This is a genomic window from Rhodococcus gannanensis (genome assembly GCF_042681175.1).
GTDB lineage: Bacteria > Actinomycetota > Actinomycetes > Mycobacteriales > Mycobacteriaceae > Rhodococcus_G > Rhodococcus_G gannanensis.
In genome coordinates this window covers 177,016-291,792 of record NZ_JBHUFB010000020.1, presented here as the reverse complement: position 1 = coordinate 291,792, position 114,777 = coordinate 177,016, and the positions used below count along the sequence as shown (strand labels likewise).

General features: G+C 69.0%; 108 protein-coding genes (1 of these 108 only partly in view). 74 read left to right on the top strand and 34 right to left on the bottom strand.

Annotated elements, in window-relative coordinates:
• From ACFSJG_RS22145 to ACFSJG_RS22120, 6 genes are all read left to right on the top strand, one after another.
• Window positions 1–742, top strand: the 3' portion of a protein-coding gene (locus tag ACFSJG_RS22145; protein ID WP_378487389.1) for an MCE family protein. It extends 506 nt beyond the left edge of the window; only the last 742 of its 1,248 coding nucleotides appear in the window; the start codon falls outside the window, past its left edge; the stop codon is at window positions 740–742.
• A 68-nt stretch (window positions 743–810) separates the two neighbouring features.
• On the top strand, window positions 811–1,419 hold the full coding sequence (locus tag ACFSJG_RS22140; protein WP_378487388.1) for a hypothetical protein: 609 nt from the start codon (window positions 811–813) through the stop codon (window positions 1,417–1,419).
• Window positions 1,420–1,467: 48 nt separating this feature from the next.
• Window positions 1,468–2,385 (top strand): hypothetical protein, encoded by a 918-nt coding sequence (locus ACFSJG_RS22135; RefSeq protein ID WP_378487387.1) that lies wholly within the window; start codon window positions 1,468–1,470, stop codon window positions 2,383–2,385.
• A gap of 457 nt (window positions 2,386–2,842) precedes the next feature.
• On the top strand, window positions 2,843–6,343 hold the full coding sequence (gene rpoB, locus ACFSJG_RS22130) for a DNA-directed RNA polymerase subunit beta (protein WP_378487918.1): 3,501 nt from the start codon (window positions 2,843–2,845) through the stop codon (window positions 6,341–6,343).
• A 100-nt stretch (window positions 6,344–6,443) separates the two neighbouring features.
• Window positions 6,444–10,406: a DNA-directed RNA polymerase subunit beta' gene (locus tag ACFSJG_RS22125; protein WP_378487386.1), complete on the top strand. Its 3,963-nt coding sequence runs from the start codon at window positions 6,444–6,446 to the stop codon at window positions 10,404–10,406.
• A gap of 165 nt (window positions 10,407–10,571) precedes the next feature.
• Window positions 10,572–10,760, top strand: a complete 189-nt coding sequence (locus ACFSJG_RS22120) for a hypothetical protein (RefSeq protein ID WP_378487385.1) — start codon at window positions 10,572–10,574, stop codon at window positions 10,758–10,760.
• Between the two features lie 46 nt (window positions 10,761–10,806).
• On the opposite strand, the gene ACFSJG_RS22115 is transcribed toward ACFSJG_RS22120, so the two are convergent.
• Complete coding sequence (locus ACFSJG_RS22115) at window positions 10,807–11,955, bottom strand: lipid II:glycine glycyltransferase FemX (protein WP_378487917.1); 1,149 nt, start codon at window positions 11,953–11,955, stop codon at window positions 10,807–10,809.
• A 321-nt stretch (window positions 11,956–12,276) separates the two neighbouring features.
• Between ACFSJG_RS22115 and ACFSJG_RS22110 the strand changes: the two genes are divergently transcribed.
• The gene (locus ACFSJG_RS22110; RefSeq protein ID WP_378487384.1) at window positions 12,277–13,947 is read left to right on the top strand and encodes an FAD-dependent oxidoreductase; all 1,671 of its coding nucleotides are present in this window, start codon (window positions 12,277–12,279) and stop codon (window positions 13,945–13,947) included.
• 3 nt (window positions 13,948–13,950) lie between these two features.
• On the opposite strand, the gene ACFSJG_RS22105 is transcribed toward ACFSJG_RS22110, so the two are convergent.
• Both ACFSJG_RS22105 and ACFSJG_RS22100 read right to left on the bottom strand, forming a co-directional pair.
• Window positions 13,951–14,703, bottom strand: a complete 753-nt coding sequence (locus tag ACFSJG_RS22105; protein WP_378487383.1) for an acyl-[acyl-carrier-protein] thioesterase — start codon at window positions 14,701–14,703, stop codon at window positions 13,951–13,953.
• 75 nt (window positions 14,704–14,778) lie between these two features.
• On the bottom strand, window positions 14,779–15,273 hold the full coding sequence (locus ACFSJG_RS22100) for a SixA phosphatase family protein (protein ID WP_378487382.1): 495 nt from the start codon (window positions 15,271–15,273) through the stop codon (window positions 14,779–14,781).
• 154 nt (window positions 15,274–15,427) lie between these two features.
• Between ACFSJG_RS22100 and ACFSJG_RS22095 the strand changes: the two genes are divergently transcribed.
• The 3 genes from ACFSJG_RS22095 (at window position 15,428) to ACFSJG_RS22085 (ending at window position 18,049) form a co-directional block, all read left to right on the top strand.
• On the top strand, window positions 15,428–15,901 hold the full coding sequence (locus ACFSJG_RS22095; RefSeq protein ID WP_378487381.1) for a MarR family winged helix-turn-helix transcriptional regulator: 474 nt from the start codon (window positions 15,428–15,430) through the stop codon (window positions 15,899–15,901).
• A complete protein-coding gene (locus ACFSJG_RS22090; RefSeq protein ID WP_378487380.1) occupies window positions 15,898–17,424 on the top strand; it encodes a DHA2 family efflux MFS transporter permease subunit in 1,527 nt (508 codons plus the stop codon). Before ACFSJG_RS22095 ends, ACFSJG_RS22090 begins: the two co-directional genes overlap by 4 nt.
• A gap of 199 nt (window positions 17,425–17,623) precedes the next feature.
• Window positions 17,624–18,049, top strand: coding sequence for a hypothetical protein (locus tag ACFSJG_RS22085; RefSeq protein ID WP_378487379.1), 426 nt, complete (start codon window positions 17,624–17,626; stop codon window positions 18,047–18,049).
• Window positions 18,050–18,097: 48 nt separating this feature from the next.
• On the opposite strand, the gene ACFSJG_RS22080 is transcribed toward ACFSJG_RS22085, so the two are convergent.
• Complete coding sequence (locus ACFSJG_RS22080; RefSeq protein WP_378487378.1) at window positions 18,098–18,307, bottom strand: PLDc N-terminal domain-containing protein; 210 nt, start codon at window positions 18,305–18,307, stop codon at window positions 18,098–18,100.
• A 122-nt stretch (window positions 18,308–18,429) separates the two neighbouring features.
• Here ACFSJG_RS22080 and ACFSJG_RS22075 point away from each other — a divergent pair, with 122 nt between their 5' ends.
• Complete coding sequence (locus tag ACFSJG_RS22075; RefSeq protein WP_378487377.1) at window positions 18,430–19,668, top strand: acyl-CoA dehydrogenase family protein; 1,239 nt, start codon at window positions 18,430–18,432, stop codon at window positions 19,666–19,668.
• An 88-nt stretch (window positions 19,669–19,756) separates the two neighbouring features.
• On the opposite strand, the gene ACFSJG_RS22070 is transcribed toward ACFSJG_RS22075, so the two are convergent.
• Both ACFSJG_RS22070 and ACFSJG_RS22065 read right to left on the bottom strand, forming a co-directional pair.
• Complete coding sequence (locus ACFSJG_RS22070; RefSeq protein ID WP_378487376.1) at window positions 19,757–20,866, bottom strand: class I SAM-dependent methyltransferase; 1,110 nt, start codon at window positions 20,864–20,866, stop codon at window positions 19,757–19,759.
• Between the two features lie 78 nt (window positions 20,867–20,944).
• On the bottom strand, window positions 20,945–21,394 hold the full coding sequence (locus ACFSJG_RS22065; RefSeq protein WP_378487375.1) for an SRPBCC family protein: 450 nt from the start codon (window positions 21,392–21,394) through the stop codon (window positions 20,945–20,947).
• A gap of 107 nt (window positions 21,395–21,501) precedes the next feature.
• Between ACFSJG_RS22065 and ACFSJG_RS22060 the strand changes: the two genes are divergently transcribed.
• The gene (locus tag ACFSJG_RS22060; RefSeq protein WP_378487374.1) at window positions 21,502–22,023 is read left to right on the top strand and encodes a DUF309 domain-containing protein; all 522 of its coding nucleotides are present in this window, start codon (window positions 21,502–21,504) and stop codon (window positions 22,021–22,023) included.
• A 103-nt stretch (window positions 22,024–22,126) separates the two neighbouring features.
• On the opposite strand, the gene ACFSJG_RS22055 is transcribed toward ACFSJG_RS22060, so the two are convergent.
• The 4 genes from ACFSJG_RS22055 to ACFSJG_RS22040 all read right to left on the bottom strand — a co-directional run bounded on the left by ACFSJG_RS22055 (window position 22,127) and on the right by ACFSJG_RS22040 (window position 23,309).
• Window positions 22,127–22,282, bottom strand: coding sequence for a hypothetical protein (locus ACFSJG_RS22055; RefSeq protein ID WP_378487373.1), 156 nt, complete (start codon window positions 22,280–22,282; stop codon window positions 22,127–22,129).
• Between the two features lie 104 nt (window positions 22,283–22,386).
• Window positions 22,387–22,527 (bottom strand): hypothetical protein, encoded by a 141-nt coding sequence (locus tag ACFSJG_RS22050; protein ID WP_378487372.1) that lies wholly within the window; start codon window positions 22,525–22,527, stop codon window positions 22,387–22,389.
• Window positions 22,528–23,020: 493 nt separating this feature from the next.
• A complete protein-coding gene (locus tag ACFSJG_RS22045; protein WP_378487371.1) occupies window positions 23,021–23,155 on the bottom strand; it encodes a hypothetical protein in 135 nt (44 codons plus the stop codon).
• Window positions 23,156–23,186: 31 nt separating this feature from the next.
• Window positions 23,187–23,309, bottom strand: a complete 123-nt coding sequence (locus tag ACFSJG_RS22040; protein ID WP_378487370.1) for a hypothetical protein — start codon at window positions 23,307–23,309, stop codon at window positions 23,187–23,189.
• A gap of 260 nt (window positions 23,310–23,569) precedes the next feature.
• Between ACFSJG_RS22040 and ACFSJG_RS22035 the strand changes: the two genes are divergently transcribed.
• The 13 genes from ACFSJG_RS22035 to tuf all read left to right on the top strand — a co-directional run bounded on the left by ACFSJG_RS22035 (window position 23,570) and on the right by tuf (window position 39,788).
• Window positions 23,570–24,361 (top strand): TIGR03084 family metal-binding protein, encoded by a 792-nt coding sequence (locus ACFSJG_RS22035; RefSeq protein ID WP_378487369.1) that lies wholly within the window; start codon window positions 23,570–23,572, stop codon window positions 24,359–24,361.
• On the top strand, window positions 24,358–26,088 hold the full coding sequence (locus ACFSJG_RS22030; RefSeq protein WP_378487368.1) for an acyclic terpene utilization AtuA family protein: 1,731 nt from the start codon (window positions 24,358–24,360) through the stop codon (window positions 26,086–26,088). Before ACFSJG_RS22035 ends, ACFSJG_RS22030 begins: the two co-directional genes overlap by 4 nt.
• Window positions 26,085–27,236 carry an acyl-CoA dehydrogenase family protein gene (locus tag ACFSJG_RS22025; protein ID WP_378487367.1) on the top strand — a complete coding sequence of 384 codons (1,152 nt, stop codon included), beginning with the start codon at window positions 26,085–26,087 and terminating at the stop codon, window positions 27,234–27,236. Before ACFSJG_RS22030 ends, ACFSJG_RS22025 begins: the two co-directional genes overlap by 4 nt.
• A gap of 61 nt (window positions 27,237–27,297) precedes the next feature.
• Window positions 27,298–28,896, top strand: a complete 1,599-nt coding sequence (locus ACFSJG_RS22020) for an acyl-CoA carboxylase subunit beta (RefSeq protein WP_378487366.1) — start codon at window positions 27,298–27,300, stop codon at window positions 28,894–28,896.
• A 7-nt stretch (window positions 28,897–28,903) separates the two neighbouring features.
• Window positions 28,904–30,916 carry an ATP-binding protein gene (locus ACFSJG_RS22015; protein ID WP_378487365.1) on the top strand — a complete coding sequence of 671 codons (2,013 nt, stop codon included), beginning with the start codon at window positions 28,904–28,906 and terminating at the stop codon, window positions 30,914–30,916.
• 5 nt (window positions 30,917–30,921) lie between these two features.
• Window positions 30,922–32,082: an acyl-CoA dehydrogenase family protein gene (locus ACFSJG_RS22010; protein ID WP_378487364.1), complete on the top strand. Its 1,161-nt coding sequence runs from the start codon at window positions 30,922–30,924 to the stop codon at window positions 32,080–32,082.
• A complete protein-coding gene (locus tag ACFSJG_RS22005) occupies window positions 32,082–32,864 on the top strand; it encodes an enoyl-CoA hydratase family protein (protein WP_378487363.1) in 783 nt (260 codons plus the stop codon). Before ACFSJG_RS22010 ends, ACFSJG_RS22005 begins: the two co-directional genes overlap by 1 nt.
• A 39-nt stretch (window positions 32,865–32,903) precedes the next feature.
• A complete protein-coding gene (locus ACFSJG_RS22000) occupies window positions 32,904–33,503 on the top strand; it encodes a TetR/AcrR family transcriptional regulator (RefSeq protein WP_378487362.1) in 600 nt (199 codons plus the stop codon).
• A gap of 120 nt (window positions 33,504–33,623) precedes the next feature.
• Window positions 33,624–35,102, top strand: a complete 1,479-nt coding sequence (locus tag ACFSJG_RS21995) for a wax ester/triacylglycerol synthase domain-containing protein (RefSeq protein ID WP_378487361.1) — start codon at window positions 33,624–33,626, stop codon at window positions 35,100–35,102.
• A gap of 300 nt (window positions 35,103–35,402) precedes the next feature.
• On the top strand, window positions 35,403–35,777 hold the full coding sequence (gene rpsL / locus ACFSJG_RS21990; protein WP_007531705.1) for a 30S ribosomal protein S12: 375 nt from the start codon (window positions 35,403–35,405) through the stop codon (window positions 35,775–35,777).
• Window positions 35,777–36,247, top strand: coding sequence for a 30S ribosomal protein S7 (gene rpsG / locus ACFSJG_RS21985; RefSeq protein ID WP_007531707.1), 471 nt, complete (start codon window positions 35,777–35,779; stop codon window positions 36,245–36,247). Before rpsL ends, rpsG begins: the two co-directional genes overlap by 1 nt.
• Window positions 36,248–36,387: 140 nt before the next feature.
• The gene (gene fusA, locus ACFSJG_RS21980; protein ID WP_378487360.1) at window positions 36,388–38,490 is read left to right on the top strand and encodes an elongation factor G; all 2,103 of its coding nucleotides are present in this window, start codon (window positions 36,388–36,390) and stop codon (window positions 38,488–38,490) included.
• 107 nt (window positions 38,491–38,597) lie between these two features.
• Entirely contained in the window at window positions 38,598–39,788 is a 1,191-nt protein-coding gene (tuf, locus tag ACFSJG_RS21975) for an elongation factor Tu (protein ID WP_378487359.1), read from the top strand.
• A 147-nt stretch (window positions 39,789–39,935) separates the two neighbouring features.
• Here the strand turns inward: tuf and ACFSJG_RS21970 are convergent, their stop codons facing one another.
• Genes ACFSJG_RS21970 through ACFSJG_RS21950 form a run of 5 tightly spaced genes read right to left on the bottom strand, consistent with a single transcriptional unit; the run spans window position 39,936 to window position 42,531 of the window.
• Window positions 39,936–40,559, bottom strand: a complete 624-nt coding sequence (locus ACFSJG_RS21970) for a hypothetical protein (RefSeq protein ID WP_378487358.1) — start codon at window positions 40,557–40,559, stop codon at window positions 39,936–39,938.
• A complete protein-coding gene (locus ACFSJG_RS21965) occupies window positions 40,556–41,557 on the bottom strand; it encodes a DUF6286 domain-containing protein (RefSeq protein ID WP_378487357.1) in 1,002 nt (333 codons plus the stop codon). Before ACFSJG_RS21965 ends, ACFSJG_RS21970 begins: the two co-directional genes overlap by 4 nt.
• Window positions 41,550–41,729, bottom strand: coding sequence for a hypothetical protein (locus tag ACFSJG_RS21960; RefSeq protein ID WP_007531717.1), 180 nt, complete (start codon window positions 41,727–41,729; stop codon window positions 41,550–41,552). The genes ACFSJG_RS21965 and ACFSJG_RS21960 overlap by 8 nt, the downstream gene beginning before the upstream one ends.
• On the bottom strand, window positions 41,726–42,058 hold the full coding sequence (locus ACFSJG_RS21955) for an Asp23/Gls24 family envelope stress response protein (protein ID WP_378487356.1): 333 nt from the start codon (window positions 42,056–42,058) through the stop codon (window positions 41,726–41,728). The genes ACFSJG_RS21960 and ACFSJG_RS21955 overlap by 4 nt, the downstream gene beginning before the upstream one ends.
• The gene (locus tag ACFSJG_RS21950) at window positions 42,055–42,531 is read right to left on the bottom strand and encodes an Asp23/Gls24 family envelope stress response protein (protein ID WP_378487355.1); all 477 of its coding nucleotides are present in this window, start codon (window positions 42,529–42,531) and stop codon (window positions 42,055–42,057) included. Before ACFSJG_RS21950 ends, ACFSJG_RS21955 begins: the two co-directional genes overlap by 4 nt.
• Window positions 42,532–42,624: 93 nt before the next feature.
• On the opposite strand from ACFSJG_RS21950, the gene ACFSJG_RS21945 reads away from it, so the two are divergent.
• The 6 genes from ACFSJG_RS21945 (at window position 42,625) to ACFSJG_RS21920 (ending at window position 47,454) form a co-directional block, all read left to right on the top strand.
• Window positions 42,625–43,164, top strand: coding sequence for a hypothetical protein (locus tag ACFSJG_RS21945; RefSeq protein WP_378487354.1), 540 nt, complete (start codon window positions 42,625–42,627; stop codon window positions 43,162–43,164).
• Window positions 43,161–43,703, top strand: a complete 543-nt coding sequence (locus tag ACFSJG_RS21940) for a twin-arginine translocation pathway signal (protein ID WP_378487353.1) — start codon at window positions 43,161–43,163, stop codon at window positions 43,701–43,703. The genes ACFSJG_RS21945 and ACFSJG_RS21940 overlap by 4 nt, the downstream gene beginning before the upstream one ends.
• An 87-nt stretch (window positions 43,704–43,790) precedes the next feature.
• Complete coding sequence (locus ACFSJG_RS21935) at window positions 43,791–44,993, top strand: NAD(P)/FAD-dependent oxidoreductase (protein ID WP_378487352.1); 1,203 nt, start codon at window positions 43,791–43,793, stop codon at window positions 44,991–44,993.
• Between the two features lie 54 nt (window positions 44,994–45,047).
• Window positions 45,048–45,476: a Zn-ribbon domain-containing OB-fold protein gene (locus ACFSJG_RS21930; protein ID WP_378487351.1), complete on the top strand. Its 429-nt coding sequence runs from the start codon at window positions 45,048–45,050 to the stop codon at window positions 45,474–45,476.
• 13 nt (window positions 45,477–45,489) lie between these two features.
• Window positions 45,490–46,557: a thiolase C-terminal domain-containing protein gene (locus tag ACFSJG_RS21925; RefSeq protein WP_378487350.1), complete on the top strand. Its 1,068-nt coding sequence runs from the start codon at window positions 45,490–45,492 to the stop codon at window positions 46,555–46,557.
• A 69-nt stretch (window positions 46,558–46,626) separates the two neighbouring features.
• A complete protein-coding gene (locus ACFSJG_RS21920) occupies window positions 46,627–47,454 on the top strand; it encodes a glutamate racemase (protein WP_378487349.1) in 828 nt (275 codons plus the stop codon).
• Here the strand turns inward: ACFSJG_RS21920 and ACFSJG_RS21915 are convergent.
• Both ACFSJG_RS21915 and ACFSJG_RS21910 read right to left on the bottom strand, forming a co-directional pair.
• Window positions 47,440–48,042: a TetR/AcrR family transcriptional regulator gene (locus ACFSJG_RS21915; protein ID WP_378487348.1), complete on the bottom strand. Its 603-nt coding sequence runs from the start codon at window positions 48,040–48,042 to the stop codon at window positions 47,440–47,442. The genes ACFSJG_RS21920 and ACFSJG_RS21915 overlap by 15 nt on opposite strands.
• An 80-nt stretch (window positions 48,043–48,122) precedes the next feature.
• Complete coding sequence (locus ACFSJG_RS21910; protein ID WP_378487347.1) at window positions 48,123–48,500, bottom strand: SPW repeat protein; 378 nt, start codon at window positions 48,498–48,500, stop codon at window positions 48,123–48,125.
• Window positions 48,501–48,628: 128 nt separating this feature from the next.
• Here ACFSJG_RS21910 and ACFSJG_RS21905 point away from each other — a divergent pair, with 128 nt between their 5' ends.
• Window positions 48,629–49,372 (top strand): DNA alkylation repair protein, encoded by a 744-nt coding sequence (locus ACFSJG_RS21905; protein ID WP_378487346.1) that lies wholly within the window; start codon window positions 48,629–48,631, stop codon window positions 49,370–49,372.
• A 25-nt stretch (window positions 49,373–49,397) separates the two neighbouring features.
• Here ACFSJG_RS21905 and ACFSJG_RS21900 read toward each other — a convergent pair whose 3' ends face one another.
• The 3 genes from ACFSJG_RS21900 to mftR all read right to left on the bottom strand — a co-directional run bounded on the left by ACFSJG_RS21900 (window position 49,398) and on the right by mftR (window position 52,022).
• Window positions 49,398–50,453, bottom strand: coding sequence for a 2Fe-2S iron-sulfur cluster-binding protein (locus ACFSJG_RS21900; protein ID WP_378487345.1), 1,056 nt, complete (start codon window positions 50,451–50,453; stop codon window positions 49,398–49,400).
• A gap of 137 nt (window positions 50,454–50,590) precedes the next feature.
• On the bottom strand, window positions 50,591–51,316 hold the full coding sequence (gene mftR2 / locus ACFSJG_RS21895) for a mycofactocin system transcriptional regulator MftR2 (RefSeq protein WP_378487916.1): 726 nt from the start codon (window positions 51,314–51,316) through the stop codon (window positions 50,591–50,593).
• An 82-nt stretch (window positions 51,317–51,398) separates the two neighbouring features.
• Entirely contained in the window at window positions 51,399–52,022 is a 624-nt protein-coding gene (mftR, locus tag ACFSJG_RS21890) for a mycofactocin system transcriptional regulator (RefSeq protein ID WP_378487344.1), read from the bottom strand.
• Between the two features lie 106 nt (window positions 52,023–52,128).
• On the opposite strand from mftR, the gene mftA reads away from it, so the two are divergent.
• The 14 genes from mftA to ACFSJG_RS21820 all read left to right on the top strand — a co-directional run bounded on the left by mftA (window position 52,129) and on the right by ACFSJG_RS21820 (window position 69,001).
• Window positions 52,129–52,227, top strand: coding sequence for a mycofactocin precursor MftA (gene mftA, locus ACFSJG_RS21885; RefSeq protein ID WP_378487343.1), 99 nt, complete (start codon window positions 52,129–52,131; stop codon window positions 52,225–52,227).
• Window positions 52,212–52,508 (top strand): mycofactocin biosynthesis chaperone MftB, encoded by a 297-nt coding sequence (gene mftB, locus ACFSJG_RS21880; protein WP_007531746.1) that lies wholly within the window; start codon window positions 52,212–52,214, stop codon window positions 52,506–52,508. Before mftA ends, mftB begins: the two co-directional genes overlap by 16 nt.
• Window positions 52,509–52,548: 40 nt before the next feature.
• The gene (mftC, locus tag ACFSJG_RS21875) at window positions 52,549–53,784 is read left to right on the top strand and encodes a mycofactocin radical SAM maturase (protein ID WP_378487342.1); all 1,236 of its coding nucleotides are present in this window, start codon (window positions 52,549–52,551) and stop codon (window positions 53,782–53,784) included.
• Between the two features lie 10 nt (window positions 53,785–53,794).
• Window positions 53,795–54,973, top strand: a complete 1,179-nt coding sequence (mftD, locus tag ACFSJG_RS21870; protein WP_378487341.1) for a pre-mycofactocin synthase MftD — start codon at window positions 53,795–53,797, stop codon at window positions 54,971–54,973.
• A gap of 13 nt (window positions 54,974–54,986) precedes the next feature.
• A complete protein-coding gene (locus tag ACFSJG_RS21865) occupies window positions 54,987–57,044 on the top strand; it encodes an oxidoreductase (protein WP_417716670.1) in 2,058 nt (685 codons plus the stop codon).
• Window positions 57,041–58,987 (top strand): mycofactocin system FadH/OYE family oxidoreductase 2, encoded by a 1,947-nt coding sequence (locus tag ACFSJG_RS21860; protein WP_378487340.1) that lies wholly within the window; start codon window positions 57,041–57,043, stop codon window positions 58,985–58,987. Before ACFSJG_RS21865 ends, ACFSJG_RS21860 begins: the two co-directional genes overlap by 4 nt.
• A gap of 45 nt (window positions 58,988–59,032) precedes the next feature.
• Window positions 59,033–59,746, top strand: coding sequence for a mycofactocin biosynthesis peptidyl-dipeptidase MftE (gene mftE / locus ACFSJG_RS21855; protein ID WP_378487339.1), 714 nt, complete (start codon window positions 59,033–59,035; stop codon window positions 59,744–59,746).
• 25 nt (window positions 59,747–59,771) lie between these two features.
• Window positions 59,772–61,169: a mycofactocin biosynthesis glycosyltransferase MftF gene (gene mftF / locus ACFSJG_RS21850; protein ID WP_378487338.1), complete on the top strand. Its 1,398-nt coding sequence runs from the start codon at window positions 59,772–59,774 to the stop codon at window positions 61,167–61,169.
• Window positions 61,166–62,623, top strand: coding sequence for a mycofactocin dehydrogenase MftG (gene mftG, locus ACFSJG_RS21845; RefSeq protein WP_378487337.1), 1,458 nt, complete (start codon window positions 61,166–61,168; stop codon window positions 62,621–62,623). The genes mftF and mftG overlap by 4 nt, the downstream gene beginning before the upstream one ends.
• A 63-nt stretch (window positions 62,624–62,686) precedes the next feature.
• Window positions 62,687–64,027 carry a GAF domain-containing protein gene (locus tag ACFSJG_RS21840; RefSeq protein ID WP_378487336.1) on the top strand — a complete coding sequence of 447 codons (1,341 nt, stop codon included), beginning with the start codon at window positions 62,687–62,689 and terminating at the stop codon, window positions 64,025–64,027.
• Window positions 64,028–64,110: 83 nt separating this feature from the next.
• Window positions 64,111–65,634 carry an aldehyde dehydrogenase gene (gene adh / locus ACFSJG_RS21835; RefSeq protein WP_378487914.1) on the top strand — a complete coding sequence of 508 codons (1,524 nt, stop codon included), beginning with the start codon at window positions 64,111–64,113 and terminating at the stop codon, window positions 65,632–65,634.
• Between the two features lie 182 nt (window positions 65,635–65,816).
• On the top strand, window positions 65,817–66,842 hold the full coding sequence (gene adhP, locus ACFSJG_RS21830; RefSeq protein ID WP_378487335.1) for an alcohol dehydrogenase AdhP: 1,026 nt from the start codon (window positions 65,817–65,819) through the stop codon (window positions 66,840–66,842).
• The gene (locus tag ACFSJG_RS21825; RefSeq protein ID WP_378487334.1) at window positions 66,839–67,360 is read left to right on the top strand and encodes a DUF779 domain-containing protein; all 522 of its coding nucleotides are present in this window, start codon (window positions 66,839–66,841) and stop codon (window positions 67,358–67,360) included. Before adhP ends, ACFSJG_RS21825 begins: the two co-directional genes overlap by 4 nt.
• A 162-nt stretch (window positions 67,361–67,522) precedes the next feature.
• The gene (locus ACFSJG_RS21820; RefSeq protein WP_378487333.1) at window positions 67,523–69,001 is read left to right on the top strand and encodes a glycoside hydrolase family 5 protein; all 1,479 of its coding nucleotides are present in this window, start codon (window positions 67,523–67,525) and stop codon (window positions 68,999–69,001) included.
• Between the two features lie 31 nt (window positions 69,002–69,032).
• Here the strand turns inward: ACFSJG_RS21820 and ACFSJG_RS21815 are convergent, their stop codons facing one another.
• From ACFSJG_RS21815 to ACFSJG_RS21785, 7 genes are all read right to left on the bottom strand, one after another.
• Window positions 69,033–70,007, bottom strand: a complete 975-nt coding sequence (locus ACFSJG_RS21815; protein WP_378487332.1) for a glycine betaine ABC transporter substrate-binding protein — start codon at window positions 70,005–70,007, stop codon at window positions 69,033–69,035.
• On the bottom strand, window positions 70,004–70,741 hold the full coding sequence (locus tag ACFSJG_RS21810) for an ABC transporter permease (RefSeq protein WP_378487331.1): 738 nt from the start codon (window positions 70,739–70,741) through the stop codon (window positions 70,004–70,006). Before ACFSJG_RS21810 ends, ACFSJG_RS21815 begins: the two co-directional genes overlap by 4 nt.
• Window positions 70,738–71,970 carry an ATP-binding cassette domain-containing protein gene (locus ACFSJG_RS21805; RefSeq protein ID WP_378487330.1) on the bottom strand — a complete coding sequence of 411 codons (1,233 nt, stop codon included), beginning with the start codon at window positions 71,968–71,970 and terminating at the stop codon, window positions 70,738–70,740. Before ACFSJG_RS21805 ends, ACFSJG_RS21810 begins: the two co-directional genes overlap by 4 nt.
• Entirely contained in the window at window positions 71,967–72,611 is a 645-nt protein-coding gene (locus ACFSJG_RS21800; RefSeq protein WP_378487329.1) for an ABC transporter permease, read from the bottom strand. The genes ACFSJG_RS21805 and ACFSJG_RS21800 overlap by 4 nt, the downstream gene beginning before the upstream one ends.
• A gap of 151 nt (window positions 72,612–72,762) precedes the next feature.
• Window positions 72,763–74,124 (bottom strand): MFS transporter, encoded by a 1,362-nt coding sequence (locus ACFSJG_RS21795; protein WP_378487328.1) that lies wholly within the window; start codon window positions 74,122–74,124, stop codon window positions 72,763–72,765.
• Between the two features lie 81 nt (window positions 74,125–74,205).
• A complete protein-coding gene (locus ACFSJG_RS21790) occupies window positions 74,206–74,598 on the bottom strand; it encodes a carboxymuconolactone decarboxylase family protein (protein ID WP_378487327.1) in 393 nt (130 codons plus the stop codon).
• A gap of 163 nt (window positions 74,599–74,761) precedes the next feature.
• Entirely contained in the window at window positions 74,762–75,766 is a 1,005-nt protein-coding gene (locus ACFSJG_RS21785; RefSeq protein WP_378487326.1) for an AraC family transcriptional regulator, read from the bottom strand.
• A 233-nt stretch (window positions 75,767–75,999) separates the two neighbouring features.
• Here ACFSJG_RS21785 and ACFSJG_RS21780 point away from each other — a divergent pair, with 233 nt between their 5' ends.
• The 6 genes from ACFSJG_RS21780 to ACFSJG_RS21755 all read left to right on the top strand — a co-directional run bounded on the left by ACFSJG_RS21780 (window position 76,000) and on the right by ACFSJG_RS21755 (window position 81,054).
• Window positions 76,000–76,974 (top strand): quinone oxidoreductase family protein, encoded by a 975-nt coding sequence (locus ACFSJG_RS21780; RefSeq protein WP_378487325.1) that lies wholly within the window; start codon window positions 76,000–76,002, stop codon window positions 76,972–76,974.
• Window positions 76,975–76,987: 13 nt separating this feature from the next.
• On the top strand, window positions 76,988–77,881 hold the full coding sequence (locus ACFSJG_RS21775) for a TauD/TfdA dioxygenase family protein (RefSeq protein WP_378487324.1): 894 nt from the start codon (window positions 76,988–76,990) through the stop codon (window positions 77,879–77,881).
• Between the two features lie 42 nt (window positions 77,882–77,923).
• Window positions 77,924–78,952 carry a beta-keto acid cleavage family enzyme gene (locus ACFSJG_RS21770; protein WP_378487323.1) on the top strand — a complete coding sequence of 343 codons (1,029 nt, stop codon included), beginning with the start codon at window positions 77,924–77,926 and terminating at the stop codon, window positions 78,950–78,952.
• 82 nt (window positions 78,953–79,034) lie between these two features.
• Entirely contained in the window at window positions 79,035–79,619 is a 585-nt protein-coding gene (locus ACFSJG_RS21765; protein ID WP_378487322.1) for an RBBP9/YdeN family alpha/beta hydrolase, read from the top strand.
• A complete protein-coding gene (locus ACFSJG_RS21760; protein WP_378487321.1) occupies window positions 79,616–80,407 on the top strand; it encodes a CoA transferase subunit A in 792 nt (263 codons plus the stop codon). The genes ACFSJG_RS21765 and ACFSJG_RS21760 overlap by 4 nt, the downstream gene beginning before the upstream one ends.
• Window positions 80,404–81,054 (top strand): 3-oxoacid CoA-transferase subunit B, encoded by a 651-nt coding sequence (locus ACFSJG_RS21755; RefSeq protein WP_378487320.1) that lies wholly within the window; start codon window positions 80,404–80,406, stop codon window positions 81,052–81,054. The genes ACFSJG_RS21760 and ACFSJG_RS21755 overlap by 4 nt, the downstream gene beginning before the upstream one ends.
• A gap of 37 nt (window positions 81,055–81,091) precedes the next feature.
• On the opposite strand, the gene ACFSJG_RS21750 is transcribed toward ACFSJG_RS21755, so the two are convergent.
• The gene (locus tag ACFSJG_RS21750; RefSeq protein WP_378487319.1) at window positions 81,092–81,991 is read right to left on the bottom strand and encodes a LysR family transcriptional regulator; all 900 of its coding nucleotides are present in this window, start codon (window positions 81,989–81,991) and stop codon (window positions 81,092–81,094) included.
• A 102-nt stretch (window positions 81,992–82,093) separates the two neighbouring features.
• Here ACFSJG_RS21750 and ACFSJG_RS21745 point away from each other — a divergent pair, with 102 nt between their 5' ends.
• The 10 genes from ACFSJG_RS21745 (at window position 82,094) to ACFSJG_RS21700 (ending at window position 93,706) form a co-directional block, all read left to right on the top strand.
• Complete coding sequence (locus ACFSJG_RS21745; protein ID WP_378487318.1) at window positions 82,094–83,161, top strand: YeiH family protein; 1,068 nt, start codon at window positions 82,094–82,096, stop codon at window positions 83,159–83,161.
• 41 nt (window positions 83,162–83,202) lie between these two features.
• Entirely contained in the window at window positions 83,203–84,081 is an 879-nt protein-coding gene (locus tag ACFSJG_RS21740) for an alpha/beta fold hydrolase (RefSeq protein WP_378487317.1), read from the top strand.
• A gap of 98 nt (window positions 84,082–84,179) precedes the next feature.
• A complete protein-coding gene (locus ACFSJG_RS21735) occupies window positions 84,180–84,671 on the top strand; it encodes a hypothetical protein (protein WP_378487316.1) in 492 nt (163 codons plus the stop codon).
• A gap of 128 nt (window positions 84,672–84,799) precedes the next feature.
• Window positions 84,800–86,158: an MFS transporter gene (locus ACFSJG_RS21730; RefSeq protein WP_378487315.1), complete on the top strand. Its 1,359-nt coding sequence runs from the start codon at window positions 84,800–84,802 to the stop codon at window positions 86,156–86,158.
• Window positions 86,159–86,307: 149 nt separating this feature from the next.
• Window positions 86,308–87,993, top strand: a complete 1,686-nt coding sequence (locus ACFSJG_RS21725) for an AMP-binding protein (RefSeq protein WP_378487314.1) — start codon at window positions 86,308–86,310, stop codon at window positions 87,991–87,993.
• Between the two features lie 10 nt (window positions 87,994–88,003).
• Complete coding sequence (locus ACFSJG_RS21720; protein ID WP_378487313.1) at window positions 88,004–89,707, top strand: sigma-54-dependent Fis family transcriptional regulator; 1,704 nt, start codon at window positions 88,004–88,006, stop codon at window positions 89,705–89,707.
• Window positions 89,708–89,865: 158 nt separating this feature from the next.
• Window positions 89,866–91,368: an aldehyde dehydrogenase family protein gene (locus ACFSJG_RS21715; RefSeq protein WP_378487312.1), complete on the top strand. Its 1,503-nt coding sequence runs from the start codon at window positions 89,866–89,868 to the stop codon at window positions 91,366–91,368.
• A 32-nt stretch (window positions 91,369–91,400) separates the two neighbouring features.
• A complete protein-coding gene (locus ACFSJG_RS21710; protein WP_378487311.1) occupies window positions 91,401–92,513 on the top strand; it encodes an NDMA-dependent alcohol dehydrogenase in 1,113 nt (370 codons plus the stop codon).
• 130 nt (window positions 92,514–92,643) lie between these two features.
• A complete protein-coding gene (locus ACFSJG_RS21705; protein WP_378487310.1) occupies window positions 92,644–92,910 on the top strand; it encodes a GlsB/YeaQ/YmgE family stress response membrane protein in 267 nt (88 codons plus the stop codon).
• 43 nt (window positions 92,911–92,953) lie between these two features.
• Entirely contained in the window at window positions 92,954–93,706 is a 753-nt protein-coding gene (locus tag ACFSJG_RS21700) for a YoaK family protein (protein WP_378487309.1), read from the top strand.
• On the opposite strand, the gene ACFSJG_RS21695 is transcribed toward ACFSJG_RS21700, so the two are convergent.
• Both ACFSJG_RS21695 and ACFSJG_RS21690 read right to left on the bottom strand, forming a co-directional pair.
• Window positions 93,596–93,925: a YnfA family protein gene (locus ACFSJG_RS21695; RefSeq protein ID WP_378487308.1), complete on the bottom strand. Its 330-nt coding sequence runs from the start codon at window positions 93,923–93,925 to the stop codon at window positions 93,596–93,598. The genes ACFSJG_RS21700 and ACFSJG_RS21695 overlap by 111 nt on opposite strands.
• An 82-nt stretch (window positions 93,926–94,007) precedes the next feature.
• On the bottom strand, window positions 94,008–94,619 hold the full coding sequence (locus ACFSJG_RS21690; protein ID WP_378487307.1) for an SACE_7040 family transcriptional regulator: 612 nt from the start codon (window positions 94,617–94,619) through the stop codon (window positions 94,008–94,010).
• Between the two features lie 129 nt (window positions 94,620–94,748).
• Here ACFSJG_RS21690 and ACFSJG_RS21685 point away from each other — a divergent pair, with 129 nt between their 5' ends.
• From ACFSJG_RS21685 to ACFSJG_RS21660, 6 genes are read left to right on the top strand one after another with little or no spacing between them, the layout of a single operon-like run.
• Window positions 94,749–96,281, top strand: a complete 1,533-nt coding sequence (locus ACFSJG_RS21685; protein ID WP_378487306.1) for a carboxyl transferase domain-containing protein — start codon at window positions 94,749–94,751, stop codon at window positions 96,279–96,281.
• 5 nt (window positions 96,282–96,286) lie between these two features.
• Entirely contained in the window at window positions 96,287–98,371 is a 2,085-nt protein-coding gene (locus ACFSJG_RS21680) for an acetyl-CoA carboxylase biotin carboxylase subunit (RefSeq protein ID WP_378487305.1), read from the top strand.
• A complete protein-coding gene (locus ACFSJG_RS21675) occupies window positions 98,368–99,531 on the top strand; it encodes an acyl-CoA dehydrogenase family protein (protein ID WP_378487304.1) in 1,164 nt (387 codons plus the stop codon). Before ACFSJG_RS21680 ends, ACFSJG_RS21675 begins: the two co-directional genes overlap by 4 nt.
• Window positions 99,528–100,061, top strand: a complete 534-nt coding sequence (locus ACFSJG_RS21670; RefSeq protein WP_378487303.1) for a MaoC family dehydratase — start codon at window positions 99,528–99,530, stop codon at window positions 100,059–100,061. The genes ACFSJG_RS21675 and ACFSJG_RS21670 overlap by 4 nt, the downstream gene beginning before the upstream one ends.
• A 1-nt stretch (window position 100,062) precedes the next feature.
• Window positions 100,063–100,899: an HpcH/HpaI aldolase/citrate lyase family protein gene (locus ACFSJG_RS21665; RefSeq protein WP_378487302.1), complete on the top strand. Its 837-nt coding sequence runs from the start codon at window positions 100,063–100,065 to the stop codon at window positions 100,897–100,899.
• A gap of 1 nt (window position 100,900) precedes the next feature.
• The gene (locus tag ACFSJG_RS21660) at window positions 100,901–102,880 is read left to right on the top strand and encodes an acetoacetate--CoA ligase (RefSeq protein WP_378487301.1); all 1,980 of its coding nucleotides are present in this window, start codon (window positions 100,901–100,903) and stop codon (window positions 102,878–102,880) included.
• A 4-nt stretch (window positions 102,881–102,884) separates the two neighbouring features.
• Here ACFSJG_RS21660 and ACFSJG_RS21655 read toward each other — a convergent pair whose 3' ends face one another.
• Entirely contained in the window at window positions 102,885–103,313 is a 429-nt protein-coding gene (locus ACFSJG_RS21655) for a hypothetical protein (RefSeq protein WP_378487300.1), read from the bottom strand.
• Between the two features lie 100 nt (window positions 103,314–103,413).
• On the opposite strand from ACFSJG_RS21655, the gene ACFSJG_RS21650 reads away from it, so the two are divergent.
• Complete coding sequence (locus ACFSJG_RS21650; protein WP_378487913.1) at window positions 103,414–104,199, top strand: FadR/GntR family transcriptional regulator; 786 nt, start codon at window positions 103,414–103,416, stop codon at window positions 104,197–104,199.
• 71 nt (window positions 104,200–104,270) lie between these two features.
• On the opposite strand, the gene ACFSJG_RS21645 is transcribed toward ACFSJG_RS21650, so the two are convergent.
• Together ACFSJG_RS21645 and ACFSJG_RS21640 are read right to left on the bottom strand one after the other, a co-directional pair.
• On the bottom strand, window positions 104,271–105,311 hold the full coding sequence (locus ACFSJG_RS21645) for a DUF6777 domain-containing protein (protein WP_378487299.1): 1,041 nt from the start codon (window positions 105,309–105,311) through the stop codon (window positions 104,271–104,273).
• Between the two features lie 98 nt (window positions 105,312–105,409).
• The gene (locus ACFSJG_RS21640) at window positions 105,410–106,846 is read right to left on the bottom strand and encodes an MFS transporter (RefSeq protein ID WP_378487298.1); all 1,437 of its coding nucleotides are present in this window, start codon (window positions 106,844–106,846) and stop codon (window positions 105,410–105,412) included.
• 195 nt (window positions 106,847–107,041) lie between these two features.
• On the opposite strand from ACFSJG_RS21640, the gene ACFSJG_RS21635 reads away from it, so the two are divergent.
• A complete protein-coding gene (locus ACFSJG_RS21635; protein ID WP_378487297.1) occupies window positions 107,042–107,935 on the top strand; it encodes an SDR family oxidoreductase in 894 nt (297 codons plus the stop codon).
• Between the two features lie 100 nt (window positions 107,936–108,035).
• Here ACFSJG_RS21635 and ACFSJG_RS21630 read toward each other — a convergent pair whose 3' ends face one another.
• Window positions 108,036–108,947, bottom strand: a complete 912-nt coding sequence (locus ACFSJG_RS21630) for a TetR-type transcription factor C-terminal domain-containing protein (protein WP_378487296.1) — start codon at window positions 108,945–108,947, stop codon at window positions 108,036–108,038.
• 185 nt (window positions 108,948–109,132) lie between these two features.
• On the opposite strand from ACFSJG_RS21630, the gene ACFSJG_RS21625 reads away from it, so the two are divergent.
• The 4 genes from ACFSJG_RS21625 to ACFSJG_RS21610 all read left to right on the top strand — a co-directional run.
• Window positions 109,133–110,338, top strand: a complete 1,206-nt coding sequence (locus ACFSJG_RS21625) for an acyl-CoA dehydrogenase family protein (protein ID WP_378487295.1) — start codon at window positions 109,133–109,135, stop codon at window positions 110,336–110,338.
• Complete coding sequence (locus ACFSJG_RS21620) at window positions 110,338–111,360, top strand: phosphotransferase family protein (protein WP_378487294.1); 1,023 nt, start codon at window positions 110,338–110,340, stop codon at window positions 111,358–111,360. Before ACFSJG_RS21625 ends, ACFSJG_RS21620 begins: the two co-directional genes overlap by 1 nt.
• Window positions 111,357–112,097 (top strand): SDR family NAD(P)-dependent oxidoreductase, encoded by a 741-nt coding sequence (locus tag ACFSJG_RS21615; protein ID WP_378487293.1) that lies wholly within the window; start codon window positions 111,357–111,359, stop codon window positions 112,095–112,097. The genes ACFSJG_RS21620 and ACFSJG_RS21615 overlap by 4 nt, the downstream gene beginning before the upstream one ends.
• Window positions 112,098–112,784: 687 nt before the next feature.
• The coding region (locus ACFSJG_RS21610) for a condensation domain-containing protein (protein WP_378487292.1) at window positions 112,785–114,777 on the top strand (1,993 nt) is incomplete at its 3' end.

Sequence of the window (114,777 nt, the reverse complement as noted above, 5' to 3'; positions counted from 1 at the left end):
CGACGGTCGTGGTGACGATCTCCAGGTGCTCGTCGACTCGGTGAACTCGCTCAGCGAAGCAGGCATCGAGCACCTCCCGCAGACGTTGCAGCTGATCCGCGACAGTCGGGTGGTGCTGGACACCCAGTCGGAGCAGTCGTCGGCGATCCGGCAGTTCAGTGCCGACCTCAATCGGATCTCTGCGCAGTTGCGCACCAGCGACCCGGATCTCCGCCGGTTGATCGAGACGGGCACCGCGGCGAGCAAGGAGGTCGGCTCGCTGATCGACGTGGCGGGTCCCTCCCTGACCACCGATCTGAACAACCTGGCACTGGTGACCGCGGCTCTCGGACCGCGCGCGATCGCGCTGAACACCCTGTTGACGTTCCTGCCGGCACTGGCCGCGGGTGCGGGCACCGCCGCGTCGGGGGACGGGACCCTGGGTCAGGGGCTGATCCTCGAGGTGAACCAGCCGCCGCCGTGCACGCTGGGGTACGAGGGCACGTACGAGATCCTCGACCAGATGAAGCGGGAGAACCCGGACTTCGACCCGACCGAGGACGAGTTCCCGCTGAACACGAACGCGAACTGCACGACGCCGCTCGGCAGCATCACCGGTGTCCGGTCGGCGAATCGCGTCGTCTACGCGGACCCGATGACTCCGCAGCCGTGGGACGACAAGCCGAAGGTGGCCCCGGAGGCGCTGAACCTGAACCCGGTCGCGACGCAGCTGGCGGCGTTGATGGGCATCACCCCGAAGTGAGGTGCTCACGGGCCGGTTCGGACGGCCCGCCGGGGGCGGAAGTTACTTTCAAGTAGGGTGGATCTGTGATGCGTAACACGACACTGCTCAAGCCTGCGTTGGTGGCGGTGAGCCTGCTCGCCGTCGTGGCGCTCGGATTCGCGGCCTGGTTCGGGTACGGCTGGGCGCACGCCCTGATCGTCGAGAAGCCGACCGCGACCGCCCGCGACGACGCGCTGACCGGCGCCCGTCAGGTGGCGGTCAACCTCAACACGGTGAACCCGGAGGACCTGGACGGAACGTTCGCGAACATGGAGTCGTCGATCACCGGCGACGACATGGTCGCCTCGCTGAACGAGACGCGCGACGCGCTGGCCGAGCAGATCCGCCAGACAGGTGCCAAGAGCGAGGCGCAGGTCCTGGATGCGACGCTGACCGACTTCAGCCGGGACGAGGGGACGGCGACCGCGCTGGTCGTGCTCACGTCCACCACGACATGGCCCGATCGGGATCCGAACAAGATCAAGCTGACCATGCGCATCGGGCTCACCGAGGTGGACGACCAGTGGAAGGGCTCGAAGGTCGAGCCGATCGGCACGCCGCAGGCCATGGATGCGGGTACGCCCGCGGTTCCAGCACCGGCGCCGGCCACCGGCGGCGCCGAGGCGCCCGCACCGGATGCGGGTGACGGCGGCTGACACGCCGCGACCACCGTCCGTCCACCGTGTTCGTCAGGAGTTCCAGCAGTGCCCCCTCAACGTCGTAACACCAACCCCACCCCGTCGAAGGGGCGTACGCCCAAGATCGCGGGCAGGCAGACGCCCCGCGGCGACCACGTCGCGCCGGCCGACACCGACCGGCGTGAGCCCGAGCTGCGTGAGCCGACACCGGCGATCGACGCGACGCCGGCGCCTGCCGCGTCGACCACCGACGAGGGAACGGATCGACCTGCTCCCGACCGCGGGGCCGACGCAGTCGAGGACGCCCCGACTTCGTCCGACGCCGCAGTGTCGGTGTCGGAGGGACCCTCCGACGCGACCGCGGGCGAGTCGTCCGACACGACCGCGTCGGAGGAACCGCAGTCCCGTGCGCGTCCCGTGTACCGCGCGAGTTCGCTGCGGCCACGACCGCAGGAGCCGGACGAGGGGGATGCCGCCGAGGATGCGGCGACCGTCGCTGCAGGCTGGCGCAGGGTGGCGGTGGTGGGCGCCGTCGCCGTCGCGCTCGCGGTCTTCGCCGTGATCGCGTGGCTGCGTCCCGGCGGGGAGGTCGACAATCGTGCCTGGGTCGACGACGCCGAGACGATGCAGGTGACCGCGGCGGCCCGCGACGCGATCCAGACCCTCTACACGTACGGGTTCGAGACCGTCGACCAGGACTTCGACGCCGCCCGTGGCGTCCTCTCGGACGACATGCGGTCGCAGTTCGACCAGACCGCCCAGGTGACCCGTGACGCGGTGATTCAGACGAAGACGAAGACGAACGCCGAGGTCACGGACATCGGGGTGAAGCTGCTGAGCGACGACCACGCCGAGTTGGTGGCGACCATGAACGTCAGCGCCACCAACGACGGCGCCGCCCAGGGCAGTGCCTCCGGACCGCTGTCCGTGACCATGACGCGGGTGGACGGCGAGTGGTTGCTGGCGGACATCCGGGACCGCTGACCAGGGTGTCGGCAGCGAGCCGACCGGGTGTGGGCGACGAATAGTGCGGTTCGGTCTTGACGCCGGGCGCGTGACGCGTCACTCTATTGGCGAGACCTGCGAGAGATCGTGAGTCCGGATGGTCACGCGCCGGCGCAAATGGAGGCATCGGGCGCGGGTACCGCACAGGTACGGAGCATCGGGCACATGGTTTTCGAACCGTCTCTTGAACCCGTGATCTCACTTCGGTGATCGAATCTCAGGTTTCTTGACGCGCCTGTTTGTATTCTGCGCGGATTTCCGGTACTGTTGGACGTTGCGCTGGCTGCCTCCTGTCCACCTCTTTGCCCTGCCGCATCGAAGTTTTTTGCTTCCTGCGTGGTGGTGACGGGTTTCGTTCGGGTCGTGACCAGCGAATTCGCCCCACAGAAGAAGCAGATACAGCGGCGGTCGCACGCAAGTGAGCGGCCCGCGTGAGGTGCTGGAAGGACGCATCTTGGCAGTCTCTAGCCAGACCAAGGCCGGAATCCCCGGAGCCCCGAAGAGGGTGTCGTTCGCGAAGATTCGCGAACCTCTCGAAGTCCCGGGTCTACTTGATCTTCAGACCGATTCCTTCGAATGGTTGATCGGCTCGCCCGAATACCGTGAGCGAGTCAAGGCTCGCGGAGACGAGGGTGCGACCGGCGGCCTGGAGGACATCCTCGCCGAACTGTCCCCAATCGAGGACTTCTCGGGCTCGATGTCCCTGTCCTTCTCCGATCCGCGCTTCGACGAGGTCAAGGCCTCCGTCGAGGAGTGCAAGGACAAGGACATGACGTACGCGGCTCCGCTGTTCGTCACTGCCGAGTTCATCAACAACAACACCGGCGAGATCAAGAGCCAGACGGTCTTCATGGGTGACTTCCCGATGATGACCGACAAGGGCACCTTCATCATCAACGGCACCGAGCGTGTCGTGGTGTCCCAGCTCGTCCGCTCGCCCGGCGTCTACTTCGACGAGAGCATCGACAAGGCCACCGAGAAGACGCTGCACAGCGTCAAGGTGATCCCGGGTCGTGGTGCCTGGCTCGAGTTCGACGTCGACAAGCGCGACACCGTCGGCGTTCGCATCGACCGCAAGCGCCGTCAGCCGGTCACCGTGCTGCTCAAGGCGCTCGGCTGGACCACCGAGCAGATCACGGAGCGCTTCGGTTTCTCCGAGATCATGATGTCCACGCTCGAGAAGGACAACGCCGCGGGCACCGACGAGGCGCTCCTCGACATCTACCGCAAGCTGCGTCCGGGCGAGCCTCCGACCAAGGAGTCCGCGCAGACCCTGCTGGAGAACCTGTTCTTCAAGGAGAAGCGCTACGACCTCGCTCGCGTGGGTCGCTACAAGATCAACAAGAAGCTGGGCCTGAACGCGGGCCAGCCGATCACCGCGTCGACCCTCACCGAGGAAGACATCGTCGCGACGGTCGAGTACCTGGTCCGCCTGCACGCCGGCGACCAGAACATGACCGTCCCCGGCGGCGTCGAGGTTCCCGTCGAGGTCGACGACATCGACCACTTCGGCAACCGTCGTCTGCGCACCGTGGGCGAGCTGATCCAGAACCAGATCCGCGTGGGCCTGTCCCGCATGGAGCGCGTGGTCCGCGAGCGGATGACCACCCAGGACGTCGAGGCGATCACGCCGCAGACCCTGATCAACATCCGCCCGGTCGTCGCCGCGATCAAGGAGTTCTTCGGAACCTCCCAGCTGTCGCAGTTCATGGACCAGAACAACCCGCTGTCGGGTCTGACCCACAAGCGTCGTCTCTCGGCGCTCGGCCCCGGCGGTCTGTCCCGTGAGCGCGCCGGCCTCGAGGTCCGCGACGTCCACTCCTCGCACTACGGCCGTATGTGCCCGATCGAGACCCCCGAGGGTCCGAACATCGGTCTGATCGGTTCGCTCTCGGTGTACGCGCGGGTCAACCCGTTCGGCTTCATCGAGACCCCGTACCGCAAGGTCGTGGACGGTCAGGTCACGGACGAGGTGCACTACCTGACCGCCGACGAGGAGGATCGCCACGTCGTCGCCCAGGCCAACTCGGCCGTAGATTCGTCCGGCCACTTCGCGGAGGACCGGATCCTGGTTCGCCGTAAGGGCGGCGAGGTCGAGTTCGTCTCGTCCACCGACGTCGACTACATGGACGTCTCGCCGCGGCAGATGGTCTCGGTCGCGACCGCGATGATCCCGTTCCTCGAGCACGACGACGCCAACCGCGCGCTGATGGGCGCGAACATGCAGCGTCAGGCCGTGCCGCTGGTCCGTTCCGAGTCGCCGCTGGTCGGCACCGGTATGGAGCTGCGTGCCGCAGTCGACGCCGGCGACGTCATCGTCACCGAGAAGACCGGTGTCATCGAAGAGGTCTCCGCCGACTACGTCACGGTCATGGCCGACGACGGAAGCCGCAAGACCTACCGCCTGAACAAGTTCGCCCGCTCGAACCAGGGCACCTGCTCCAACCAGCGTCCGATCGTGGACGAGGGTCAGCGGGTCGAGGCCGGTCAGGTCCTGGCCGACGGTCCCTGCACCGAGAACGGCGAGATGGCGCTCGGCAAGAACCTGCTCGTGGCGATCATGCCGTGGGAGGGCCACAACTACGAGGACGCGATCATCCTGTCGCAGCGCCTCGTGGAAGAGGACGTGCTGACCTCGATCCACATCGAGGAGCACGAGATCGACGCCCGCGACACCAAGCTCGGTGCCGAGGAGATCACCCGGGACATCCCGAACGTCTCCGACGAGGTCCTCGCCGACCTCGACGAGCGCGGCATCGTGCGCATCGGTGCCGAGGTTCGCGACGGCGACATCCTCGTCGGCAAGGTCACCCCGAAGGGCGAGACCGAGCTGACCCCCGAGGAGCGGCTGCTCCGCGCCATCTTCGGTGAGAAGGCGCGCGAGGTTCGCGACACGTCCCTCAAGGTGCCCCACGGTGAGACCGGCAAGGTCATCGGCGTCCGCGTGTTCTCGCGCGAGGACGACGACGATCTGCCTCCCGGTGTCAACGAGCTGGTCCGCGTCTACGTTGCCCAGAAGCGCAAGATCCAGGACGGCGACAAGCTCGCCGGCCGCCACGGCAACAAGGGCGTCATCGGCAAGATCCTCCCGCAGGAGGACATGCCGTTCCTCTCGGACGGCACGCCGGTCGACATCATCCTGAACACCCACGGTGTTCCGCGTCGTATGAACATCGGTCAGGTTCTCGAGACGCACCTCGGCTGGATCGGCAAGACCGGCTGGAACGTGCAGATCGCGGGCGACGGCACCCGACCGGAGTGGGCCGCGAGCCTGCCCGAGGAGATGCTGTCCGCCCCGGCCGACTCGAACATCGCGACGCCGGTGTTCGACGGTGCCAAGGAGGACGAGCTCACCGGTCTGCTGGGCGCGACGCTGCCCAACCGTGACGGCGAGCAGATGGTCGGCTCGGACGGCAAGGCGACGCTGTTCGACGGTCGTTCCGGCGAGCCGTTCCCGTACCCGGTCTCGGTCGGCTACATGTACATCATCAAGCTGCACCACCTGGTCGACGACAAGATCCACGCGCGTTCGACCGGCCCGTACTCGATGATCACCCAGCAGCCGCTCGGTGGTAAGGCCCAGTTCGGTGGCCAGCGCTTCGGTGAGATGGAGTGCTGGGCGATGCAGGCGTATGGCGCCGCATACACCCTGCAGGAGCTGCTCACCATCAAGTCCGATGACGTGGTGGGTCGCGTGAAGGTGTACGAGGCGATCGTCAAGGGCGAGAACATCCCCGAGCCCGGCATCCCCGAGTCGTTCAAGGTTCTCCTCAAGGAGCTCCAGTCGCTGTGCCTCAACGTGGAGGTGCTGTCGAGTGACGGCGCTGCCATCGAGATGCGCGACGGCGACGACGAGGATCTGGAGCGGGCGGCCGCGAACCTGGGCATCAACCTGTCCCGGAACGAAGCCGCGACGGTCGACGACCTCGCGAACTAGGAGCCGACCCCGGCGGGGAGACGTGAGTCTCCCCGCCGGGGACCCGGCAGCGATAGCGAACTAGCAGCAATTCAAACCCGAACAGGGGAAAGGAAGTTACGTGCTCGACGTCAACTTCTTCGATGAACTCCGTATCGGTCTCGCCACCGCGGAGGACATCCGGCAGTGGTCCTTCGGCGAGGTCAAGAAGCCGGAGACCATCAACTACCGCACGCTCAAGCCCGAGAAGGACGGCCTCTTCTGCGAGAAGATCTTCGGCCCCACCCGGGACTGGGAGTGCTACTGCGGCAAGTACAAGCGCGTCCGCTTCAAGGGCATCATCTGTGAGCGCTGCGGCGTCGAGGTGACCCGTGCCAAGGTGCGCCGCGAGCGGATGGGCCACATCGAGCTCGCCGCCCCCGTCACCCACATCTGGTACTTCAAGGGTGTGCCGAGCCGTCTCGGCTACCTGCTCGACCTGGCGCCGAAGGATCTCGAGAAGATCATCTACTTCGCCGCGTACGTGATCGTCGGCGTCGACGACGAGCTGCGTCACAACGAGCTGTCCACGCTCGAGGCGGAGATGGAGGTCGAGAAGAAGACCGTCGCCGACCAGCGTGACGCAGACCTCGAGGCTCGCGCGCAGAAGCTCGAGGCCGACATCGCCGAGCTCGAGGCCGAGGGCGCCAAGTCCGACGTCCGCCGCAAGGTCAAGGACGGCGGCGAGCGTGAGATGCGTCAGCTCCGCGACCGCGCCCAGCGTGAGCTGGACCGGCTCGAGGAGATCTGGACCACCTTCACCAAGCTGGCCGTCAAGCAGCTGATCATCGACGAGAGCATCTACCGTGAGCTCGTCGACCGCTACGGCGAGTACTTCACCGGCGCGATGGGCGCGGAGTCCATCCAGAAGCTGATGGAGAACTTCGACATCGACGCCGAGGCCGAGAGCCTCCGCGAGACGATCCGCAGCGGCAAGGGCCAGAAGAAGCTGCGTGCGCTCAAGCGACTCAAGGTCGTCGCGGCGTTCCAGCAGTCCGGCAACTCGCCGATGGGCATGGTCCTCGACGCAGTCCCGGTCATCCCGCCGGAGCTCCGTCCGATGGTGCAGCTCGACGGTGGCCGCTTCGCGACCTCCGACCTGAACGACCTGTACCGCCGCGTCATCAACCGCAACAACCGCCTCAAGCGACTGATCGACCTCGGCGCCCCCGAGATCATCGTCAACAACGAGAAGCGGATGCTGCAGGAGTCCGTGGACGCGCTGTTCGACAACGGCCGTCGCGGCCGTCCGGTCACCGGACCGGGCAACCGCCCGCTGAAGTCCCTGAGCGACCTGCTCAAGGGCAAGCAGGGTCGTTTCCGTCAGAACCTGCTCGGCAAGCGCGTCGACTACTCGGGCCGTTCGGTCATCGTCGTCGGCCCGCAGCTCAAGCTGCACCAGTGCGGTCTGCCGAAGCTGATGGCGCTCGAGCTGTTCAAGCCGTTCGTGATGAAGCGCCTGGTCGACCTGAACCACGCGCAGAACATCAAGTCCGCGAAGCGGATGGTTGAGCGTCAGCGTGCTCAGGTGTGGGACGTCCTCGAAGAGGTCATCGCCGAGCACCCCGTGCTGCTCAACCGCGCCCCCACGCTGCACCGCCTCGGTATCCAGGCGTTCGAGCCGCAGCTCGTCGAGGGCAAGGCCATCCAGCTGCACCCGCTCGTCTGTGAGGCGTTCAACGCCGACTTCGACGGTGACCAGATGGCCGTGCACCTGCCGCTGTCCGCGGAGGCGCAGGCCGAGGCCCGCATCCTGATGCTGTCCTCGAACAACATCCTGTCGCCGGCGTCCGGTCGTCCGCTCGCCATGCCGCGTCTGGACATGGTCACCGGTCTGTTCCACCTGACCCGTCTCGAAGAGGGCGCGACCGGCGAGCTGGCTCCGGCCACCGCCGACAGCGCCGAGCAGGGCGTGTACTCCTCGCCTGCCGAGGCGCAGATGGCCGTCGACCGTGGCGTCCTGACCGTGCAGTCGAAGATCAAGGTGCGGCTGACCACGCAGCGTCCGTCCGCCGAGGTCGAGGCCGAGCTCTTCGGTGACGAGGGCTGGAACTACGGCGAAGGCTGGGTCGCCGAGACCACGCTGGGCCGGGTGCTCTTCAACGAGCTGCTCCCCGCGGACTACCCGTTCGTGAACGAGCAGATGCCGAAGAAGCGTCAGGCGACGATCATCAACGATCTCGCCGAGCGGTACCCGATGATCGTGGTCGCGCAGACCGTCGACAAGATGAAGGATGCGGGCTTCTACTGGGCCACGCGATCCGGCGTCACCGTGTCGATCTCCGACGTGCTCGTGCCGCCGGAGAAGCCGCAGATCATGGAGACCTTCGAGGCCCAGGCCGATCAGATCGAGAAGAAGTACCAGCGTGGCGCTCTGAACCACGCCGAGCGCAACAGCGCCCTGGTCAAGATCTGGTCCGAGGCAACCGACGAGGTCGGCAAGGCCATGGAGGCGCACTTCCCGGACGACAACCCGATCCCGATGATCGTGAAGTCGGGCGCGGCGGGCAACATGACCCAGGTTCGCTCGCTCGCGGGTATGAAGGGCCTGGTCACGAACCCGAAGGGTGAGTTCATCCCGCGTCCGATCAAGTCCTCCTTCAAGGAGGGCCTGACGGTTCTCGAATACTTCATCAACACGCACGGTGCCCGTAAGGGTCTGGCGGACACGGCTCTCCGTACCGCCGACTCGGGTTACCTCACGCGTCGTCTGGTGGACGTCTCGCAGGACGTCATCGTCCGCGAGGTCGACTGTGGCACCGAGCGTGGCATCATCACCACGATCTCGGAGCGTCAGCCCGACGGCTCGGTCATCCGCGACGCGCACGTCGAGACCTCGACGTACGCCCGCACCCTCGCCGCGGACGCGGTCGACGCGGACGGCAACGTCATCGTCGAGCGTGGCCACGACCTGGGCGACCCGGCTCTCGACGCGCTGCTCGCGGCAGGCATCACCGAGGTGAAGGTGCGCTCCGTGCTCACCTGCACCACCGGAACCGGCGTCTGCGCGACCTGCTACGGCCGCTCGATGGCCACCGGCAAGCTCGTCGACATCGGCGAGGCCGTCGGTATCGTCGCCGCGCAGTCGATCGGTGAGCCCGGTACCCAGCTGACCATGCGTACCTTCCACCAGGGTGGTGCGGCCGGCGCGGCCGACATCACCGGTGGTCTGCCGCGTGTCCAGGAGCTGTTCGAGGCCCGTGTCCCGAAGGGCAAGGCCCCGATCGCGGACGTCACCGGCCGGGTTCAGCTCGAGGACGGCGACCGCTTCTACAAGATCACCATCGTCCCGGACGACGGCGGCGAAGAGGTCGTGTACGACAAGCTGTCCAAGCGTCAGCGTCTGCGCGTGTTCAAGCACGACGACGGCACCGAGCGCCTGCTGGCGGACGGTGACCACGTCGAGGTCGGTCAGCAGCTCATGGAGGGTGCTGCCGATCCGCACGAGGTGCTGCGTGTCATGGGCCCCCGTCAGGTGCAGATCCACCTCGTCAACGAGGTCCAGGAGGTGTACCGGAGCCAGGGTGTGTCGATCCACGACAAGCACATCGAGGTCATCGTGCGCCAGATGCTGCGCCGCGTCACGATCATCGACTCGGGTGCGACGGAGTTCCTGCCCGGTTCGCTGGTCGAGCGTGCCGAGTTCGAGTCGTCGAACCGTCGCGTCGTCGCCGAGGGCGGCGAGCCCGCGTCGGGTCGCCCGGTGCTGATGGGTATCACGAAGGCGTCGCTCGCGACGGACTCGTGGCTGTCGGCCGCGTCCTTCCAGGAGACCACTCGCGTGCTGACCGATGCGGCGATCAACTGCCGCTCGGACAAGCTGATCGGTCTGAAGGAGAACGTGATCATCGGCAAGCTGATCCCGGCCGGCACCGGCATCAACCGGTACCGGAACATCCAGGTGCAGCCGACCGAGGAGGCGCGCGCCGCGGCGTACGCCGTGCCGTCCTACGACGACCAGTACTACAGCCCGGAAGGCTTCGGCCAGGGCACGGGTGCTGCGGTTCCGCTGGACGACTACGGCTTCAGTACCGACTACCGGTAGTCGCTCACGCTCCAACCGAACGGCCCCGCACTCGCGAGAGTGCGGGGCCGTTCGGCCGTCTCGGCACTGCCGCGCCGCCCCGGCCGCGCCGCGTCTATCGTGGACGGTGAATCGGGCATATCGGTCCGGTACGAGACAGGGGCGTGGATCATGGCTGGTGGCGGTATGGACCGGACGAAGGCGCAGGCGGCGCTGGAGACGGTGAAGGAGAGCCCGGGGATCGTCGCGATCACGGCGGCACCACTGGTCATCGGGTTCGGAGTGATGTGGTGGGCGCTCGGGTTCTGGGGTGCGCTGCTCAGCATCCTCGTGATCGCCGGCGTCATCGTGGGTGTGCGCAAGCTGCGTGGCTGACGTCTCGTTCCGGGTCGGAGGTGCCGGCCCGGAACGTTGCGTCGTGTCAGCCGAACCAGTCGAGGTCCGGGTTGTTCTGCGCGTTGTGTCCGGTGAATCGGCTGACGATCCCGAAGCGATTGAGTCTGACGGTGGCCCGCTCGGCTTCGTAGAACAGTCGTGATCGTGTTCCACCGACAGGTACATCCCAGCAGCCGATGTAGTCGGTGACCGCCTTGCTGAAGCTCAGCTTGAACTGACCCACTCCGTACAGCGGATGGCCGGGATCGTCGACACGCCCCGACGACGGCGCTCCGTACATGTCGTACCGGAGGCACCCCACCTCCCTGGCCCAGCGGATCATCTCCCACTGCACCGCGTGTCCGACGCCGTGTGCGCCGAGGCCGTTGCCCGCGGAACTTCCCGCCTCCTTCCGGACCGAGGCACCGGTCAGGTACAGCGAGTTCTCCCCGAGTGCCATCGCATATCCCGCGGCGACCAGGGTGCCCTCGAAATGAGCGAAGAACAGTTGGCCGGTGCCTGCTGATTGCGCCTGCTGGTAGGTGGCCGTGGCGGCGGGCCGGCTCGGGATGGCGAAGCGTGCCTCGGATGTCGCGCTGAGCAGGTCGTACTTCAGTCGGCAGTTCTCCTCGGTCGCGTCGACCCGGGAAACGACCACACCGTCCCTGGCCGCGCGCTTGATCCACCGCCGCGCCCGGGTACTGAATCTGCCCTGTACCTCCGCTTCCGTGCCGGTGACGTCGAGGACGATGCTGTGGTCGATCGTCCACGTCAGCGTTCGCCGATACCCGAGGTCCAGGAGTCTCGTCCGGGTGGCCTGGTCGTCCTCGACGAGCGGGTCGATGCGAATGGTGAACACGCCGTTCGCATCGGCGAGCGGGATCAGTGCGTCCACGACACGGCAGAGTTCGTCGACATCGGTGACGCCTGGGCCGGGAATCTGCCAGTAGGTACCGATCTTCGGCACCCGCACCCGTGCCGCCGTGATGGCGAGGTCGTCCACGAACAGGTAATCGGGATCGTAACCCCGCAAGCGCAACGACTCCGCAAACGCTCGGCCGCGAAAGGGGTGTCCGCCGTCCGGGTTGCGCGCGACGTGGTCGTCCCACTGTTCGATCTCGTGGGGGTGCGCGAGACGCGCGTCGGTGTGGGTGCCGGATGGCGGTGATGTTTTGCCTGGCTTACGTTTCACCATGGTCACCGCGGGTCCTTTCGCTCTGTCCGTTCCGCCGTGATTGTCGGCCTTGTTCTCCGGTTGTGCACGGGCCGAGGCGGGTGAAGTTTATTTCGCTCCAGTGGCTCATCGCGCGGGAAGCTGCAAACGTGTCGCAAAACTCTGGATCACCTGATGGCGGGTGCTGTTTCGGTCGTGTTTCGCCCGGCCGCGAACGGAAGTGACCCGGGACACAATGCGTAAGGAAGGTGTCGGTAGTCTCATGGCCTGTTCTCGGTGACGTGTTCTATGTCACGCGGGTATCCTTTGCGAGAACAAGTTCTAGTTTGGAGGAGACCGACAGTGGCGTTCGTCATCACCCAGCCTTGTTGCAACGACGCCAGTTGCACCGAGGTGTGCCCGGTGGACTGCATCCATCCGACACCGGACGAGCGGGCGTTCCAGCGCACCGAGATGCTCTACATCGATGCCGAGACGTGCATCGACTGCGGCCTCTGCGTCGACGCCTGCCCGGTGAACGCGATCTTCCGTGACGACGACCTGCCCGAAGGCATGGAACGCTACGCGTCGATCAACGCCGACTACTTCGCGATGGGCGATCACGAGCCGGTCGCGCCCGGCCCGTCGCTGAAGTTCCCGAAGACCGACCAGGAACCCTTCCGCGTCGCGATCGTCGGATCGGGTCCGTCGGGGTTCTACGCCGCCCGCGAACTGCTCGCCTTCAAGCGTTCCGGCGTCGAGGTCGACATGTTCGACCGACTCCCGACGCCGTGGGGTCTCGTGCGCGCCGGTGTGGCGCCCGACCACCCCGAGACGAAGTCGGTGACCGACCTGTTCGCCGAGGTGTCACGGCGCCCAGGGTTCCGCCTGCACCTCAACGTCGAGATCGGCAAGCACATCAGCCACGCCGAACTCCTCGAACACCACCACGCGGTGATCTACGCCGTCGGTGCGCCGAGCGACAGACGCCTCGGCATCCCCGGCGAGGATCTGGACGGCAGCCTCGCGGCGACGGAGTTCGTGGCCTGGTACAACGGCCACCCCGACTACGCCGGCCGCAACTTCGACCTCTCCGGTCGTCGTGCCGTGATCGTCGGCAACGGAAACGTCGCGCTCGACGTCGCGCGACTGCTGGTACTCGACCCCGACCGGCTCGCGAAGACGGACATGGCAGAGCACGCAGTGGAGGCGCTGCGCGGAAGTGCCGTCGAGGAGGTCGTGCTCCTCGGCAGGCGCGGACCGGCGCAGGCCGCGTTCACCAACCCCGAGCTGCTCGCACTCGGGTACCTGCCCGGGGTCGATGTCGTCGTCGACGCCGCCGAGCTCGAGCTCGACGCGGCCAGCGCGGCCGAGGTGGAGTCCGACCCGGCCAAGAAGCTCAAGTTGGACATCCTGCGTGAGTACGCGGCCCGACCCCTCGAGGGGCACCCGAAGCGCATCGTCCTGCGTTTCCTCGCCTCGCCTGTCGAGATCCGGGGCGACGGAAAGGCGACCGGTGTCCTCGTCGCCCGCAACGAGATGGTCGCGGACGAGGACGGCGTGATGCGCGCGCGCACCACAGGTGACACCGAACTCCTCGAGGCCGGCCTCGTACTGCGCTCGGTCGGCTACCGTGGCGTCCCGGTCCCGGACCTGCCGTTCGACGACTCCCGGGGCACCATCTCCAACGTCGGCGGACGTGTGACCGAGGTCGGCACCGACGTCCCGGTCCCGGGCACCTACACGGCGGGCTGGATCAAGCGCGGGCCCTCCGGCGTGATCGGCACGAACCGGCAGTGCGCGCACAACACGATCGCGCTCATCCTCGAGGACCTCGCGGCCGAGCGGCTCGGCGCTCCCAAGGGAGACCGGGACGCGCTGGTGGCGCTGCTGGCGGAGCGTCAGCCGGAGGAGGTCGACTGGGCCGGATGGAAGCTGATCGACGCGCGCGAGCGTGAACTCGGGAAGGCCGCCGGTCGTCCCCGCGTCAAGCTGCTCGACATCGGCGAGATGGTGGCGATCGCCAAGGGTTGACGTTCAGTCGGTGAGTCGGGCCAGCCGTGCGCCGGCCCGACTCGCACCGTCCACCACGAACCACAGCGACAGTCCGTCGGCGTCCTCGCGACGCCGGATCGTGAGCTGTTCCCCGATGGTGATGGGGGAGGCGTACTCGATCACCACGCGATGCGGTGCCGCCAGCAGGTCCGGGCGAGTGATCGCGTGTTCCTCCACCGCATGCAGATACGCGGCGTTGTTGACGTGGTCGAGCGGGTCGAAGTCGGTCGACCGCAACGGGAACGGGACGTCGACGCCGTCCTCCGGCAGGTCCTCGGCCAGCCACGACTTCCAGCGCAGCCTGTCGACGTCCGTGTGGCTGCCGAGCAGTTCCAGCGTGGAGTCGCTGATCCGGGACGGCATGCCGGTGTCTCGGTTGATATGGATCCAGAAGCCCTCGGTTTCGATCCGCGCACCCTTGTCGCTCGTCATCTCCACCCGCATGGTCGACCAGCGCGTCGAGTACGCGGAACACCAGCGGCGCATGCTCACATGGTCGGGCCACTCGGCCGGGGTGCGCACGTCGATGACAGTGCGCCGCAGGATCCACACCGGATCGGTCTCCGCGAAACCCGCGGCGTCGGCGTTGTCCGAGCCGATGTCCTGCAGATAGCGCGCGATACCGTCGAGTCGCAGCCGGTTGTCGGGTGCCACGTCTCCGGCACGCAACGGGCGGGACCGGGTGAACAGGGTGCCGCGCGTCGGTGGTGGGGCGAGTGGTTGGTCGAACGACACGCGCTGTCCTCTCGTCGGGCCCGGAATGCGGGACGGCCGCAACACTAGCGGCCGCGGCTGCCGCGGCGACTCGGATCAGCGAGGTACGTGGAAGGCCGTCAGCGCCCCGCCCGCGAGATGGATGTCCGCCCAGGTGCCCGTCATGACGAGGGTCGCCAGCGCCGAGGTGGGGAACTTGTCCGAGATGCGGTCTGCGTGACGTGACCGCGGGTCGAGGGCCATGGCCGCGCCCGGGATGCCGGGGTCGTGACCGATGACGAGCAGTGTGGAGACGTCGGGTTTCGTACCCGCGATCTCGTGGAGCACCTGCGCGGGCGTCGCGCCGTAGAGCAGGTCACTGAACTCCACGGGGGCGTCGACGCCGGTGGCCTCGAGCGTCAACCGCGTGCGCGTCGACGTCGAGCAGAGGACGGCGTCGACGGGTGGCTGCGTCGCGCGGATCCAGTCGCCTGCCAGGCCGGCCTCGCGGCGTCCTCGGGGCGCGAGGGGGCGCTCGTGATCCGACACGTCGTCCGGGTACGCGGACTTGCCGTGCCGCATGAGGATCAGGACCCGCGATGCCTCCGCCATGTGGCGAGGCTATCCCTCTCGGGGAACGGGCGGGTGTACGCAGATATTCGGTTGTCCGACGGGAGTGCGTCGTGATCGGATTCACCCCATGCGGTGATGACTCTCACAAACAATCTCGATTGAGCAATATTTGCACCATCGTTAGGATTGCGCGGTGCACGTGACCTCCGACGACCTGTGCCGGGTGCTGGAGGAGTTCCTGACCCGCCTCCTGGGGCTGGGCGAGGGCGAGGCGATGGACCGTCTCGTCGCCCACGATCTGTCCTTCTCCCAGGTCCGAACGCTGTTCCTGCTGGCGCAGTGTGGCCGGCCGGTCGCGATCAACGAGCTGGCGGACGGACTGCGACTGTCGGTCGCAGCGGCAGGCCGCAACGTCGACCAGCTGCTCCAGCAGGGGCTGGCCGATCGACGCGAGGACCCGACCGACCGCCGGGTTCGGCTGGTCTCCCTGTCGGAGGCGGGACGTACCCTCGTCGCCGGCCACCTCGAGGCGAAGCGGGACGGCATTCGCTCGCTCGCCGACCGGATGCCGGACACCGTCCGCACCAGGCTCTACGACACGCTCGACACCGTACTCGGGGACGAATCCCTCCGAGTGCCTCGCAACAACTGTCAGGAGAACCAATGACGACGCCGACACCGGCTCCCGTGGAGTCGGACAAGATCGACGCCGCAGTCCTCAAGATCGCGGGCGTGGTGGTGCTCGGCGCCATCATGTCCATCCTCGACGTCACCGTCGTGTCCGTCGCGCTGCCGACGTTCATGCAGGAGTTCGACGCCACGTACGCAACCGTCGCGTGGACGATGACGGCGTACACCCTCGCGCTCGCCGCGGTCATCCCGGCGACCGGATGGGCCGCGGACCGCTTCGGTACCAAACGCCTCTACATGACAGCGCTGGTGCTGTTCGTCGCCGGCTCGGTGGCGTGCTCGGTCGCGTGGAGCATCGAGTCGCTGATCGCCTTCCGCGTCCTGCAGGGCCTCGGCGGCGGCATGCTCATGCCGCTCGGCATGACGATCATGACCCGTGCGGCGGGACCGCAGCGCGTCGGCCGTGTCATGGCCGTGCTCGGCATCCCGATGCTGCTCGGCCCGATCAGCGGCCCGATCCTGGGTGGCTGGCTCATCGAGGCCGTCAGCTGGCACTGGATCTTCCTCATCAACCTGCCGATCGGCATCATCGCGCTGGCGGCGGCCTTCGTTCTGCTGCCCTCCGACAAGCCGCAGCCGTCCGAGTCGTTCGACTTCGTCGGCATGCTGCTGCTCTCGCCCGGTCTGGCGCTGTTCCTGTTCGGTGTCTCGTCGATCTCCGAGGGCGGCGGCGGACTCACCACGCGCGTCGTGGTGTCCTGCGCGATCGGTGCCGCTCTGGTGCTGGCGTTCGTCTTCCACGCGCTCAAGCGTGCGGACCACCCGCTGATCGACCTGCACCTGTTCCAGAACCGCAACCTCACCATCGCGGTCATCACGTCCAGCCTGTTCGCGATCGCGTTCATGGGTGCGGGCCTGCTGTTCCCGAGCTACTTCCTGCAGGTGCGCGGCGAGACCACGCTCGCGGCGGGTCTGCTGCTCGCGCCGCAGGGCATCGGCGCGATGGTGACGATGCCGATCGCAGGCAACCTCGTCGACCGCATCGGCCCCGGCAAGATCGTCATGTTCGGTGTCGCTCTGATGTCGCTCGGCATGGGTGTGTTCACACAGCTCGGCACGGACACTCCGTACCCCCTGCTGCTCGGTGCGCTCTTCGTCATGGGCCTCGGTATGGGCTGCACGATGATGCCGATCATGACGGCTGCGATGCAGACCCTCACGGATCAGACCGTGGCGCGGGGCTCGACGCTGATGAACATCGTCCAGCAGGTCGCGGGCTCGATCGGTACCGCGACGATGTCGGTGGTGCTGACCAACCAGATGAAGGCCAGCCCCGAGGCGCAGATGGTCTCGGCTGCCGCGCACAACCCTGAGGCAGCGGCGCAGCTGCCGCCCGGCGTCATCGAGCAGGGCATGTCGGCTGCCGCGGACGCGTTCGGGAACACCTTCCTGGTGGCGCTCGTCTTGCTGCTGCTGACGCTGATCCCGGCGTTCTTCCTGCCCCGCCGCAAGCCTGTGGCCCCGGCCGAGGGCGAGGCGGCACCGGTGATGATGCACTGACGCACCTCGTGCACCGGTGAATCGCCGACACATCCAACGACGGTGGACCCACTTCTCGGAAGTGGGTCCACCGTCGTTCGTATGTGGTCGTTTCGTTGCGTCGTGGTAGGGCGTGGCGCCGCCGACCTGTCGCACCCTGGCGTTAACGTCGAACGCAACGGAACCGATGTGGGTAGCAACACACGGAAGAAGGCGCGTCATGGCCACCGAATCCACTCCGAGATCGGAAACCTTGCTGCCCCACGGTGTCGATTCGGCTCCCGGGACCCGCGCGGATTCCGGCGACGTCGAGCCGGTGGCCCGAACCGCGTCCGACACGGACTGGGCCTTCTACGCGGTGGTCGGAACCTCCGTTCAGGGCGGGCACACCCTCGCGCGATTCGGGCCGGAGCGCACCGCACTCGCTGCGCTGCAGGTCGCGGTGCAGGCCGTGAACCACACCGCCTATTCCATGCTCGAGCAGGGTTACCACGGCGACCCGTGTGCCGATTCGCCGCTCCTGGAACGGCTGCCCATCACCGATTTCAGCATCGAGCGGCGTCGTCCTGGCAGCTCCGAATGCGACGCGACCTGGGGGCTGAGCGGCGGACGTCACCAGCGCCGCATTCGTCGCAGTGTGGCGTGAACAGCCGTCCGTCGTCGGCTGTCCACGTCTCGTGGGCGGGGAGCCCTGTCAGGGCCTACGACGTCCGAAGGTGAAGTAGGCGATCGGCCCGACGAAGTTCACGAACGACGCGACGGTCCACAGCCGTTTCGGTCCTCGGAGCTGATCCTCGGTGCGCTTGCGCAGGTCGAGGAGTGCCGCGGCGGTCAACGCGACCTGGACGACCGCGGCGAGTGCGAGTGGGAGGCGAAAGCGGGGATCGATCTCCTTGCTGCTCATGACGGTCAGTATCCGCTCCGAGGCCGGCGAGTGGCCGCACCGTCCCGGGCAAGTCGGCGGCGAGAACGAGAACGTGTTCTATATTGGCGGGAGTTGCCGCCGAAATGCTTGGAGTTCACGTTATGTACGAGTGGTCCGACACCGATCTCATGTTCCGCGACGCCCTCCGCGGATTCATCGACAAGGAGATCACGCCGCACGTCGACAAGCTCGAGAGTGGAGAACTGCCTCCCTTCGACATCATCCGGAAGATGTACACCACCTTCGGAATCGCCGAGATGGCGCGCGAGGGCCTGGAGAAGGACATCGCCCGCGAGGAGGCGCGCGAGCGCGGCGAGGACGTTCCGGCCTCGTCCGGTGGCGGCGGTGGCATGGGCGCCGGCGGTATGGGCGCGATCCTCAACTGTGAACTGGCCGGCGTGAGCCTGGGCCTGATCGCATCGCTCGGCGTCAGCATCGGGCTCGCCGCAGGCACGATCCGGAGCCGGGGCACGCTCGCGCAGAAGAAGCGCTGGCTCCCTGAACTGGTCACGATGGAGAAGGTCGGCGCGTGGGCGATCACCGAGCCCGACTCCGGATCGGACGCCTTCGGCGGCATGAAGACGTACGTCCGCCGCGACGGTGAGGACTACATCCTCAACGGGCAGAAGACGTTCATCACCAACGGTCCCTACGCCGACGTGGTCATCGTCTACGCCAAGCTCGACGAGGGCGATCCGTCCGTCGACCGTCGCGACCGCAAGGTGCTCGGGTTCGTCCTGGACAAGGGGATGGAGGGGTTCACGCAGGGCGCCCCGTTCAAGAAGATGGGCATGAACTCGTCGCCGACGGGTGAGCTGTTCTTCGACAACGTGCGGATCACGAAGGACCGGCTGCTCGGAGAGACGGAGAACCCGGCGAAGGGTGACGGCAAGGAGAGCGCGAAGGAGTCGTTCGCCGCCGAGCGCATCGGCATCGCGTACTTGTCCCTGGGCATCATCAACGAGTGCCTGCGCCTCTGCGTCGACTATGCGAAGAACCGCAAGCTGTGGGGCCGGGAGATCGCGCAGTTCCAGCTCATCCAGCTCAAGCTCGCCGAGATGGAGATCGCGCGAATCAACGTGCAGAACATGGTGTTCAACGCGCTGGAGCGGTCTGCGGCAGGCAAGCCGGTGTCGCTCGCCGAGGCGTCCGCGATGAAGCTGTACTCGTCGCGCGCGGCGACCGAGGTCGCGATGGAGGCCGTCCAGCTGTTCGGTGGTAACGGCTACATGCGCGAGTACAAGGTCGAGCAGCTGGCGCGCGACGCGAAGTCGCTGATGATCTACGCGGGCAGCAACGAGATCCAGGTGACGCACATCGCCAAGGGTCTGCTCGCCTGACCCGGGCCCTCGCTTGATTACGGGCCGGACGCCACTGCTGATCGGCTGAACGTGGCTTTCGTCTTCCTCGACGAGATGAAGGCCACGTTCAGCCAGTGGTGGGGGTGGTGGTGAGGCGGTAGAAGCGCCAGAGTCCGAAGTTCTCGATCGGGAGGATCTCGAATCCCGTGAAGCCGGCTTCCGTCGCATAGCTCTCCAGGGTGTGCGGGCGCATCACCGTGCCGGTTCCCGCACTCGGCTGGTGGCTCATGCCGTCAGGGAGGCAGACGAAGAGGCTGAATCCGTACATCAGCCGTTCCGTCTCGTCGCCGGGAGCGGTGAACGTGTCCGCAACGGCCTCGTCCATCACGACTGCCACGCCGCCCGGCCGCAACGATCGTCGTGCGGCGGCGAGCACGCCGACCGGATCGGGCATGTCGTGCACGCATTCGAACGCGAACACGACGTCGAACTCCGACGGTGGCAGGACGGTGGCGGATCCCGCGTGGAAGTCGACCCGCTCGGCGACGTCGGTGCCCGTGTTGGCGACCGCCATGGCGATGGACGGCTCGTCGATGTCGTAGCCGGTGACGCGCGATTGCGGATACGCGCGGGCCAGCGCGATGGTCGACCACCCTGCCCCGCATCCGATGTCGGCGATCCGGGCGCCGGGTGTGCGCAGGGCTGCGTGGAGATCGGGAACCGAGTCCAGCGCACCCGCCAGCTCCCGCTCGTACCACGGCCGATTCATGTCGGCCTGCGACTCCCGCGCGTCCGCGCCGAACTGGGCCCAGCCGACACCCCCTCCGGTTCGGTAGGCGTCGAGCAGGGCGGGGAGCTGGCCCGCGGATCCGGCGAACATTCGGGCCAGTGGAGCCAGGTAGGAGAGGCTCGTGGCGTCGGTCAGCACCTCTGCAGCGGCAGGCGGAAGCGAGAACCGCGGGGTGTCGGGGTCGCTGGTGTCGACCTCGAGCAGGCCGGTCACCGCCTGCTGTTCGAGCCATTCACGCGCATAACGGGCATGGGTGGAGGTGTGGTCGGCGAGCTCGGTCGCAGTCGAGGGACCGTCTGCCGCGAGGGATCGATACCACCCGAGGCGGTCGCCCACGTGGATCGACAGCAGGTCGACGGCCCCCAGGCCGGCATCGAGTATCCGCTGGGCCAGCGCGTCGACGGCGCCGGAAGCGGAGCCGGAGTTCGCGGGATTCGAGACGGACACGGCGTCCTCCTGCGTCAGCGGGTGGGTGTGTCCATGGTGACGCCGTTCGCGCTGCCGCGACAGTACCGTTCGCCGAGCTCAGGACCGTGTCAGCTCCTCGACATTGCGGCGCAGCGTGGACTCGGTCTGGGCGATCGCCGTACCGACGACCGGTTCGACCACCTTGGCGAGTGCCTTCCCGATCAGGCCGCCGGGCAATGTGTAGTCGAAGTCGACCGACAGTTCGGAACCGCCGCCGGACCTCGGGGAGAAGCGCCAGGTGGAGGAGCTCGCGATGCCGTCGATCGAGTCGAGGACGATGAGTCGGTCCTGCTCCCACGAGGTGACGCGGACCCGCGAGTGCAGCGCGCTCGGCCCGATCTTCATCGTGACGTCGAACTCCGCGCCGAGGCCCTGCGACTGCGCTCCGACCGGTTCGAACCGGGTGACGCCGAACATCCAGTCCGGGACGTTGCGGTAGTCGTCGACGTAGGCGAAACCGGCGCCGACCGTTGCCGTGGTCGTCGCTGTGCGGTGGATGTGCCCCATGGTGCTCCTCGTGGACGACCGGCCGGGCGCCGATCTTTCCCTGTTACTCACGGTAACGCATACACTGCGGTCCCGCGTGCGGGTTCCACGGCAATAGGGTGTGTGGCATGGACGCGGACGATCGGGAGCGTGACGACCGCGGCCGGCCGCGCAACGCCAGGCCGCGGGACGGGTTGGGGCGGCCCTTGCCGCGGGGTGCGGCAGGTGTGGAGCGCGCTCCGGAGGGGCTCGTGCGGACGCCCTCCGAGACGATCGCCGAGGGGCAGCGGCTCCTCGATGCGGAGATGCCGTTTCACGCTCACGAGGTGTTCGAGGACGCCTGGAAGTCGGCAGCGGAGGACGAGCGACTGCTGTGGCAGGGCCTTGCCCAGCTCGCGGTCGGCCTCACGCATCTACGGCGTGGCAACATCGCGGGGGCACGGAAACTCATGGTTCGGGGCGCGGATCGCCTTCGCCCCTACGTCGCGCGAGCCCCGTACGGGCTGGATGTGGCTGGGGTTGTCGAATGGGCGGAGGGCGCGGCGGTGACGATCGCAGCGGGAGGCACTGACGACGCGAACGGTCGTGTTCCGGCTCCACGTCTGACGTGCGCGCCTGAGGCGCGTCGAGGATCAGCGTCTGACGGGTGACACGGGTGTGGCTGCTGTTGTACCCGGTCGGTGCTCCGCGTCCGCGAGGGGGATCGGTGACGAACTCCGCGCCCCCTCGCGGAATGTCGCAGCGGTGTGGATCTCAGAGTGGCGTGATGCCGCCGGGGGTCCAGGTGCTACCGAAGCTGGGGGTGCTGCTGCCGAAATCGCCGGTGGTCCATCCGACGAATCCGCCCTCGGTTGTGGGCGGAGGCAAGATGTCGAGCGCGGCCTGGATGAGGGCGTCGAGAAATCCCATGTTGTCCTCCAATTGCGATGCCGGGTGGTCGATCCACGTCAGGGTCCATCGGTGGGGTGGTGACTGGTTCCGCTCCTCGTGCGGACGTCACGGACCGATGAAGGTTAGTACGGCTGGATGCCGCCACCCAGCGTCCAGGAGCTTCCGACATCGGGGGTGCTGCTGCCGATGAAGTTGTCCGCGATCGGCTGGGCCGCGAGCAGGTTGCCGAGTAGGTCGCCGAGGATGGTCTCGATCGAACTCATGGATCACTCCTGAGGTGTCGTGTGTGTGTCGATCCCCGGGCTCGGGGCGTGACAGTTCTACCCCAAGTCGGCGCGACTCCGGGTTGGAATCGGCGCCCGGTATCGATACGGACCGTCCCTCCCTGCGCGTGGTGTCGCAGGTGCGTATCGAGCACCGGATATGGACCGGACAACGCAGAATGCCACCGGCGCCGCCGGTGGCATTCTGCGTTGTCCGGGTTCGAACTAGCTGGCCGAGCCGCTGTCGTCGGAACCGCTGGAGATGCGATCGAGTGCGTCGAAAACGACGGAGAGTCCACCGAAGAGGTCAGAGAGATCAGCGGAAAGCATGTGCGCTCCTGGTTTGCCGAGGGGGTGTGCGACTGTACGCCATACGGCGTTCTCGGTATTTGTACACGACGTGATCTGGCCGTGACCATGTTTTCCCGGTGAACGGTTGGTTGCGTCTCCACTCCGTGTCAGCGGTGTCCGGATCGTGCGCGCGGCAACCGGGTCAGCTCTCGAGGGTGACCGAGCCGAATCCGAGGCTGCTGCCGGGGAAGGGGTCGACGATGACCTCGATCGGGGTGCCCGGCGGGATGAGTGCAGCGATGAGCGCGGCGATGTCGGGGATCTGGGGCAGAGCCATCGGTTCTCCTAGGTGTGAGGTGGGTGTTGGGTCAGCTACCGAGCCCGATGTTCAGCCCGGGCAGTCCGAGGCTGCTGCCGACGCTGATGTCGGTGCTGCCGATCGTGATCGGATTGGCGAGCAGATCGAGAAACGCGACGAGCAAGTCGAGCACGATGTACTCCTTCTTCGGTCGGTGTGTCCCTCACGCCGGGTGGCGCGCGTCCGTTGTACAGCAGTGACGGTGCGGCCGGGTGATTTTGCGCAATGTCGTGATCCGCTTGATCCCTGTTGTCGTGCAACACTATTCGGTTGACCGTGTCCCTCACGTGGGAGTCTTCGGCAATAACAAGCAGTCGTGATTGCTTTTTTCGTCGGAGTGAGTGATCCTGGACACGTCACGGTGTGAACGGGATGCACGGCGGAAGGGGACGGATGGCCGACTTGAGTGAAGTGATCGACGATCTCGTGGCCGAGGGCGATGCCGTCGACGCGCTCGTCGCGGACCTGGCCGACGACGGCTGGCGCCACGGCACCGCCGCCGCGGGCTGGACGATCGCGCACCAGATCGGGCATCTCGCCTGGACCGACCGGGCGGCGCTCCTCTCCGTCGAGGACCCGACGGGGTTCGGTGAATCCCTCGCGGAGGCATGGCGCAATCCCGCCGGGTTCGTCGACGAGGCCGCCGAGGTCGAGGCGCGGACGCCGCCGACCGAGTTGCTGGCACGATGGCGGGCCGGTCGTACCGCGCTGGCCGAGGCGCTGCTCGCCGTCCCCGCCGGTACGAAACTGCCCTGGTACGGCCCCCCGATGAGCCCGATGTCGATGGCCACGGCCCGGTTGATGGAGACCTGGGCGCACGGCCAGGACGTCGCGGCCGCGGTCGGGGTGCGACTCGCACCGACCTCACGACTGCGGTCGATCGCGCATCTGGGTGTCCGCACCCGAGACTTCGCGTACTCCGTCAACGAGCTGCCGCCGCCGGCCGAGGAGTTCCGCGTGGAACTCACCGGTCCCGAGGGCGATGGCTGGACGTGGGGGCCGGTCGACGCCGCGCAGCGGGTCACCGGTCCGGCCCTGGACTTCTGTCTCCTGGTCACCCAGCGGGCGCATCGCGACGATCTCGCCCTCACCACGGTCGGTGAGGACGCCGCGCACTGGCTGACCATCGCCCAGGCCTTCGCCGGTCCTCCCGGCGCCGGCCGCGATCGAAAGGACGAGGCGTGAGCGTACGTATCGGCAACTGCTCGGGCTTCTACGGCGACCGCATCTCCGCGATGCGCGAGATGCTCACCGGCGGCGAGTTGGACTACCTGACCGGTGACTACCTCGCCGAGCTCACGATGTTGATCCTCGGCAAGGACCGCATGAGGGACGCCGACCTCGGGTACGCGAAGACGTTCCTGCGTCAGATGGAGGACTGCCTCGGACTGGCGATGGAGCGCGGTGTCCGGATCGTCGTCAACGCGGGTGGGCTCAACCCGGCCGGGCTGTCCGCGAAGCTGGGGGAGCTCGCCGACCGCCTCGGCATCGAGGCTCGCATCGCGCATGTCACCGGCGACGATCTCACCGCCCGCGCGCCGGATCTGGGCCTCGGGACGCCACTGACCGCGAACGCCTACCTGGGCGCCTGGGGAATTGCGGAGTGCCTCGCCGCGGGAGCCGACGTCGTCGTCACCGGACGGGTGACCGACGCGTCCGTCGTGGTCGGGCCGGCAGCTCACCACTTCGGTTGGCGCCGAGACGACTACGACGCCCTGGCCGGGGCCGTCGTCGCGGGCCACGTGATCGAGTGCGGCACGCAGGCGACCGGGGGCAACTTCTCCTTCTTCACGGAGATCCCCGACCTGAACCGGCCGGGCTTCCCGCTCGCCGAGATCCGCGCGGACGGCTCCTCGGTCATCACCAAGCACGCGGGCACCGGCGGGGCGGTCACCGTCGACACGGTCACCGCCCAGCTGATGTACGAGATCCAGGGTGCCCGCTACGCCGGCCCCGACGTCACCACCCGGCTCGACAGCGCGACGCTGCGCCAGGACGGACCGGACCGCGTCGAGATCTCCGGGGTCCGCGGCGAGGCGCCGCCGCCGCAGCTGAAGGTCTCGCTCAACACCCTGGGCGGATTCCGGAACGAGATGGCCTTCGTGCTCACCGGACTCGACATCGAGGCGAAGGCCGACCTCGCGCGCACCCAGCTCGAGTCGTGGCTTCCGGTGCGTCCCGCCGAGTTGACGTGGGAACTGGCGCGGCTGGACCGACCGAACGCCGAGACCCAGGAGCAGGCCAGCGCGATCCTGCGCTGCGTGGTCCGCGACCCCGACCCGAACACGGTGGGGCGGGCGTTCTCGAACGTAGCGGTGGAACTCGCCCTGGCCAGCTACCCGGGCTGCAACTTCCTGTCCATGCCGGGCAACGGTTCCGCATACGGGGTCTACACCCCGGGATACGTGGATGCCGAGGAGGTTCCGCACACTGCGGTCCTGCCCGACGGCACGCGCGTCGCCATCGCACCCGCGGTGGAGACCAGGACCCTCGATCCGGTCGGCGATCCCGCTCTGCCGCTGCCGCTACCGGACGGCGACACGGTCGACGCGCCGCTCGGTGCGCTGGCGGCCGCACGGAGCGGGGACAAGGGCGGCAACGCGAACATCGGCGTCTGGGTCCGCACCGACGAGCAGTGGCAGTGGCTGGCGAACGCATTGACGGTGGACGAGGTGCGCCGGATGCTCCCGGAGGCGGAGCAGCTGCCGATCACCCGGACACTGCTGCCCGAGCTGCGCGCGGTCAACTTCGTGATCGAAGGAATCCTCGGCCCCGGTGTCGCGTACCAGGCGCGGTTCGACCCGCAGGCGAAGGGCCTCGGGGAATGGCTGCGCTCGCGGCATCTCGCGATTCCCTCCGCGCTGCTCGACTCGGCGACATCCGACACCACACTCCAGGAGGCGATCTCGTGACCGATGCGTGGAACACCCCCGAACGACGCGACCTGCGCGAGACCGTGCGGCGCTTCGTCGACAAGGAGATCCTGCCCCACCTCGACGAGTGGGAGCGGTCCGGCGAGATCCCACGCGAACTGCACCGGCGTGCGGGCGAACTCGGCCTGCTCGGGGTGTCGTTCCCCGAATCCGTTGGTGGTGGCGGCGGAGATCCGGTCGACTCGATCGTCGTGTGCGAGGAGATGCACCAAGCCGGGGCGTCGGGTGGCCTGTTCGCGTCGCTCTTCACCTGCGGCATCGCGTTGCCGCACCTGGTGGCGGCGGGTGACCCCGACCAGATCGAGAAGTGGGTTCGTCCCACCCTCGCCGGTGACCTGATCGGATCGCTCGCCATCACCGAGCCGGGCGGAGGCTCCGACGTCGGCCACCTCACCACCCGCGCCGTCCGCGACGGCGACGACTACGTCGTCAACGGCGCCAAGACATTCATCACCTCGGGCTGCCGCGCCGACTTCGTGGTCACCGCCGTCCGCACGGGCGGAGACGGCGCAGGCGGCGTGTCGCTGCTCGTGATCGAGAAGGGCACACCGGGATTCACGGTGTCCCGCAAGCTGGAGAAGATGGGCTGGCTGGCCTCGGACACCGCCGAGCTGTCGTTCGTGGACTGCCGGGTTCCGGCCGCGAATCTCGTCGGTGCCGAGAACAGCGGATTCGCTCAGATCGCGCAGGCATTCGTGACCGAGCGGGTGGCGCTTGCCGCGCAGGCGTACTCCAGCGCACAGCGTTGCCTCGACCTGACCCTCGACTGGTGCCGCGACCGCGAGACCTTCGGTCGCCCGCTGATCAGCAGGCAGTCGGTGCAGAACACGCTGTCGGAGATGGCGCGCAAGGTCGACGTCGCGCGGGTGTACACCCGTTCCGTCGTGGACCGCTACACCGCAGGCGACGAGAACCTTCTTGCCGAGGTGTGCTTCGCGAAGAACACCGCGGTCGAGAACGGTGAATGGGTGGCGCACCAGGCGGTGCAGCTGTTCGGCGGTCTCGGCTACATGCGCGAGAGCGAGGTCGAGCGTCAGTACCGCGACATGCGCATCCTTGGAATCGGCGGTGGCACCACCGAGATCCTGACCTCCCTGGCCGCGAAGGTCCTCGGCTACCAGGCATGACCAGGCCCCTAAGCAAGAACATGACGACCCGAAACCCGATGACCCAGTGGGGTGGACAACGATGACAGTGATCGGATCGACGATCGACACGGCAGGGGAGGCGTACGTCGCCGCCGCCGAGTCGACGACAACGAAGCTCGCCGAGATCGACGGCGAGCTGCAGAAGGCACTCGCCGGGGGCGGTGAGAGGGCCGTCGAGAGGCACCGGAAGCGCGGCAAGCTCCCCGCTCGCGAGCGGATCGAGCTGCTGATCGACGAGGACTCGCCGTTCCTCGAGTTGTGCACGCTCGCGGCGTGGGGCAGCGACTTCCCCGTCGGCGCCAACGTCGTCACCGGTATCGGTGTCGTCGAGGGCGTCGAGTGCATGATCGTCGCCAACGACCCCACGTCCCGTGGTGGCGCCAGCAACCCGTGGACGATCAAGAAGAGCTTTCGGATCAACGAGATCGCGCAGCAGAACCGGCTTCCGATCATCTCGCTGGTCGAGTCCGGCGGCGCCGACCTGCCCACGCAGAAGGAGGTCTTCATCCCGGGCGGCCGGATGTTCCGCGACCTCACGCGGGCGTCGGCGGCCGGAATCCCTACCGTGGCACTGGTGTTCGGCAACTCCACCGCGGGTGGTGCGTACATCCCCGGCATGTCCGACCACGTGGTGATGATCAAGGAACAGTCGAAGGTGTTCCTGGGTGGGCCGCCGCTGGTGAAGATGGCGACCGGTGAGGAGTCCGACGACGAATCGCTCGGCGGCGCCGAGATGCACGCCCGCAAGTCCGGGCTCGCCGACTACTTCGCGCAGGACGAGTACGACGCGATCCGGATCGGGCGCAGCATCGTCAAGCGCCTCAACTGGCGCAAGCAGGGCCCGGCGCCCCGCGCCGAGGTGATCGAACCGCTCTTCGACTCCGAGGAACTGCTCGGCATCGTTCCGGCCGACCTGAAGGTCCCGTTCGATCCGCGCGAGGTCGTCGCGCGCATCGTGGACGGCTCCGACTTCGACGAGTTCAAACCGCTCTACGGCAGTTCGCTGGTCACCGGCTGGGCCGAACTGCACGGCTATCCGGTCGGCATCCTCGCCAACGCGCGCGGAGTGCTGTTCTCGGAGGAGGCGCAGAAGGCGACCCAGTTCATCCAGCTCGCCAACCGCGCGAACACCCCACTGATCTTCCTGCACAACACGACCGGATACATGGTCGGCAAGGAGTACGAGCAGGGCGGCATCATCAAGCACGGCGCGATGATGATCAACGCGGTGTCGAACTCGACGGTCCCGCACATCTCGATCCTGATGGGCGCGTCCTACGGCGCCGGCCACTACGGGATGTGCGGACGCGCCTACGATCCGCGTTTCCTGTTCGCGTGGCCCAGCGCGAAGTCCGCCGTCATGGGACCGGCGCAGCTGGCGGGCGTCGTCTCGATCGTCGCCCGCGGGAGTGCCGAGGCGAAGGGTCTGCCGTTCGACGAGGAAGCCGACAAGGGCATGCGTGCCATGGTCGAGGCCCAGATCGAGGCCGAGTCGCTGCCGATGTTCCTCTCCGGCCGCGTCTACGACGACGGCATCATCGACCCGCGCGACACCCGCACCGTGCTGGGTATGTGTCTCTCGGCGATCGCCACCGCCCCGATCGAAGGCACCGAGAACTTCGGTGTCTTCAGAATGTGAGCCCCCCGTGACTGTCACCAACACTGCCGTCACCTCCGTCCTGGTTGCGAACCGTGGCGAGATCGCTCGGCGCGTGTTCGCCAGCGCCCGTGCCGCGGGCATCGCGACCGTCGCCGTGTACTCCGACGCGGACGCCGACTCCCCGCACGTGCGTGAGGCAGACGTCGCGGTCCGGCTGCCCGGCAACACCGCCGCCGACACCTACCTGCGGGGCGAGAAGATCATCGCGGCGGCGCTCGCCGCCGGCGCGAACGCGATCCATCCCGGCTACGGATTCCTCTCCGAGAACGCCGAATTCGCGAAGTCCGTCCAGGACGCGGGACTGACGTGGATCGGGCCGCCGGTCAAGTCGATCGAGCTGATGGGCTCGAAGGTCGAGTCGAAGAAGATGATGGCCGCGGCCGGTGTCCCCGTCCTCGCCGAACTCGATCCCGACGAGGTGACCGAGGCCGATCTCCCCGTCCTGGTCAAGGCGTCCGCGGGCGGTGGCGGACGCGGCATGCGGGTCGTACGCACGCTCGCCGAGCTGCCCGGTCAGATCGAGGGCGCGGCCGCCGAGGCGCTGTCGGCGTTCGGCGACTCGACCGTCTTCTGCGAGCGCTACCTCGAAACCGGTCGTCACATCGAGGTCCAGGTCATGGCGGACGCCCACGGCACCGTCTGGGCCGTCGGCGAACGGGAGTGCTCCATCCAGCGCAGGCACCAGAAGGTGGTCGAGGAAGCCCCCTCGCCGCTGGTCGAGAAGCTCGACGCCGACGGTGCGGGCATGCGCGACAAGCTGTTCCAGGCTGCCGTGGACGCCGCCGCGGCGATCGGCTACGAGGGAGCCGGGACCGTCGAGTTCCTGGCAGACGAGGTCGGCGGTTTCTACTTCCTGGAGATGAACACCCGGCTCCAGGTCGAGCACCCGGTCACCGAGCTGACGACGGGGCTGGACCTGGTCGAGCTGCAGATCGAGGTGGCGCAGGGTCGCGCGTTGCCCGCGCAGTCGCCGGCGTCCCACGGCCATGCGATCGAGGTTCGTCTCTACGCGGAGGACCCGGCGCAGGACTGGCAGCCGCAGTCGGGGACCGTGCACCGCATCGAGATTCCCGGTGTCGACACCGAATTCGGTGTGCCGTCGGCGCCGCGTGGCCTCCGGCTCGACTCTGGCATCGTCGACGGCTCGGTCGTCGGCGTCCACTACGACCCGATGCTCGCGAAGGTGATCGCCTGGGCGCCCACCCGCCAGGCCGCGGCGGCGCGGCTCGCGACCGCTCTGGCGCAGGCGAAGATCCACGGGCTGGTCACCAACCGCGACCTCCTCGTCAACGTGCTGCGACATCCCGCGTTCCTGTCCGGGGCCACGGACACCGCGTTCTTCGACCGGCACGGGCTCGATGCACTCGCGGCGCCCGTCGCCTCCGAATCGTCGGAGCGGGTGTCCGCTCTCGCGGCCGCTCTTGCTCAGGCCGCAGCCAACCGGGAGTCGGCGAGGGTCGTCGGTGGGCTGCCGAGCGGCTGGCGCAACGTGCCGTCGCAGCGGCAGCGCAAGGTGTTCGAGAGCGCGACCGCCACACACGAGATCGACTACCGGATCCTGCGCGGCGGTGTCCTCGACACCGACGCCGCCCAGGACGTCGAACTGGTCTCGGCGACACCGGAATCCGTGGTGCTCACCGTCGGAGGGCTGACCCGGAACTTCGCCGTCGCCCGGTACGGCGACGCCGTGTTCGTCGACTCGGCGGCCGGCCCCGGTGCCTTCCGCGCCGTGCCGCGGTTCGTGGACCCGTCCACCGTCGTGGCGGCCGGATCGCTGATCGCGCCGATGCCCGGCACGGTCGTGCGACTCGGGGCGGCCGTCGGGGACCGCGTCACCGCGGGCACCCCGATCCTGTGGCTGGAGGCCATGAAGATGGAGCACACCATCGCCGCCCCCGCGGACGGTGTGCTCACCGAACTGAACGTCGCAGTCGGCCGGCAGGTCGACGTCGGCACCGTTCTCGCGATCGTCGACGACACCACCGAAGCAGGGGAGTGAACGCAATGAGTTTCATCGAGACCGACGAGCAGAAGGAACTGCGCGCCGCAGTCGCCAAGCTCGGCGAGCGCTACAACTACATCGACTACGTGCTGCCCCGGTCGCGGCGTGGCGAGCCGCTGACCGAACTGTGGAACGAGGCGGGCAAACTCGGCTTCCTCGGTGTCAACCTGCCGGAGGAGTACGGCGGCGGCGGAGCCGGCATCTACGAACTCGCCCTCGTGCAGGAGGAACTGGCCGCTCAGGGAGCCGGCCTGCTGCTCGTGGTCGTCTCGCCCGCGATCTGCGGAACGATCATCGGCAAGTACGGAACCGACGAGCAGAAGCAGAAGTGGCTGCCCTCGCTGGCCGACGGCAGCAAGATCATGGCGTTCGGCATCACCGAGCCGGATGCCGGCTCGAACTCGCACCAGATCACCACGACTGCCCGCCGCGACGGCGAGGACTGGATCCTGCGCGGCAACAAGATCTTCATCTCGGGTGTCGATCAGGCGGACGCGGTGCTCATCGTCGCCCGCACCGAGGACCACAAGTCCGGCAAGCTCAAGCCGGCGCTGTTCATCGTTCCCACCGACGCCGAGAACTTCGTGCGGACGCCGATGGAGATGGACATCGTCGAACCCGACCACCAGTACACGCTGTTCCTCGACGACGTGCGACTGCCCGCCGATGCGCTCGTCGGCTCCGAGGACGCGGCGCTGATGCAGCTGTTCGCCGGGCTGAACCCGGAACGCATCCTCGGCGCGGCCATGGCCGTCGGCATGGGCCGCTACGCCATCGAGGCGGCCACGAAGTACGCGAGGGAGCGCACCGTCTGGAAGACGCCGATCGGCGCCCACCAGGGCATCGCGCACCCGTTGGCCCAGTGCAAGATCGAACTGGAGCTGGCGAAGCTCATGATGCAGAAGGCGGCGTCGCTGTACGACGCGGGCGACGACTTCGGCGCCGCCGAGGCCGCGAACATGGCCAAGTACGCCGCGGCCGAGGCGAGCATCAAGGCACTCGACCAGGCGATCCAGACACACGGTGGTGCGGGCCTGACCAAGGAGTACGGCTTGGCGGCCATGCTCGGTGCGGCGCGGATCGCCCGGGTCGCACCCGTCAGCCGCGAGATGATCCTCAACTTCGTCTCCCAGCACTCGCTCCGCCTGCCGAGGTCGTACTGATGACCGACCGGGTCGTGCGGTACGAGGTCGCGGGTGGGTTCGCCACCGTGACGCTGGACTCACCGCACAACCGCAACGCCATATCGACGCGGCTGGTCTCCGAACTGCGTCAGGGGCTCGCCGATGCCGCGGCGGACCCCGGCGTCCGCGCCGTCGTGCTCACACACACCGGGGGCACCTTCTGCGCCGGAGCCGACTTGTCGGAGGCGAGCGGCGCCTCGGAGGATCCGGCGACCCTGGCGGCGCAACGCACCACCGCCATGACCGAACTGCTGCGGGCGTTCCTGGAACTGCCCAAGCCGATCGTCGGGAGGATCGACGGGCACGTCCGGGCCGGCGGCATGGGGCTGGTCGGCGCGTGCGACCTGGTGGCGGCGGGCCCGTCGAGCACCTTCGCGCTGACGGAGTCGCGGCTCGGCCTGGCCGCGTCGATCATCTCCCTCACGGTGCTGCCGCGGATGACGTCACGGGCGGCGGGCCGCTACTTCCTCACCGGCGAGAAGTTCGACGCTGCGGTGGCCGAGTCGATCGGGCTGATCACCTCGGCCGCTGCGGACGTCGACGCGACCGTCGAGGCCTGGCTGGGGGAGTTGGCGTCGGCGTCGCCGCAGGGTCTCGCGGAGTCCAAGCGGCTGACGACGACGCGGATGCTCGCCGACTTCGACCGGTACGGTTCCGACGTGGCCGCACAGTCGGCCCGGTTGTTCGGCTCGGCTGAGGCGGTCGAGGGGATGACGGCATTCCTGCAGCGCCGCCCGCCGTCGTGGGCGCCGGCGCCGTAGCCGGGACGGCTCGAGGTCGAGAGAGAACAGGTGTGAGCGATGCGTGAACCGCAGCAGGACCGCAGTCGGGTGACCCGGCAACGGCTGCTCGAGGCGACCATCGACTGTCTCGCGGAGAACGGGTGGGCGGCGACCACGGTCGGGGTCGTCGCCACCCGCGCGGGGGTGTCCCGCGGAGCGGCGCAGCACCACTTCCCCACCCGGGAGGACCTCATCACCGCTGCCCTGGAGTACATGTTCGACACCCGGATGCAGATGGCGCGGGAGGAGGCCGTCGACCTGCCGGTCGGGGAGGGACGTACGGTCGCGGTCGTCGAGCGGCTCGTCGAGTACTACACGGGGACGCTGTTCAAGGCGGCCCTGCAGGTGTGGACAGCCGCGGCGTCGGATCCCGCACTGCGCGAGTGGGTGCTGCCGCTCGAGGACCGGTTCGGTCGCACCGCGCACCGGATGGCCGTCGACCAGCTCGGGGTGGACGGCAGCGACCCGGCGGTGCGTGCCGCTGTCCAGGCGACACTGGACCTGGCGCGCGGACTCGGGCTCGCGGACCTGCTCACCGACGACTCCGCCCGCCGCGCGGAAGTGGTCCGGCAGTGGGCGTCGTCGCTCGACGCGCAACTGGGAGCCAGGTCGCGCTGACGGCCCCGGAGCCGGTGCACGTGCTGGTGAGCCGGTGAAACCGGACGGTTGGCATTAGGCTGTCCTCTCGACCCGGTGGACCATCCGGCGCGGCGGAGAACAGCACCATGGGCGGAACACATGCATCGACTGACGGCGACAGACGCGACGCACGTGCTGGCGGAGTCCGGATCGCACATCTCGCGAATCATCGACGGGTACGTGTTCGACCCGGCCGGCGCGACCGTGGACCGGGACACCGTCCTGGAGTGGCTCACTCCGCGAATCGAGCACTCCCCGGTGTTCCGCAGCGTGATCCGGCGTGTACCCGGCGACCTCGAGTACCCGTACTGGGCGCCGGCCACCGACTTCGACCTCCGTGACCACGTGACGGTCGAGCCCGCCCGGGCACCCGGGTGGCTCGCCGTCCGCGACCGGATCGTGGAGACATGCACTACCCGACTACCTGCCGGGAAGCCCCCGTGGGAGCTGCTGGTCGTCACCGGGATCACCGGAGTGGACCGATTCCCCGACGGCGCGTGCGTCGTCGTGCTGAAGATGCACCACGGCGTCGGCGACGGCATGGCGACCGTCGAGTTCGCGCGTGAACTCTTTGCAGCACAACCGCTTCCGGCTCGGGACGGCTATCGACCCGTCGGTACGGCCGGAGCGCTCACCCGCGCGCTGGTGCGGATTCCGGGCAACCTCGTCCGTTTCGCGCGCGGCTCGGTTCGTGCACAGGTGCTGGGCAGGGCGGCCGCCCGGGCCGCGGCGACCGGGGAGATCCGGACGCCGCAGTTCAGGTGGCCCACGACGCGGTTCAACCGTCGGCACGGTGGCGGCATCTCGTTCGACGTGGTGACTCTCGACCTCGCCGAGATCCGGTCGCTGCGGTCGCGGCATCCCGGAGTCGCCGTCACCGATGTCGTCGTCGCGGTGATCGGCGACGCGATGGTGTCGTACCTGCGCGAGCACGGTGAGATTCCGAACGGATCGCTCGGCGGCAAGGTCTCCTACTCGATGCGCGGGTCGCTCGACTCGGCAGGCACCACCGACACCGCAGCGCACGCGGGTGACGCGACGTCCGGCAACAACTTCGTCGTGCTGACGGTCGACCTGAACACGGACACCGAGGATCCGGTGGCGCGGCTGCGCGCGATCCACGAGTCGATGGCGGCCGAGAAGCGCAGGTTCTCGAATCCCGCGGTCGCCGAGCTCGCCGAGGCACTCGACTACGCGCCCGCCGTGTACGTCGACTGGCTGGTCTGGCGCCGGTCCCGTCTGCCGATCGGCGAGGGGGAGACGGTGGCACTGGGGAACACCATGGTGTCCAACGTCCCGCGCAAGGCCGACGACATGCGGTTCCTCGGTGGCCGGGCGATCGAGTCGTTCGGGATCCTCGGGGTCGCGGACGGCACCCGGCTGAATCACTTCGTGGCGTCGGTCGGCGACCGGCTGACGATCACCTTCGCCGTCGATCCCGACGTGATGCCCGATCCCGAGCGATACGCGGAGGCACTTCGGCGGGCGTTCGAGACGGTGGTCGATGCACATCGCGCACGCGTCGAGGGCGGGGTCGGTGCCACCGAGGAGGGCCTCGGGGTGGTCGAGGAGGCCTGACGCCCGTCCGGGCTGCTCACTTTGACCTTCTTGTCTGCGGGCGGGTATTGTTGTAGGTCGTGTCCGGACTATCCGGGCCGATTTGTGTGCCTAGCGAGGTAAAGCCGTGCGCGCAGTCGCGTCGTGAATGACGCGAGGGCGAGTATCCGGCTGCCTGTGTGGGGGTATGCGACACGCCCGACCTCGTGGTCGAGGAACGGGTGAGGAGCAGCGTTTTCTTGCTCCAACTGCTAGATCCCTGAATACACACCAGTCCGCTCTCCCCGTGGGGGAACGGACGAAAAAGAAGAAAGCCGGTATATGCCAACCATCAACCAGTTGGTCCGCAAGGGGCGGCACGACAAGCCGTCCAAGCAGAAGACCGCTGCACTGAAGGGCAGCCCGCAGCGTCGTGGCGTGTGCACCCGCGTGTACACCACGACCCCGAAGAAGCCGAACTCCGCGCTGCGTAAGGTCGCCCGTGTGCGCCTGACCAGCTCCGTCGAGGTCACCGCGTACATCCCCGGTGAGGGCCACAACCTGCAGGAGCACTCGATGGTGCTCGTCCGCGGCGGTCGTGTGAAGGACCTCCCGGGTGTTCGCTACAAGATCATCCGCGGCTCGCTCGACACCCAGGGTGTCAAGAACCGCAAGCAGGCGCGTAGCCGCTACGGCGCGAAGAAGGAGAAGGGCTGATGCCTCGTAAGGGTCCCGCTCCCAAGCGGCCGCTCGTCGCGGATCCGGTCTACGGTTCCCCGCTGGTCACCCAGCTCGTCAACAAGATCCTGCTGGACGGCAAGAAGTCCACGGCCGAGCGCATCGTCTACGGCGCGCTCGAGCAGGCGCGTGAGAAGACCGGCACCGATCCGGTCGTCACCCTCAAGCGCGCGCTGGACAACGTCAAGCCTGCCCTCGAGGTCCGCAGCCGTCGTGTCGGTGGCGCCACCTACCAGGTGCCGGTCGAGGTTCGCCCCGGCCGCTCCACCACCCTCGCGCTTCGCTGGCTGGTCACGTTCTCGCGTGCCCGCCGTGAAAAGACGATGGTCGAGCGCCTCGCCAACGAGCTCCTCGACGCCAGCAATGGCCTCGGTGCAGCCGTGAAGCGTCGCGAAGACACTCACAAGATGGCTGAAGCCAACAAGGCGTTCGCGCACTACCGCTGGTGATTCGACACCGGGCGGCATCCGCACACGGATGCCGCCCGGGCGTCGTCACTGCAGTGTCGGGTCCGATCAGGGCCGGCTGCGACAAAAAAGAAGACGTGGTCCGGTAGGGCCGACACAAGCTACGAGCGGGGAAGAATCCTGTGGCACAGGAAGTGCTGACCGACCTGAACAAGGTCCGCAACATCGGCATCATGGCGCACATCGATGCCGGTAAGACCACCACCACCGAGCGCATCCTCTTCTACACCGGTGTGAACTACAAGATCGGTGAGACCCACGACGGTGCGTCGACGACGGACTGGATGGAGCAGGAGAAGGAGCGTGGTATCACCATCACCTCCGCTGCTGTGACCTGTTTCTGGAACAAGAACCAGATCAACATCATCGACACGCCCGGCCACGTCGACTTCACGGTCGAGGTCGAGCGTTCGCTCCGCGTCCTCGACGGCGCCGTTGCCGTCTTCGACGGCAAGGAAGGCGTCGAGCCCCAGTCCGAGCAGGTCTGGCGCCAGGCTGCCAAGTACGACGTTCCGCGCATCTGCTTCGTCAACAAGATGGACAAGATGGGCGCGGACTTCTACTTCACCGTGCAGACCATCATCGACCGCCTCGGCGCGAAGCCGCTGGTCCTCCAGCTGCCGATCGGTGCCGAGGACGACTTCGACGGCGTCGTCGACCTCGTCGAGATGCGCGCCATCACCTGGCGTGGCGTGGTGCCGACCGGTGCCGAGCCGACCATCGAGGAGATCCCCGCGGATCTGGCCGACAAGGCCGCCGAGTACCGCGAGAAGCTGCTCGAGACCGTTGCCGAGTCCGACGAAGCTCTCATGGAGAAGTACTTCGGCGGCGAGGAGCTCACGGTCGAGGAGATCAAGGGCGCCATCCGCAAGATGACGGTCAACTCCGAGCTGTACCCGGTGCTGTGTGGCTCCGCGTTCAAGAACAAGGGTGTTCAGCCCATGCTCGACGCGGTCATCGACTACCTGCCGAACCCGCTCGACATCGGCGAGGTGCACGGTCACGCCCTCAACAACGAGGAAGAAGACCTCACCCGCAAGCCGAGCAAGGAAGAGCCGTTCTCGGCTCTCGCGTTCAAGATCGCGGCGCACCCGTTCTTCGGCAAGCTGACCTTCGTGCGCGTCTACTCGGGTCGGATCGATCCGGGCGCCCAGGTGCTCAACGCCACCAAGGGCAAGAAGGAGCGCATCGGCAAGCTCTTCCAGATGCACGCCAACAAGGAGAACCCGGTCGACGAGGCCGTCGCGGGCCACATCTACGCGATGATCGGCCTGAAGGACACCACGACCGGTGACACCCTGTGCGCGCAGGACGCCCCGATCGTCCTCGAGTCGATGAGCTTCCCGGACCCGGTCATCCAGGTCTCGATCGAGCCCAAGACCAAGTCCGACCAGGAGAAGCTGGGCACCGCGATCCAGAAGCTGGCCGAAGAGGACCCGACCTTCTCCGTCGAGCTCGACGAGGAGACCGGCCAGACCGTCATCGGCGGCATGGGCGAGCTCCACCTCGACATCCTCGTCGACCGCATGCGTCGCGAGTTCAAGGTCGAGGCCAACGTCGGCAAGCCGCAGGTCGCGTACCGCGAGACCATCACCAAGACGGTCGACAAGCACGAGTTCACCCACAAGAAGCAGACCGGTGGTTCCGGTCAGTTCGCGAAGGTGATCATCGCGCTCGAGCCCTACCTCGGTGAAGACGGCGAGTCCTACGCGTTCGAGAACAAGGTCTCCGGTGGCCGCGTTCCGCGTGAGTACATCCCGTCCGTGGACCACGGAGCTCAGGACGCCATGCAGTACGGCGTGCTCGCCGGCTACCCGCTGGTGAACCTGAAGCTGACCCTGCTCGACGGCGCGTACCACGACGTCGACTCCTCGGAAATGGCCTTCAAGGTCGCCGGTTCGCAGGCGCTCAAGGAAGCTGCCCGCAAGGCCGGCCCGGTCATTCTCGAGCCCCTCATGGCCGTCGAGGTCACCACCCCCGAGGACTACATGGGTGAAGTGATCGGCGACCTCAACTCCCGCCGTGGCCAGATCCAGGCCATGGAGGAACGCAGTGGTGCCCGTGTCGTGAAGGCGCTGGTTCCGCTCTCGGAGATGTTCGGCTACATCGGCGACCTGCGGTCGAAGACCCAGGGTCGCGCGAACTTCTCCATGGTGTTTGATTCCTACGCAGAGGTTCCCGCGAACGTCTCGAAGGAAATCATCGCCAAGGCGACCGGCGAGTAATAACTGCTGGGAGCAAGACCGCTGGCGACTTGTCACCAGCAGAGCACGACCAAGTAAGAACCAACACTGCTGCGATTTACGCAAGCAACACAACAGGAGGCCATCAAGTGGCGAAGGCGAAGTTCGAGCGGACGAAGCCGCACGTCAACATCGGGACCATCGGTCACGTTGACCACGGCAAGACGACGCTGACCGCGGCCATCACCAAGGTCCTGCACGACAAGTACCCGGATCTGAACGAGGCTTCGGCCTTCGACCAGATCGACAAGGCGCCTGAGGAGAAGGCTCGTGGTATCACGATCAACATCTCCCACGTCGAGTACCAGACCGACAAGCGCCACTACGCGCACGTCGACGCGCCGGGCCACGCCGACTACATCAAGAACATGATCACCGGTGCCGCTCAGATGGACGGCGCGATCCTCGTTGTCGCCGCCACCGACGGCCCGATGCCCCAGACGCGTGAGCACGTGCTGCTCGCCCGCCAGGTCGGCGTGCCCTACATCCTCGTCGCCCTGAACAAGGCCGACATGGTCGACGACGAGGAAATCCTCGAGCTCGTCGAGATGGAGGTCCGCGAGCTGCTGGCTTCGCAGGAGTTCGACGAGGACGCTCCGGTTGTCCCCGTCTCCGCTCTGAAGGCGCTCGAGGGCGACGAGAAGTGGGGCCAGTCGGTCCTCGACCTCATGCAGGCCGTCGACGACTCCATTCCGGACCCGGTCCGTGAGACCGACAAGCCGTTCCTCATGCCCGTCGAGGACGTCTTCACCATCACGGGTCGTGGCACCGTCGTCACCGGTCGTATCGAGCGCGGCATCATCAACGTGAACGAAGAGGTCGAGATCGTCGGCATCCGCCCGACGTCCACCAAGACCACGGTCACGGGCATCGAGATGTTCCGCAAGCTGCTCGACTCGGGCCAGGCGGGCGACAACGTCGGCCTCCTCGTCCGTGGCATCAAGCGCGAGGACGTCGAGCGCGGCCAGGTCATCGTGAAGCCGGGCACCACCACCCCGCACACGGAGTTCGAGGGCCAGGCGTACATCCTGTCGAAGGACGAGGGCGGCCGCCACACCCCGTTCTTCAACAACTACCGCCCGCAGTTCTACTTCCGTACCACGGACGTCACGGGCGTCGTGACCCTCCCCGAGGGCACCGAGATGGTCATGCCCGGTGACAACACCGAGATGTCCGTCGTGCTGATCCAGCCGGTCGCCATGGACGAGGGCCTGCGGTTCGCGATCCGTGAGGGTGGCCGCACCGTCGGCGCCGGTCGCGTCACCAAGATCACCAAGTGATGTCACCTTCCCGGTGATTGCTTGCTGATCGAAGCAAGAACAGCCCACACGGCGTCCACCCTTCGGGGTGGGCGCCGTGTGGCGTTTGCGGGATCGGATCGAGAGGCAGGCAACGGGATCGGGGCGCTGCGGCGCCCCACCCCGACGTCAGTCGGCGGTCGAGGGTGAACTCGGTCCCTGCTCCGCGGCGGTCGTGGTCGACTGTTCCGCCGGGCTCAGGTGCAGCAGGACCTGCGCGGCGACGGGCGCACCGGGCAGCGCCGTGGCCATCGACCTCGCGAACGCCTCTGCGCTGCGCGTGAAGTCGGCGACGTCGATGCTCGGGTCGGCGACGACGGTGACCCGCAGCGTCGCGAGCCCGCGGTCGTCGACGGCGGTCCGGCGCACGCTCCGCACACCGTCGAGGCCGGCGAGCTCGGCGGCCAGGCCCTCGGCCAGCGGGCCGGGATCCACCGACAACGAGGCGTCGCCGCCCGACGGAGCCGGACCGGAGGGAATCACCGGCATGGTCTCGGGACGGCTGCGCCGCAGGTTCAGCAGCAGAAGCGTCAGGCCGGCGAGGACAGAGACCACCGCGGTCACTCCGAGCGCTGTCGGCCACCACGACTGGTCCGGGAGCGCCGCGAACTCCGTACGGTCGAACCGCCGGGCGAACGAGCGAACCGACTCGACCCCGACGATCCAGGTCAATGTCAGCCCCGCGCCCGCGACCAGTAGGGCGCCGGCGGCGAGTGCGACCAGACGGTCGACGACCGACGTGCGCCGATTCACGACTTCGCCCTTCCGACCCGGACCCGCAGTTCGGTCGGAGAGGTCACCGCGGCCAGGGACGGCTCGACTGCGTCCCGGACCTGTTGTGCGAGAGCGTCACTCGCCACTTCGCCGCTCGGCGTCACGTACACCGTCGCCCGCTTCCGGTCCACCGTCGTGTGGACACCGGTGACGCCGCCGACGGCGCCTGCCCGGGCACTGCACATCCGGGCGACGTCCGTCGGGCGCAGCCACACGACCCCGGTCCCGCCGTCACCGGCAGGAACGTGCGTGCGGGTGCGCGGCATCAACGCCAGGCAGAGCACGACGAGCCCGATCACCCCGGCCGCGACGGCGGCAGGCACCATCCACGTCTGGGAATGCAGGTCGGCCAACCAGTTCACCGAGTTGCGCACCCACGCCGCAGGCGCGATCACGTCCTGCTCGATGAGGAACTCGCGGCCCGCGACCATGCCGAGCGCGATCAACAGGACCGCCACGACCACCGCGACGATCGCGGCGTCGGGTCGCGCCAGAGGTGGCCGGGAGGGGACGGGCGTCGCGCCCTGCTCGTACGCCGCGGCAAGCTGCCGGGCGTCCACGTCGGACGTACCGGCCTCCCGTGGCACGGTGGCGGCGACCACCACGTGCAGGTGTTCGAGCGGCATACCCGTCAGCACCTCGACGCGCTCGGCGACGGTCGCGTGCACCTCACGGGACAGGACGGCGACGGGGGAGGGCCACGACACGGCGACGTAGAGCGTGATCGCGACGGAGTCCGGCCCCGCGGTCACGTCCGCGCGTGGCAGATCGCGTGCGGGCAGCGTCAGCAGTCGGCCCGTGTGCCGCACCACGCCGGGTACCGACAGTGCCGCCGCGACGGCGATCTTCGACACCGCGCGGTCCTTGATCGTGAGCTCTCCGCGGCTACCGCGCTCGAGGTCGACCTCGCTGTGCGGCGTCGCGCTGCCCGGTTCCCCGGACGGCGCCTCCCCGGTGACCGCGACCGGGTCAGCCACGGCCCCTGCTCCGCAGCAGCGCACCGAGGTCGAAGTGGCCGTCGCGATGTGCCCCGATCGCCATGCCGACGGCGCCGAGCATCACCGCGAACACGAATCCGGCGAACCCGCCGAGGATGCCGGCCAGCGCGAGCAGCAGTCCGGCGAGCAGTCCGACGACCGTGCTGTTCATCGCGAGGTTCCTTCCAGGTCTCCGGCGGCCGCCGGCGTGGGGTGGTTCGCGGGCGCGACGTCCTCGACGGTGACGACCACCGGTCCGGCAGCCAGTGGCGCGACCGCGCCGTGAACGGCATCGGCGACGTCGACGACGTTGTGCGGGTACCCGACGACGATGTGGACGGCGCAGCCCGGGTCGGTGAGCCGGACCCCGAGGACGCGGCGTCCCGGCAGGTACGTCGCGACTTCACCGAAGGCGCCGCCGTGCAACCCGGCGACACCCGGAACCTCGAGTACCCGCGCTGCGATCAGGTCGGCCTCGGTGGCGGCGGGCTGGTCGGTCATTGCACCCTCGGTCGCTGGTCCGGCTCGCCCGACTGCTGCGCCTCGTCGAACATGACGACGTCGAAGACGGTGATGTCGACCTCGGTGACCTCGAGTCCGGTCATCCGCTCCACCGCGGCGATCACGTTGCGACGGATCCCGGCGGCGAGTTCGTGGAGGGCGACCCCGTACTCGGCGACGATGCCGATGTCGATCGCGGCCTGTTTCTCTCCCACCTCGACCGCCACGCCCTGCCCGTGGTTGACGCGGGCGCCGGGGATGCGGTCCCGGAGCGCCCCGACGACACGGGCGGTGCCGCCTCCGACATCGAACACGCCGCTGATCTCACGGGTGGCGATTCCGGCGATCTTCGCGACCACCGCGTCGGCGATGATCGTGCGGCCCTGCGCGCCGACCAGTTCGGTCGACGCGGCGGAGGCGAACTGCACGGTGCCGCGGGCGGGGGTGTCGCCGGAATCGGATGCTGTGGTCACCCCTCAACCCTAGTGAGTGTGGAGGGGTCGCGGCGTCTGTGAGGCGGATCACCTACGGTGGAGCGCGCACGGCAGTCGGACGAAGGACGGGGAATGGCGCAGACGCGGGTGGACGGTTCGCCCCCGGCGGTGGAGACCCCTCGGGTCGGGGTGTCGCGGACGGGACGTGTGGTGGTGGCGCTGGCCGTCCTGTGCCTGGTTCTGGTGGGGGTGTGCGGCGTGCTGCTGTGGCAGCTTCGTCAGGCGACCGGTGAGGAGGCCGAGCAGCGCGACGCGGTCGCGGCGGCGACGAAGACCGCGATGAATCTCGCGACCGTCGACCACACGAGCGCGGAGAGCGACGTCCAGCGGGTGCTGGACGGGGCCACCGGCCAGTTCCACGACGAGTTCGCGTCGAGCGCGGAGTCGTTCGTCTCGGTCGTGAAGGACACCGAGGTCACCACCGTCGCGCAGGACGCGGATGCCGCGATCGAGACGTGGGACGGCGGCAGTGGCGTCGTCCTCGTCCAGGTTCGGTCGACGGTCACCAATCGGGTGGAGCCGCAGGAGAAGGCGCGGGTGTGGCGGCTGCGGATGACCGTGGAGGAGTCCGGCGGCGAGTACCGCACGTCCGCGGTGGAGTACGTCTCGTGACCGGGAGCGACAACGTGCAGGAGGCGGGCGCCGTCCCGAACGGGACGACGGGCCGTCGGAATCGGCTCCTCGGCTGGGCTCTCGGTGCCGCGGTCGTGGTGCTCGCGGTGGTTGCGGCGGTGCTGTTCACCCGGGTGGGTCAGGCCGAGGACCTGGTCGACTCCCGGACACGGGACGAGGTGGCGCAGGCCGCTGCGGACGCCTCCGTCGCGCTGCTGACGTACACCCCGGACACCGTCGCCTCCGATCAGTACGCGGCGGCCGAGAAGCTGACGGGCGACTTCCGTGAGCGCTACGGCCGCTACACCGACGCCGTCGTCGTTCCGTCGGCCCGGACGGATCGGATCACGTCGACCGGCACGGTCACCGCGGCGGGAGTGTCCACGGTGGACGGTGACGAGGCCGAGGCTCTCGTCTTCCTGACCCAGGTGACCAGCAGCAACGCATCGCCGGATCCGGTCACCGCGAAGGTCGGCGCACGGGTCGACCTTCGGTTGGTGGACGGGCGGTGGCTGGTCTCCGGGTTCGACGTCTCGTGACGTGGCACTACTGCATCGAGTGCCAATTTGGTATGACTTTCACCACGGTCGATCGCGACCGCGAATGCATCGAAGGGGAATTGCGTCATGGGTGTCGGACGGATCGTGATCGTCGGGGCGGGACTGGCCGGTTTGCGGACCTGCGAGGAACTGCGCAGGGCCGGACACGACGGCGAGATCGTCCTCGTCGGCGAGGAGCGGCACCTGCCCTACGACCGCCCGCCGCTGTCGAAGGACGTCGTCCGCGGTGAGACCGACGACGTGACCCTCAAGCCCGCGGAGTACTACGACGAGCTCCAGGTCGAGCTGCGACTCGGCTCGGCAGCGACCGCACTGGACCCGGCAGCACGCACCGTCACCCTCGCCGACGGCACGGTGCTGGACTACGACCACGCGGTGATCGCCACCGGGCTCACCCCGCGCCGCATTCCCGGACTGCCGGATCTGGCGGGCGTGCACGTGCTGCGCACGCTCGAGGACGCCCACGGCCTCCGCGGCGACCTGGTCGCGGGCAGGAACGCGCTCGTCGTCGGGGCCGGATTCATCGGCTGCGAGGTCGCGGCCAGCATGCGGGCCCGCGGTCTGGACGTCGTCCTCGTCGAGCCCCAGCCGACGCCGTTGGCATCCGTGCTCGGTGAGCAGGTCGGTGCACTCGTGGCGCGGCTGCACAAGGATGAAGGCGTCGACGTGCGCAGTGGAGTCGGACTGGACTCGCTCGTCGGCGACGACCGCGTCACCGGGGCCGTGCTGAGTGACGGCTCCGAGATCGCGGCGGACCTGGTCGTGGTCGGGATCGGCTCGCACCCCGTCACCGGCTGGGTCGAGGGATCGGGCATCGCGCTCGCCGAACGCACCGCGGGCGGCGGAGTGCTTGCCGACGCGACCGGCCGCACCAGCGACCCGAACGTGTGGGTCGTCGGCGACGTGGCGTCCTGGCAGGAGCCCGAGGGAGAGCACCGGCGTGTCGAGCACTGGACCAACGTCGGCGAGCAGGCCAAGGTTGCCGCACACGCCCTCGTGACGGGCGTGGCCCCTGACGCCCCCGCCCAGGTGGCGTACTTCTGGAGCGACCAGTACGACGTGAAGATCCAGGCACTCGGCGAACCGTCCGGTACCGACACCGTCCACGTCGTCCGCGACGACGGACGCAAGTTCCTCGCCTACTACGAACGCGACGGCGCCCTGGTCGCCGTCGTCGGCGGCGGTCTCGCCGGGCCGGTGATGAAGATGCGTGCAAAGGTCGCAGGCCGCGTCCCGATCGGCGAGGTGCTGACCGCTGCCGGGGTCTGATCGGCGGCTGCTCGATCGGCCTCACCGGACGGGCGCCGGGGTTACCGTGAGTGCATGGTGCACGGTCGGCGCGTGCTCCCGGAGTCGACGGAGCTGACCGCGGCGCACTGGACGAGCGGTGCGTCGGGTCGCCTGCTGGTGCAGCGGTGCCTGCAGTGCAGGCGCTGGTCGTTCCCGCCGGTCCCGAACTGCAGGCACTGCTGGTCCGGGCGGCTGGAGTTCGAACCGGTCGGCGGGAAGGGTGCGCTGACGTCGTGGGCAGGCGTTCCCGGCCCACGCACAGCGGGCAGGCTCGTGGGGATCGTCGATCTGGTCGAGGGACCGCGACTGATGCTCGGCGTGGTCGAATGCGATCCGGACGACCTCCGCGTCGGCGCCCCGGTTCGACTGGTGTTCGAGAACGTAGACGACCGGATCTGGCTGCCACTGGCCGAGCTCGAGGAATCCGACCTCTTCGAGGATCGGATCGAGGCGGTGTCGTGAGCGGGCCCGCGTCGTGAGCGCGGCGGTCGCGATCTCCGGCGCCGGGCGGGCGGCTCCAGGTGACGCGCTGACGTGCGCGGGCGCAGCGGTGCGCGCGGCTCTCACCGATGCCGGTACCACGGTTCGGGACGTCGACGGGCTGCTGTCCTGTGGAACCGACGGGCCGTCGGTCGCGGACCTGTTCGGATTCGAACTGGACTGGCGCGCAGGTGTTCACGAAGCCGACGAGGTCGGTGCCGCCGTCGTGCAGGCGGTCGACGCGGTCGCGGCGGGACGGGTCCGGACCCTGGTGTGCGTCGACGTGGTCGGGATCCCCGACCCGCCGCCGGGCGCCGACCGGTTCGGCGTCGAGACGGCCTCCGGATGGGCGAGTTGGCACGCCCCCTACGGCGCAGTCGATGCGACGGTCGACGTCGCACTGCAGGTCCGTGCGTACATCGAGCGTTTCGGGTTGACCCGTGCCGAACTCGCCCGGATCCCACTGGTCGCTGCGGCCAACGCGGGCCGGGACCTGAGCCTCCGGGACTATCTGTCGGCGCCGCCGCTCGCCGACCCGCTCTGCGTGCACGACCGCGCACGCACGGTCGGTGGCGCCGCGGCCGTCGTGCTGCGGCCCGCGGCGGCGGCGGGGAGCCGATCGGTCGAGGTCGCACGCAGGGGCGCCGCGTACGCGGTCAGCCCGCTGCCCGAGCAATCCGCGGTGCCTGCGCCGGAACGCGCCGCGGCGCAGCTCCTCGCCGATCTCGGGGGACTGCCCCCGGGCGTCCTGCTGATCGGCGACGAGTACTCGTTTCGGGTCGTGACCTGGTTGGAGGCGCTGCGACTGTGCGGCCCCGGAGAGGCGGGCACAGTCCTCGCGTCGGCCGACACCATCACCCGCGGCGGCGCACTGCCGCTGAACCCGCACGGCGGCCATCTCGGGCTGGGCCGGCGTCCCGATCTCGACCTGGCCGTCGAGGCGGTCCTGCAGATGCGTGCGGATGCGGGCACCTCGCAGCTCGATGTGCCGCCGGAGTCGTCCGTGGTCGCGCTCGGGGGGACGCTCTCGGCAGGGTGTCTGCTGCTGCGGCGCTCCGGCTGAACCCGTGTGCGGTGTGCCGGACGCTGCGGATATCCTCGATCTTCGAGTGAAGTCGGCGGGAGGAGTGCGGTGACGGTCGCGTTGATCGATTCCGGGCTCGGCCTGTTGCCGACGTCGGCGTGGTTGCGCCGACTGCGCCCGGAACTGGATCTGCTGCTGTCGACGGACCCCGACGGAGCCCCGTGGGGGCCCAAGCCTGCGTCCTGGGTCGTCGACCGCGTCGTGGCGGCCGCGGACCGTGCGGTCGGCCTCGGTGCGGAGGTCGTCGTGCTGCCGTGCAACACGGCCAGCGTCACCGCACTGGACGAGGTACGCGCGCACCTGGGGGAGTCGATCCCGGTGATCGGGACGGTCCCGGCGATCAAGCCGGCGGCAGCGGTGTCCAAGTCGGTCGCGATCTGGGCGACCGCGGCGACGACGCGCAGCGCCTACCAGGCGGACCTGATCGCGCGGTTCGGCAACGGCAGCGAGGTGGTCGGGGTGGCCTGCCACGGGCTGGCCGACGCCATCGACCTCGGCGACACAGACCGGATCTCCGCGGCGGTCGACGCGGCGGTCGCGAGCACCCCGGCTTCCTGCGATGCCGTCGTCCTCGGGTGTACGCACTACCCGCTGGTGGCCGACCTGATCGGCGAGCGGCTTCCGGCGGGCGTCACGTTGTTCGACAGCGCTCGTGCGGTCGCGGGGCAGACGCTCCGCAGGATCGACGCCCTCGGCCGGACGATCGGTGGCGGCGGGACGGTGTCGGTACTGGTCAGCGGCCGACCCGGGTCGCTGCCTGCGAGCGCGAGCGTGTACGCGGACGGCCGCGAACTCGCGGCAGGTGCTCCGCCGGCATCGACTCCCGTCGCATCGGCCCCGATCGGCCGGGGTGCGGGCGACTCACGGCTGCGATAGCGCGCCGAGGCCCGCGGTCACGACGTCCGCGACCGCCCGCAGGCTCGCCGTGCGTTCGCCGCGCTCGCGGTACCGGTCGAGGTGGGTGGCGGTGAGCATGGCCGACACCCAGGCGTTGGCACACGAGTCGAGGACCCGCGCCGGTGCGGTCAGTGGTGCACTCGCCCGCAGCACCTCGACGGTGATCGCGTGCAGATGCGCGCGCAGCGCCCGCAGTTGCTCGTGTGCGACGGGGTGGGTGCTCGACTCGCGCCAGAGGATCTCGCGAACGGGCCGGCCCTCCGGGCGATCGAGTGCCGCGTCCAGGTTGACGAGCGAGTCGACGGGCGCCCCGCTGACCGCGACGCCGGTCAGGTCGACTGCGGCGTCGGTGGGCATCCGCTCGGTGACCAGCGCGGTGAGGATCGACTCCTTGGTGGGGAAGTAGTAGAAAAGGAGTCCCTTCGGGACACCTGCCCGCGATGCGATCGCGGCGGTCGGTGTGCCGTCGAATCCCCTTGTGGCGATGAGGGTCTCGGCGGCGTCGAGAATGCGTGTGCGGGTGCCGCCGTCCGCGCCCGTCGACCGGTGCCCGCCTGTGCCGGGCATGCGCTCACCTCCCTGTCCGGACGGCGTCGTCGACCTCGGGTGCGACCGGTCGGCCGCACCCGGGGCCGGGGGGATGGTGGTCAGCCGTGGCTGGCGACGCCACCGCCGTGATGGTGTCCGATGTGCATCCGGGAGCCTTCCGGCATCGCGACGAGGGCGGTGAGCACAGTCAGCGCTCCGCCGATCCACGAGGTCCAGGCGGCACCGCCGAAGTCGGCGTAGCCGGTGACCCACGGGGCGACGAACAGGAGCACACCGAGCACTCCCATCGCCCAGACGACCATGTCCATGTCGGGTGACGTCATGTTGGCGAGGCCGGCGACGGCCACGAGGACGCCGAGGACGATCATCGACCACATCGCCGCGGTGTTGGTGTCGACCCAGAGCGGGGACAGCGCGACGACTGCACCGATCACTACGGCGGCCCAGTCCTGCCACCGGCGCATGTCTGCGTTCATTTCCAGCCTCCTATGCCGGAGTTACGAGATTTGTCGGTTTTGCCGACACCTCCGGTATAGCGCTGATCGACCGTCCGATCAACTGTGTCGGCCCAGGAAGACGGGCATGTTCATGGCATGGTCGAGGTATGTACGACGACGTGGTGGGCGCACTCGCCGAGAGTGCCGACGAGGGCCGCGCGGCGGTGTCACGCGGCTTCTTCAAGACGGGGCCGGGCGAGTACGGCGAAGGGGACGAATTCATCGGCGTCGCGGTGCCTGCGACAAGGAAGATCGCCAAGCGCTTCGCCGACCTGCCGCTCCCGGACGTCGACAGGCTCCTGGGCAGTCCCGTGCACGAGCACCGGCTGGCGGGACTGCTGATCCTGGTGCAGCGGTTCGAGAAGGCGAGTGCGGCGCGCACCCGCGACGACGGGCTGCGCGAACGGATCGCCGTGTTCTACCTCGACGCGGTGCTGCGGGGGCGGGTGAACAACTGGGACCTCGTCGACTCGTCCGCCGAGCGGATTCTCGGGGGCTGGCTGTTCGACCGGCCGCGGGAAACGGTCTTCGAACTCGGCGCGGACGAGGACCTGTGGCGCAGGCGGGTCGCCCTGCTGACCACGTTCGGGTTCATCCGCCGGGGGGACGCGACCACGACACTCGAACTCGCACCTCGGGTACTCGCCGACCGTCGTGATCTGACGCAGAAGGCGGTGGGCTGGATGCTCCGCGAGGTGGGCAAGCGGGTCGACCGCGGACTGCTGACCGGATTCCTGGACGAGTACGCCTCGGACATGGGGGCGACCGCGTTGAGCTACGCGACCGAGCACCTCGACCCGGACGCCCGCGCCCGGTACCGGCGACTGCGGCGCGGTGTCGCACCGGGATGACGGTGCAGCACCGCGCGGCGGCGCGTCAGAACTCGATCTCGAGGCGGTCGGTGAGGGGCTTGGCCTGGCAGCCGAGGATGTAGCCGGCCGCGATGTCCTCCGGGTCGAGGATCTCGCTGTTCTCCATCTCGACCTTGCCCTGGAGCACGGTGCAGGCGCAGGACCCGCACTCGCCCTCCTGGCAGGAGTAGGGCACGTCCAGGCCCTTGGCGAGCATGATGTCGACGAGGGTCTGCTTGCGGGGCCAGCTCAGCTCGTGGGTCTCGCCGTCGAGGGTGACGGAGACGGTCGCGGCGTCGGCGGCCTCCTCCTCGGTGACCTCCACCGGCGCGGCGTCCTGGAACGGGTCGCCGGCGAGCGAGTTGAAGACCTCGGCGTGCACCTGGTTGCGCGGGACGCCCGCCTCGGCGAGGGCCTTGTGGACGGTGTCCATGAACGGACCGGGCCCGCACATGAACGACTCGAACGAGGTGAAGGGCGCCGCGAGGGTGGCGAACTGGTCGGGGGTCGGCAGTCCCTGCAGCGACTCGAGCCAGTGCACCACCGTCAGGCGGGTGGGGTACTGGGCGGCGAGGTCGCGAAGCTCGTCGCGGAAGATCACCGAGCTCTCGTCGCGGTTGGCGTAGATCAGGACGACACGGCCGCTGCCCTGGCTGAGCGCGGACTTGAGGATGGAGATGACCGGCGTGATGCCGCTGCCCGCGCCCCACAGCAGGAAGTCGTGGTCGAGGGTCTTCGGGGTGAACACTCCGGACGGCGGCAGCAACTCGATGGTGTCGCCGACCTTGACGTTGTCGCACAGCCAGTTGGATCCGTAGCCGTCGACGGTCCGCTTGACGGTCACCTTGGGGTCGCCGTCGCCGAACGGGGAGCTCGCCAGGGAGTAGCAACGGGCGACCGAGCCGGTGCGATCGCTCGGGATGCGCAGGGTCAGGAACTGCCCGGGCTTGTACTCGAAGCGGCTGCGCAGCTCGTCCGGGACCGCGAACACCAGCGAACGTGCGTCTGCCGTCTCCTCCACGACCCCCGACACTGTCAGCACAACCGACCGTGAGCTGTGCGGAACGTCAACAGTGGTCATGGTCGATCCTCTCGGGGTGGTGCAATCGGCGTGGTGCACGTTCTGTAACGTGTTCTAGTTTTTCAGACTAGCAGACAGCATGGAACCAGCTGGATGGTAAGTCGTGAACGAGTGTTCCCGGCAACCGGGACGAACGGTCAATCCTGCTGGTGTTCCTGCTGGAGTTCGAGCTGCGCCTGCAGTCCGGCGATGAGCGTCGCGACCCCGAAACGGTAGACGTCGGAGCCGTGGATCCGGTCGATGTGCTCGGTCGCGCGGGCGATCGGCTCCGGGAGGCTGTTGCGGTCCGGGATCGTCGGGTCCTGGGTGGTGACGCCGCTGCGCCCGTACAGGTAGGTGTGGATGGTCGCGTAGGCGCAGTAGACGTTGCGGTCGGAGAACCCCGCGTCGAACAGGATGTCCATGACCAGCGCGACCAGGTGGCGTTGCGATTTCAGCATCCGGTCGAGCAGTACCTCCCCGAGACCGGGATAGGTCGACAGTCGCTCGTCGATCTGGTCGATCAGGAGCCGGAGTCGCTCGGTCCAGGCGGGGCCCGGATCGGGGGCGGTGATACCGCCGAGGGCCTCCGTGGCGACGAGATCGAGCAGTTCGTGCTTGTCGGTGACGTAGTAGTAGGGCGCCATCGCGGACACGCCGAGCTCGCGGGAGAGGCGCCGCATGGACAGTTTCTCCAGTCCGTCCTGGTGGATCACGCGCAGCGCCGCACTCACGATCTCCTGCTCGGACAGGTTGCCGTGTGTGGCGCCGGTCGTCCGTGAGTCGGCGCCGGTGTTTCGTCCGGCGGGCCGACCCAAGATCACGGACTTCTCCGTCATCGCGCGTCCCATGGCGAGTGTTCGGGTCGGCTCGGTGCCGACCATCACTGGCTCAAGTTTAGGTCGGATCGGCCGGTCGGGAAGGGCGGTCCCGAGAATTTGCTGCCAGGGGATCTGCCGGACCGGGCTACCTGTCGGTCGGTCGGGGCAGCGCCGCCAGGCCGTTCGCCAGGATCTCGCTGCCGGCGCGCAGCAGTTCGGTCAGCTCGAGGCTCTCGTCGGCGAGCCACTGTTCGTAGGCGGCGAGGGCGGTGCCGAGCATCATCCAGCCGACGGTTCTGGGGAAGTGGTCGGTCGTGCTGCCGCCCGTCCGTGCCGCGACGTACTCGGCGACGACCTCACGCCAGCCGGTGTACATGACCATCGAGTACGCCTGCAGTGCGGGTGCGTTGAGGATCACGCCCATGCGCTGGCGGTGAATCGGTGCGACGTCCGGGGGAAACCGGTTGAACTCGAGGAGTGCCGTGGTCAGGCCTTCGGCGAGCGGGATGTCCGCGGGCAGGTTCGCGAGCTGCTCGCGCATGTCGGCGAGGTGATTGTCGAAGTCGCCCCACGGCACGGCGTTCTTCGACGGGAAGTACCGGAAGAAGGTGCGGCGGGCGATGCCCGCCGCTTCCGCGATCTCGTCGACGCTGGTCTCGTCGAAGCCGCGTTCGGCGAACAGCGCGATGGCGATGTTGCTGATCTCGTCAGGGGTCGTCGACGGTCGACGACCCACTTTTCCGCCTTCCGACCTGCGGGTTCGCGTCAATTCTTCCTCCGGTCTTTTATTCTGCACTCGATGCCATTATGGTGGTGAGCCGAGTCACAGCGAATGTCGCTGAGACCGCAACAACCCTGACACAGGAGGCAACCCGATGTCCGACACTCGTGAGTCCGCAGTCACCGAGACCGAGCTCGTCCAGGAGTCGCTCGTGGAAGAGGTCTCGATCGACGGCATGTGCGGCGTGTACTGACCGTGAACCTCGACACCGGGTGGCAGCTGCACCCGCAGGTGGCGCTTCGCCCCGAACCTTTCGGGGCGTTGCTCTACCACTTCGGGACCCGCAAGCTGTCGTTTCTGAAGAACGTGACCATCGTCGGCATCGTGAAGTCGCTGGCCGACCACCCCGACGCCCGCAGCGCGATTCGCGCGGCAGGCATCGAGGACGCCCGTATCGACATCTACGCGCGCGCTCTGGCCACCCTGGCCGAGTCGAAGATGATCGTCCCGGCGGCCGCGGCATCCGCAGCCTGACCGCCGCCACCCACTCTTACGTCTGACGAGGACACAGCCCATGACCTCTGTTCTGGAACCGCCCGCCACCACTCCGCCGCCCGCGGTCGGCCGCCTGGTCGACCAGTTCGAGCTCGGCCTCGACGCCCCGATCTGCCTGACCTGGGAGCTGACGTACGCCTGCAACCTGTCGTGCGTGCACTGCCTGTCCTCGTCGGGTCGGCGTGATCCGCGTGAGCTGTCGACCGAGCAGTGCAAGGCGATCATCGACGAGCTGCAGCGGATGCAGGTGTTCTACGTGAACATCGGCGGCGGCGAGCCGACGGTGCGCTCCGACTTCTGGGAGCTCGTCGACTACGCCACCGAGCACCAGGTGGGCGTCAAGTTCTCCACGAACGGCGTGAAGATCGACAAGAAGGTCGCCGCCCGGCTCGCCGCGTCGGACTACGTTGACGTGCAGATCTCTCTCGACGGCGCGACCGCGGAGGTCAACGACGCGGTCCGCGGACCCGGCTCGTTCGCGATGGCGGTGCGGGCACTCGAGAACCTCGCCGAGGCGGGCTTCAAGGACGCCAAGATCTCCGTCGTCGTCACCCGCCAGAACGTCTCCCAGCTCGACGAGTTCAAGGCGCTCGCCGACAAGTACGGTGCGACACTGCGCATCACCCGACTGCGCCCGTCCGGCCGTGGTGCCGACGTGTGGGACGAACTGCACCCCACTCAGGCGCAGCAGCGCGAGCTCTACGACTGGCTGGTCGCCAACGGTGAGGGCGTGCTGACCGGCGACTCGTTCTTCCACCTGTCCGCGTACGGTGACGCGCTGCCCGGGCTGAACCTGTGCGGCGCCGGCCGCGTCGTGTGCCTGATCGACCCGATCGGCGACGTCTATGCCTGCCCCTTCGCCATCCACGACCAGTTCCTCGCCGGAAACATCGTGTCCGACGGCGGTTTCCAGCAGGTGTGGCAGCACTCGGACCTGTTCCAGGACCTGCGGTCCCCGCAGACCGGTGGCGCCTGCTCCAAGTGCAACCACTACGACGCGTGCCGCGGCGGCTGCATGGCGGCGAAGTTCTTCACCGGCCTGCCGATGGACGGTCCCGACCCCGAATGCGTTCAGGGCTACGGCGAATCGGCGCTCGCCGCGGACCGCAGCGTCCCCAAGTCCAGCCAGGACCACTCGCGCACCGGCAAGCGCGCCGAGCGTCGCGTCCCGCAGGCCCCCGTGCCGCTGACGCTGCTCACCACCCGGCCTCCGGCCAAGATCTGTGACGAAAACCCGCTCGCGGGAATGAAATAGAGGAATCTCGATGGCTAAGAATGCGTGGTTCGAGACCGTTGCCGAGGCGCAGCGGCGGGCCCAGAAGCGGCTCCCGAAGCCGGTGTACATGGCGCTCGTCGCCGGCTCCGAGAAGGGTCTGACGACCGCCGACAACCTCGATGCGTTCGCGGAGCTCGGCTTCGCCCCGCACGTCGCCGGGCTGTCCGACAAGCGGGAACTGTCCACCACCGTGATGGGGCAGCCGCTGTCCTTCCCGGTGATGATCTCCCCGACCGGCGTCCAGGCCGTGCACCCCGACGGTGAGGTCGCCGTCGCTCGCGCCGCCGCAGCGCGCGGTGTCGCGATGGGGCTGTCGTCGTTCGCGTCCAAGTCCGTCGAGGAGGTCGTGGCCGCGAACCCGCAGACCTTCTTCCAGATGTACTGGGTCGGCACCCGGGACGAGCTGCTGCACCGGATGGACCGCGCGAAGAAGGCGGGTGCCACCGGCCTGATCATGACGCTCGACTGGTCCTTCTCGATGGGCCGCGACTGGGGGTCCCCGGCGATTCCCGAGAAGATGGACTTCGCCGCGATGCGGGCGAACGCGCTGCAGGGGCTGCTGCACCCGAAGTGGCTGGCGCAGTTCGCGAAGTCGGGGTCGATCCCGGACCTGACCACCCCCAACCTCGCGCCCGCCGACGGCGGCCCGGCTCCGACGTTCTTCGGCGCGTACGGGTCGTGGATGGGCACCCCGCTGCCCACCTGGGAGGACGTCGCGTGGCTGCGTGAGCAGTGGGACGGCCCGTTCATGCTCAAGGGCGTCATGCGGGTCGACGACGCGAAGCGCGCCGTCGACGCCGGATGCACCGCCATCTCGGTGTCGAACCACGGTGGCAACAACCTCGACGGCACCCCGGCGCCGATCCGGGCGCTGCCCGCGATCGCCGAGGCCGTCGGCGAGCAGCTCGAGGTCGTCCTCGACGGTGGCATCCGCCGCGGCTCCGACGTCGTCAAGGCACTCGCGCTCGGCGCCCGCGCCGTGATGATCGGCCGCGCGTACCTGTGGGGCCTGGCCGCCAACGGGCAGGCCGGTGTCGAGAACGTCCTCGACATCCTGCGTGGCGGTGTGGACTCCGCCGTCCTCGGGCTCGGGCACTCCAACATCGCCGACCTGTCGGCGAAGGATCTGGTCATCCCGGACGGCTTCCGCCGCGATCTCGGGGTCTAGCCTGTTCGACCTGTTGACCTCGAAGACCACCCTGGCCGGGCGCATCGCCCAGTCCAGGGTGGTCTTCGGCGCTCACGAGACGAATCTCGGTGTGCGGCGGTCCCTCTCGTCTCGGCACACCCTGTACTACGAGGCCCGCGCACGCGGCGGGTGCGGCGTCGTGGTGACCGAAACGGCATCCGTGTGCGCGGACGACTGGCCGTACGAGCGCGCCCCGCTCGCCGCGGACTGCGGGCCGGGCTGGCGCGCCGTCGTCGAGGCGTGCCGACCACACGGCACCCTCGTCCTCGCCGGACTCGGCCACCACGGATCGCAGGGGTCGAGCGCATACTCACAGTCGGTGCTGTGGGCGCCGTCCCCGGTCGCCGACGTCGTCAGCCGCGAGATGCCCGCCGAGATGGGTGAAGCCGAGATCGCGGCGGTGCTCGCCGGGTTCGCCGAATCGGCGGCGGTCGCGGTCGCCGCGGGCGTCGACGGCGTCGAACTCGACGCAGGCCCGACCGCGCTGCTGCGGCAGTTCCTCTCACCGCTGACGAACCTGCGCCTCGACCGATACGGCACCGACCGGGCGCGACTGCTGCGTGAGGCAGTCGGTGTCGTCAGAGACGTCGTCGGACGCGACCGCGTCCTCGCCCTGCGCCTGTCCTGCGACGAACTCGCCCCCTGGGGTGGGATCACCGTCGACGACGCGGTGGAACACCTTCGGACGCTGGCCGATTCGCTCGACCTCGTGACCGTCGTGCGCGGCGGGCCCACCACCGTCACCCGGTACCGGCCCGACCACCACGTGCCCGCGATGTTCAACGTGGAACCCGCCCGGAAGGTGCGCGCCGCGCTCGCGGGCCGGGTGGCCGTCGTCCTGCAGGGCAGTGTCGTCGACCCGGACGCCGCGTCGCGCGCCCTCGACGACGGCGTCGCCGATCTGGTCGAGATGACGCGTGCCCAGATCGCCGACCCCGATCTCGTGCGTACCGTCCGCGCGGGCCGGCGGCCGCGGCCGTGTGTGCTGTGCAACCAGGAGTGCCTGGTCCGGGACCCCCGCAATCCGCTCGTGTCCTGCATCGGAAACCCGACCCCGGCCGAAAGCGACCCGCCCCCACTGCCCGCCCGTTCGGCTGAACGTGGCGTTCATGCGGTTGGTCGAGATGAATGTGGCTTTCAGCCATTGGCCGCAGGTTCGGCTGGAGGTGGCGTTCATGCGGTTGGTCAAGATGAATGTGCCGTTCAGCCAGTGGCAGCGGGGGCGGCGCGGGAGGTGCTGGTGGTCGGCGGGGGTCCGGCCGGGCTCGAGGCCGCGCGGGTGCTGGCCGCCACCGGACGTCGGGTCCGGATCGCGGAGCGCGAGTCCCGGCTCGGCGGGATGGTCGCGCGGACGGCGGTGGGCGATCGGGAAGGGCTGTCGGCGCTGACGGATTGGCTCGCCGACGAATGCCTGCGGCTCGGGGTCCGTGTCGAGCTGTGCCACGACGTGACGGCGGCGGAGGTGGTGGCCGCGGACGCGGTGGTGCTCGCGACCGGCAGCGTTGCCGCCACATGGCCGGTGCCGGGGGACGGGAGCGTTTCGGTCCACACCGCCGCCGAGGTGACGGCGGGCAGGCAGCCGATGCCCGGTGCCGGGAACGGGGTTCTGGTCTGGGACCCGGTCGGGGGACCGGTCGGGGTGGCGACCGCGGAACTGCTGGCGGAAGCGGGCGGGACGGTCGGGGTCGTGACCCCCGATCCGGTGCTGGGCACCCAGCTGGGCCGCACCGGTGACCTCGCCGATGCGAACGGACGACTCCAGCGGGCAGGCGTTGCCCGGCACCTGCGGTCCCGGATCGTCGGGATCGCCGATGGCCGCGTCGAACTCGAACACGTCCACACGGGGGAGCGGACGACGATCGCCGCCACCGCCGTGATCGACTGCGGTCACCGGCTCCCGGACGACGATCTGGTGCGGATCGCCGGAGCCGGCGTGTCGGGCGTCGGGTGGGTGGCCGCCGGGGATTGCGTCGCCCCCCGCACCGTCGCCGAGGCCGTCCGCGAGGGGCGGGCCGCGGCCGCGGAACTCGTCGCCGGGTGGACGCCGTGACGGCCCCGACGTTGCTGTCGCCGTTGACCGTCGGTCCCCGCACGCTGCGCAACCGCGTCGTGTTCACCGCGCACCTCACCAACGCGGCCGTCGACGGGCTTCCCGGAGAGCAGCACGCCGCCTACTACGAGGCGCGGGCGCGGGGCGGCGCCGGACTGATCATCACCGAGGAGCACTGCGTCCACCCGTCGGACCGGCCGTACGAGAAGGTCATCCAGGGCCACCGCCCCGAGGTGCTCGACGGCTACCGGCGGATCACCGAGGCCGTGCACGCTCACGGCGCCGTGGTCCTCGCCCAGCTGAACCACAACGGCGGACAGGGCTCGGGCATGTACACCCGCCTCCCGCTGTGGGCGCCGAGCCCCGTCGCTGACCCGCTGTTCCGCGAGGTTCCCCGGCAGATCGGCGAGGCCGAGATCGCGGAGCTCGTGCAGAGCTACGCCGCTGTCGCCGCGCGGTGTCGCGCAGGCGGATTCGACGGCGTCGAGATCCAGGCATCGCAGTCGTCGATCCTGCGGGCCTTCCTGTCGCCACAGGCCAACAGGCGCACCGACGACCACGGCGGGCCGCTCGCCAACCGCGCGCGCCTGCTGCTGGAGGTGGTCGCGGCGGTCCGCGCAGCCGTCGGACCGGACCTCGTCGTCGGGGTGCGGCTGACGGGAGAGGAGTCGATCGCCGACGGCATCCACATCGACGAGGCCGTGTCCGTGGCATGCATGCTCGAGGCGTCCGGTCACGTCGACTACCTCAACACCTCGATCGGAATGGCGACCCAGACGCTGCACCTGATCGAGGCATCGATGGCCGTTCCGCGCGGCTATGCGTTGTTCGTGCCCAACGCGATTCGCCGTGCGGTGTCGCTGCCCGTGATCGGTGTCGGCCGCTTCACCGCGCCCGCGCAGGCCGAGCAGGCCCTCGTCGAGGGACACTGCGATCTCGTCGGCGTGGCGCGCGGGCAGATCGCCGATCCGGACTTCGCCGCCAAGGCCGCCCGCGGATCCGACGACGTCCGCACCTGCCTCGGCTGCAACCAGGAGTGCATCGGCCGGGTCGGGATGAACCGGTGGCTCGGATGCGTGGTCAACCCGCATGCGGGACGCGAGGCGGTGCCGCTGCCGACGCCGCGGCGCCGTGGGCGGAAGGTCGTCGTCGTCGGTGGCGGGCCGGCGGGGATGCAGGCCGCGGCCAGCGCCGCCGCGCTCGGGCACGACGTCACGCTGTTCGAGAGCGACGAGCGGCTGGGCGGGCAGGTGCGAACCGCCGCGACAGCTCCGGCTCGCGGCGAATTCGGCACCATGGCAGATGATCTCGAGAGAGAGTGCCGCCGGGCCGGAGTCGTCGTCCGGACCGCGGTCACCGTCGACGCGGACCTCCTGCACCGCCTCGGCCCGGAGGTCGTGATCGTCGCGACCGGCGCGCGGCCCCGCCGACCGGAGTGGGCGGGCGACCGGGCGGAGGTCGTCGACGTACGTGACGTCCTGGAGGGCCGCGCCGCGCCGACGGGCCGGGTACTGGTGTTCGACGAACTGGGATTCCACCAGGGCACGTCCGTCGCGGAGGCACTCGCGGCGCGTGGCTGTGCGGTCACCGTCGCCACCCCCGCACTGGTCGTCGGACAGGACCTGGGACTGACCCTGGACATGGAGGGGTGGGAACGCCGCGCGCACGCCGCGGGTGTCGCGCTGTGGACCGACGTGGTGCCGATGGCCGTCGACGCAGCGGAGTCCGGACTGCGGGTACGACTGCTCCATCATCCGACGGGCGACGTCACCGAGCCCGAGTTCGACTCCGTCGTCTGCTCCGTCCATCAACAGCCGGTGGACGATCTGTGGAAAGAGTTGTCCGGCAGCCTGTTCGAGGTGCATCGGATCGGTGACGCCCTAGCGCCCCGCCGGGCGCACGCCGCCGTCGTCGAGGGCCGTCGGGCCGCCGCGGCGCTGTGACACCCGGGCAGCGGCGGGGGAGCGCCTGTGCATAGCATCGGAGCCATGTCCGACACGCCCGTCCCGCCCGACCTGCCGACACCTCTCGTGGACGCTACGTGGGCGGAGGTGGACGCCGGTCGGCCCGGACTGGCGGTGCCCGTCGGGTCGGTCGAGCAGCACGGGCCGCACCTTCCGCTGGACACCGACAGCCGGATCGCCACGGCGGTTGCCGGGCGGTTGCCGGGGCTGGTGGCGGCGCCCGCGATCGCCTATGGGGCGAGTGGGGAGCACGAGGGGTTCGCGGGCACCGTGTCGATCGGCAGCGAGGTGCTCCGATCGGTGATCGTGGAGTACGGGCGTTCGGCGTGTCGCTGGTCGCCGCGCGTGTTGTTCGTGAACGGACACGGCGGCAACGGGCCCGCACTGGCGGAGGCGGTGGCGCTGCTCCGCTACGAGGGCCGGGACGCGGCCTGGCTCCCGTGCGCCGTCCCGGGCGGCGACGCCCACGCGGGCCGGACGGAAACGTCGTTGTTGCTGCACCTTTCGCCCGGTGACGTGCGCTCCGACCGGCTGGAGAGCGGGAACATCCGGCCGATCTCCGAGCTGATGCCCGAGCTCCGGAGCGGCGGCGTGGCGTCGGTCAGCGCGAACGGCGTCCTCGGCGACCCGAGGGGCGCGAGCGCCGAGGAGGGGGCACGGGTGTTCGAGCAGATGTGCACGCGAGCTGCGGATGCGGTGCGCCGATGGGATCCGGATGGCCGCGGGATGTTGCGGTGAGCCCAGATACGAATACGATCGCCTGATGCGTCACGCTCGACTGCCCGACGGATTCGGGGTTCGCCTCGACCCGACGGTGCGCACGTTCTCCGACGGTCGGGTCCTGATCGGCGGCTCGCCGACCAGGATGCTGAAGCTGGCTCCGACCGCGGCCGCGATGATCGGCGACGGGTACCTGCGTGTGGTCGACCACCAGTCCGCGGAGGTTGCCCGTCGGCTGCTCGACTCCGGCGTGGCGAACCCCCGGCCGATGAGCTCCCCGCCGAACCAGGACGTCACGGTCGTCGTCCCCGTCAAGGACAACGTTGCCGGCCTCAACCGGCTGCTGCCCGCCTTGCACGGGCTCCGGGTGATCGTCGTCGACGACGGTTCCGAGGTTCCGGTGACGACACCGCCGGTGCAGGGGGAGCGCGGTGGCGTGCAGGTGATCCGCCACGACGTCGCACGCGGTCCGGCCGCGGCACGGAACACCGGAATGGCAGAGGCGACAACCGGATTCGTCGCCTTCCTGGATTCCGACGTGGTGCCGCGCACCGGTTGGCTGGAGGCGATGCTGGGGCACTTCAGCGATCCGGCGGTGGCGATGGTGGCCCCGCGGATCGTGGCGCTCGCGCCGGAGGGTGGCTCGCTCGCACGCTACGAACACGCGCGGTCCTCACTCGACCTGGGGCGCAAGGAGGGGCCGGTCCGCGCGGGTGGGGCGGTGTCGTACGTCCCGAGCGCAGCGATGCTGGTCCGCAAGCGCGCCCTCGAGGACACGGGCGGGTTCGACGAGTCCATGCGCGTCGCGGAGGACGTCGACCTGTGCTGGCGGCTCCACGAGGCGGGGTGGCGGCTGCGCTACGAACCCGTCGCGCACGTCGCCCACGACCACCGCGTGGCGTTCCGTAAGTGGTTCGGCCGCAAGATGTTCTACGGCACCGGTGCCGCCCCGCTGGCGTCCCGGCATCGTGGCCTGGTCCCGCCGCTGGCGATGTCTGTGTGGACGATGCTCGCGTGGCTGCTCGCGGCGACCGGGACCAGGATCGGGTTCGTCGGCGCCCTCGCTACCCAGGCGGTGACGGTGTACCGGCTGCGCCGGACGTTCGGCGACCTGGACCGGCCCACCCGGATCGCGACCGTGCTCGCCATCCAGGGCATGGCGGGCGGTGCCTGGCAGCTCGCCTCGGCGATGTGCAGGCACTACTGGCCGGTGACGGTGCTCGCGGCCCTGTGCTCCACCCGCGTCAGGCGCATCGCCCTCACCGTCGCCGTCGCCGAGGGCGCCGTGGACTGGTGGACCCATCGCGAACCGGGCGGGCTGGGACCGGTCCGGCACCTGGCCTACAAGCGACTCGACGACCTCGCCTACGGAACCGGCCTGTGGCGCGGTGCGATCGTCCACCGCAGTCGGGCCGCGCTGACTCCGCGCCTGACCCGGTGAGCGAGGACCTGTCGTACGCCGACGTCCTGGTCGTCGGCGGTGGTTCGGCAGGGTGTGTGGTGGCGGGCCGGGTGAGCGCGGACCCCGACTGCGTGGTGACGCTCGTCGAGGCCGGGCCGCGGACGGGGGCGCCCGGACAGCTCGGTGTCCTGCCGGTCGGCCCGGCGAGCGAGGTGGTGTGGCGGTACCCCGCACAGCTTCGCGAGGACGGCCCCGAGACGGTGCTGGCCCGCGGCCGCGTCGTCGGCGGTTCCGGTGCGGTCAACGGTGGCTACTTCGTGCGTGCGACGGCGGAGGACTTCACCCGGTGGCCGCGATCCTGGTCCTACGAGGAGGTGCTGCCGCACTTCCGCCGGCTCGAGTCCGACCCCTTCGGCGACCGCGCCTGGCACGGCGACAGCGGACCGATGCCCGTCACCCGCACCGCGTCCGCCGATCTGCATCGAGTCGGCGCGGCGTTCGTCGACGCCGCGACCGCTGCCGGATTCGACTACCGGGCCGACCTCAACGAGCCCGACGCCGCCGGTGTGGGGCCGGTGCCGCTGAACGCGCGGGACGGCGTCCGGGTGAGCACCGCCGACGCCTACCTCGCCCCGCATCTCGATCGCCCGAACCTGCGGGTACACGCCGGCGCGCGGGCGGTGCGGCTGGTGCGCGACGGGGACCGCGTGGTCGGAGCCGAGGTCGAGCAGGACGGCAGGACGCGCCTCGTGTGCGCCGGGACCGTGGTCCTCTGCGCGGGTGCAGTCGGCACACCACACCTGCTGATGCACTCGGGAATCGGTCCGGCGAAACAACTCTCACGACTCGGGCTGCCGATCGCCGTGGACCTGCCGGGCGTGGGGCAGGGACTCGAGGACCATCCCGAGGTGACGCTCGCGTACCGGCCGGCAGACCCGGGTCCACCCCGGCCGGACCAGGCCGTCCTCCAGGTGGTCCTGGAGACCGACGATCTGGAGTTGCGTCCGTACACCGCGCCGTTCGGTCTGACCGTCCCCGGGGTCGACGATCCGTTCGGCCGGATCGGGGTCGCACTGATGCGCCCGCGCAGTCGCGGCGAGATCGTCCTGCGATCGGCGGACCCGGCGGTTCCGCCGCTGGTGCGGTACCGGTACCTGCGCGAGGGAGCGGACCGGTCGGCACTCGCCGCGGGACTGGACCTCGCCGGTGAACTGCTCGCGGCATCCGGGCTCGGCGAGCCGGCGGACAGCGGAGCCGCGACGGATCCGCTTGCCGGACTGGGCACCTCGATGCACCTGTCGGGCAGTTGCAGGATGGGGTCGGCGGACGATCCGCACGCCGTCGTGGACGAGCGGTGCCGCGTCGTCGGTGTGGACGGACTGTGGATCGGGGACGGTGCGGTGCTTCCGTCGCTGCCCAGCAGGGGGCCGCACGCGACGGTCGTCATGGTCGCGGAGCGGGTCGCGCGGTTCGTCGCCGGACTGGACGCCTGACCAGCAGGTCGGCGGGTGGGGAAGGGCGGACCATCCCGCTGTGACTGGCGTTACAGTGGGGGCATGGCCCTGCAGTCGTCCACCCCGCACGGCAATCCGTGGGTGGCGGTCCGGCCGGGGGACGACGTCGCCGAACTCGCCCGCACCGTGTCGTCCGCGCACCGTGCCTTCGTGTCCGGGGACCACGCGATTCGACAGGACCGTCCGGGTGGGCCGGTGCGGTCGGTGGTCCTCGACTCCTGGCTGCGCAGCCGCGACCGTGGTGTGAACCCGGACCTGGTCGGCGACCACCTCGACCTGGACGGCGTCGAGCTCGAGCGGTACCGGTCCACGCATCCGATGGCACCGATCCGCCCGGTGGTGCGCAAACTTCTGGTGGAGGACATCGCCGACACCGGGTTGCTCGTCGCGATCAGTGATGCGGCCGGCCGGCTGCTGTGGGTCGAGGGCGACTCGACGGCGCGGGATCGCGCCGTCTCGATGCATTTCGTGGAGGGCGCCGACTGGAGCGAGGACCGGGTCGGGACCAACGCGCCCGGCACGGCGCTCGCCGTCGACCAGTGCGTGCAGATCTTCGGTGCGGAGCACTTCAGCTCCGCCGTCCACGACTGGAGTTGTTCGGCGGCACCGGTCCACGATCCCGTGACCGGGCGGATTCTCGGGGCCATCGACATCACCGGAGGCCCGCGGGTCGCGGAGCCGCACGTGCTGGCGCTGGTGCGGGCGACCGTCGCCGCCGCCGAGGCCGAGTTGCGGCTGAATCTGCTGAGCTCGCCCGGGTTGTACCTGCCGGACGCACACGGGATGCACACGCCGGAGGCGCACCCGCGGCTGGCGGTGCTCGGGTCCGAGCGCCCGACGCTCGTCGTCGGCGGCGACCGCATCGCTCTGTCCCGCAGGCACGCCGAGATCCTGCTGATCCTCGCCCACCGGCCCGAGGGGGTCAGTGGCGACCAGCTGGCGGTGCTGCTGGACGAGGCCGAACTCGACTCGGTGACCGTCCGGGCCGAGATGTCCCGCCTGCGCAAGGTGTTCGGTGCCGAGCGACTCGAGTCCCGCCCGTACCGGATTCGCGGTGAACTCGGCAGCGACGTCGCGGACGTGGGACGGGCGCTCGATCGCGGCGACGCGGCCGCGGCGCTGGCTGCGTATCGCGGTCCGGTGCTGCCGGGTTCCGTGGCGCCGGGTGTGGAGGAGATCCGCGACCAGCTGCGGGCGAGGATGCGGGCGGCCCTGCTGCGATCGGCCGACGAGTCCCTGCTGGCACGGTGGACCGCGACTCCGGACGGCCGCGAGGATTCGGCGGCCTGGTCCGCGTATCTGTCGTCGATCGATCGTCGATCGCCGATGTACGACCAGGTCAGAGCTCGAATCGCCATCTTCGACGAACAGTTCGGGCACTGACCGCGTGTACGCAACGTGGTTGCAACCCTCGCGGTCGTAGTGTTCTGGATCACACCATCAGATGCATGACGACAGGAGTTCCGATGACCGTCTACGCCCGTCCGGGTACAGCCGAAGCGCTCATGTCCTTCCAGCCTCGGTACGGCAACTACATCGGCGGCGAGTGGATCGCCCCGGTCAAGGGGCAGTACTTCGAGAACTCGACCCCGGTCACCGGCAAGGTCTTCTGTGAGATCCCGCGCAGCACCGCAGAGGACATCGAACTCGCTCTCGACGCTGCGCACGCCGCCGCCCCGGCCTGGGGCAAGACGTCGCCGGCCGAGCGGGCCGTCATCCTCAACAAGATCGCCGACCGGATCGAGGAGAACCTCGAGTCGATCGCGCTCGCCGAGTCCTGGGACAACGGCAAGCCGATCCGGGAGACCCTCAACGCCGACATCCCGCTTGCGATCGACCACTTCCGCTACTTCGCGGGTGCCATTCGCGCACAGGAGGGTTCGCTCTCGGAGATCAACTCGGAGACCGTCGCCTACCACTTCCACGAGCCGCTCGGCGTCGTCGGCCAGATCATCCCGTGGAACTTCCCCATCCTGATGGCCGTGTGGAAGCTCGCACCGGCGCTCGCGGCGGGCAACGCCGTCGTGCTCAAGCCGGCCGAGCAGACCCCGGCGTCGATCCTGTACCTGTTCGGCCTCATCGGCGATCTGCTGCCCGTGGGCGTCGTCAACATCGTCAACGGGTTCGGCACCGAGGCGGGCAAGCCGCTCGCGTCGAGCAACCGGATCAAGAAGATCGCGTTCACCGGCGAGACCACCACCGGCCGCCTGATCATGCAGTACGCCTCGCAGAACCTGATCCCGGTCACCCTCGAGCTCGGTGGCAAGAGCCCCAACATCTTCTTCTCGGACGTCCTCGCCGCGAACGACGACTTCCAGGACAAGGCGCTCGAGGGCTTCACCATGTTCGCCCTCAACCAGGGCGAGGTGTGCACCTGCCCGTCGCGGTCGCTGATCCAGGAGGACATCTTCGACGAGTTCCTTGCGATGGCCGCCATCCGCACGAAGGCGGTCCGGCAGGGCGACCCGCTCGACACCGAGACGATGATCGGTGCGCAGGCGTCGAATGACCAGTTCGAGAAGATCCTCTCGTACATCGAGATCGGAAAGTCCGAGGGCGCCAAGCTGATCACCGGCGGTGAGCGCGCCGACCTGGGCGGCGACCTCTCGGGTGGCTTCTACATCCAGCCGACCGTGTTCACCGGCAACAACAAGATGCGGATCTTCCAGGAGGAGATCTTCGGCCCGGTCGTCTCCGTGACCTCGTTCAAGGACTACGCGGACGCCATCTCGATCGCGAACGACACCCTCTACGGACTCGGCGCGGGCGTGTGGTCGCGGGACGGCGGCGTCGCGTACCGCGCAGGCCGCGACATCGAGGCGGGCCGGGTGTGGACCAACACCTACCACCAGTACCCGGCCCACGCCGCGTTCGGCGGATACAAGCAGTCCGGCATCGGCCGCGAGAACCACCACATGATGCTCGACCACTACCAGCAGACGAAGAACCTGCTCGTGAGCTACGCACCCAAGGCGCAGGGCTTCTTCTGATCCGTGCTTCTCCCGGCCCACCCCCGGCTGGGAGAACGACGCGGCGCCCGCCGTACACCCCCCTCCACGGCGGGCGCCGCGTCTACCACCACCCGACCCGACAACAGCCGTCCCTGCGATCACCCGCACGACACCCCCACCGGTCAAATCACAACGACCCCACGACCCCCACGGAGGACACGATGGTCGACACGATGAAGGCAGCGGTAGTTCACGAGTTCGGTGCACCCCTGAGGATCGAGGAGTTGCCGATCCCCGTCCCGGGACCGAACCAAGCACTGGTGAAACTCGAGACCAGCGGTGTCTGCCACACCGATCTCCATGCGGCGGACGGTGACTGGCCGGTCAAGCCGAGCCCGCCCTTCGTTCCCGGACACGAGGGCGTCGGCACCGTCGTCCAGGTCGGGGAGGGCGTCACCGAGCTGACCGTCGGCCAGCGGGTCGGCAACGCCTGGCTGTGGTCGGCGTGCATGGAGTGTCGCTTCTGCCGCACCGGCTGGGAGACGCTGTGCGAGAAGCAGCAGAACGGCGGCTACTCCGTCAATGGATCGTTCGCCGAGTACATGCTCGTCGACGCCCGCTTCGCCCCGCGCATCCCGGACGGCGCCGACCTGATCGAAGTGGCCCCCGTCCTGTGCGCGGGCGTGACCGTCTACAAGGGCATCAAGGTGGCCGACGTCGAGCCGGGTGAGTGGATCACCATCTCCGGAATCGGCGGACTGGGACACGTCGCGGTCCAGTACGCGACGGCGATGGGCCTGCGGGTCGCCGCCGTCGACGTCGCAGACGACAAGCTCGAGCTCGCCGCGAAGTACGGTGCCGAGGTACTCGTCAACGCGGCGAACGAGGATCCGGTCGCGAAGATCCAGGAGGCCACCGGCGGCACCGACGGCGTTCTCGTGACGGCTGTCCACCCGAAGGCGTTCGGGCAGGCGATCGGCATGGCGCGGCGCGGCGGCACCATCGCCTTCAACGGGCTCCCACCGGGCGACTTTCCGGCGCCGATCTTCGACACCGTCCTCAAGGGTCTGACCATTCGCGGGTCCATCGTCGGAACCCGGCAGGACATGGTGGAGGCGCTGGACTTCTACTCCCGCGGGAAGATTCGTCCGACGGTGCACAGCCGGAGCCTGGACGAGATCAACGACGTGTTCGACGAATTGCGCGCCGGCAAGGTCGACGGCCGTGTCGTGCTGGACTTCCGGTGAGCGCACCACCCCGCATCGTCGCGACCGTGGCGGCGGCCGACCTGCTTCGCAGGCTGGTCGCCGCCCACGGCCCGGTGATGATGCACCAGTCCGGCGGATGCTGCGACGGCTCCGCACCGATGTGTTACCCCGCGGGGGAGTTCATCGTCGGTGACCGTGACGTCCTGGTCGGCTTGCTGGATCTGCGCCTCGGAGCCTCGGAGGCGCCGACCACGCTCCCCGAGAACGGCGACGCGGTCGCGGTGTGGATCTCGGGGCCGCAGTTCGACCTGTGGAAGCACACGCAACTCGTGATCGACGTCGTCCCGGGCCGAGGGTCCGGGTTCAGTCTGGAGACACCGGAAGGACTGCGGTTCCTCAGCCGCGGGCGGGCGTTCACCGGAGACGAGATGGCCGACCTCGCCGGCGAGGAGCCGCTGACGGGAGAGCAGTGGGAGGCGGGGCGACGCCCTGCAGTGTCGCCGATGCCGCAGATCGTCGCCGAGGCCGCCGACGCCTGTCCGGTTCCGGGGCGCTGACGGACGGCGGCGCGCCGACAGACATGACCCGAGGGGACATTGCTCTGCGAGTCCGGGACATCTGCCGAGTACCGGAATCATGAATCGCATCTTGCCCTCGGCGATGCCCGTCGCTGGTTACCCTGACCTGAACAGTTGGACGATCGTTCAGGAGGGGCGCCCGTGCGTTCATCGATTCTCTCGCCGCTGCTGACGGTGCTGACCGCCGCCGCGCTGACCCTGGGACTGGCACCGGCGGCTCAGGCCGCCGACACAGGATCGTGGACGTTGCCACGGCTGACGGTCTCGGACGGCACCATCCGTGACGTCGACGGCCGGACCGTGCTGCTACGCGGCGTGAACGTCAACCAACTCAACGACTACGCCGACAACGGCGTCGGCCTGCCCACGGTTGCCCCGTTGGAGCGCAACGACTTCGCGCGCATGGCCGCGCTCGGCTTCAACGTGGTCCGGTTGAACGTCGCATGGTCCGCGCTCGAACCCACTCCGGGCGCGTTCGACCTGGCGTACGTGGACCGGATTCGGACCGCGGTGCAGGACGCGAAGGACCACGGCCTCTACACGCTGCTCGACATGCACCAGGACGCGTGGGGCAAGTCGGTCGGCACACCGCCCGGCGAGCAGTGCCCGCCCCTGACGGAGCCCGGGATCGGGTGGGACGGCGCGCCCGAGTGGGCGACGCTGAGCGACGGCTGGACGACCTGCACCGTCGGTGGGGTCCGTGAGGTGTCGCCTGCGGTGGCGAGGGCGTTCCAGGCGTTCTACGACGACGAACGTGGCGTGCAGAGCCACCTCGTCGCCACCTGGGCGAAGCTCGCCGCGGAGTTTCGCGACGAGCCCGCCGTGATGGGCTACGACCTGCTCAACGAGCCCAACCCGGGGCTGCGTGAGCCTATCGCCGCAGCCGACCAGATCGGACGCTTCTACCAGCGTGCGATCGAGGCGATCCGGGCGGCGGAGTCAGGCGGCTTCCCGCACCTGGTGGTGTTCGAACCCAGCGCGGTGTGGTCGGGCTTCGGGCTCGACGCGCTGCCGCCGCGGCGGTACCTCGCCGATCCGCTGATCGTGTTCTCGCCGCACCTCTACAGCCAGTCGATCACCGTCAGCAGCGACTTCCCCACGATGGAGGAGGGATTCCGCATCGCGGCGCAGGCTGCGGCGACCTACGACGCCCCGCTGTGGACCGGCGAGTGGGGCTGGTGGGGTGAGCCCGCCGACCGGGCGGAGGACGCGGCCCGGTTCGTCGACGAGATGAACCGGTACCGCATCGGTGGTGCCTGGTGGTCGTGGGCGCAGGCGTGTGGCGATCCGCACGTGGTCCGCGACGGGAACACCGAGAAGGAACAGAACAACCTCAACCGGATCGACTGCCCGTCCGGCGAACCGCTCGGCCTCGTCGAGCCGGTGGCCGAGGTCCTCTCGCACGCCTACCCCCGCGCCGTCCCGGGTGAGCTCACCGAGCTGACGGGCACCGGCTTCACCGGGGTCGGGACCGGTCTGGTGGAGGCCTGGTATCCGGGTACCGACCGTCCGGCGGTGCACACCGTGAACCTGTCCGACGTCGAGTTCGACAAGGTCGACGGCGGCTGGCGGATGACGGCCCAGGCCGCGGGGGAGTACTCGGTCGCGCCGTCCAGGTGAGCCGAGCCCGAGAGACCTCGACGTCGACCGGTCAGTCGACAAGTCCTTCGCTCGTGAGCCAGTCGTACGCGACGTCCGCCGGGTCCTCTCCGTCGATGTCGACGCGGCCGTTCAACTCCTGCATCACGTCGTCGGTGAGTCGCTGCGAGATCACCGCCATCAGGTCGGCGATCTGGGGGTGCTGCTCGAGGATCTCGCGGCGCACGACCGCGGTGCCGCTGTACGGCAGGAAGAAGTCCCGGTCGTCCTCGAGGACGGTGAGATCCAGGTTCTTCACCCGGCCGTCGGTGGTGTACACCATGCCGAAGTTGCAGGGGTCGCTGCGCGCGGTCGAGGTGTACACCACGCCGGCATCCATCCTCGTCACGTTCTGCGGCAGAACGCCGTCCGGAGCTCCGAGGGGCATGTCGTACGCCTCGAGCATCGGCACGAATCCGTCGGCGCGGCTGTAGAACTCGTCGTCGACGCAGAAGGTGCGTTCGGACTGTGGGAGCTGTGCGACGTCGGACAGTGTGGTGACGCCGAGTCGCTGCGCGGTGTCGGCGGAGGCCGCGAAGGCGTACGTGTTGTTGAAGTTCGCGGGCGGCAACCACACGAGGTCGTTCTCCTGCAGCTCGATGTCGTGCACCCGCTGCCACAGCTCGGCGGGATCGGACACGGTTTCCGTCTGGCCGTGATAGTTCACCCAGCCGGTTCCCGTGTACTCCCAGAGGATGTCGGCATCGCCGTTCAGCTGAGCCTGGCGGGACGACGCGGACCCGGGCGCTCCGGTGAGATCGGTGACGTCCGCTCCCGCGGCGGCCAGATAGGTGGCGGTGATCTTCCCGAGCAGCACGCCCTCGGTGAAACTCTTCGAGGTCACGACGAGATCCGCTCCGTCGAGGGGCTGCTCGCCTCCGGGCAGCGACGCGTCCCGGAAAGTACCCGACGAGCTGACCAGCCCACAGCCGGACAGTGCGACGAGTGCGAGGACGGCGACGGCCGCCGAGCGGAGGCGGCGGATCACGCCAGCCCTCGCGGGGTCGCGGCCAGCTCGACGAGCCGACCGAGCCAGTCGATCGTCAGTGCCAGCAGACCCACGAGCACGGCCCCGGACACGAGCAGTTTCGGCAGGAACAGTGTCACCCCGGTGGTGATGAGGGTGCCGAGACTGGTGGCGCCGATGAACGTGCTCAGGGTCGCGGTTCCGACGAGGATCACCAGGGCGGTGCGGACACCGTTGAGGATGACGGGGACGGCGAGCGGCAACTCCACCTGTACGAGGGTGCGCGGCGCGGAGTAGCCGATTCCCCGCGCGGCCTCGACGGTGCGCTTGTCGACCTGGTCGAGGCCGACGATCGTGTTCTGCAGGATCGGGAGCACGGCATACGCGACGAGCCCGATCACCGCGGTGCGGAACCCGGTCCCCAGCCACATGGTGAGCAGCACGATCAGGCCGATGGCCGGCGCCGCCTGACCGATGTTCGCGATGTTGACCGCGATCGGTTTGAGGCGTCTCGCCGAGCCTCGGGTGAGCAGGATGCCCAATGGGATCGCGATCGCCACCACGATCACGGTGGCCGTCAACGTGAGGCGGATGTGGTCGAGGATCGTCAGACGCAGCGCATCCCAACCGAGGGACGCCTCCTCGGTTGCTGTCAACGTCGTCGACCGGTACCACAGGAAGTAGCCGGTGCCGAGCACGACGATGATCAGCGGCTCGAACCACACGTCGATCGGGGCACGGCGGAGTCGGGTCATGGTGCGCGCACCTCGCCTTCGGGCGGCCCGTCGTCGCCCCGCCCGTGTTCGTCGTATCCGGTGTAGGTGACGTGTCCGTCGTCCGCGCGGGCGTCGGACAGTTGGCCACGGATGACGGACATGATCGTGGCGATGGTGAGCGAGCCGGTCACCGCGCCGCGCCCGTCGGTGACGAGCACACCGCCCTGGCTCGCCGCGAGCATCGTGTCGAGCGCATCGTTGAGTGTCGACGACGGCGCGACCACCGGGAGTCTCGGATCGAGGTAGTCGGAGATCCGTTCCTTGGTCGCCACTTCGTCGAGTGAGGGCCACGCGCGGGGGCGTCCGTGGGTGTCGACGACCACGATCCAGGTGGCTCCGCGCGCCCGCGCCCGGCCGATTACCTCGTGCGACGACTCGCCGACGCGCGCGGTCACCACCGCGTCGTGGTCGACGTCCTTGACCCTCGACAGCGTCAGGTGGGCAAGGGTGGCGCCGGACCCGACGAACTCTTCGACGAACGGCGTCGCGGGTGTCGCGAGGATCTCCTCCGGCGTCGCGTACTGCTCGATGTGCCCGCCTTCGGACAGGATCAGGACCTTGTCGCCGAGCTTCGTCGCCTCCTCGAAGTCGTGGGTGACGATGACGACGGTCTTCGCCAGCTCGTGCTGGATGGCGATCAGGCTGTCCTGCAGGCGAACCCGGGTGATGGGGTCGACTGCGCCGAACGGCTCGTCCATCAGCAGTACAGGAGGGTCCGCGGCCAGGGCCCGCGCGACGCCGACCCGTTGCTGCTGCCCACCCGACATGTCCTTCGGGAGCCGGTCACGGAAGGTGTCGGCGTCCAGTCCGACCAGGTCGAGAAGGTACTCGGTGCGTTCCTCGATGCGCTTGCCGTCCCATCCGAGAACCCGGGGGACGGCGCCGATGTTCCTCGCCACCGACCAGTGCGGGAACAGCCCGCCCGACTGGATGACGTAGCCGATCGACTGGCGGAGCTTGTCGGGATTCTCGTGGGTGACGTCGCGGTCGCCGATGAGGATGCGGCCGGCGGTCGGCTCGATCAGGCGGTTGATCATCTTGAGCGTCGTCGTCTTGCCGCAACCGGAAGGGCCGACGAAGGCCACGACCTGACCGGCTTCGATGTCGAGGTCGATCGACTCCACCGCCGGCTTCGACTGGCCGCGATACCGCTTGACGACGCCGTCGAGGCGGATGGAGGCGCCGGTGACGGCACGGTTCTCGGTCACTGCAGTCCCTTCGAGATGGTCAGGCGCCCCAGGAGGACGAGGAGGGCGTCGAAGACCAGTGCGACGATCACGATGAGAACGGTTCCGGTGAAGGCCATTTCGACCGAGTTGGTTCCGCCGAGCCGTGACAGTCCGTTGAAGATGAGTGACCCGAGTCCAGGTCCGAGAACGTAGGCGACGATGGCGGCGACACCGACGATCATCTGGGTGGACACGCGGATCCCGGTGAGAATGACCGGCCACGCGATCGGCAACGACACCGTGACGAGGATGCGACTGCGCGACAGCCCGATTCCACGGGCGGATTCGATGAGCGAGTCGGGCACCGATCTCAGGCCGACGATCGCATTGCCGATCACCGGCATCGCCGCGAAGAACGTCAGCATCACGAACGACGGAACGACGCCGAGCCCGAACGGGATGATCAGCAGGGCGAGGAGAGCGAGAGACGGGATGGTCAGTGCGACGCGGCTGCTGGTGAGGGTCAGTGCCGAGGCCAGTGGAAGGCGGTGCACCGCAACGGCGATGACGATTGCGATCAGGGTTCCCACCAGCACGGTCTGGAAGGCCAGCGACGCATGCTGATAGGTCAGGAACGCGAGAAACCCACCTCGACCCTGCAGGTAGTTCCAGAGGTTCACGAAGCTCCTTCTCGCGACGGCGCCTTCCGGAGTGCTCGAAACCCGACGCTAGCAGGGGTGACGCGCAGACCTCCGGATTTGTGCGGCCGGGGTTTCGCGTCCCCCCCGAAGGACCAGGGCGTGTCCCCCGATCCCGCTCGGATGACACGCCCTAGGCGCGCGCCGAAGCAGCCGCGCTCTGCTCGGTGAGCTTGCGTAGCCCGGCGGGGTACACGCGCCTGCCGACCAGCAGCGCCGCGATCGCGAGCAGGTACACGAGCGGGGTGATCTGCAGGGCACCGACAAGGCCGAGCCGGTCGGCGAGGATTCCCACGACGAACGGCCCGGTCGCGAGGCCGAGGATGTTGTTCGCCACGGTGAGGGTGCCGAGCGCCGACGCCCGCACCGAGGGGTGCGTCAGGCCCGCCACCATCGCCGCGGTCGGGCCCGAGGACCCGGCGGAGAAGAAGGCACCGACTCCGAGCAGGATCAGCTGGAGCGCACCGGTTTCCAGGGTGAAGGCGGTGCCGAGGGCGGCGAGGGAGATCGTGCAGTAGGCGACCGCACTGGCCCACTTCCGCGACGGGTCGTTGCGGCTGACGCGGTCCGTGATCATGCCGCACACGACCATGCCGGTTCCGATGAGCAGGACGAACACCGAGGCGATGACGCCTGCCTTGTCGGGGGCGAGACCGTAGTACCGGTTGAAGAAGCTGGGGGTCCAGGCGAGCAGCACCGCCGCGGTGAACATCTGGAGCCCACCACCGAGATACGCGCACCAGATCGCGGGGTTGGTGAACAGGGTCGACACCGGAACCCGGATCCGGGTGGCCGTAGGCAGGTCGGTGTGCGAGTCGGCTTCGGCGTTGTGCTCCGCCAGTCGGCGTTCGGTGACGACGGCCCGGAACACCGCGACGAGCAGCAGTCCGAGGACGGCCATCGCGGCGAACGACCACCGCCAGCTCAGGTGTACCGCGATCACGCCACCGAGCGAGACGCCGATGACCGAACCGAACGAGCCGCCCGCCATGAAGGCGCCGCTGAGCGTCGAGTGCACGCGCGGTGCGAAGACGCTGAGCACCAGAGCAATTCCCACGCTGCCGTATGCGGCCTCGCCGACGCCGACCAGGAAGCGGGCGGCGAGCATCTGCTCGTAGTTCGCGGCCACCGCGCAGGCCAGCGTCGCGAGGCTCCAGATCACGGCCATCAGGACGAGACTGCGGACCCGGCCCCAGCGGTCGGCGAGCAGCGAGAGCGGGAAGGTCAGCAGGCCGACCATCAGCGCGACGATGCTGGTGAGCGACGCCAGCTGCGAATCGGTCAGTGCCCAATCGGCTTTCAGGAAGGGGAACACGGCGCTGAGCACCTGCCGGGACATGTAGTCCGAGAGCAGCAGTGCGAAGGTGAGCGCGAACACGAGCCAGGGGTAGAGCGATCGGCGGCGACCCGCAGGCGCGAGACCCGGCGTGGTGGCGGCGCCGGCGGGGTCGGGGGCGCCGGTCGGTTCGGCGGTCGTGGTGGTGGGCAGTCCCATGGATGCTCCTCGGGCGGGAGATGGTGGTGGGGTGGGTGCGGCGCAGTTCAGGACACTGCGCGGTGCAGGAGGCTGCGCAGCTCAGGACGCGGCGCGGCGGGCCTCGAACGCGTCGAGTTCCTCCTCGAGGATGGGCACGCCGAGATTGCAGGCGTGGATGCCGAGAACGCTCACCATCTGCAGGACCGTCAGGATCTCCTCGCGGGAGACCCCGAGTTCGAGGGCGGCTCGGATGTGCCGCCGCACGCCGGGTGCGTACAGGTGGGTGGCCGCGGCGTCGATGGCGATGCTGAGGAGTTCGACGAACTCGGGGGTGAAGATCCCGCGACGGATCGGCGTCGCGTTCATCGCCATGAACTGCTCGGTCCATTCGGGATCCCAGTCGGACAGGGTGTCCCACAAGGGATTCCAGTTTCCGTTGCGACGCATCGTGTCGAGGGTCGGCGTCCGGATCGGATCGGGATTCGTGGTCATCGGTGGCACTCGTTTCACGCGTGGGGTGAACGGGGGTGACGTGGACGGCAACCCCTGTCGAAAGTGGCGTGGATCACGCTATCCGTACCAGCGCGCAGATTATTACCTTCGCGGGACGCATTTCTGTCCTTTTCGGGACAGCTTCCTGGCGAGGGTTCGGTGGCTAACCGGAGGCCTGCTTGCGCCACTCTCGTGGGCTCATGCCGAACTGCTGGTGGAACCACCGCGAGAAGCTGCTGGGAGTGGAGAACGCCAGCATCTCGGAGATCTCGGTGAACGAGTAGCGCCGGCCGGTCACCATGCGATTCGCCAGCTCGGCCCGTGTCTCGTCGAGGACGGCGGTGAAGGTCAGGCCGGACTTGGCCAGGTGTCGGTGCACGGTGCGGCGATCCACGCCGATGCTGCGCGCGACCTGGTCGATCGTGCACCGTCCCGTGGGGAGCAGTAGTTCGACGAGTTCGCGTACCCGTGTCGTCGTCGTGGGTTCCTCGGGGGTGCTGACGGTGTCGAGGAACTGACGGGCGTACGACCGCAGCACCGGGTCGGACAGGCGGTTGGGCTCGTCGAGATCGCTCGTGTAGGCCACGATCCCCGAGAACTCGGCGTCGAAACTCAGAGGTACGCCGAAGGTGTGCCGGTGGGTGGCGTCGTCTGCCGGCCGGGAGTGCTCGAAGCACACCGACACCGGATGCCAGCGGTCGCCCAGGACGTGGACGAGCAGCTGGTACGTCGCGGTGACGGCCAGCTCCGTGGACTGGCGGACGGGCATCGGCTCGCCGGTGTCGACGTGGATGCGAATCGTGGACAGCCCGCCGCGCTCCGACAGGTGGATGTGCAGGGACTCGTTGAACATGTGCTGGAACCTGATGAGGAGACGGACCGCGCTGCGGGCGTCGGGCTCCTCGCGGAGGCTGATGCTCAGTGGGCCGAGGGTCGAGAGGCGGCGGCGATCTGCCAACTTGAGTGCGAAGTCCGGTCGCCCGGATGCGGCGGCCGACAGTTCGAGCAGGCGTGCGACCGATGCCGCCGGTACCCAGCGGTCCTGTAGTTCCAGGCCGGCGGGGTCGAGGGCGACACTGCGCATCAGCTGGACAGGATCGAGTGACAGGGATCGGCTCAGCTCGATGTACCCGGTCAGCGCGGCGTAGCGCGCGAGTGGCTTGGCCACGAGGGTCTCCTCCCCGGCGGATGTTCGGGAGCCCGGTGGTGCGGGGGGTGTCCCGAGACGGCAACAAATATGTCCCCTCAGGATAAGTGTGACCCCGGACTCCTCGCTACTGTGGTGTCAGCGACGTCACAGCGAAGGCGTGCAGAACATGAAACCCGTTGTGACGCAGAGGAACACCGCACTCGCCGCGCGTGGAATCGCCACCGGCGAGCACAGAACCGAGGAGAACTCACATGGCGAACGCGATCCGATTCCACGAGACGGGTGGTCCCGAGGTCCTGAAGTGGGAGTCCGTAGAGGTGGGCGACCCGGGGGCCGGTGAGGTGCGGATCCGGCACGAGGCCGTCGGCCTGAACTTCGCCGACACCTACTTCCGGACCGGCCTGTACCCGGCACCGCTGCCCGCAGGCATGGGCGTGGAGGCCGCGGGCGTCGTCGAGTCGGTCGGTGCCGGCGTCACCGGGTTCCGAGCGGGTGATCGCGTCACCTACACCGGCAGCCCGCTCGGCGCGTACAGCACCGAGCGCGTGATGCCCGCCGACCACCTCATCGCGCTGCCCGACCGGATCACCTTCGGGACCGCGGCAGCGATGACCATGCGCGGACTGACCACCGCGTACCTGCTGCGACGGATCCACCCCCTGCAGGCCGGCGACACGGTCCTGCTGCACGCCGCCGCCGGCGGCGTGGGACTGATCTTCACGCAGTGGGCGAAGCTCCTGGGTGTCAACGTGATCGGAACGGTCTCCACCGACGAGAAGGCCGCCGTCGCGCGGGCACACGGGTGCAGCGAGGTCATCGTCTACACCCGGGAGAACGTCGCCGAGCGCGTCCGCGAACTCACGGACGGCAAGGGCGTGCCGGTGGTCTACGACAGCATCGGCGCCACCACCTTCCAGACGTCGATCGACTCGCTCGCCCGGCGTGGCCTCCTCGTCGCCTTCGGGACCGCGTCCGGTCCCGTCCCGCCGATCGACGCGATGCAGCTCGCGGTCAAGGGATCGCTGTTCGTGACCCGTCCCGCCCTCGCCGACTACATCGCCGACCCCGAGGAACGGGCCGAGCTGGCAGGCGAGCTGTTCGACCACGTCGCGGCCGGTCGCATCGCCATCGAGATCAACCAGCAGTACGCACTCGACGACGCCGTCCGTGCCCACCGTGACCTGGAATCCGGCCGCAGCGTCGGGTCCTCGGTCTTCACCTGCTGACAAGGAGACGATCATGACCGCAACCGTCGACGTCCGATCGGCCCCGGCCCGGACCGCACTGGACGCACGCCCCCTCACCTGCAGCATCGGCGCCGAGGTGCACGGAGTCGACCTCGCCGAGGTCGCGCGTGACGACAGCCGCTTCGCCGAGCTGCGGGCGCTGCTGCTCGAGCACAAGGTCCTGTTCTTCCGTGAGCAGGACATGACGCGAGGCGAGCACGTCGCGCTCGCGGAGCGTTTCGGGTCGCTGGAGGACCATCCCGTCGTCGGCAGCGACCCGGATCACCCCGGGCTCGTCCGCATCTACAAGGACCTGGACAGCCCGCCCGAGCGGTTCGAGAACGCGTACCACTGCGACGCGACGTGGCGCGAGAACCCGCCGATGGGCGCCGTCCTCCGCTGCATCGAGGGACCGGCCGTCGGTGGCGACACCATGTGGGTGAACATGGCGCTCGCATACGAGCGCCTACCGGAGCACGTCAAGGAACGGATCGCCGGCCTGCGGGCACGGCACAGCATCGAGTCGACGTTCGGAGCCCGCATGCCGATCGAGGAGCGCCTCGCACTCAAGGAGCGGTTCCCGGACGCCGAACACCCGGTGGTGCGCACCCACCCGGAGACGGGCGAGAAGATCCTGTTCGTCAACTCCTTCACCACCCACATCACGAACTTCCACACCGCGGAGAACGTCCGCTGCGGCATCGACTACGCGCCCGGCGCAGGCGAGTTGCTGCGCTACCTGCAGAGCCAGGCCACCATTCCCGAGTACCAGGTCCGCTGGCGCTGGACCCCGAACAGCGTCGCCATCTGGGACAACCGGTCCACCCAGCACTACGCCGTCCAGGACTACTGGCCCGCCGTCCGCAAGATGGAGCGCGCCGGGATCGTGGGCGACCGTCCCTTCTGATCCGCCCCACTTCTCACCCTCATCCAGAAACGGAGTCACACAATGTATTTCGCCGACGACGCGTTCTTCCCCGAGAACCAGGAGAAGCTGGTCATCACCGTCGCCCCGTACGGCCCGGAATGGGCGGTGGAGGACTTCCCCGAGGACCTTCCCCTGACGATGGACGAGCACGTCCAGAAGGCCGTCGACTGCTACGAGGCGGGCGCGACCGTGCTCCACATCCACGTTCGCGAGGAGGACGGCAAGGGCTCCAAGCGGCTGTCGAAGTTCAACGAGCTCCTCGGCCGCCTCCGGGAGGCGGTGCCGGACATGATCCTGCAGGTCGGTGGTTCGATCTCCTTCGCCCCGGAGGGTGACGGCGCCGACGCGAAGTGGCTGCCCGACAACGTCCGTCACATGCTGGCCGAACTGGACCCGAAGCCGGACCAGGTCACGATCGCGATCAACACCAGCCAGATGAACATCATGGAGCTGATGACGTCGGACGACATCCGGGGCACCTCCCTGGAGAACGCCGAGCTCGCCGACACCTACCGGGAGATGACCGTCCCCGCCGGACCCGAGTGGGTCGAGGAGCACCTGCGCCGTCTCCAGGCCGCAGGCATCCAGCCTCACTTCCAGCTGTCGTCGATCCCGCAGTTGGAGACGGTGGAGCGGCTGATCCGTCGCGGCGTCTACACCGGACCGCTGAACCTCACCTGGGTCGGCATCGGCGGCGGATTCGACGGCCCGAACCCGTACAACATCATGAACTTCGTCCAGCGCGTCCCGGACGGCGCCTGCCTGACCCTCGAAACCCTCATGCGCAGTGTGCTTCCCGTCAACACGATGGCGATCGCGATGGGCCTGCACACCCGCTGTGGCAACGAGGACAACCTGTGGGCCCCGAGTGGCGAGGAGAAGATCACCTCCGCCGAGCAGGTCCGCCAGTTGGTCCGCGTCGCCAAGGAACTCGGCCGCGAGGTGGCCACCGGCAAGGAGGCCCGCGACATCTACAAGATCGGCACCACCTACGCGAACGCCGACGAGACCCTCGCCCAGCTCGGCTACGCCCCGAACCGCCACCCCTGAGCGCTCCGCGCCCGTGCGTGATCTTCACCCCGACCTGGGTGCGAATCGCGCACGGGCGGCGCAGCCGCACCGAGGAGAACCCATGAACAGCACCACCGACCCGACCGTGGTGATCGTGCCCGGCCTGCGCGACCACGTCGCCGAGCACTGGCAGACGCTGCTCGCCGAGAAGCTCGACCGAGTCCGCACCGTGCCGCCGCTCGAACAGGACAAGCTGAGTCGGAAGGCGCGGGTCGAGGCGCTCGACGTCGTGCTCTCCGGCATCGACGGCCCCGTGGTCCTCGTGGCGCACAGCGCGGGTGTGATGATCACGGCACACTGGGCGCAGCAGGCGACCCGCCCGATCCAGGGTGCACTGCTCGCCACCCCGGCCGATCTGGAACACCCGCTGCCCGACGGGTACCCGACGACGAAGCAGCTCGACCGCGGCGGCTGGCTTCCCGTGCCCCGACGGCGGCTGCCGTTTCCGAGCATCGTCGCGGCGAGTACCAACGACCCGCTCGCGCGACACCGGCGGGTTGCCGGGATGGCCGAGGTGTGGGGAAGCCGTCTGGTGGACCTGGGCGCGGTCGGCCACCTCAATCCCGCGGCCGGATACGGACACTGGCCGCGCGCCGAGGAGTTCGTCCGCGAACTGTCCGGGACCGCGGCGCGGGTGTCGTCGTGACGCGGGTGTACGTGTCGGCGGCCGACGCGGTGGCGGATATTCCCGACCGTGCGTCCCTGGCGGTCGGCGGCTTCGGGCTGTGCGGCATTCCCGACGCGCTGATAGCCGCCCTCGCGGACGGTGACGCCACCGGACTCGACGTGGTGTCCAACAACTGCGGCACCGACGGGCACGGCCTCGGGCTCCTGCTGGAGAAGCGCCGGATTCGTCGCGTGACCGCGTCGTACGTCGGCGAGAACCGCGAGTTCGCACGTCAGTACCTGGACGGTGAGCTGGAGGTGGAGTTGACGCCGCAGGGCACCCTTGCCGAGCGACTGCGCGCGGGCGGGGCGGGCATTCCCGCGTTCTTCACCCCGGCCGGAGTCGGAACCCCGGTCGCCGAGGGCGGTCTGCCGTGGCGGTACGGGTCCGACGGCTCGGTCGCGGTGGCGTCGCCGGCGAAGGAGACCCGTGACTATGCGGGCAGGCGATACCTGCTGGAGGAGTCGATCACCACCGACTACGCCCTGGTGCACGCCGCCGTCGGGGACACGGCGGGAAACCTGGTCTTCAATCTCGCGGCACGCAACTTCAACCCCCTCGCCGCGATGGCGGGGCGGGTGTGCATCGCCCAGGTCGAGACGCTCGTCGAACCCGGCGTCCTCGATCCCGCGATGGTCCACCTTCCCGGCATCTTCGTCGACCGCGTGGTCTGTACGGGACGGCAGGACAAGAAGATCGAGAAGCGGACGGTGGCGTCGCGCCGCAACCACAGTGGCCGCCGCGCGACGAACGGGGTTCACGCATGACCGGCACACTCACCGCGGTCACAGGCTGGACCCGCGACCAGATGGCGGCGCGGGCCGCCGCCGAACTCACCGACGGCGACTACGTCAACCTCGGAATCGGTCTCCCCACACTGATTCCGGGCCACCTCCCGCCCGGGCTCGACGTGACACTGCACAGCGAGAACGGCATCCTCGGGACCGGTTCCTACCCCGACGACGACGCCGTGGACGCGGACCTGATCAACGCGGGCAAGGAAACCGTCACGGTGAACGCCGGCGCCGCCTTCTTCGACTCCGCACTGTCGTTCGGGATGATCCGCGGCGGTCACATCGACGTCGCGGTGCTCGGCGGCATGCAGGTGTCCGAATCGGGCGACCTCGCCAACTGGATGGTTCCCGGCAAGATGGTCAAGGGCATGGGCGGCGCGATGGACCTGGTGCACGGCGCCGGGAAGATCATCGTGCTGATGGACCACACGGACAAGTCGGGGGAGCCGAAGATCGTGCGCGCCTGCACCCTTCCCCTGACCGGGCAGTGTGTGGTGCACCGGATCGTCACCAACCTCGCCGTCATCGACGTCACGGAGTCGGGACTGGTGTTGTGCGAGTGCGCACCCGGGGTCTCCGCGGACGACGTGCGCGCCGCGACGGACGCGCCCCTTCACTGAAGCCGGACGCACCTCACAGCAGCGTTCCGGGTCCCTCTCAGGTGCGGTTGCGCCGCACGAGCCTGACCAGGTCGCCGCCCGGGCCTTCGAGCTGTCGGGGCGGGCGCCACACGGCCCGCAGGGTGCGGTCGAGGTGGAGTCCGTCCACCTCGACCACCCGCAGCTCGCCGGAGTCCACCTGCGCCGACACCGCGAGCGTGCTCAGCACGGCCGGACCCACCCCACTCAGAACGCTCGTCCGCACGGCGGCACCGCTTCCCAGTTCGAGAAGCGGTGCCGCCCTGTCGTATTCATGGAGAGCGACGTCGAGTGTCGTCCGGGTTCCGGAACCCGGTTCGCGGACGACGAGGGGGGTGGCCGCCAGTTCGGCGATCGACAGCGGGCGGCGCCGGCGGGCCCATGGATGGCCGGGATCGACCACCACGACCAGGCGGTCGTGGGCGACGGCCACGCTGTGCAGCCCGCGGGGGACCGTGGGCGACTCGACGAACCCGACGTCGCACGCGCCCGCCGTGACGTCCTCGCACACCTGCATCGAGTTGCGTACCTGCAGGTGGATCGTCACGGCGGGGACCGTTCGGCGGAACCGGCCCAGCCAGGCGGGCATGAGATGCTCGGCAACGGTCATGCTGGCGCCGACGGTGAGTTCGGCGGCCCGCTTCTCGCGCATGCCCGCCGCCACGTCGAGCAGCTGCCCGGCCTCGCCCAGCACCCGGCGTGACCAGTGAGCGAGCACCGTCCCCTCGGGTGTCAACGTCGAACCAGTCGGTTTGCGCTGAAGCAGCGGTGTGCCTACCTGCGCCTCCAGTCGCTTGATCGCGCGGCTCGCGTTCGGTTGCGCCATTCCGGCGATCCGGGCTGCGGCACTGAGACTTCCGTGATCGTCGACGCCGACGAGGAGTTCCAGGACGTCGAGATCGGGCCACGTGCGATGCATTCTCGAATCATATGTCAGTGCGACAATGCATATCTGATCGATATGGGGCAATGGCGAGATGACGGCTACCGAGCCGGCGCTGTGTGGACCACTGTGAACGGTATGTCCAGTGAAGTGCGAAACCTCCCGGAGCCGACAGCCGACCGCCTGCCAGCGACGACGGCCGCTGCGTCCGCGGGCGCGGCCCGCGCGAGGTGGACGGGTGTCACGGCCGGTGCGGCCCTGTGCGTCGTCGGTGCGGCGATCGCGATGGGGATCGGCCGACTGGTGCCGGCGGTCAACCCGATGCTGATCGCGATCGTCGCGGGCGCCCTGGTGTCGAACCTGGTCACGGTGCCCGCCTGGATCAAGCCCGGACTCGACTTCTCCGCCAAGCGGCTCCTCCGTGTCGGTGTCGCGCTGCTCGGACTGCAGCTGATGTTCAGCGACATCGTCGGGCTCGGGTGGGGTGTGATCGCCGTCGTCGTCGCGATCGTCGCTCTCGGGATCGCAGGCACCCTGTACCTGGGCAAACTGCTGGGCCTGTCCTGGACCCAGCGCATCCTCATCGCATGTGGCTTCTCGATCTGCGGCGCTGCCGCCGTCGCGGCCACCGACGGTGTGGTGGGTGCGAAGGAAGAGGAGATGCTCACCGCCGTTGCCCTGGTGGTCGTCTTCGGCACGCTGATGATCCCGGCGATCCCGCTGCTGTCCGGCGCGCTCGGGCTGACCGACACCCAGGCAGGAATGTGGGCCGGCGGCTCGATTCACGAGGTCGCGCAGGTCGTCGCTGCGGGCGGCATGATCGGCGGCGGCGCGCTCGCCGTCGCAACGGTCGTCAAGCTCGCCCGCGTACTGATGCTCGCCCCCGTCATGGCCTACCTCGGTGCCCGGCAGCGTCGAGCCGCCCAGTGCGCCGCCGAGGGAACCCAGCCGCCGCTGATTCCTGTGTTCGTCATCGGATTCCTCGGGTGCGTGGCGCTGCGCTCGTCCGGGCTGCTGCCGCAGGGAGCGCTCGACCTGGCCCGGCTCGCGCAGACCGCGCTCCTCACCACGGCGATGTTCGCGCTCGGTCTCGGCGTGCGCGTCGGCCTGCTGCGCTCGGTCGGACCGCGGCCCTTCGTGCTGGCCGCGGCGTCCACCGTGTGGGTGGCCGGCATCGCGCTCGCCGGCACGCTGCTGGTGGCGTGAAGTCCGTCCGGCGCCGCAGCCCTCGCGCCTATGGTGTCGACGTGAACGCACACCGTGACACCGTCGAACTGCGAGGCGCCGCAGGAGTCATCGCCGCCGACCGCTGGACCTCCGCCGACACGTCCCGGGACCGGGGCCCGGTGCTCATGCTGCACGGCGGTGGCCAGACCCGGCACTCGTGGAACCGGGCGGCGGCCGGGATAGCCGCAGACGGCTGGACGGTCCACACTCTCGACGCCCGCGGTCACGGCGACAGCGACTGGGCGCCGGACGGCGACTACCGAATCGATCGACTGGTCGAGGACCTGCTCACGGTCGTCGATCAGCTGGGTGAGCGACCGGTCCTGTTCGGTGCGTCGCTCGGCGGGATGACCGGACTGATCACCGAGGGAGAGCATCGGGGAAGCGTGCAGGCGCTCGTCCTGGTCGACATCACGCCGAAGGTCGAACCGGAAGGCGTCGCGCGGATCACCGAGTTCATGACGGGCCGGCCGGACGGATTCGCGAACCTCGACGAGGTCGCGGACGCGGTCGCCGCCTACCAGCCGCACCGTACTCGACCGTCGAATGTGGACGGGCTGCGCCGGAACCTGCGCGAACGCGAGAACGGTCGCCTGTACTGGCACTGGGATCCGGCGTTCACCCGCCCGCGCCCCGACGGCGAGACGCCGGTCGCGGCGCACGAGCGGATGGTCGCGGCGGCGCGGCGGATCGAGGTCCCGACCCTGCTGGTCCGCGGCGCGCGATCCGACATCGTCAGCGACGACGGAGTCTCCGAACTGCTCGACCTGATCCCGCACGCGTCCGCCGTCGACGTCGCCGACGCCGGACACATGGTGGCCGGCGACGACAACGCGGTGTTCGTCGCGGCCGCGGCGGGTTTCCTCGACTCACTCGGCGTCGGCGGAAGCAGAGGGTAGGTGCACTGCGTGCCACCCGCTCACGCCATGATGATGCGCAGGACGACGCGGACGCACTCGCGCCGACCGCGCCGCGAACACGAACAGGAGAAACACACATGGCCTTCGCAGGCAACGTGGACGAGCTGGCACTACTCCAGACCGTTCGGCTCAAGGAATCGGTGACGGCCCCGGCACTCGCAGCCCAGCTGGGGGTCTCCGAGTCCTCCGCGCAGGCCGCGCTGACCGCCCTCGTCGAGATGGGTCGCGCCACCGAGAACGCCGGCGCCGTCGCGCTGAACGATGCGGGTCTCTCGGAGCTGGAGAACCAGCTCGACGCCGAGCGGGTCTCCATCGACGAGTTCCTCTTCGCCGAGGTCGTCGAGCGGTTCGAGCCCCTCGACGCCGAGTTCCCCGAGGCAGAGGGCGACGCGGAGAAGCTGGCCGATCTCGACCGCCGCGCCGCCGACGTCTTCGACGACGTCTCCGCGTACGTGCCGCGTCTGGCCCGCTACCAGGAACTGCTCGCCGGCTCCGTCGACGATCCGGACGCCTACGCCGTGGTGTGGTCCGAGCTCCGTCAGGAGATCCTCAGCGCCGCCGCGAACTGAGGTGGCCATGTGACGTGGTTCACCCCCACCCCCTTTCGGGGGTATTGATGGGGTGAGCCGCATCACTACCTTCTCTCGCAACCCCGGTGATCACACCGGGATCCCCACACCCTGCGAGAGAGGGACCCATGACCACAGTGTCATCGGAATCGGTGTCGCCGAAGTCCGCGCCCCGGTCAGGGGCCGAGGCCCCCGCCCAATCGGGCACGAGCGTGCGCCGCGTTGCCGTCGCGAGCTGCATCGGCACCACCATCGAGTTCTACGACTTCTTCATCTACGGGACGGCCGCGGCGCTGGTCTTCCCGACCGTGTTCTTCCCCGCCCTCGGGTCCACCGCGGGCACCGTCGCGTCGTTCGCGACGTTCGCCGTCGCGTTCTTCGCGCGACCGGTCGGAGCGATGCTGTTCGGCCACTACGGCGACAGGATCGGGCGGAAGAAGACGCTCGTCTCCACCCTGCTGCTGATGGGCATCTCGACGCTGCTGATCGGTCTGCTCCCCGGTGCCGACACCATCGGTGTCGCGGCGCCGCTCATCCTGGTGCTGCTGAGGTTCGCGCAGGGCTTCGCGGTCGGCGGCGAATGGGCAGGCGCCACACTGCTCACGGCGGAGTACGCCCCACCGGGCAAACGCGGCCTCTACGCGATGTTCCCGCAGCTCGGCCCGGCCCTCGCGTTCATCCTGTCGTCCGGCACCTTCCTGGTGACCGGCATCTTCCTCGGCGACACCAACGAGGCCTTCCTCTCGTGGGGCTGGCGGATTCCGTTCCTGTTCTCCATCGTGCTCGTCGCCATCGGCCTCTACATGCGGCTGGCGATCGAGGAGACGCCCGTCTTCAGGGCGAACCAGGCCGCCGACCGTGCGCAGGACCAGGACGAGCCGCGTCGGCTCCCGTTCGCTGACGCCTGGCGCTACCAGAGCAAGGAGATCCTGCTCTCCGCAGGTGCGCTCGCAACGCTGTTCGCGTTCTTCTACCTGGGCACCGCGTTCCTCACCAGCTACGGCACCAAGAACCTCGGCTTCTCGCGGCCCTTCGTGCTGTCGGTGGGCATCGCCTCCGCCTTCGTCTTCGGTGCGGCGATCATCGTGTCCGCGCTGTACTCCGATCGCATCGGCCGCCGGAAGGTGATCATGGCGTCCTGCGTGGCCGCGTTCGGCTGGGCGCTGGTGCTGTTCCCGCTGCTCGACACCGGTTCCCCGGTCGCGTTCGCGATCGGCATGTTCGGCACCCTCGCGATCTTCGGCGTCGCCTACGGGCCGTGCGGTGCGCTGCTCCCCGAGATGTTCGCCACCCGCTACCGCTACACCGGTGCGGGCCTGGGCTACAACCTCGCAGGCGTCCTGGGTGGAGCGATCCCGCCGCTCGTCGCGGCACCGCTCGCGGCCTCCTTCGGTGGCATCGCGATCGGCGTGATGCTCGCGGCGCTCGCGGTCCTGAGCTTCTTCTGCACCCGCGCCCTGGTCGAGACCAAGGACCTCGCGCTCTAGATATGTCTCAGCCCTCCGCCCGTGGGGTGTCCGGTTCCCGCACAGTTGCCGGCACCCCATTGGGCGGAGTATGTCGTGGATCACATCGCTGCGAGTACGTTCGAGATACACAGCCCGTCGCCGGCCGGCCGGGCTCGAGGAGGACTGACATGACCCGGACCCCGTCCGCTGCTGCGAATGACCGGACTCCGTCCGCAGAGCCGATCGCCCTGCCCAGCTACGCCTCGGGCCCGTGGGACGCCCCGATGCTGGGGGACACGATCGGCGACAACTTCGACCGGACCGTCGCCGCCCACGGCGACCGCGACGCGCTGGTCGAGTACGCCACCGGTCGGCGGTGGACCTACGCCGAACTGGCCGTCGAGGTCGACGGGCTCGCCGCGGCACTCCTCGCGCGTGGACTCGGCAAGGGTGACCGGGTGGGGATCTGGGCGCCGAACTGCGCCGAATGGACCATGGTGCAGTACGCGACGGCGAAGGTCGGCGCCATCCTGGTCAACATCAATCCCGCCTACCGCTCGCACGAACTGCAGTACGTGCTCGAGCAGGCAGGCATCCGAACGCTGGTCTCCGCGGCCGCCTTCAAGACCTCCGACTACGCCGCGATGATCGAGGAGGTCCGGCCGAACTGTCCCGCACTCGAGTCCGTCATCCTGCTCGGCAGCGACGACTGGCAGGCGCTGCTCACCGAAGGCGCCGACGCCCTCGCCGCCGATCGCGGTGCCCTGGCCGCCGCGCAGGCGTCGCTGTCCGCGGACGATCCGATCAACATCCAGTACACCTCGGGGACAACGGGATTCCCGAAGGGCGCTACGCTCAGTCACCACAACATCCTCAACAACGGGTACTTCGTCGGGGAGTTGTGCCACTACACCGAGGCCGACCGGGTCTGCATTCCGGTGCCGTTCTACCACTGCTTCGGCATGGTCATGGGCAACCTCGCGTGCACCAGTCACGGTGCGGCGATGGTGATTCCGGCACCCGCCTTCGACCCGAAGGCCACCCTGGAGGCGGTGCAGGCCGAGCGGTGCACCTCCCTGTACGGCGTCCCGACGATGTTCATCGCCGAACTCGCCGAACCCGGCTTCGAGTCCTACGACCTGTCGAGTCTGCGCACCGGCATCATGGCGGGCTCGCCCTGCCCCGTCGAGGTGATGAAGCAGGTCATCGAACGGATGGGCATGAGCGAGGTCTCCATCTGCTACGGCATGACCGAGACGTCACCGGTGTCCCTGCAGACCCGGTCCGACGACACCATCGACCAGCGGGTGTCCACGGTCGGCCGTGTCGGCCCGCATCTCGAGGTCAAGATCGTCGATCCCGCCACCGGTCTCACCGTGCCCCGTGGCGTGGCAGGCGAGCTGTGCACCCGCGGCTACTCGGTGATGCTGGGGTACTGGAACAACCCGGAGAAGACCGCCGAAGCGATCGACGCGGCGCGGTGGATGCACACCGGGGACATCGGCGTCATGGACCAGGGCGGGTACGTCGCGATCACCGGTCGTATCAAGGACATGGTCATCCGCGGCGGCGAGAACATCTACCCCCGGGAGATCGAGGAGTTCCTCTACACACACCCCGACGTCCTCGACGCGCAGGTCATCGGGGTGCCCGACGAGAAGTACGGCGAGGAACTGATGGCCTGGGTGCGGATGCGGGAGGGTGCCACCCCGTTGGACGCCGCCGCGGTCCGCGAGTTCTGCACGGGAAAGCTCGCCCACTACAAGATTCCCCGCTACGTCCACGTCGTCGACGAGTTCCCGATGACGGTCACCGGCAAGGTTCGCAAGGTCGAGATGCGGGAACTGGCGGTCGAACTGATCGGGAGCAACTGAGGTAGCCGACATGCGGGAACCGACGCGGGGGGACGGCCGGATCGAGGTCCGTCCGGAGATCGAACTGTCGTGGAAGCGGTCCGCCCTGTGCGGGGTGGACCCCGGTGGCGCGTTCGACGCCGAGCCGGCCGCGGACCTCGACCTCTCGTCCCGACTGTTGCGGGCCGCCCGCCCGGTACTCGACGAGATCGGCGTGCAGATCGAGGGAACCGAACTCTGCGTCCTGCTCGCCGACCCCGACTGCCGGATCGTCGCCCGCGTCTTCGACACCCCTGCCGTCGAGCGCCGGATGGAACGGCTCGGTGCGATCATCGGATCGAGGTTCGGGGAGGACCGTGCCGGGACCAACGCACTCGGCACGCCACTGGAACTGCGCCGGGGGATCATCGTCAACGGTGACGAGCACTACCTCGAACAGTTCCGCGAGCTGAGTTGCTACGGGCACCCGATCATCCACCCCGTCACCCGCCGCGTGGAGGGCATTCTCGACATGACCTGCATTGCCCCGCAGGTCAACTCGCTGTTCGCGCCGTTCCTGCAGCGGGCCGCCGCCGACATCCAGAAGCGGCTGCTCGACGGGTCCCGGGCGTCCGAGCAGCGCCTCGTCGACGCGTTCCACCGGGTGTCGCCGCAGGGACGGTTGGCGGTCGCCGCGATCGGTGAGGACGTCCTGCTCGCCAATCGCGCGGCGCAGGAGATGCTCGACGTCGCCGACCACGCCGTCCTGCGCGGACTCGTCGGTGACCTGCGCCCCGACCAGTCCCGGGTCGTCGACCTCGAACTCGCCTCGGGCGAACCGGTGACCGTGCACGTCGATCGCATCGCAGGCGCGGACGGTGGCGCACTGTTCCGGGTGAGCCCGGCCGAGCGGCGGTCCACGCCGATTCCCCGCGGCTCGAGCCGGATCGAGCCCGGCGCGCGTGTCCGCGCCGAAGTGCGGCGACTGCGGGACACCCGTGAATCCGTGGCGATTCTGGGCGAACCGGGAACGGGCCGCACCAGCGCCGCCAGGGACGTCGCCGGCGACACCGGAACCCGGTGGCTCGACGCGACGCAGGTCGTGGTCCAGGGCGTCGGCAGCTGGGTGACGGAACTCGGCGCCCACCTTCGCGACGGTGCCGTCGTCGTGGTGGAACAGGTGCACCTGCTACCGGAATCGGTGCTGTCGCTGTTGGCGTCCGCGCTCACCGGCGACGGCCCCCGCGTCGTGCTCACCGCCGCGCCCGGGCCGGACCTGCCGGGCCCGGTGGCGTCGCTGGTGGCACGTTGCCCCGGCCAGGTGAGCCTGCCTCCTCTGCGGCAGCGGCTGACCGAACTCCCAGACCTCGCGCAGGGCGTACTCGACGAGATCGCACCCGGAACCCGTTTGACGGCACCGGCACTCGCGGCCCTGGCCGCAGCCCCATGGCCGGGAAACCTTGCGGAGCTGCGCGTCGTCCTCGGCGACGCTGCGCGTCGCGTCGCCCCAGGCGACGGTGGCCGCTCCGCGTCCCGGATAGCCGTGAGCGATCTGCCCGAGCACTACCGCACCTCCGAACGCCTCGCGCGGCTCGGTGGCCGGGAACGCGCCGAGCGGCAGGCGATCGTGGAGGCTCTCGATGCGTGCGGCGGGAACAAGGTTCACGCCGCGGCACAGTTGGGGATCAGTCGCAGCACCCTGTACGCGCGGATGCGCGCACTGGACATCACCGTGGAGTCCGCGAACCGGGCATAGTCCACGACGAGCGCTGTGCCGCAACGGTACCGGAGCGCAGTGACGGGGACGACGGGTGAACCCGGCGGCAGGTGCAGGTGTCCGAAGCTCGGACAGTTGGCACCCGTCGGATCGGCGAAACATGACGTGTGTCACATCGTCAGTTCGAAGGAGATCCGATGACCGCGATTGCCGAATACCCGCTCGCCGCCCCGGTTCAGCGCTTCCTGGCCGGACCGCCGAAGAAGCTGCTGATCGGCGGCGAGTGGGTGGAGGCCGCGTCCGGCCGCACGTTCGCCACCCACGACCCCGCCACCGGCAACGCGCTGACCGAGGTCGCGTACGGGCAGGGGGAGGACGTCGACCGGGCCGTCCGCGCGGCGCGGCGCGCATTCGACGACGGCCCGTGGCCGTCGATGAAGCCGAACGAACGGGAACGGCTGATCTGGCGGGTCGGCGACATCCTGTCCGCACGCGCCGAGGAGTTCGGCCAGCTCGAGGCCCTCGACAACGGCAAGGCCGCCACCATCGCGAGCGCCGTCGACGTCGCCTGGGCCGCGGACGTGTTCCGCTACTACGCGGGCTGGGCCACCAAGATCGAGGGCAGCACCGTCAACGTGTCGATGCCCTTCGCCGGCGATGCCCGGTTCCACGCCTACACCCTGCGCGAGCCGGTCGGGGTCTGCGGCCTGATCGTCCCGTGGAACTTCCCGATCCTGATGGCTGCCTGGAAGCTCGCGCCCGCGCTGGCCGCCGGGAACACCGTCATCCTCAAGCCCGCCGAGCAGACGCCGCTGACGGCGCTGCTGCTCGGAGAGGTGTTCCAGGAGGCGGGATTCCCGCCCGGCGTGGTGAACATCGTCACCGGCTTCGGCGACGCAGGCGCGGCACTGTCCGCGCACGAGGACGTCGACAAGATCGCGTTCACCGGGTCCACCGAGGTCGGCAAGAAGATCGTCGACGCCGCGAAGGGAAACCTCAAGAAGGTCACCCTCGAACTCGGCGGCAAGAGCCCCAACATCGTGTTCGCGGACGCCGACTTCGACGCCGCGGTCGAGGGATGTGTGAACGCCTGGCTGTTCAACCACGGACAGTGCTGCGTCGCGGGAACCCGACTGTTCGTGGAGGACAAGATCTTCGACGAGTTCACGCAGGCCGTCGCGAACGTGGCGAGCCAGGTGAAGATCGGCCCCGGGCTCGACCCCGCCACCCAGCTCGGACCGCTCGTCTCACAGGAGCAGTTCGACAAGGTCACCGGATACATGGCCGCCGGCCTCGCCGACGGAGCGCGCGCCCTGACCGGTGGAAAGCGACACGGCGACACCGGATTCTTCGTCGAGCCCACCGTGTTCGTCGACGTGAAGCCCGAGTTCTCCATCGTGCAGGAGGAGATCTTCGGCCCCGTCGTCGCGGCCATGCCCTTCGACGCGGAAGCCGGTGTCGCGGCCGCCGCCAACGACTCGATCTACGGCCTGGCCGCCGGGATCTGGACGCGGGACATCTCCAAGGCGCACCGCACGGCCCGGCAGATCAAGGCCGGATCGGTGTGGGTCAATCAGTACAACGGCTTCGACACCGCGATGCCGTTCGGCGGCTACAAGCAGTCCGGCTGGGGCCGCGAACTCGGCGCGGCCGGACTCGACGCCTACACGATCATCAAGTCCGTCAACATCGCGCTCTGACCTGCCTCGTCGACACCTAGAAGGAGAAACACATGAAGACCACCGCAGCCGTTCTGCTCGAGGCCGGAAAGCCCTTCGAGATCATGGAACTCGACCTCGACGGCCCCGGGCCCGGTGAGGTCCTGATCCGGTACACCGCGGCCGGGCTCTGTCACTCCGACCTGCACCTGACCGACGGTGACCTGCCGCCTCGCTACCCGATCGTCGGAGGCCACGAGGGTTCCGGCGTCATCGAGGAGGTCGGGCCCGGAGTCACCAAGGTCAAGCCCGGCGACCACGTCGTGTGCAGCTTCATCCCGAACTGCGGCACCTGCCGCTACTGCTCGACCGGACGTCAGAACCTGTGCGACATGGGCGCCACGATCCTCGAGGGCTCGATGCCCGACGGAACCTTCCGGTTCCACGCCGGAGGAAAGGATTTCGGCGCCATGTGCATGCTCGGGACGTTCGCCGAACGGGCGACCATCTCGCAGCACTCGGTGGTGAAGGTCGACGACTGGCTGCCGCTCGAGACGGCCGTTCTGGTCGGATGCGGCGTCCCGTCGGGCTGGGGCACCGCCGTGAACGCGGGCAACCTGAGGGCGGGGGACACCGCTGTCGTCTACGGCATCGGCGGACTCGGCATCAACGCCATCCAGGGCGCGGTCAGCGCCGGCTGCAAGTACGTGGTGGCGGTGGATCCGGTACCCCTCAAGCGGGAGACGGCCCTCAAGTTCGGGGCGACGCACGCCTTCCCCGACGCCGAGAGCGCCGCCGCGAAGGTGGCCGAACTGACCTGGGGTCAGGGCGCAGACGCCGCGTTGATCCTCGTGGGCACCGTCGACGAGGCCGTGGTGTCCGCGGCCACCGCGGTCGTCGGCAAGGGCGGAACCGTCGTGATCACCGGCCTCGCCAATCCCGAGAAACTGACGGTGCACGTGTCCGGCTGCGATCTGACGCTGAACCAGAAGACGATCAAGGGGTCGCTGTTCGGGTCGATGAATCCGCAGTACGACATCGTCAAGCTGCTCCGTCTCTACGACGCGGGCCAGCTGAAGCTCGACGAGCTCGTCACCACGCAGTACCGCCTCGAGGACGTCAACCAGGGCTACGAGGACCTGCGCAACGGGAAGAACATTCGCGGTGTGATCGTCCACGGGCAGTAGACGCCGACACGGTGGTGGTGCCGACACCTCGGGACACGCATGTGTTCCGTTCGGACGACATTCGTGCCACGATCAATGCGACGAAGTCGTACGCAGTCCGATTGTGCTTGTGGTACGAGAGGAGTCCATCATGTTCTGGGATATCGTCGGCACCATCATCTTCGGTGCGGTCATCGGCGTCCTGGCCCGCCTGGTCATCCCGGGCAAGCAGGCAATGGGATGGGTGATCACCGTCGTCCTCGGTATCGCGGGCGCCCTGATCGGCTACTGGATCTGGGACATGATCAGCGACACCGGCGACACCTCCGGAATCGACTGGTGGCGCTGGATCATCAGTATCGCCGCAGCGGCGGTCCTGACCCTCGGTTACACCTCGCTCACCCGCAACAAGACATAGGTCTCGATCGGGTCTCGCTGTCGGCACGAGGGCGGGTCACGGAGTGGGAACCGGCGTAGACGGCAGGACTCTTGCCGTCGCGTCGGTTCTTGCCGTTCTGGCCGGTTTCGTGGACGCGATGGGCTACATCGTCCTCGGAGGCTTCTTCGTCTCGTTCATGAGCGGCAACACGACCCGGACGGGAACCGCGGCCGTCGACGGGCACTGGCACACCGCCGCGGTCGGCGCCGGGATCATCGCCCTGTTCGTCGTCGGCGTGGTCGCGGGATCGCTCGTCGGGAACCGGTGGGAGACGTGGCGTCAGGCATCCGTGACCTTTGCCGTCGCGGTGTTGATCGCGGTTGCCGCGGCGTCCGTCACCGTCGCCGACGGGCTCGTCGTCGCGGCCCTCGCACTGGCGATGGGAGTCGAGAACGCGGCGCTCGATCGCGGCAGCGGCAGTGCGCTCGGCCTGACCTACGTGACGGGCACCCTGGTCAAGTTCGGGCGGGCCATCGCCGATGCACTGGGTGGCGGGCCTCGGTGGGGGTGGGTGGCGTACGGCGGACTGTGGCTGTCGTTGTCGTCGGGCGTCGTGGCCGGCGCACTGGTGCATCGCGCGCTCGGGCTGGAGGGATTGTGGTTCGCGGTCGCCGTCGCGGTGGCGCTCGCCGTCGACGGCGCCGTCCGGGCTCGGAGGGCCGGGTCAGCGCGGGGCGTACATGATGACGGCCACGCCCGCGAGGCACACGACGGCGCCGAGGACGTCCCAGCGGTCGGGCCGGAAGCCGTCGACGACCATCCCCCAGGCCAGTGAACCCGCCACGAACACCCCGCCGTACGCCGCGAGGATGCGGCCGAAGTTCGCGTCCGGTTGCAGGGTCGCGACGAATCCGTAGACACCGAGCGCGATCACACCGAGCCCGGCCCACAACCATCCGCGGTTCTCGCGCACCCCCTGCCACACCAGCCAGGCGCCCCCGATCTCGAACAGGGCGGCAACGGCGAACAGCAGCACGGACTTCGCAACGGTCATGCGCGTGACCCTATGCGGCTGCGCCGCCTGTGCGCCTTTCCAGTAGTCGGCGCTACCAGAAGTGCGCACAGGTGCGGAGCGTCTACACCCCTGGAGCGAGTGCCGCGAACGTCATCCGCCGCAGGACGTCGCGGGTACGCGCGGGGCTGGTGCGGGCCGCGCTGTGCGGGGTCGAGTTGATCAGGCCGAAGGTCGCGTGGGCCTTGATGCGGGCGTCGGTCTCGCCCAGCTCGGGGTCGATCTCGCGCAGGACCTGCACCCACAGCTCGACGTAGCGGCGCTGGAACTGGCGGACCTGGCGCCGGGCACTCTCGGGGAGCGACGCGAGGTCGCGGTCCTGCACGCGGATCAGGTCGGACTCGTCGAGCGCGAAGTCGAGGTGGAACTCGACCAGGCCCGCGAGGGCCGTCTCCGCGTCGGGGGTGGACTCGACGACGTCGGTGCCCCCGTCGAGCAGGCGCGCACTGATGTCCACCAGCAGCTCGACCAGCAGGGCCTCCTTGTTGGAGAAGTGCCGGTAGACGGCGGGACCGCTGATTCCCACGGCCGAGCCCAGGTCCTCCAGGCGGACGCCCGCGTAGCCGCGCTCGGCGATGAGCCGGGCCGCGGACTGGAGCAGCTGCCTGCGGCGGTCGGCCTTGGCCTGGCCGCGGCGTGTGAGAGCCGGCTGCTGTAGATCATCGTCGGCGGTCACGGCGGGTCACCTCTTCGGCCACGGGGTATGGACAACTCAGTTAATCACAGTTATCTTGAATTCGGTTATTGGCAGTTAACCGAATTGCTTCGGTGGTCACGCGGTGGCCTCGACACGACGGGCGGCGAGATGGGTTTCGACCGGGACGAGAACAGAGCCGAACACGAGAGGCTGGTGGCCGAGCTGCGCGAACGCCTCGCCGTCGCCGCGCTCGGTGGCAGTGAGAAGTCGCGGCAGCGACACGTCGATCGCGGCAAGCTGCTGCCCCGGGACCGGGTGCACACGCTGCTCGATCCGGGTAGCCCGTTCCTCGAGTTCTCGCCGCTCGCGGCGAACGGTCTCTACGACGACGAGAGCCCCGGCGCGGGCATGATCGTCGGCATCGGCCGGGTGTCCGGACGTGAGTGCGTGATCGTCGCCAACGACGCGACGGTCAAGGGCGGCACCTACTACCCGATGACGGTCAAGAAGCACCTGCGGGCGCAGGAGATCGCGCTGCAGAACAACCTGCCGTGCATCTACCTCGTCGACTCGGGCGGCGCGTTCCTGCCGAGGCAGGACGAGGTGTTCCCCGACCGCGAGCACTTCGGCCGGATCTTCTACAACCAGGCCACCATGAGCGCCAAGGGGATCGCGCAGATCGCGTCCGTGATGGGCTCCTGCACCGCAGGCGGTGCGTACGTGCCCGCGATGAGCGACGAGGCCGTCATCGTCCGGAACCAGGGCACCATCTTCCTCGGCGGTCCGCCGCTGGTGAAGGCCGCGACCGGTGAGGTCGTCACGGCCGAGGAACTCGGCGGCGGTGACCTGCACTCGAAAGTCTCCGGCGTCACCGACCACCTGGCCGCCGACGACCAGGACGCGCTGCGGATCGTCCGGAACATCGTCTCCACCCTCGGGCCCCGTGAGCCGCGGCCGTGGGACGTGGCCGAGACCGTCGACGCGGTCGCCGACCAGACCGAGCTCTACGACGTTGTCCCGACGGATCCGCGCACCCCGTACGACGTGCACGAGGTCATCACCCGTGTCGTCGACGGCGGAGAGTTCCAGGAGTTCAAGGCCGAGTACGGCAAGTCCCTCGTGACCGGCTTCGCCCGGATCCATGGGCACCCGGTCGGCATCGTCGCCAACAACGGCGTGCTGTTCGCCGAATCCGCTATGAAGGGCGCGCATTTCATCGAACTGTGCGACAAGCGGTCGGTTCCGCTGCTGTTCCTGCAGAACATCGCCGGGTTCATGGTCGGCCGCGACTACGAGGCAGGCGGCATCGCCAAGCACGGCGCCAAGATGGTCACCGCCGTCGCCTGCGCGCGGGTGCCGAAGCTGACGGTCGTGATCGGCGGCTCGTACGGTGCAGGCAACTACTCGATGTGCGGGCGCGCGTACTCACCGCGGTTCCTGTGGATGTGGCCCAACGCACGTATCTCCGTGATGGGCGGCGAACAGGCCGCGTCGGTGCTCGGCTCGGTCGGTTCCGGCAGCGACCCGGACGCGATCCGCGCCCAGTACGAGGCGCAGGGCAACCCGTACTACTCGACCGCGCGGTTGTGGGACGACGGCGTCATCGACCCTGCGGACACCAGAACTGTTCTCGGACTGGCACTGTCGGCGTGCGCGAACGCGCCGATCGAACCGGTCTCCTACGGCGTCTTCCGGATGTGAGTGACATGACTGTGAACGACACGACCGAACCGAAGTCGGGAACGACTCACGCCTCCGGCGGTGGCGGCCTGTTCCACACCGTCCTGGTCGCCAACCGCGGCGAGATCGCCGTCCGCGTGATCCGGACCCTGCGCGAAATGGGGATCCGCTCCGTCGCCGTGTACAGCGACGCCGACGCCGACGCCCGCCACGTGCTGGAGGCGGACACCGCCGTTCGGCTCGGCCCGGCACCGGCGCGGGAGAGCTACCTCGACATCGACAAGGTGGTCGCGGCGGCCGAGCGGACCGGCGCGCAGGCCGTGCACCCCGGCTACGGATTCCTTTCCGAGAACGCGGCATTCGCGGCGGCACTCGACAAGGCGGGCATCGCGTTCCTCGGGCCGTCGGCGCGGGCGATCGAGGTGATGGGCGACAAGATCACCGCCAAGAACGCGGTCGCTGCGTTCGACGTGCCGGTCGTCCCCGGCATCGCGAAGCCGGGCCTCACCGACGCCGAGCTGATCGCCGCGGCCGCCGAGGTCGGCTACCCGGTGCTGGTCAAGCCGTCGGCCGGTGGCGGAGGCAAGGGCATGCGCATGGTCGAGGACCCCGCGGACCTGCCCGCCGCACTCGTCAGCGCGCGCCGGGAGGCGGCGTCCGCGTTCGGTGACGACACTCTGTTCCTGGAGCGATTCGTGTTGCGCCCGCGGCACATCGAGGTGCAGATCCTCGCCGACGGGCACGGCAACGTGATCCACCTCGGTGAGCGCGAGTGCAGTCTGCAGCGTCGGCACCAGAAGGTGATCGAGGAGGCTCCGTCGCCGCTGCTCGACGAGGCCACGCGCGCCCGGATCGGTGAGGCCGCCTGCAACACCGCCCGCAGCGTCGACTATTCGGGCGCGGGCACGGTGGAGTTCATCGTGTCCGCGGACCGCCCCGACGAGTTCTTCTTCATGGAGATGAACACCCGCCTGCAGGTGGAGCACCCGGTCACCGAGATGGTCACCGGCATCGACCTCGTCGAGTGGCAGGTCCGGGTCGCGGCCGGCGAACCCCTGACCATTGCGCAGGACGACGTCACGCTGACCGGGCACGCGATCGAGGCGCGCGTCTACGCCGAGGATCCGGGCCGTGGCTTCCTGCCCACGGGCGGCACGGTCGTCGACCTCTCCGAGCCGAACCGTGATGGTGTTCGGGTCGATTCCGGTCTGCGCGTCGGCACCGTCGTCGGCTCCGACTACGACCCGATGCTGTCGAAGGTCATCGCCTACGGCGCCGACCGGGCCGCTGCGCTGCGCGGGCTCGACCGGGCGCTCGCGGAGACCGCGGTGCTCGGCGTCGTCACCAACATCGACTTCGCCCGATTCCTGCTCGCCGACCCCGACGTGGTCGCAGGCAATCTCGACACCGGCCTGCTCGATCGCCGGGTCGGCGACTACGTCGCGCCCGAAGCGACCGACGACCAGATCGTCGCGGCCGGTGTATACCGGTGGCTGGGCCTGTGGGCGGGTGCCTCGGCCGACCCGTGGGCGGTCCCGTCCGGCTGGCGCGTCGGAGCTCCCGCACCCACCAGCTTCCGGCTGGCGACCGCGACCCGCGCCGAGCACGTGCGCATCACGGGTCACCCGGCCGCGGCGACCGTCACCCTCGAGGACGGCGAAACACTTTCCCTGACGGCCTCACTGGACGGAGACGTGCTCCGCGTGGTGATCGACGGCCGCAGCGACACCTACCACGTCGCCGCCCACGACGGGCACCTCTGGCTGGCCTCGCCCTCCGGGACGGCAATGGTCCGAGAGGTCGCAGAGGTCAACGTCCGCACCGGCGACGCCCATGCCGGGGAGGCCGAGCTCACCAGCCCGATGCCGGGCGCCGTCATCGCGGTCGGAGCCGAGTCCGGCGCCGCCGTGACGGCGGGCACCACGATCGTGGTGGTGGAGGCGATGAAGATGGAGCACGCCCTCACCGCGCCGATCGACGGCACCGTCGAGATCCTCGTCGCCGCGGGCGATCAGGTGAAGGTCGACCAGCTGCTGGCCCGCGTGATTCCGGCCGAGGCGGCCACCGACGACATCGAGAACAACAGCACCGAGAAGGGCGACCAGCCATGACCGACTACCTCTCCACCGGGGCGCTGCCCGACGAGTACGCGCAGCTCGCCAAGACCGTCCGCGACTTCGCGCAGTCGGTGGTGGCGCCCGTCGCCGCCGAGCACGACGCCAACCACACCTTCCCGTACGAGGTGGTCGACGGGATGGCCGACCTCGGGCTGTTCGGCCTGCCGTTCCCCGAGGAGTACGGGGGACAGGGCGGCGACTACTTCGCGCTGTGCCTGGCGCTCGAGGAACTCGGCAAGGTCGACCAGTCGGTCGCCATCACCCTGGAGGCGGGAGTCTCCCTCGGTGCGATGCCGGTGTACCGCTTCGGCAACGAGGCGCAGAAGCAGGAGTGGCTGCCGCAGCTGACCAGCGGCAAGAACCTCGCCGCCTTCGGCCTCACCGAGCCCGGCGCCGGCAGCGACGCGGGCGGCACCCGCACCACCGCCCGCGAGGACGGCGACAGCTGGGTGATCAACGGCAACAAGCAGTTCATCACCAACTCCGGCACCGACATCACGAGGCTGGTCACCGTCACCGCCGTCACCGGGACCGCGGCGAACGGCAAGAAGGAGATCTCCACGATCCTGGTGCCCACCAGCACGCCGGGATTCACGGCCGAGCCGGCCTACAACAAGGTCGGCTGGAACGCCTCCGACACGCACCCGCTGTCCTTCGACGACGTGCGTGTTCCGCGGGAGAACCTGCTCGGCGAGCGGGGTCGCGGCTACGCGAACTTCCTGCGCATCCTCGACGAGGGCCGCATCGCCATCGCGGCGCTGTCCGTCGGCGCGGCGCAGGGCTGCGTGGACGAATCCGTGAAGTACGCCAAGGAGCGGGAGGCGTTCGGCCGCCCGATCGGATCGAACCAGGCGATCGCGTTCAAGATCGCGCGGATGGAGGCCCGGGCCCACACCGCGCGCACCGCCTACTACGACGCGGCGGCGCTCATGTTGTCGGGCAAGCCGTTCAAGAAGCAGGCGTCGATCGCGAAGCTCGTCGCCAGCGAGGCCGCGATGGACAACGCCCGCGACGCCACCCAGATCTTCGGCGGCTACGGGTTCATGAACGAGTACGCCGTGGCGCGGCACTACCGCGACAGCAAGATCCTCGAGATCGGTGAGGGCACCACCGAGGTGCAGCTGATGCTGATCGCGCGGGAGGCCGGGCTGTGAGCGACGTCAGGCGAATCGTCCAGCGGGGCCTGTGGTTCGAGGAGTTCGAGACCGGCGTCGTGTACGAGCACCGGCCCGGCCGCACCGTCACCGAGGCCGACAACGTCCTGTTCACGACGCTGACGATGAACACCCAGGCGCTGCACCTCGACGCCGCGTTCTCCGACGAGTTGCCGCCGTTCAACGCCCGCCTGGTGAACTCGATGTTCACGCTGTCCACCATCGTCGGTCTGTCCATCACCCAGCTCACGCAGGGCACGATCGTCGGCAACCTCGGCTTCTCCGAGATCACCTTCCCGAAGCCGCTGTTCCACGGCGACACCCTGTACGCGGAGACCGAGATCCTCGAGAAGCGGGAGTCGAAGAGCCGGCCGGGGGAGGGCATCGTGACCCTTGCGCACACCGGGCGGAACCAGCATGGTGACGTGGTCGCGACGGCGATACGGAAGACCATGGTGCGCAAGCGCCCACTGGATGACAGTGCGCAGGGCGCAGTGGACGACGGCGCGCAGCGCCCGAAGGGGGAGTGAGATGACGGAGACACGCGCGGCGTGGGAACCGGCCGGACCGGCCTGGCTGTTCTGCCCCGCGGATCGGCCCGAGAGGTTCGCGAAGGCGGCAGCAGCCGCCGACGTCGTGATCCTCGATCTGGAGGACGGGGTCGCGGCGGCGGACCGGGCCGCCGCCCGGAAAGCCCTGATCGACACCCCGCTCGATCCGGAGCGCACGGTCGTTCGGATCAACCCGCACGGCACCGACGACCAGCGGCTCGACCTCGAGGCGCTGGGGCAGACCCGGTACCCGCGGGTGATGCTGCCCAAGTGCGAGTCCGCCGACCAGGTGCGCTCGCTCGCGCCCCGTGACGTGATCGCGCTGATCGAGTCGCCGCTCGGTGCGCTGACCGTCGCCGAGTCGGCGCAGGTGTCCAACGCGATCGCGGTGATGTGGGGCGCCGAGGACCTGGTCGCCGGGCTCGGCGGCACCGGCAGTCGCCGCGCCGACGGCACCTACCGGGACGTCGCCCGGCACGTGCGGTCGACGTCGCTGCTGGCGGCGAAGTCGTACGGGCGGCTCGCGCTCGACTCCGTCTACCTGAACATCAAGGATCTCGACGGGCTGCGGGCCGAAGCGGACGACGCCGTCGCGGTCGGATTCGACGTGAAGGTGTCCATCCATCCCAGCCAGGTCGCCGTGGTGCGTGCGGCGTACGCGCCGGACCCCGCCGACCTCGACTGGGCCCGCCGGTTGCTGTCCGCGGCGGGTGCCGAGCGCGGTGTCTTCACCTTCGAAGGCAAAATGGTGGATGCCCCTGTGTTCCGGCACGCGGAGCAGATCGTGCGCAGGGCGGGTGATCAGGAGGTCAGCTGAGATGGTGGAGCCGCAGTGGGTTCCGTCGGGAGAGGACGTCGAGGAAGCGCGTCTCACCGACTTCACGTCCTGGGTCCAGGGCCGCTGCGGCGTCACCCTGGCGGACTACCAGGCGCTGTGGCGGTGGTCCGTCGACGACCTCGACGACTTCTGGCAGGCCGTGTGGGAGTACTTCGAGGTGCAGTCCCCGACGCCGCCCGGTGCGGCGCTGGCCGACGACTCGATGCCCGGAGCCCGCTGGTTCCCGGACGCCCGCGTGAACTACGTCCGGCAGGCGTTGCGCCACGAGACCCGGCTGCACCCCGCGATCCGCTCGTCCGGCGAGGACACGGCCGACGTCGAGATGTCCTGGGCGGAGCTGCGACGACAGGTCGGTGCCCTCGCCGCGACTCTGAAGGCGCACGGCATCGGTGTCGGCGATCGGGTCGTCGGCTACCTCCCCAACGTCCCGGAGGCGGTCGTCGCATTCCTGGCGACGGCGAGTCTCGGTGCCGTGTGGGCAGCCTGCGGACAGGACTATTCCGCGACCGCCGCGCTCGGCCGGCTCGGCCAGCTCGATCCGGCCGCGCTGATCGTCGCCGACGGCTACCGCTTCGGCGGTAGGGCACACCGGCGGGACGCCGAGGTGGCCCGGGTGCGGGCCGGCCTGCCGAATCTGCGTCTGACGGTGCGGATCGAGCGACTCGGTGATGCAGCACCCGGAGGTGAGGGCGAGGCGGTGCCGGAGGGCCTCGCGCAGCCCGGCGCGGTGATGTGCTGGGCGGAGGCCGTCGCCGGCGACGCCGCCATCGACCCGGTGGACGTCCCGTTCGATCATCCGCTGTGGGTCGTGTTCTCCAGCGGCACCACCGGACTGCCGAAGGGCATCGTGCACGGCCACGGCGGCGTGATGCTCGAACACCTGAAGTCCCTGGCACTGCAGAACGACATCGGCCCCACCGACACCTTCTTCTGGTACACCAGCCCCAGCTGGATGATGTGGAACTACCAGGTCGCCGCGCTGCTCGTCGGTGCCACGATCGTCTGCTACGACGGCAGCCCCGCGTACCCGGCACCGGACACGTTGTGGGAGTTGGCGTCCCGGCATCGGGCGACGATGCTCGGCACCAGCCCGGGATACGTCCTCGCCTGCGCCAAGGCCGGGGTGGTCCCGGGTGCCGACCACGACCTTGGTGCGCTCCGCGCCGTCGGGATCACCGGATCGTCGCTGCCCGCGTCGTCGTCGCTGTGGTTGGCGGAGAACGTGGGCGCGTCGGTGCCGGTGTTCTCGATCAGCGGCGGAACCGATGTGGTCACCGCGTTCGCCGGGGGAGTGCGGACTGTTCCGGTATGGCCCGGTGAACTGTCCGTGCCGTACCTCGGTGTCGCACTCGACGCCTACGACGAGCAGGGGCGGCCCGTGCGCGACGACGTCGGCGAACTCGTCGTGACCCGCCCGATGCCCTCGATGCCCGTGCGCTTCTGGAACGACGACGACGGCGAGAAGTACCGCGCCGCGTACTTCGACGTGTATCCCGGCGTGTGGCGACACGGTGACTGGATCACGATCACCGACCACGGCAGCGTGGTCGTGCACGGCCGGTCCGATTCCACGCTGAACCGCAACGGTGTTCGCATGGGCAGCGCCGACATCTATCAGGCCGTCGAGGCGCTGCCCGAGGTGGCGGAGGCGCTCGTTCTCGGCGTCGAGCAGCCCGGAGGCGGCTACTGGATGCCGTTGTTCGTGCTCCTCGCGGACGGCGCGGTCCTCGACGACGCGCTGCGCGAACGGATCTCCGCGGCGATCCGGAACGACGTCTCGCCCCGCCACGTGCCGGACGCGATCATCGAGGCCCCCGGGATTCCGCACACCCGCACGGGCAAGAAGTTGGAGGTCCCCGTCAAACGGCTCATGCAGGGCGCCGACGCGGACCGGGTCGTCGACCGCAGCGCCGTCGACTCTCCCGAGCTGATCGCCTGGTACGCGGCCCGCCGACCCTGAGTCGTCAGCCGAGCGGTTGCCTCGCCGCGGGCGTTTCCGCACCACGAACCTCGTGGACGGAACGTGCGTCGCCGTGACGGCGGTGATCGGCAGGGGACGAAGCCGAATTCCCGAAACAGCCTGCGGGCGGGTTCGGAGAAAGGCATCGAACCGGTCTCCAGCGAGATTCGTGTCGTCCCGCGTGCCCTGGCGTCGTCGCACAAGTGCCGGACTCCAGTTGCGTGAGCGCGCCCATCGCCGCGATGGAGTCGCCGTATAGGACGGCCCACAGGCGGATATCGGGACCCGCCAGCGCGGAGTGGCCCAGGGCATGGCGGCTCTCGTCGGGTGCGGTGGAGGCGTCGTCGAGGTACGCACGCACGAAGTCGGTCAGCCGAGGATCGGCGAAGTCGGCGCGTTCGATCCGGAGGTCCATCGAGCGATTGTGATTCATGGCGCGCAGTCGAGTGCGAAACCCGACGTCGCGGCGGGACGCCGATCGGTCAATCAGTTGAACTCTTGTACGGTTGCTGCAACGAACCCGGTGGGTGTGGATGCTCGGCGGGACAGCAGCGAGAGGTGCGGTCGGAGTGGTTGCGAAGTCGTCCGTCGTCCGGGTTCCGAAGGCGGGCGAGCTGGTGGCCGCGAGTCTGCGTCGCCGCATCATCACGGGTGAGCTGAAGGCTGGCGATCCGCTGCCCAACGAGGCCGCGCTCATGGAGCAGTTCGGCGTGTCGCGGCCGACCCTGCGTGAGGCGTTCCGAATCCTCGAATCCGAGTCCATCATCACCGTGTTGCGGGGCGCGCACGGCGGCGCCCGGGTGCTCGCGCCCGACTCGTCCGGTGCCGCGCGCTACACGGGACTGCTGCTGCAGTACCAGGGCGTCCCGCTGGTCGACGTGTACCGTGCGCGGGCATCGTTGGAGGTCACCGCCGTCGGGACACTCGCCGACGGCGCTCACGACGCGGAACTCGACACCTTTGCCGCACTCCTCGAGACCGGCGCGGACCTGCTCGAGGACGCGGAGGCGTTCGCGCGGCACGACGTCGACGTCCACCAGGCGCTCATCGACCTCGCGGGAAATCAGACGCTCTCGGTCCTGGCGGGCATGCTCGTGCACATCATCGATGCGCACAACGACCTGTTCATCGCCTCGAAGGCCGACGATCTCGAGCAGCCCGCCTCGCGCCGGGCGCATCGCTCCTACCTGCGGCTGCTCGGCCTGATGCGGGAGGGTGATCCGGTGGCGGCGCAGCAGTTCTGGCGCAGGCATCTCGACGCGATCGAGAGCGTCATGCTCACCGATCCCGAGACGACCCTGGTCGAGGTGCTGTCCTGACACCTCGCGCGGCCTGTCCCGCCGCCACCCGACGGGCGAGGACGCTCGATTCGGGTGCGCGGACGCGGCGCTCAGTTCGGTAGCGGGATCACCAGCGGGGGCAGTCCGGGAACCTCCACCCGGATCTCCGGCGGCGGCGCGACCGGCTGCGGCTGGGGCACCTGGACCGGGGCGGGCGCGGGCTCCGGGGGCGGTGGCTCGGGAGCCGGCGGCGGTGGTTCGGGGGCGGGTGGGGGCGGTGCCGGTGCGGCAGGTGTGTCCGCGAGCGCGCGGCGCGGTGCCGCCTCCACGGGAGCGTTCGTCGTGTCCTGTGTGGTGGACGGCGACGTCGTCGCCGGGCCCGGCAGCGCGCCGGAACCCACCGGCACCGTCGTCAGCGTACCGGTCGTCAGGTCCACGACGGTGACCGCGCCCATCGGACCGAGGGCGGGCCGCACCTGCATCACCCGGTCGACGTCGAAGCCGGGCCACGGCACTGCGTCGGGGTCGGCCGACTCGCCGTTCGACGGTCCATCCAGCGGATCACCGTGCGCGCAGCGGACCTTGGGTTCGCCGTACTCGTCGATGAGGACGATCGTGCCCGATTCGAGCACCGCTTCGTGCGGCAGGGCACGGCCGTCCTCGTACCCGTAACTCGTGACCCGGATGTCGGCGCGGAGCAGCACCGGGGTCAGGGAGGCGATGAACCCCCGCGCGTCACTGACGCCCTGCGCCCCCGACCAGGCGTTCAGCTTCGCCGGGTCGCCCTCGAGTGTGTCGGCCAGGCGGGTGGTGTCGCACAGGGGACGTTCGAGGCTGCCGCCGTAGAGGCCGCCGCGGTCGCCGGTCACGACGGGGGTCGCGCTGTCGGGCAGGGCGGTGTCGGGTGGACCGTCGGGGACGGTCACCGGTGTCTGCGGTGGCAGGAGGCGGTCGGTCCACGGCTGGTCGCCGATCGAGGTGGTCGCGATGAGCTCCACACCCTCGTCGGGTGTCGACTGCGAGCACGCGACCACGGTCAGTGCCGCGCATCCGGCCATCGCCCACCCAACCGGCCGCACGGTGTGCGTGCCGGTCGCTCCGGTGCGACGTCGGGCTCGGTTCGCAGCCCGCCCGCCGTTGTCGGGGGCCACCCGGTCATCGTAGGCCCGGTGCCGCGCTCACGCGCTGTTCGAGCGCGGACCCGGGGTCCGGAACGGGTCGGTCGTCGTGGTCGGCCGGCCCGCGTTGGTCACGGGACGGCGCTGGGCTCGAGTGCGGCGTCGTCGGCGTCGTCCTGTGACGCGGCACGTCGGGGAATGAAGATCGTGACCACGAGCGCGAGGAGTGCCGCGGCACCACCGATCAGGAAGGTGGCGACGAACGCACCCTCCGTCGGGACCTCGGTCGTGCCGAGCTGCATGGTGGAACCCGTGAGGACGACGGTCATCACGGCTGCGGCGAGCGACGTGCCGACGAGGCGCATCAGCGAGTTCAGCCCGTTCGCCGCGCCGGTCTCGTGCAGCGGCACCGCCGACATGATGAGTGCGGGCATCGCCGCGTAGGCGATGCCGATGCCCGCACCGATCACGGTGCTCACGACGACGAGTTGCCAGATGTGGTGCATCGCGACGGCGCCGACGAGGTAGCCGGACGCGATCACGACGATGCCGACGACGAGTGTGGTGCGTGGGCCCCGGCGTCCGGTGATCCGGGCCGAGACAGGGGAGAGCAGCATCATCACGATTCCGCTGGGTGCCATCACCAGCCCGGCGGTCACCATCGACTGCCCGAGTCCGTAGCCGGTTTCCGGCGGGGACTGCAGCAGCTGCGGGATCGTCAGCGCCGTCGCGTACATCGCGAAGCCGACGAGCACCGACGCCGCGTTGGTCAGCAGCACGGTGCGTGACGCCGACACCCGCAGGTCGACGAGCGGTTGCGGGGTGCGCAGCTCCACGAGTCCCCAGAGCAGGAAGACGACGAGCGACGCTGCGGCCAGTCCGAGGGTGAGTGCGCTCGTCCACCCCCATCCCGCGCCCTGGGTCAGCGCGAGCAACAGGAGCACCAGAGCCACGGCGAGGCCGATTGCGCCCGGCAGGTCGAATCGTCCCGGTCGGCGCACCGACGACTCGGGGACCGCGAGGACGACGGCCACGACGACCAGGCTGCCGAGTGCGGCGGCGGCCCAGAACAGCGCGTGCCAGCTGTAGTTCTGTGCGGTCCAGGCGGCGAGCGGCAGTCCGATGGCACCGCCGACGCCCATCGTCGAACTCATCACCGAGATCGCCGACGCGACCTTCTCCCTCGGGAGCTCGTCGCGCAGGATGCTGATCCCGAGCGCGATCGCACCGGTCGACGCGCCCTGCAGTGCGCGTCCGATGACGACGGGGACGACGGTGCTGCTCAGCGCGCACACCACGGACCCGGCGACGAGGAAGCCCATGGAGACGAGGATCATTCGGCGTTTGCCGATCATGTCGCCGAGCCTGCCGGCGATCGGGGTGACGACCGCCGCGGTGAGCAGGGTGGACGTCACCACCCAGGATGCGGCCGCCGGGGACGTGTCGAGGAGGGTCGGCAGGGTGTGGACGAGGGGGACCACGAGCGTCTGCATCAGGGACACGACGATGCCCGCGAACGCGAGGGCGGGGAGCATTAGGCGGGTCGCGCGAGCCTCGTCGGCGCTCACGGCAACCTCCTCGGGGATGGTGGATGTACCTTGCAATCGTGTGCACGATACACACGATGTGTATCATGCACAACCGATTTCGTCGATCTCGGTCGAACGCCCCGTGCACGCGACCCCGATTCCCGCCGCCGCTCTTGTACGGTGACGTCGGCCGACAGTCGGCCCGAGACGTCACCGAACTGGGAGTGTGCAGGGATGGGCATCAACGACGGACGCGTGGTCATCGTGACCGGAGCCGCGGGCGGCATCGGTCGGCAGCACGCGCTGGAATTCGCCAGGCAGGGCGCGAAGGTCGTCGTGAACGACCTCGGTCCCGCCGAGGACGTGGTCGCCGAGATCAAGGCGCTCGGCGGCGAAGCCGTCGCGAACAAGGACGACATCTCCGACTTCGAGGGCGCCGGCCGGCTGGTCCGCACCGCCATCGAGGAGTTCGGCACGCTGCACGTCCTGGTCAACAACGCCGGCATCCTGCGCGACAAGATGTTCGTGAACATGACGGTCGACCAGTGGGACGACGTCATGCGCGTGCACCTGCGCGGAACGTTCGCGCCCTCGCAGCACGCCGCCTCGTACTGGCGCGAGCAGCACAAGGCCGGAACCCCGGTCGCGAACCCGCGCATCATCAACACCTCGTCGCCGTCCGGTCTGTACGGAAACCTCGGCCAGACGAACTACGGTGCGGCGAAGGCGGGCATCGCCGCGTTCACGGTGATCCTCGCCGACGAACTCGCTCGCCTCGGTGTGACGGTCAACGCGATCGCCCCGACCGCACTGACCCAGATGACCGCCGGCCTCGACGGGTTCGTCGCCGCGGCCGAGGCGGAGAAGGCGCGCACCGGATTCGACGCCTCCGCTCCGGAGAACATCTCGCCCACCGTCGTGTGGCTCGGCTCGCCCGAGTCCCAGGGCGTCACCGGCCGGGTGTTCAACGTCCACGGCGGCTCGATCAGCGTCGCCGAGACCTGGGTCGCCGGCCCGGGCGTGTCCAAGGACGCCCGCTGGGATCCGGCGGAGCTCGGCGAGGTCATCCCCGCCCTGGTCGCGCAGGCTCGCCCCAATTCGACGATGGCGGGTACCCCGCGCTCCTGAGCACCCTGCGATCACGGGCGGGGTCTCGCGGCCGACGGCACGACCGTCTGCGGCGAGACCCCGCCTTTCTCGTCTTGCTTCGGGCGCCGCGGCGCCGGATTCACCGCGTCGACGTCCGACCGAGGAGGTCGAGGGCGAACTCGGCGTACTCGGTGGCGATCTGTTCGGGCGTCGAGGGGCCGTCGGCGCGGAACCACTGGGGGAGGGACGTGCACATCGTCGCGATGGCGCGGCCCGCGTCACGCGGATGAGGAGTGCTCAGATCGCCGGATCGCACCGCGGCGTCGATCCCGTCGTCCAGGAGGTACTGGATCTCGTTGCGGGAAGCGGTGATTCGCGTTCGGTCCGGCTCCTCGATGCTCCGCATCTCGCTGGCTCCGATGAACGCGAGTTCGCGACGGTGCGTGTGGTACAGCGCCAGGGCCTCCACCATCAGGGCGACGCGCTCGACGGTGCCCGCGCCCTCGTCCCGGGCGGCCCGGATCCGCCAGTGCAGCTCGTCCATCGTGATGTCGAGTGCCCGCACCAGCAGTGCCTGCTTGTCCCGGTAGTGGTGGTACACGCCGGGAACGCTCATCCCGGCTCGTTGCGCCACGGCGCGAACGGTGGCGCCGTGGTACCCCGTCTCGACGAACGCGTCGATCGCCGCCGCGAGGACGGCGTCGATCTCGAGCGGCGGGAAGTCCCGCCAGTGCGCTCCCGCCGGACGGTCGACGGCGGTGTCGGTCACCGCACGAGGAGGGTCGTGTCGGGGAGCGGGCTCGACCTGTTCGCCGAGCAGTCGCGCGGCGGTCGTGCCGAGAGCGTCGGCGATGTCGCGGATCCGGTCGACGCTCACCCCCGTGCGGCCGTTCTCGACGGCGCTGACGGTTGCAGGGCTCACGCCGAGGCGCCGAGCCAGGTCGCGCACGGTCAGTCCCGCCTCGGCGCGTGCGGCTCGGATCGCCGCAGGGATGTCCTGCTTGTCGATTTCCGGTCCCCTCTCGTCGGCAGGCGGCCTACTGGACCGCACCGCTCCGAACGTGTTCAGTATAGCTGAACACAATGATGACATCAGGTGGCCTGAACATGCACGAAGGGTGCTGACGTTGTGTATATCGTCTAGTAAATAGTGATGTTGACCGGGCGGCGACGGCTGTGGCAACCTGGCGGACAGTCCGAGCGATCGCTCGGAAGTCACGACGGAGGAGAGTATCCGTGGCTATCGACCTGTCCTATTCGCCCGAGGTGGAGTCGCTGATCGAGCGGACCCGCGCGTTCACCCGGGACCACGTGCTGCCGATCGAGGACGCGCACGGCGGCGACATCGCCGTCGCCGGTGGCGACGAGATCCGGGTGAAGCTGCAGCAGGCGGCACGGGATGCCGGTGTGTTCGCGCCCCACGCGCCGATCGAGTACGGCGGCCACGGCCTGAACATGTCGGACCGTGCACCCGTCTTCGAGGAGGCCGGATACTCCCTGTTCGGTCCGACCGCACTGAACATCGCGGCACCCGACGAGGGCAACGTCCACATGCTCGCGCACATCGCCGATCCCGAGCAGAAGGAGCAGTACCTCGCGCCGCTCGCCGCCGGTGACGTGCGCTCCGCCTTCGCGATGACCGAGCCGGCCCCCGGTGCGGGTGCGGATCCCTCTGCACTCTCAACCCGGGCATCGAAGGTCGATGGTGGCTGGCGCATCAACGGCAAGAAGTGGTTCATCACCGGCGCAGACGGTGCAGGCTTCTTCATCATCTTCGCCCGCACCGCAGGCGAGCCCGGCGACCGCGGTGGCGCGACCATGTTCCTCACGCCCGCCGATGCCGCCGGGATCCGCGTCGGCCGGCACATCGACACCCTGGACAAGTCCATGCTGGGCGGTCACTGCGAGGTCGACTTCGAGGATCTGTTCGTCCCCGACAGTGCCGTTCTCGGCGAGGTCGACCGCGGCTTCGAGTACGCCCAGGTCCGCCTCGGCCCCGCCCGCATGACTCACGTGATGCGCTGGCTGGGTGCCGCTCGCCGCGGTCACGACGTCGCCGTGGACTACGTGGCCAGGCGCGAGGCGTTCGGCGGGAAGCTCGGCGACCTCGGCATGGTCCAGCAGATGGTCGCGGACAACGAGATCGACATCGCCGCCACCCGAGCCCTGCTGACCCGCGCGTGCTGGGAACTCGACCAGGGCGACAAGGCGGCCAACTCGACGGCGATCGCCAAGACCTTCGCCGCCGAGGCGATCTTCCGGATCGTCGACCGCAGCGTCCAGATGTGCGGCGGCATGGGTGTCTCCGGCGATCTCCCGCTGGCCCGCCTGTCGCGTGAGGTCCGGCCGTTCCGCGTGTACGACGGTCCGTCCGAGGTGCACCGCTGGGCACTCGCCAAGCGCGTGGTCGGTGCCGCCAAGCGCGCGCAGCGGGAGTCGTGATGAGCCTTCCCGGAATGGACGTCGCGGCACTGCGCACGTTCCTCGTCGACAGCGGTGTCGACGTCGACGGCGACCTGACCGTCGACTTGGTGAGCGGTGGCCGCTCGAACCTGACGTTCAAGGCCTCGGACGCGAAGCAGACGTGGATCGTGCGTCGCCCGCCGACCAGCGGACTGACGCCGTCGGCACACGACATGGCGCGTGAGTTCCGCGTGACCAGCGCGCTGCAGGACTCCGCCGTCCCGGTGGCGCGGACCGTCGCCTTCGACGAGGAGGGCACCGCGCTGGGCGCGCAGATGACCGTCGTCGAGTTCGTGGAGGGCCGGGTCGTGCGCGACCAGGACGATCTCGCGGCGCTGTCCGACGCCGAGGTTCGCGACTCGACCCACGCTCTGGTCCGGGTGCTCGCGGACCTGCACTCCGTCGACCACAACGCGGTCGGTCTCGGCGAGTTCGGCAGGCCCGACGGATTCGTCGCGCGCCAGGTGAAGCTGTGGGCCGGTCAGTGGGATCGGGTGAAGACCCGCGAGCTGCCCGACGTCGCCCGTCTGCACGCCCGGCTCGCCGAGTCGATTCCCGAGTCGTCCGCGGCCTCGATCGTGCACGGCGACTTCCGGATCGACAACACGATCCTCGACTCCGGCGACGCCTCGACGGTGAAGGCGGTCGTGGACTGGGAGATGTCGACACTCGGTGATCCGCTGACCGACGCGGCGCTGATGTGCGTGTACCGCACCCCGGTGTTCGACCTCGTGCTCGGTTCGCAGGCGGCGTGGACCAGCCCGCGTCTGCCGTCGCCCGACGAACTCGCGCAGACGTACGCGACGGCGTCCGGCCGCGATCTCGGGGACTGGAACTTCTACCTGGCACTGGCGAACTTCAAGCTCGGCGTGATCGGCGAGGGCATCACGCATCGCGCGCGCCAGGGGTCCGACGCGGGTAGCGGCGCCGAGCGGGCCGCGGAGGCCACCGGCGAATTCATGGCAGCGGGCCTTCGGGTCCTGGCAGGAGCATCGGCATGACCGACAAGAGCGCACTGGTCACCGGGGCGTCCCGTGGCATCGGCTTCGGGATCGCCAGCAGCCTTGCTGCACAGGGGTATTCGCTGACCCTGTCGGCCCGCGACGAGCAGCGGCTCGCCGAGGTCGCCGACACCCTCAAGGCGGCGGGCGCGCCCCGGGTGGTGGCGGTGGCGGGCGACCTGGCGGATCCGGATGCCGTCGGGCAGCTCGCGCAGCGGCACACGGCGGAGTTCGGTGCGATGGACGCGCTGATCGTCAACGCGGGCGTCGGCACGGCGGGGGAGATCGGGGAGTTCCCGATGCGGCGGTTCGACAAGACGGTCGCCGTGAACCTGCGCGCACCGGTTCAGCTCCTGCAGGAATGCCTCCCGCTGCTACGCGCCGGTGCGGCGGCGAATCCCGGTCGTGGCGCCAAGGTGGTTGCGCTGTCGTCGATCACCGGTGTGTACTCGGAGGCCCAACTCGGCGTGTACGGCGCGACGAAGGCGGCGCTGGTGTCGCTCGTGTCCACGTTCAACGCCGAGGAGTCGGGGCGGGGAGTCACCGCGACGGCGATCTCGCCTGCGTACGTCGACACCGACATGAGCGCGTGGATCAAGGATCGGATCGCGGCCGAGTCGATGATCGAGGTCGGCGACATCGTCGAACTGGTGGACTCGCTCCTGCGCCTGTCGTCGAAGGCCGTCGTCCCGAACATCGTTGTCACGCGTGCCGGAACGGACGGGTACCGGGCCTGACCGACGAGGTCGGCTCGTCACCGCAAACCTCCAGACAACTTCATACCGATTAGGCCAGGTCACGAATTGTGACCTGGCCATAATCGTTTTGTGATCGGTGTCGGAGCTGGGTCCTGCTGCCGTGCTATCCCCTCGACCTGGGGAAACATGCATCATGTCGGGTGCGACGTCGTCGCCCACGTGGCAGTCTGTTCGTTCGAACGAGCAAGAGTTGGACGCTTGTCGGAGGATGTTGTCAATCAGCCTCGCCCGGGGTGGTCATCGGGGTAAGTTGCCTCCAGCGACAGGAGGCAAACCGCTTCCGTCGTGGTTTGTTGGACCGCCCGGTGGGCGGAGTGATTGTCTTTCGGGAGGGCGATCTGTGAGCACACAATGGAATGACGGACACCATCTGCTGTGTTCCACCACGACCGCCGTTGCCGTACGCGTGTCGAACGCCGGTGACGGTGCCGCCTCGCCGCCGACCCGGCGCCCGCGATCGACTCTTCGGTGGAGTCGGACGCGCTGACCGATTCGCCCTCGCGTCGGCCAGCGCGCGTGTACATCAGCCGTATTCGGCTTCATTACTGACGTAATCCATCTCGACTCGCTCAACCCGATCCGTGCGAGCTGTGTTCGTTGTCGTGTGCCCGCGATGTCGAGATGTCCGTGGGAACAAGTGAACCGTTCCGGAATCAGGGGTATGTGTTGACCGCCATCGAAGGATTCGACAGCACCGACTTCGACCGCACAGTGCAGGCCGAAGGTGTCGAGCAGATCGATGTTTTCCCACTCTCGCCGGCTCAGCTCGGCATGTGGTACGCGCAGCATGTCGACCCCGAGGTTCCGATCAACATCGCACAGTACGTCGACCTCCGGGGGCGCATCAACGCTGCAGTGATGCAGCAGGCGTGCATCATCGCCTCCCAGGAGATCGAAACCGGATACCTGCGGATCACCGAGATCGACGGTGTCCCCCACCAGGTCGTCGACCGCACGATCGAGGACGAGGTCAAGATTCTCGACCTGCGCGACGAGGCGGATCCGGTTGCCGCATCGCTCGCCTGGATGCGTGCAGACTTCGCCGTCCCGCTCGATCTCCTCGAGGACCGTCTCATCGCGGGCGCACTGATCCGTATCGAGGACGAGCGCTACTTCTGGTACAACCGCGTCCACCACATCGCGCTCGACGGCTTCGGCGCGATGACCTACATGAACCGCGTCGCCGAGGTGTACACCGCGCTCCTCGAGGACCAGGCGATCCGCCCCGGCAAGGTGTGGACCCTGCGCAGCCTCTACGAGTCGGAGATGTCGTACCGCGACAGCACGCGATTCGCGTCCGACCGTGAGTACTGGGCCCAGCAGGTCGCCGGCATGGAAGAGGGCACCAGCCTGGTGGCCCGGACCGCCGCGCCCGCGACCGTCAACGGGATCGCGAGCGCCGCACTGTCCGCGGATGTCACGGTGGCACTCGACGAGGCCGTTCGCCTGCACTCGTCCTCCCCGTCGGGTCTGCTGATCGCCGCCTTCGCGGCATACCTCGCGCAGGCCACAGGCAAGGACGAGGTCATCCTCTCCCTGCCGGTCACGGCTCGTACCACCGCCATCATGCGCAACTCGGGCGGCATGCTCTCGAACGTCGTCCCGCTCCGTCTCCGCATTGCCGAGACCACGACGGTCGCGGAACTCCTCGCCTCGGTGGCGACCGCGGTCGCCGGTGCCCTCCGGCATCAGCGTTACCGGCACGAGGACATCAGGCGCGACTCGGCCGCGGCGGGCGACGGCTCCACGTCCGGCGTGCAGCGCGACCTGCTGGGTCCGCTGGTCAACATCATGCTGTTCCACGACGAGGTCTCGCTCGGCCCCGTCCTCGGCGAGTTCCACGTCCTGTCCACCGGAACGGTCGAAGATCTCGCGGTCAACTTCTACCAGAGCGTCGGCGGCGCGCGGACACACGTCGACTTCGAGACTAACCCGAACCTCTACACGGATGACGAAGCGGCGAAGCATCATTCGCGGTTCCTGCGCTTCTTCGAACAGTTCCTGACCGCGGGTGCAGCGGATCGGGTCCGCGACCTGGATCTGCTGTCGGTGGAGGAGCGGGCACTCGTCGTCGAGGGGTGGAACGCGACCGCGCACGCGGTGCCCGGGGACACGCTGGTCTCGATGTTCGAGCAGCAGGTGAAGCGCACCCCGGACTCGGTTGCGCTGAGCTTCGAGGGCGAGTCGCTGACCTACCGTGAGTTCGCCTCGCGTGTCAATCGCCTTGCACGGCTGTTGATTTCCCGGGGAGTCGATGCGGAGTCGCTCGTCGCCGTCGCAATCCGGCGGTCGCTGGACCTGATGGTCGCGGTGTACGCGGTGCAGGCGGCGGGTGGTGCGTACGTGCCGGTCGATCCCGACCAGCCGGCGGACCGGATCGGGCACATCCTGGACACGGCGCGGCCGGTGGTGGTGCTGTCCACGTCGCGTGACGGTGTCGACGGTGCAGGGGACAGGTCTGTCCTGTGCATCGATTCCGTTGATCTGTCGGAGTTCTCGGATGCTCGGGTCGCAGAGTCCGAGCGCGGCGCGTTGCGCCCCGGGAACACGGCCTACGTGATCTTCACGTCGGGTTCGACGGGTCGTCCGAAGGGTGTGGCGGTGTCGCACGGGGCGATCGTGAATCGTCTGGTGTGGATGCAGGCGGAGTACGGGCTGG

Excerpts from the sequence above, each read along its gene's own strand:
- ACFSJG_RS22140 (WP_378487388.1), top strand. The coding sequence starts at position 811 with ATGCGTAACACGACACTGCTCAAGCCTGCGTTGGTGGCGGTGAGCCTG.
- ACFSJG_RS22120 (WP_378487385.1), top strand. The coding sequence starts at position 10,572 with ATGGACCGGACGAAGGCGCAGGCGGCGCTGGAGACGGTGAAGGAGAGC.
- ACFSJG_RS22115 (WP_378487917.1), bottom strand. The coding sequence starts at position 11,955 with ATGGTGAAACGTAAGCCAGGCAAAACATCACCGCCATCCGGCACCCAC.
- ACFSJG_RS22100 (WP_378487382.1), bottom strand. The coding sequence starts at position 15,273 with ATGGCGGAGGCATCGCGGGTCCTGATCCTCATGCGGCACGGCAAGTCC.
- ACFSJG_RS22090 (WP_378487380.1), top strand. The coding sequence starts at position 15,898 with ATGACGACGCCGACACCGGCTCCCGTGGAGTCGGACAAGATCGACGCC.
- ACFSJG_RS22085 (WP_378487379.1), top strand. The coding sequence starts at position 17,624 with ATGGCCACCGAATCCACTCCGAGATCGGAAACCTTGCTGCCCCACGGT.
- ACFSJG_RS22080 (WP_378487378.1), bottom strand. The coding sequence starts at position 18,307 with ATGAGCAGCAAGGAGATCGATCCCCGCTTTCGCCTCCCACTCGCACTC.
- ACFSJG_RS22075 (WP_378487377.1), top strand. The coding sequence starts at position 18,430 with ATGTACGAGTGGTCCGACACCGATCTCATGTTCCGCGACGCCCTCCGC.
- ACFSJG_RS22065 (WP_378487375.1), bottom strand. The coding sequence starts at position 21,394 with ATGGGGCACATCCACCGCACAGCGACGACCACGGCAACGGTCGGCGCC.
- ACFSJG_RS22060 (WP_378487374.1), top strand. The coding sequence starts at position 21,502 with ATGGACGCGGACGATCGGGAGCGTGACGACCGCGGCCGGCCGCGCAAC.
- ACFSJG_RS22055 (WP_378487373.1), bottom strand. The coding sequence starts at position 22,282 with ATGGGATTTCTCGACGCCCTCATCCAGGCCGCGCTCGACATCTTGCCT.
- ACFSJG_RS22050 (WP_378487372.1), bottom strand. The coding sequence starts at position 22,527 with ATGAGTTCGATCGAGACCATCCTCGGCGACCTACTCGGCAACCTGCTC.
- ACFSJG_RS22045 (WP_378487371.1), bottom strand. The coding sequence starts at position 23,155 with ATGGCTCTGCCCCAGATCCCCGACATCGCCGCGCTCATCGCTGCACTC.
- ACFSJG_RS22035 (WP_378487369.1), top strand. The coding sequence starts at position 23,570 with ATGGCCGACTTGAGTGAAGTGATCGACGATCTCGTGGCCGAGGGCGAT.
- ACFSJG_RS22020 (WP_378487366.1), top strand. The coding sequence starts at position 27,298 with ATGACAGTGATCGGATCGACGATCGACACGGCAGGGGAGGCGTACGTC.
- ACFSJG_RS22010 (WP_378487364.1), top strand. The coding sequence starts at position 30,922 with ATGAGTTTCATCGAGACCGACGAGCAGAAGGAACTGCGCGCCGCAGTC.
- ACFSJG_RS22005 (WP_378487363.1), top strand. The coding sequence starts at position 32,082 with ATGACCGACCGGGTCGTGCGGTACGAGGTCGCGGGTGGGTTCGCCACC.
- ACFSJG_RS22000 (WP_378487362.1), top strand. The coding sequence starts at position 32,904 with ATGCGTGAACCGCAGCAGGACCGCAGTCGGGTGACCCGGCAACGGCTG.
- ACFSJG_RS21995 (WP_378487361.1), top strand. The coding sequence starts at position 33,624 with ATGCATCGACTGACGGCGACAGACGCGACGCACGTGCTGGCGGAGTCC.
- rpsL (WP_007531705.1), top strand. The coding sequence starts at position 35,403 with ATGCCAACCATCAACCAGTTGGTCCGCAAGGGGCGGCACGACAAGCCG.
- rpsG (WP_007531707.1), top strand. The coding sequence starts at position 35,777 with ATGCCTCGTAAGGGTCCCGCTCCCAAGCGGCCGCTCGTCGCGGATCCG.
- ACFSJG_RS21960 (WP_007531717.1), bottom strand. The coding sequence starts at position 41,729 with ATGAACAGCACGGTCGTCGGACTGCTCGCCGGACTGCTGCTCGCGCTG.
- ACFSJG_RS21955 (WP_378487356.1), bottom strand. The coding sequence starts at position 42,058 with ATGACCGACCAGCCCGCCGCCACCGAGGCCGACCTGATCGCAGCGCGG.
- ACFSJG_RS21945 (WP_378487354.1), top strand. The coding sequence starts at position 42,625 with ATGGCGCAGACGCGGGTGGACGGTTCGCCCCCGGCGGTGGAGACCCCT.
- ACFSJG_RS21935 (WP_378487352.1), top strand. The coding sequence starts at position 43,791 with ATGGGTGTCGGACGGATCGTGATCGTCGGGGCGGGACTGGCCGGTTTG.
- ACFSJG_RS21930 (WP_378487351.1), top strand. The coding sequence starts at position 45,048 with ATGGTGCACGGTCGGCGCGTGCTCCCGGAGTCGACGGAGCTGACCGCG.
- ACFSJG_RS21915 (WP_378487348.1), bottom strand. The coding sequence starts at position 48,042 with ATGCCCGGCACAGGCGGGCACCGGTCGACGGGCGCGGACGGCGGCACC.
- ACFSJG_RS21910 (WP_378487347.1), bottom strand. The coding sequence starts at position 48,500 with ATGAACGCAGACATGCGCCGGTGGCAGGACTGGGCCGCCGTAGTGATC.
- ACFSJG_RS21905 (WP_378487346.1), top strand. The coding sequence starts at position 48,629 with ATGTACGACGACGTGGTGGGCGCACTCGCCGAGAGTGCCGACGAGGGC.
- ACFSJG_RS21900 (WP_378487345.1), bottom strand. The coding sequence starts at position 50,453 with ATGACCACTGTTGACGTTCCGCACAGCTCACGGTCGGTTGTGCTGACA.
- mftR2 (WP_378487916.1), bottom strand. The coding sequence starts at position 51,316 with ATGGTCGGCACCGAGCCGACCCGAACACTCGCCATGGGACGCGCGATG.
- mftA (WP_378487343.1), top strand. The coding sequence starts at position 52,129 with ATGTCCGACACTCGTGAGTCCGCAGTCACCGAGACCGAGCTCGTCCAG.
- mftC (WP_378487342.1), top strand. The coding sequence starts at position 52,549 with ATGACCTCTGTTCTGGAACCGCCCGCCACCACTCCGCCGCCCGCGGTC.
- mftD (WP_378487341.1), top strand. The coding sequence starts at position 53,795 with ATGGCTAAGAATGCGTGGTTCGAGACCGTTGCCGAGGCGCAGCGGCGG.
- mftE (WP_378487339.1), top strand. The coding sequence starts at position 59,033 with ATGTCCGACACGCCCGTCCCGCCCGACCTGCCGACACCTCTCGTGGAC.
- mftF (WP_378487338.1), top strand. The coding sequence starts at position 59,772 with ATGCGTCACGCTCGACTGCCCGACGGATTCGGGGTTCGCCTCGACCCG.
- ACFSJG_RS21840 (WP_378487336.1), top strand. The coding sequence starts at position 62,687 with ATGGCCCTGCAGTCGTCCACCCCGCACGGCAATCCGTGGGTGGCGGTC.
- adh (WP_378487914.1), top strand. The coding sequence starts at position 64,111 with ATGACCGTCTACGCCCGTCCGGGTACAGCCGAAGCGCTCATGTCCTTC.
- adhP (WP_378487335.1), top strand. The coding sequence starts at position 65,817 with ATGGTCGACACGATGAAGGCAGCGGTAGTTCACGAGTTCGGTGCACCC.
- ACFSJG_RS21810 (WP_378487331.1), bottom strand. The coding sequence starts at position 70,741 with ATGACCCGACTCCGCCGTGCCCCGATCGACGTGTGGTTCGAGCCGCTG.
- ACFSJG_RS21795 (WP_378487328.1), bottom strand. The coding sequence starts at position 74,124 with ATGGGACTGCCCACCACCACGACCGCCGAACCGACCGGCGCCCCCGAC.
- ACFSJG_RS21790 (WP_378487327.1), bottom strand. The coding sequence starts at position 74,598 with ATGACCACGAATCCCGATCCGATCCGGACGCCGACCCTCGACACGATG.
- ACFSJG_RS21780 (WP_378487325.1), top strand. The coding sequence starts at position 76,000 with ATGGCGAACGCGATCCGATTCCACGAGACGGGTGGTCCCGAGGTCCTG.
- ACFSJG_RS21775 (WP_378487324.1), top strand. The coding sequence starts at position 76,988 with ATGACCGCAACCGTCGACGTCCGATCGGCCCCGGCCCGGACCGCACTG.
- ACFSJG_RS21770 (WP_378487323.1), top strand. The coding sequence starts at position 77,924 with ATGTATTTCGCCGACGACGCGTTCTTCCCCGAGAACCAGGAGAAGCTG.
- ACFSJG_RS21765 (WP_378487322.1), top strand. The coding sequence starts at position 79,035 with ATGAACAGCACCACCGACCCGACCGTGGTGATCGTGCCCGGCCTGCGC.
- ACFSJG_RS21755 (WP_378487320.1), top strand. The coding sequence starts at position 80,404 with ATGACCGGCACACTCACCGCGGTCACAGGCTGGACCCGCGACCAGATG.
- ACFSJG_RS21750 (WP_378487319.1), bottom strand. The coding sequence starts at position 81,991 with ATGCATCGCACGTGGCCCGATCTCGACGTCCTGGAACTCCTCGTCGGC.
- ACFSJG_RS21745 (WP_378487318.1), top strand. The coding sequence starts at position 82,094 with ATGTCCAGTGAAGTGCGAAACCTCCCGGAGCCGACAGCCGACCGCCTG.
- ACFSJG_RS21735 (WP_378487316.1), top strand. The coding sequence starts at position 84,180 with ATGGCCTTCGCAGGCAACGTGGACGAGCTGGCACTACTCCAGACCGTT.
- ACFSJG_RS21730 (WP_378487315.1), top strand. The coding sequence starts at position 84,800 with ATGACCACAGTGTCATCGGAATCGGTGTCGCCGAAGTCCGCGCCCCGG.
- ACFSJG_RS21725 (WP_378487314.1), top strand. The coding sequence starts at position 86,308 with ATGACCCGGACCCCGTCCGCTGCTGCGAATGACCGGACTCCGTCCGCA.
- ACFSJG_RS21720 (WP_378487313.1), top strand. The coding sequence starts at position 88,004 with ATGCGGGAACCGACGCGGGGGGACGGCCGGATCGAGGTCCGTCCGGAG.
- ACFSJG_RS21715 (WP_378487312.1), top strand. The coding sequence starts at position 89,866 with ATGACCGCGATTGCCGAATACCCGCTCGCCGCCCCGGTTCAGCGCTTC.
- ACFSJG_RS21710 (WP_378487311.1), top strand. The coding sequence starts at position 91,401 with ATGAAGACCACCGCAGCCGTTCTGCTCGAGGCCGGAAAGCCCTTCGAG.
- ACFSJG_RS21705 (WP_378487310.1), top strand. The coding sequence starts at position 92,644 with ATGTTCTGGGATATCGTCGGCACCATCATCTTCGGTGCGGTCATCGGC.
- ACFSJG_RS21695 (WP_378487308.1), bottom strand. The coding sequence starts at position 93,925 with ATGACCGTTGCGAAGTCCGTGCTGCTGTTCGCCGTTGCCGCCCTGTTC.
- ACFSJG_RS21685 (WP_378487306.1), top strand. The coding sequence starts at position 94,749 with ATGGGTTTCGACCGGGACGAGAACAGAGCCGAACACGAGAGGCTGGTG.
- ACFSJG_RS21680 (WP_378487305.1), top strand. The coding sequence starts at position 96,287 with ATGACTGTGAACGACACGACCGAACCGAAGTCGGGAACGACTCACGCC.
- ACFSJG_RS21675 (WP_378487304.1), top strand. The coding sequence starts at position 98,368 with ATGACCGACTACCTCTCCACCGGGGCGCTGCCCGACGAGTACGCGCAG.
- ACFSJG_RS21665 (WP_378487302.1), top strand. The coding sequence starts at position 100,063 with ATGACGGAGACACGCGCGGCGTGGGAACCGGCCGGACCGGCCTGGCTG.
- ACFSJG_RS21660 (WP_378487301.1), top strand. The coding sequence starts at position 100,901 with ATGGTGGAGCCGCAGTGGGTTCCGTCGGGAGAGGACGTCGAGGAAGCG.
- ACFSJG_RS21655 (WP_378487300.1), bottom strand. The coding sequence starts at position 103,313 with ATGAATCACAATCGCTCGATGGACCTCCGGATCGAACGCGCCGACTTC.
- ACFSJG_RS21650 (WP_378487913.1), top strand. The coding sequence starts at position 103,414 with ATGCTCGGCGGGACAGCAGCGAGAGGTGCGGTCGGAGTGGTTGCGAAG.
- ACFSJG_RS21635 (WP_378487297.1), top strand. The coding sequence starts at position 107,042 with ATGGGCATCAACGACGGACGCGTGGTCATCGTGACCGGAGCCGCGGGC.
- ACFSJG_RS21620 (WP_378487294.1), top strand. The coding sequence starts at position 110,338 with ATGAGCCTTCCCGGAATGGACGTCGCGGCACTGCGCACGTTCCTCGTC.
- ACFSJG_RS21615 (WP_378487293.1), top strand. The coding sequence starts at position 111,357 with ATGACCGACAAGAGCGCACTGGTCACCGGGGCGTCCCGTGGCATCGGC.